Source organism: Methylomonas koyamae (genome assembly GCF_019669905.1).
GTDB classification, from domain to species: Bacteria; Pseudomonadota; Gammaproteobacteria; order Methylococcales; family Methylomonadaceae; genus Methylomonas; species Methylomonas koyamae.
In genome coordinates, this window is record NZ_AP019777.1 from 2977988 (window position 1) to 3092174 (window position 114187).

The 114187-nt window shown below is 57.2% G+C and carries 106 protein-coding genes, 1 tRNA gene and 1 pseudogene (2 of these 108 cut by a window edge); 41 read left to right on the forward strand and 67 right to left on the reverse strand.

Annotated elements, in window-relative coordinates; genetic code table 11:
• Both MKFW12EY_RS13340 and MKFW12EY_RS13345 read right to left on the reverse strand, forming a co-directional pair.
• Positions 1–147, reverse strand: the 5' end (the start) of a protein-coding gene (locus MKFW12EY_RS13340; protein WP_221053160.1) for a hydantoinase/oxoprolinase family protein. 912 nt of this gene lie to the left of the window's left edge; 147 of the gene's 1059 nt are visible here — the first part of the coding sequence; it begins with the start codon at positions 145–147; its stop codon lies off the left edge, out of view.
• A complete protein-coding gene (locus MKFW12EY_RS13345) occupies positions 144–1136 on the reverse strand; it encodes an ATP-grasp domain-containing protein (RefSeq protein WP_221053161.1) in 993 nt (330 codons plus the stop codon). The genes MKFW12EY_RS13340 and MKFW12EY_RS13345 overlap by 4 nt, the downstream gene beginning before the upstream one ends.
• Positions 1137–1147: 11 nt before the next feature.
• On the opposite strand from MKFW12EY_RS13345, the gene MKFW12EY_RS13350 reads away from it, so the two are divergent.
• The gene (locus tag MKFW12EY_RS13350) at positions 1148–1828 is read left to right on the forward strand and encodes a HisA/HisF-related TIM barrel protein (RefSeq protein ID WP_054759131.1); all 681 of its coding nucleotides are present in this window, start codon (positions 1148–1150) and stop codon (positions 1826–1828) included.
• Between the two features lie 56 nt (positions 1829–1884).
• Here MKFW12EY_RS13350 and fae read toward each other — a convergent pair whose 3' ends face one another.
• The 5 genes from fae to MKFW12EY_RS13375 all read right to left on the reverse strand — a co-directional run bounded on the left by fae (position 1885) and on the right by MKFW12EY_RS13375 (position 6414).
• The gene (gene fae / locus MKFW12EY_RS13355; protein ID WP_054759134.1) at positions 1885–2400 is read right to left on the reverse strand and encodes a formaldehyde-activating enzyme; all 516 of its coding nucleotides are present in this window, start codon (positions 2398–2400) and stop codon (positions 1885–1887) included.
• 83 nt (positions 2401–2483) lie between these two features.
• Entirely contained in the window at positions 2484–3353 is an 870-nt protein-coding gene (locus MKFW12EY_RS13360; RefSeq protein ID WP_054759136.1) for a triphosphoribosyl-dephospho-CoA synthase, read from the reverse strand.
• On the reverse strand, positions 3347–4243 hold the full coding sequence (locus MKFW12EY_RS13365) for an ATP-grasp domain-containing protein (protein ID WP_054759138.1): 897 nt from the start codon (positions 4241–4243) through the stop codon (positions 3347–3349). Before MKFW12EY_RS13365 ends, MKFW12EY_RS13360 begins: the two co-directional genes overlap by 7 nt.
• An 82-nt stretch (positions 4244–4325) precedes the next feature.
• Positions 4326–5309 carry a methenyltetrahydromethanopterin cyclohydrolase gene (gene mch / locus MKFW12EY_RS13370; protein WP_054759139.1) on the reverse strand — a complete coding sequence of 328 codons (984 nt, stop codon included), beginning with the start codon at positions 5307–5309 and terminating at the stop codon, positions 4326–4328.
• 4 nt (positions 5310–5313) lie between these two features.
• Positions 5314–6414 (reverse strand): ATP-grasp domain-containing protein, encoded by a 1101-nt coding sequence (locus MKFW12EY_RS13375; RefSeq protein ID WP_054759141.1) that lies wholly within the window; start codon positions 6412–6414, stop codon positions 5314–5316.
• 76 nt (positions 6415–6490) lie between these two features.
• Between MKFW12EY_RS13375 and MKFW12EY_RS13380 the strand changes: the two genes are divergently transcribed.
• Both MKFW12EY_RS13380 and MKFW12EY_RS13385 read left to right on the forward strand, forming a co-directional pair.
• Positions 6491–6581, forward strand: a tRNA-Ser gene (locus MKFW12EY_RS13380).
• A 449-nt stretch (positions 6582–7030) separates the two neighbouring features.
• A complete protein-coding gene (locus MKFW12EY_RS13385; protein WP_054759143.1) occupies positions 7031–7624 on the forward strand; it encodes a recombinase family protein in 594 nt (197 codons plus the stop codon).
• A 331-nt stretch (positions 7625–7955) separates the two neighbouring features.
• On the opposite strand, the gene MKFW12EY_RS13390 is transcribed toward MKFW12EY_RS13385, so the two are convergent.
• A complete protein-coding gene (locus tag MKFW12EY_RS13390; protein WP_221053058.1) occupies positions 7956–9053 on the reverse strand; it encodes an IS5 family transposase in 1098 nt (365 codons plus the stop codon).
• A gap of 171 nt (positions 9054–9224) precedes the next feature.
• Here MKFW12EY_RS13390 and MKFW12EY_RS13395 point away from each other — a divergent pair, with 171 nt between their 5' ends.
• The gene (locus MKFW12EY_RS13395) at positions 9225–10058 is read left to right on the forward strand and encodes a hypothetical protein (protein ID WP_221053162.1); all 834 of its coding nucleotides are present in this window, start codon (positions 9225–9227) and stop codon (positions 10056–10058) included.
• A gap of 458 nt (positions 10059–10516) precedes the next feature.
• Here the strand turns inward: MKFW12EY_RS13395 and MKFW12EY_RS13400 are convergent, their stop codons facing one another.
• Both MKFW12EY_RS13400 and MKFW12EY_RS13405 read right to left on the reverse strand, forming a co-directional pair.
• Positions 10517–11272, reverse strand: a complete 756-nt coding sequence (locus tag MKFW12EY_RS13400) for a hypothetical protein (RefSeq protein ID WP_157199593.1) — start codon at positions 11270–11272, stop codon at positions 10517–10519.
• Positions 11273–11683: 411 nt separating this feature from the next.
• Positions 11684–12970, reverse strand: a complete 1287-nt coding sequence (locus MKFW12EY_RS13405) for a tyrosine-type recombinase/integrase (RefSeq protein WP_054763499.1) — start codon at positions 12968–12970, stop codon at positions 11684–11686.
• Positions 12971–13234: 264 nt separating this feature from the next.
• Here MKFW12EY_RS13405 and MKFW12EY_RS23295 point away from each other — a divergent pair.
• Positions 13235–13453, forward strand: a pseudogene (locus MKFW12EY_RS23295) (DUF6538 domain-containing protein); the annotation flags it as partial.
• A 183-nt stretch (positions 13454–13636) separates the two neighbouring features.
• Here the strand turns inward: MKFW12EY_RS23295 and MKFW12EY_RS13410 are convergent.
• From MKFW12EY_RS13410 to putA, 11 genes are all read right to left on the reverse strand, one after another.
• Positions 13637–13828 carry a hypothetical protein gene (locus tag MKFW12EY_RS13410; RefSeq protein WP_054763498.1) on the reverse strand — a complete coding sequence of 64 codons (192 nt, stop codon included), beginning with the start codon at positions 13826–13828 and terminating at the stop codon, positions 13637–13639.
• Between the two features lie 332 nt (positions 13829–14160).
• Positions 14161–14517, reverse strand: coding sequence for a NifB/NifX family molybdenum-iron cluster-binding protein (locus MKFW12EY_RS13415; protein WP_054763497.1), 357 nt, complete (start codon positions 14515–14517; stop codon positions 14161–14163).
• A gap of 68 nt (positions 14518–14585) precedes the next feature.
• Complete coding sequence (locus tag MKFW12EY_RS13420; RefSeq protein WP_221053163.1) at positions 14586–15830, reverse strand: autotransporter outer membrane beta-barrel domain-containing protein; 1245 nt, start codon at positions 15828–15830, stop codon at positions 14586–14588.
• A 334-nt stretch (positions 15831–16164) separates the two neighbouring features.
• Entirely contained in the window at positions 16165–17610 is a 1446-nt protein-coding gene (gene creC, locus MKFW12EY_RS13425; RefSeq protein WP_054763662.1) for a two-component system sensor histidine kinase CreC, read from the reverse strand.
• Positions 17607–18287: a two-component system response regulator CreB gene (gene creB / locus MKFW12EY_RS13430; protein WP_054763663.1), complete on the reverse strand. Its 681-nt coding sequence runs from the start codon at positions 18285–18287 to the stop codon at positions 17607–17609. The genes creC and creB overlap by 4 nt, the downstream gene beginning before the upstream one ends.
• A gap of 14 nt (positions 18288–18301) precedes the next feature.
• Positions 18302–18718 carry a DUF350 domain-containing protein gene (locus MKFW12EY_RS13435; RefSeq protein ID WP_221053164.1) on the reverse strand — a complete coding sequence of 139 codons (417 nt, stop codon included), beginning with the start codon at positions 18716–18718 and terminating at the stop codon, positions 18302–18304.
• Between the two features lie 3 nt (positions 18719–18721).
• Positions 18722–19852 carry a glutathionylspermidine synthase family protein gene (locus MKFW12EY_RS13440; protein WP_221053165.1) on the reverse strand — a complete coding sequence of 377 codons (1131 nt, stop codon included), beginning with the start codon at positions 19850–19852 and terminating at the stop codon, positions 18722–18724.
• Between the two features lies 1 nt (position 19853).
• Complete coding sequence (locus tag MKFW12EY_RS13445; protein ID WP_221053166.1) at positions 19854–21035, reverse strand: hypothetical protein; 1182 nt, start codon at positions 21033–21035, stop codon at positions 19854–19856.
• Positions 21036–21137: 102 nt separating this feature from the next.
• Positions 21138–24404 carry a bifunctional diguanylate cyclase/phosphodiesterase gene (locus MKFW12EY_RS13450; protein WP_221053167.1) on the reverse strand — a complete coding sequence of 1089 codons (3267 nt, stop codon included), beginning with the start codon at positions 24402–24404 and terminating at the stop codon, positions 21138–21140.
• Positions 24397–25065 (reverse strand): biliverdin-producing heme oxygenase, encoded by a 669-nt coding sequence (locus tag MKFW12EY_RS13455; protein WP_221053168.1) that lies wholly within the window; start codon positions 25063–25065, stop codon positions 24397–24399. Before MKFW12EY_RS13455 ends, MKFW12EY_RS13450 begins: the two co-directional genes overlap by 8 nt.
• Before the next feature lie 217 nt (positions 25066–25282).
• Positions 25283–28387 carry a bifunctional proline dehydrogenase/L-glutamate gamma-semialdehyde dehydrogenase PutA gene (gene putA / locus MKFW12EY_RS13460; protein ID WP_221053169.1) on the reverse strand — a complete coding sequence of 1035 codons (3105 nt, stop codon included), beginning with the start codon at positions 28385–28387 and terminating at the stop codon, positions 25283–25285.
• Between the two features lie 153 nt (positions 28388–28540).
• On the opposite strand from putA, the gene MKFW12EY_RS13465 reads away from it, so the two are divergent.
• Positions 28541–29908 carry a type VI secretion system contractile sheath domain-containing protein gene (locus tag MKFW12EY_RS13465; protein WP_221053170.1) on the forward strand — a complete coding sequence of 456 codons (1368 nt, stop codon included), beginning with the start codon at positions 28541–28543 and terminating at the stop codon, positions 29906–29908.
• Between the two features lie 211 nt (positions 29909–30119).
• Here MKFW12EY_RS13465 and MKFW12EY_RS13470 read toward each other — a convergent pair whose 3' ends face one another.
• The 7 genes from MKFW12EY_RS13470 to MKFW12EY_RS13500 all read right to left on the reverse strand — a co-directional run bounded on the left by MKFW12EY_RS13470 (position 30120) and on the right by MKFW12EY_RS13500 (position 36707).
• On the reverse strand, positions 30120–30575 hold the full coding sequence (locus tag MKFW12EY_RS13470; RefSeq protein ID WP_054763177.1) for a YaiI/YqxD family protein: 456 nt from the start codon (positions 30573–30575) through the stop codon (positions 30120–30122).
• 481 nt (positions 30576–31056) lie between these two features.
• Positions 31057–31266 carry a DUF2283 domain-containing protein gene (locus tag MKFW12EY_RS13475; protein WP_054763176.1) on the reverse strand — a complete coding sequence of 70 codons (210 nt, stop codon included), beginning with the start codon at positions 31264–31266 and terminating at the stop codon, positions 31057–31059.
• Between the two features lie 1088 nt (positions 31267–32354).
• Positions 32355–33212: a hypothetical protein gene (locus MKFW12EY_RS13480; protein WP_221053171.1), complete on the reverse strand. Its 858-nt coding sequence runs from the start codon at positions 33210–33212 to the stop codon at positions 32355–32357.
• 56 nt (positions 33213–33268) lie between these two features.
• On the reverse strand, positions 33269–33952 hold the full coding sequence (locus tag MKFW12EY_RS13485; protein ID WP_054763175.1) for a TSCPD domain-containing protein: 684 nt from the start codon (positions 33950–33952) through the stop codon (positions 33269–33271).
• 62 nt (positions 33953–34014) lie between these two features.
• Positions 34015–34263, reverse strand: coding sequence for a DUF2442 domain-containing protein (locus MKFW12EY_RS13490; protein ID WP_054763174.1), 249 nt, complete (start codon positions 34261–34263; stop codon positions 34015–34017).
• 3 nt (positions 34264–34266) lie between these two features.
• Positions 34267–34536, reverse strand: a complete 270-nt coding sequence (dhiT, locus tag MKFW12EY_RS13495) for a type II toxin-antitoxin system toxin DhiT (RefSeq protein ID WP_054763173.1) — start codon at positions 34534–34536, stop codon at positions 34267–34269.
• Between the two features lie 20 nt (positions 34537–34556).
• Positions 34557–36707, reverse strand: a complete 2151-nt coding sequence (locus tag MKFW12EY_RS13500) for an adenosylcobalamin-dependent ribonucleoside-diphosphate reductase (protein WP_221053172.1) — start codon at positions 36705–36707, stop codon at positions 34557–34559.
• 407 nt (positions 36708–37114) lie between these two features.
• Here MKFW12EY_RS13500 and MKFW12EY_RS13505 point away from each other — a divergent pair, with 407 nt between their 5' ends.
• Positions 37115–37432, forward strand: coding sequence for a hypothetical protein (locus tag MKFW12EY_RS13505; protein ID WP_054763172.1), 318 nt, complete (start codon positions 37115–37117; stop codon positions 37430–37432).
• 36 nt (positions 37433–37468) lie between these two features.
• Here the strand turns inward: MKFW12EY_RS13505 and MKFW12EY_RS13510 are convergent, their stop codons facing one another.
• The 4 genes from MKFW12EY_RS13510 to MKFW12EY_RS13525 all read right to left on the reverse strand — a co-directional run bounded on the left by MKFW12EY_RS13510 (position 37469) and on the right by MKFW12EY_RS13525 (position 45169).
• Positions 37469–41686, reverse strand: a complete 4218-nt coding sequence (locus MKFW12EY_RS13510) for a DEAD/DEAH box helicase (protein WP_221053173.1) — start codon at positions 41684–41686, stop codon at positions 37469–37471.
• A 312-nt stretch (positions 41687–41998) separates the two neighbouring features.
• Complete coding sequence (gene sucD / locus MKFW12EY_RS13515) at positions 41999–42886, reverse strand: succinate--CoA ligase subunit alpha (protein WP_064021290.1); 888 nt, start codon at positions 42884–42886, stop codon at positions 41999–42001.
• Between the two features lie 9 nt (positions 42887–42895).
• Entirely contained in the window at positions 42896–44077 is a 1182-nt protein-coding gene (locus MKFW12EY_RS13520; protein WP_064021289.1) for a malate--CoA ligase subunit beta, read from the reverse strand.
• A 138-nt stretch (positions 44078–44215) separates the two neighbouring features.
• Positions 44216–45169, reverse strand: a complete 954-nt coding sequence (locus MKFW12EY_RS13525; protein WP_064027431.1) for an HpcH/HpaI aldolase/citrate lyase family protein — start codon at positions 45167–45169, stop codon at positions 44216–44218.
• A 377-nt stretch (positions 45170–45546) separates the two neighbouring features.
• Here MKFW12EY_RS13525 and MKFW12EY_RS13530 point away from each other — a divergent pair, with 377 nt between their 5' ends.
• The 3 genes from MKFW12EY_RS13530 to MKFW12EY_RS13540 all read left to right on the forward strand — a co-directional run bounded on the left by MKFW12EY_RS13530 (position 45547) and on the right by MKFW12EY_RS13540 (position 49387).
• Positions 45547–46002: an adenine nucleotide alpha hydrolase family protein gene (locus MKFW12EY_RS13530; RefSeq protein ID WP_054763446.1), complete on the forward strand. Its 456-nt coding sequence runs from the start codon at positions 45547–45549 to the stop codon at positions 46000–46002.
• A gap of 17 nt (positions 46003–46019) precedes the next feature.
• Positions 46020–48407: a SulP family inorganic anion transporter gene (locus MKFW12EY_RS13535; protein ID WP_221053174.1), complete on the forward strand. Its 2388-nt coding sequence runs from the start codon at positions 46020–46022 to the stop codon at positions 48405–48407.
• Positions 48408–48709: 302 nt separating this feature from the next.
• On the forward strand, positions 48710–49387 hold the full coding sequence (locus MKFW12EY_RS13540; protein WP_221053175.1) for a response regulator: 678 nt from the start codon (positions 48710–48712) through the stop codon (positions 49385–49387).
• Here the strand turns inward: MKFW12EY_RS13540 and MKFW12EY_RS13545 are convergent.
• Entirely contained in the window at positions 49354–50778 is a 1425-nt protein-coding gene (locus MKFW12EY_RS13545; RefSeq protein WP_221053176.1) for a sensor histidine kinase, read from the reverse strand. The two genes, MKFW12EY_RS13540 and MKFW12EY_RS13545, sit on opposite strands and share 34 nt — an antisense overlap.
• Positions 50771–51445, reverse strand: a complete 675-nt coding sequence (locus tag MKFW12EY_RS13550; protein ID WP_054759939.1) for a response regulator — start codon at positions 51443–51445, stop codon at positions 50771–50773. The genes MKFW12EY_RS13545 and MKFW12EY_RS13550 overlap by 8 nt, the downstream gene beginning before the upstream one ends.
• A gap of 281 nt (positions 51446–51726) precedes the next feature.
• Here MKFW12EY_RS13550 and MKFW12EY_RS13555 point away from each other — a divergent pair, with 281 nt between their 5' ends.
• From MKFW12EY_RS13555 to MKFW12EY_RS13570, 4 genes are all read left to right on the forward strand, one after another.
• A complete protein-coding gene (locus MKFW12EY_RS13555; RefSeq protein WP_221053177.1) occupies positions 51727–52893 on the forward strand; it encodes an aminotransferase class V-fold PLP-dependent enzyme in 1167 nt (388 codons plus the stop codon).
• A gap of 282 nt (positions 52894–53175) precedes the next feature.
• On the forward strand, positions 53176–53655 hold the full coding sequence (locus MKFW12EY_RS13560; protein ID WP_054759943.1) for a hypothetical protein: 480 nt from the start codon (positions 53176–53178) through the stop codon (positions 53653–53655).
• A gap of 137 nt (positions 53656–53792) precedes the next feature.
• Positions 53793–54587, forward strand: a complete 795-nt coding sequence (locus MKFW12EY_RS13565; RefSeq protein ID WP_054759945.1) for a hypothetical protein — start codon at positions 53793–53795, stop codon at positions 54585–54587.
• Between the two features lie 70 nt (positions 54588–54657).
• Positions 54658–55629: a 2-hydroxyacid dehydrogenase gene (locus tag MKFW12EY_RS13570; RefSeq protein WP_054759947.1), complete on the forward strand. Its 972-nt coding sequence runs from the start codon at positions 54658–54660 to the stop codon at positions 55627–55629.
• Positions 55630–55674: 45 nt separating this feature from the next.
• Here MKFW12EY_RS13570 and MKFW12EY_RS13575 read toward each other — a convergent pair whose 3' ends face one another.
• The 3 genes from MKFW12EY_RS13575 to MKFW12EY_RS13585 all read right to left on the reverse strand — a co-directional run bounded on the left by MKFW12EY_RS13575 (position 55675) and on the right by MKFW12EY_RS13585 (position 60015).
• Positions 55675–56421: a VPLPA-CTERM sorting domain-containing protein gene (locus MKFW12EY_RS13575; protein ID WP_221053178.1), complete on the reverse strand. Its 747-nt coding sequence runs from the start codon at positions 56419–56421 to the stop codon at positions 55675–55677.
• 85 nt (positions 56422–56506) lie between these two features.
• Positions 56507–58777, reverse strand: a complete 2271-nt coding sequence (locus MKFW12EY_RS23200) for a cytochrome c peroxidase (RefSeq protein WP_280637540.1) — start codon at positions 58775–58777, stop codon at positions 56507–56509.
• 260 nt (positions 58778–59037) lie between these two features.
• Entirely contained in the window at positions 59038–60015 is a 978-nt protein-coding gene (locus tag MKFW12EY_RS13585; protein WP_221053179.1) for a hypothetical protein, read from the reverse strand.
• A gap of 963 nt (positions 60016–60978) precedes the next feature.
• Here MKFW12EY_RS13585 and MKFW12EY_RS13590 point away from each other — a divergent pair.
• Positions 60979–63099 (forward strand): hypothetical protein, encoded by a 2121-nt coding sequence (locus MKFW12EY_RS13590; protein ID WP_221053180.1) that lies wholly within the window; start codon positions 60979–60981, stop codon positions 63097–63099.
• Positions 63100–63243: 144 nt separating this feature from the next.
• On the opposite strand, the gene MKFW12EY_RS13595 is transcribed toward MKFW12EY_RS13590, so the two are convergent.
• The 7 genes from MKFW12EY_RS13595 to tusD all read right to left on the reverse strand — a co-directional run bounded on the left by MKFW12EY_RS13595 (position 63244) and on the right by tusD (position 67952).
• Complete coding sequence (locus tag MKFW12EY_RS13595; RefSeq protein ID WP_082409701.1) at positions 63244–63747, reverse strand: hypothetical protein; 504 nt, start codon at positions 63745–63747, stop codon at positions 63244–63246.
• Positions 63748–64013: 266 nt separating this feature from the next.
• Entirely contained in the window at positions 64014–64751 is a 738-nt protein-coding gene (locus MKFW12EY_RS13600; RefSeq protein WP_054759960.1) for a hypothetical protein, read from the reverse strand.
• Positions 64748–65491 carry a type III pantothenate kinase gene (locus MKFW12EY_RS13605; RefSeq protein ID WP_054759961.1) on the reverse strand — a complete coding sequence of 248 codons (744 nt, stop codon included), beginning with the start codon at positions 65489–65491 and terminating at the stop codon, positions 64748–64750. Before MKFW12EY_RS13605 ends, MKFW12EY_RS13600 begins: the two co-directional genes overlap by 4 nt.
• A complete protein-coding gene (gene birA / locus MKFW12EY_RS13610) occupies positions 65488–66516 on the reverse strand; it encodes a bifunctional biotin--[acetyl-CoA-carboxylase] ligase/biotin operon repressor BirA (RefSeq protein WP_221053181.1) in 1029 nt (342 codons plus the stop codon). The genes MKFW12EY_RS13605 and birA overlap by 4 nt, the downstream gene beginning before the upstream one ends.
• A gap of 12 nt (positions 66517–66528) precedes the next feature.
• Entirely contained in the window at positions 66529–67113 is a 585-nt protein-coding gene (locus tag MKFW12EY_RS13615) for a PilZ domain-containing protein (RefSeq protein ID WP_054759962.1), read from the reverse strand.
• Positions 67114–67198: 85 nt separating this feature from the next.
• Complete coding sequence (gene tusC, locus MKFW12EY_RS13620; RefSeq protein ID WP_054759964.1) at positions 67199–67555, reverse strand: sulfurtransferase complex subunit TusC; 357 nt, start codon at positions 67553–67555, stop codon at positions 67199–67201.
• Positions 67556–67562: 7 nt separating this feature from the next.
• Positions 67563–67952 (reverse strand): sulfurtransferase complex subunit TusD, encoded by a 390-nt coding sequence (tusD, locus tag MKFW12EY_RS13625; protein WP_221053182.1) that lies wholly within the window; start codon positions 67950–67952, stop codon positions 67563–67565.
• A 126-nt stretch (positions 67953–68078) separates the two neighbouring features.
• Here tusD and MKFW12EY_RS13630 point away from each other — a divergent pair, with 126 nt between their 5' ends.
• From MKFW12EY_RS13630 to MKFW12EY_RS13655, 6 genes are all read left to right on the forward strand, one after another.
• Positions 68079–69530, forward strand: coding sequence for a beta-barrel assembly-enhancing protease (locus MKFW12EY_RS13630; protein ID WP_054759966.1), 1452 nt, complete (start codon positions 68079–68081; stop codon positions 69528–69530).
• A 464-nt stretch (positions 69531–69994) separates the two neighbouring features.
• Entirely contained in the window at positions 69995–70234 is a 240-nt protein-coding gene (gene rpoZ / locus MKFW12EY_RS13635; RefSeq protein WP_054759969.1) for a DNA-directed RNA polymerase subunit omega, read from the forward strand.
• 5 nt (positions 70235–70239) lie between these two features.
• The gene (locus tag MKFW12EY_RS13640; RefSeq protein WP_064027394.1) at positions 70240–72423 is read left to right on the forward strand and encodes a RelA/SpoT family protein; all 2184 of its coding nucleotides are present in this window, start codon (positions 70240–70242) and stop codon (positions 72421–72423) included.
• Between the two features lies 1 nt (position 72424).
• Positions 72425–72820 (forward strand): RidA family protein, encoded by a 396-nt coding sequence (locus MKFW12EY_RS13645; protein WP_054759970.1) that lies wholly within the window; start codon positions 72425–72427, stop codon positions 72818–72820.
• 57 nt (positions 72821–72877) lie between these two features.
• Positions 72878–74983: an ATP-dependent DNA helicase RecG gene (gene recG / locus MKFW12EY_RS13650; protein WP_221053183.1), complete on the forward strand. Its 2106-nt coding sequence runs from the start codon at positions 72878–72880 to the stop codon at positions 74981–74983.
• 3 nt (positions 74984–74986) lie between these two features.
• Positions 74987–75550 carry a chorismate--pyruvate lyase family protein gene (locus MKFW12EY_RS13655; protein ID WP_221053184.1) on the forward strand — a complete coding sequence of 188 codons (564 nt, stop codon included), beginning with the start codon at positions 74987–74989 and terminating at the stop codon, positions 75548–75550.
• 9 nt (positions 75551–75559) lie between these two features.
• Here the strand turns inward: MKFW12EY_RS13655 and MKFW12EY_RS13660 are convergent, their stop codons facing one another.
• On the reverse strand, positions 75560–76222 hold the full coding sequence (locus tag MKFW12EY_RS13660) for a zf-TFIIB domain-containing protein (protein WP_054759974.1): 663 nt from the start codon (positions 76220–76222) through the stop codon (positions 75560–75562).
• 198 nt (positions 76223–76420) lie between these two features.
• On the opposite strand from MKFW12EY_RS13660, the gene MKFW12EY_RS13665 reads away from it, so the two are divergent.
• The 3 genes from MKFW12EY_RS13665 to MKFW12EY_RS13675 all read left to right on the forward strand — a co-directional run bounded on the left by MKFW12EY_RS13665 (position 76421) and on the right by MKFW12EY_RS13675 (position 77941).
• Entirely contained in the window at positions 76421–76948 is a 528-nt protein-coding gene (locus tag MKFW12EY_RS13665; RefSeq protein ID WP_064023435.1) for a gamma carbonic anhydrase family protein, read from the forward strand.
• 435 nt (positions 76949–77383) lie between these two features.
• Positions 77384–77578: a hypothetical protein gene (locus MKFW12EY_RS13670; RefSeq protein ID WP_054759975.1), complete on the forward strand. Its 195-nt coding sequence runs from the start codon at positions 77384–77386 to the stop codon at positions 77576–77578.
• 3 nt (positions 77579–77581) lie between these two features.
• Complete coding sequence (locus MKFW12EY_RS13675) at positions 77582–77941, forward strand: hypothetical protein (RefSeq protein ID WP_064021263.1); 360 nt, start codon at positions 77582–77584, stop codon at positions 77939–77941.
• 95 nt (positions 77942–78036) lie between these two features.
• On the opposite strand, the gene MKFW12EY_RS13680 is transcribed toward MKFW12EY_RS13675, so the two are convergent.
• The 6 genes from MKFW12EY_RS13680 to MKFW12EY_RS13705 are packed head-to-tail and all read right to left on the reverse strand — an operon-like array spanning position 78037 to position 83387.
• A complete protein-coding gene (locus tag MKFW12EY_RS13680; RefSeq protein WP_054759979.1) occupies positions 78037–78468 on the reverse strand; it encodes a YcgN family cysteine cluster protein in 432 nt (143 codons plus the stop codon).
• Positions 78469–78471: 3 nt separating this feature from the next.
• Positions 78472–79437, reverse strand: a complete 966-nt coding sequence (gene ftsX / locus MKFW12EY_RS13685; RefSeq protein ID WP_306306011.1) for a permease-like cell division protein FtsX — start codon at positions 79435–79437, stop codon at positions 78472–78474.
• The gene (gene ftsE / locus MKFW12EY_RS13690) at positions 79437–80093 is read right to left on the reverse strand and encodes a cell division ATP-binding protein FtsE (protein WP_054759983.1); all 657 of its coding nucleotides are present in this window, start codon (positions 80091–80093) and stop codon (positions 79437–79439) included. Before ftsE ends, ftsX begins: the two co-directional genes overlap by 1 nt.
• 4 nt (positions 80094–80097) lie before the next feature.
• Entirely contained in the window at positions 80098–82059 is a 1962-nt protein-coding gene (gene ftsY / locus MKFW12EY_RS13695) for a signal recognition particle-docking protein FtsY (RefSeq protein ID WP_221053185.1), read from the reverse strand.
• 4 nt (positions 82060–82063) lie between these two features.
• Positions 82064–82651, reverse strand: a complete 588-nt coding sequence (locus MKFW12EY_RS13700) for a hypothetical protein (protein WP_064021259.1) — start codon at positions 82649–82651, stop codon at positions 82064–82066.
• The gene (locus tag MKFW12EY_RS13705; protein WP_054760007.1) at positions 82644–83387 is read right to left on the reverse strand and encodes an SURF1 family protein; all 744 of its coding nucleotides are present in this window, start codon (positions 83385–83387) and stop codon (positions 82644–82646) included. Before MKFW12EY_RS13705 ends, MKFW12EY_RS13700 begins: the two co-directional genes overlap by 8 nt.
• 81 nt (positions 83388–83468) lie before the next feature.
• Between MKFW12EY_RS13705 and MKFW12EY_RS13710 the strand changes: the two genes are divergently transcribed.
• Positions 83469–83732: a twin transmembrane helix small protein gene (locus tag MKFW12EY_RS13710; RefSeq protein WP_054760009.1), complete on the forward strand. Its 264-nt coding sequence runs from the start codon at positions 83469–83471 to the stop codon at positions 83730–83732.
• A gap of 62 nt (positions 83733–83794) precedes the next feature.
• Here the strand turns inward: MKFW12EY_RS13710 and MKFW12EY_RS13715 are convergent, their stop codons facing one another.
• The 10 genes from MKFW12EY_RS13715 to bioB all read right to left on the reverse strand — a co-directional run bounded on the left by MKFW12EY_RS13715 (position 83795) and on the right by bioB (position 93272).
• Positions 83795–84670, reverse strand: a complete 876-nt coding sequence (locus tag MKFW12EY_RS13715) for a cytochrome c oxidase subunit 3 (protein WP_054759987.1) — start codon at positions 84668–84670, stop codon at positions 83795–83797.
• A gap of 14 nt (positions 84671–84684) precedes the next feature.
• Positions 84685–85230: a cytochrome c oxidase assembly protein gene (locus MKFW12EY_RS13720; RefSeq protein ID WP_054759988.1), complete on the reverse strand. Its 546-nt coding sequence runs from the start codon at positions 85228–85230 to the stop codon at positions 84685–84687.
• A gap of 163 nt (positions 85231–85393) precedes the next feature.
• Positions 85394–87010, reverse strand: a complete 1617-nt coding sequence (gene ctaD, locus MKFW12EY_RS13725; RefSeq protein WP_054759990.1) for a cytochrome c oxidase subunit I — start codon at positions 87008–87010, stop codon at positions 85394–85396.
• Between the two features lie 53 nt (positions 87011–87063).
• Positions 87064–88194 carry a cytochrome c oxidase subunit II gene (gene coxB, locus MKFW12EY_RS13730; RefSeq protein ID WP_096875947.1) on the reverse strand — a complete coding sequence of 377 codons (1131 nt, stop codon included), beginning with the start codon at positions 88192–88194 and terminating at the stop codon, positions 87064–87066.
• Between the two features lie 247 nt (positions 88195–88441).
• Complete coding sequence (locus tag MKFW12EY_RS13735; protein ID WP_064027381.1) at positions 88442–88837, reverse strand: bacteriohemerythrin; 396 nt, start codon at positions 88835–88837, stop codon at positions 88442–88444.
• Positions 88838–88891: 54 nt separating this feature from the next.
• Positions 88892–89587 carry a dethiobiotin synthase gene (gene bioD / locus MKFW12EY_RS13740; protein ID WP_054759992.1) on the reverse strand — a complete coding sequence of 232 codons (696 nt, stop codon included), beginning with the start codon at positions 89585–89587 and terminating at the stop codon, positions 88892–88894.
• Positions 89584–90369 (reverse strand): malonyl-ACP O-methyltransferase BioC, encoded by a 786-nt coding sequence (gene bioC / locus MKFW12EY_RS13745; RefSeq protein WP_054759994.1) that lies wholly within the window; start codon positions 90367–90369, stop codon positions 89584–89586. The genes bioD and bioC overlap by 4 nt, the downstream gene beginning before the upstream one ends.
• Positions 90362–91129, reverse strand: a complete 768-nt coding sequence (gene bioH, locus MKFW12EY_RS13750; RefSeq protein ID WP_082409702.1) for a pimeloyl-ACP methyl ester esterase BioH — start codon at positions 91127–91129, stop codon at positions 90362–90364. Before bioH ends, bioC begins: the two co-directional genes overlap by 8 nt.
• Complete coding sequence (gene bioF, locus MKFW12EY_RS13755) at positions 91126–92286, reverse strand: 8-amino-7-oxononanoate synthase (RefSeq protein ID WP_221053186.1); 1161 nt, start codon at positions 92284–92286, stop codon at positions 91126–91128. The genes bioH and bioF overlap by 4 nt, the downstream gene beginning before the upstream one ends.
• Positions 92286–93272: a biotin synthase BioB gene (gene bioB / locus MKFW12EY_RS13760; RefSeq protein WP_054759996.1), complete on the reverse strand. Its 987-nt coding sequence runs from the start codon at positions 93270–93272 to the stop codon at positions 92286–92288. The genes bioF and bioB overlap by 1 nt, the downstream gene beginning before the upstream one ends.
• A 67-nt stretch (positions 93273–93339) precedes the next feature.
• On the opposite strand from bioB, the gene MKFW12EY_RS13765 reads away from it, so the two are divergent.
• On the forward strand, positions 93340–94041 hold the full coding sequence (locus MKFW12EY_RS13765; RefSeq protein ID WP_221053187.1) for a ComF family protein: 702 nt from the start codon (positions 93340–93342) through the stop codon (positions 94039–94041).
• On the opposite strand, the gene MKFW12EY_RS13770 is transcribed toward MKFW12EY_RS13765, so the two are convergent.
• Positions 94038–95666, reverse strand: coding sequence for a nucleotide-binding protein (locus tag MKFW12EY_RS13770; RefSeq protein WP_054759998.1), 1629 nt, complete (start codon positions 95664–95666; stop codon positions 94038–94040). The two genes, MKFW12EY_RS13765 and MKFW12EY_RS13770, sit on opposite strands and share 4 nt — an antisense overlap.
• A 223-nt stretch (positions 95667–95889) precedes the next feature.
• Here MKFW12EY_RS13770 and MKFW12EY_RS13775 point away from each other — a divergent pair, with 223 nt between their 5' ends.
• From MKFW12EY_RS13775 to MKFW12EY_RS13795, 5 genes are all read left to right on the forward strand, one after another.
• Positions 95890–96426 (forward strand): flavoprotein, encoded by a 537-nt coding sequence (locus tag MKFW12EY_RS13775; protein ID WP_054759999.1) that lies wholly within the window; start codon positions 95890–95892, stop codon positions 96424–96426.
• Positions 96423–97817, forward strand: a complete 1395-nt coding sequence (locus MKFW12EY_RS13780; RefSeq protein ID WP_221053188.1) for a DUF6513 domain-containing protein — start codon at positions 96423–96425, stop codon at positions 97815–97817. Before MKFW12EY_RS13775 ends, MKFW12EY_RS13780 begins: the two co-directional genes overlap by 4 nt.
• Positions 97818–97826: 9 nt before the next feature.
• Positions 97827–98537: a glycine-rich domain-containing protein gene (locus tag MKFW12EY_RS13785; protein WP_221053189.1), complete on the forward strand. Its 711-nt coding sequence runs from the start codon at positions 97827–97829 to the stop codon at positions 98535–98537.
• A 232-nt stretch (positions 98538–98769) separates the two neighbouring features.
• The gene (locus tag MKFW12EY_RS13790; protein ID WP_054760001.1) at positions 98770–99132 is read left to right on the forward strand and encodes a NifB/NifX family molybdenum-iron cluster-binding protein; all 363 of its coding nucleotides are present in this window, start codon (positions 98770–98772) and stop codon (positions 99130–99132) included.
• Positions 99129–99500, forward strand: a complete 372-nt coding sequence (locus tag MKFW12EY_RS13795; protein WP_054760003.1) for a hypothetical protein — start codon at positions 99129–99131, stop codon at positions 99498–99500. Before MKFW12EY_RS13790 ends, MKFW12EY_RS13795 begins: the two co-directional genes overlap by 4 nt.
• 93 nt (positions 99501–99593) lie before the next feature.
• On the opposite strand, the gene MKFW12EY_RS13800 is transcribed toward MKFW12EY_RS13795, so the two are convergent.
• On the reverse strand, positions 99594–100670 hold the full coding sequence (locus MKFW12EY_RS13800; protein ID WP_221054612.1) for a PA0069 family radical SAM protein: 1077 nt from the start codon (positions 100668–100670) through the stop codon (positions 99594–99596).
• Positions 100671–100934: 264 nt separating this feature from the next.
• Between MKFW12EY_RS13800 and MKFW12EY_RS13805 the strand changes: the two genes are divergently transcribed.
• The 4 genes from MKFW12EY_RS13805 (at position 100935) to MKFW12EY_RS13820 (ending at position 103673) form a co-directional block, all read left to right on the forward strand.
• The gene (locus tag MKFW12EY_RS13805) at positions 100935–101117 is read left to right on the forward strand and encodes a hypothetical protein (RefSeq protein ID WP_054760005.1); all 183 of its coding nucleotides are present in this window, start codon (positions 100935–100937) and stop codon (positions 101115–101117) included.
• Between the two features lie 366 nt (positions 101118–101483).
• Entirely contained in the window at positions 101484–102422 is a 939-nt protein-coding gene (locus MKFW12EY_RS13810; RefSeq protein WP_221053190.1) for a PEP-CTERM sorting domain-containing protein, read from the forward strand.
• 32 nt (positions 102423–102454) lie between these two features.
• A complete protein-coding gene (locus tag MKFW12EY_RS13815) occupies positions 102455–103123 on the forward strand; it encodes a phage tail protein (RefSeq protein ID WP_054763787.1) in 669 nt (222 codons plus the stop codon).
• Between the two features lie 124 nt (positions 103124–103247).
• The gene (locus tag MKFW12EY_RS13820; RefSeq protein WP_221053191.1) at positions 103248–103673 is read left to right on the forward strand and encodes a hypothetical protein; all 426 of its coding nucleotides are present in this window, start codon (positions 103248–103250) and stop codon (positions 103671–103673) included.
• Positions 103674–103763: 90 nt separating this feature from the next.
• Here MKFW12EY_RS13820 and MKFW12EY_RS13825 read toward each other — a convergent pair whose 3' ends face one another.
• Complete coding sequence (locus MKFW12EY_RS13825; protein ID WP_054763844.1) at positions 103764–104795, reverse strand: IS5 family transposase; 1032 nt, start codon at positions 104793–104795, stop codon at positions 103764–103766.
• Positions 104796–105239: 444 nt separating this feature from the next.
• Here MKFW12EY_RS13825 and MKFW12EY_RS13830 point away from each other — a divergent pair, with 444 nt between their 5' ends.
• Together MKFW12EY_RS13830 and MKFW12EY_RS13835 are read left to right on the forward strand one after the other, a co-directional pair.
• Positions 105240–106424, forward strand: a complete 1185-nt coding sequence (locus tag MKFW12EY_RS13830; protein ID WP_054762505.1) for a Kelch repeat-containing protein — start codon at positions 105240–105242, stop codon at positions 106422–106424.
• 8 nt (positions 106425–106432) lie between these two features.
• A complete protein-coding gene (locus tag MKFW12EY_RS13835) occupies positions 106433–108850 on the forward strand; it encodes a heparinase II/III family protein (RefSeq protein ID WP_221053192.1) in 2418 nt (805 codons plus the stop codon).
• Positions 108851–108907: 57 nt separating this feature from the next.
• Here MKFW12EY_RS13835 and MKFW12EY_RS13840 read toward each other — a convergent pair whose 3' ends face one another.
• The 3 genes from MKFW12EY_RS13840 to MKFW12EY_RS13850 form a co-directional block, all read right to left on the reverse strand.
• A complete protein-coding gene (locus MKFW12EY_RS13840) occupies positions 108908–109507 on the reverse strand; it encodes a hypothetical protein (protein WP_054762501.1) in 600 nt (199 codons plus the stop codon).
• Positions 109508–109567: 60 nt separating this feature from the next.
• Positions 109568–109903 carry a YegP family protein gene (locus MKFW12EY_RS13845; protein WP_054762499.1) on the reverse strand — a complete coding sequence of 112 codons (336 nt, stop codon included), beginning with the start codon at positions 109901–109903 and terminating at the stop codon, positions 109568–109570.
• A gap of 295 nt (positions 109904–110198) precedes the next feature.
• The gene (locus MKFW12EY_RS13850; protein WP_054762497.1) at positions 110199–110834 is read right to left on the reverse strand and encodes a hypothetical protein; all 636 of its coding nucleotides are present in this window, start codon (positions 110832–110834) and stop codon (positions 110199–110201) included.
• A 373-nt stretch (positions 110835–111207) separates the two neighbouring features.
• Here MKFW12EY_RS13850 and MKFW12EY_RS13855 point away from each other — a divergent pair, with 373 nt between their 5' ends.
• The 4 genes from MKFW12EY_RS13855 to MKFW12EY_RS13870 all read left to right on the forward strand — a co-directional run.
• Positions 111208–111903 (forward strand): hypothetical protein, encoded by a 696-nt coding sequence (locus MKFW12EY_RS13855; protein WP_054762495.1) that lies wholly within the window; start codon positions 111208–111210, stop codon positions 111901–111903.
• Positions 111904–112262: 359 nt separating this feature from the next.
• A complete protein-coding gene (locus tag MKFW12EY_RS13860; RefSeq protein ID WP_054762493.1) occupies positions 112263–113546 on the forward strand; it encodes a DUF2130 domain-containing protein in 1284 nt (427 codons plus the stop codon).
• Between the two features lie 120 nt (positions 113547–113666).
• Positions 113667–113921, forward strand: coding sequence for an AbrB/MazE/SpoVT family DNA-binding domain-containing protein (locus tag MKFW12EY_RS13865; RefSeq protein ID WP_054762491.1), 255 nt, complete (start codon positions 113667–113669; stop codon positions 113919–113921).
• Positions 113915–114187: the 5' portion of a type II toxin-antitoxin system PemK/MazF family toxin gene (locus tag MKFW12EY_RS13870; protein WP_054762489.1), read on the forward strand. It continues 117 nt past the right edge of the window; only the first 273 of its 390 coding nucleotides appear in the window; it begins with the start codon at positions 113915–113917; its stop codon lies off the right edge, out of view. Before MKFW12EY_RS13865 ends, MKFW12EY_RS13870 begins: the two co-directional genes overlap by 7 nt.

A 114187-nucleotide genomic window follows, 5' to 3' on the forward strand; every position in this document is an offset into this window, starting at 1 on the left:
GCGATGCAAGTAATCGATGCCCTTCCACAGCGGGCAAGCCGCCTGACCGACGCTGACGATGTCGCCGGCGGCATTCAATAGCGCCAGCTTCAGGTGGGCGCCGCCGACATCCCAACCGGCAATCCGATAAGCTGCCGTGTGCTTCATATGGTTACCTCCACGCATTGTTGCCGGGTCGGAACCGCTATCGGCTCGCCCTGCCTGAGCCGTAACACCTGCTCGGCGACATTGATGCCGGTGGCCTGGCCGATGCCGACATAGGAGCTGGTCAGGCGCGGATTGATTTCCAGCACCAACGCGGCAGATTCGCCGGTTTCGATTAGATCGATACCGGCATAGCCCCATAAGCCCGGCAAGGCCTCAGCAATCCGGCCGACCAGATGGCGATAATCGGCTTCGCGCTGTTGGTGAATGTTGACCAAGCATCCGTGCAAACTGAATCGCTGCCCCGCCAAAACGATTTGTTGCTGATTACAGGTCAAGAAATAACCCTTGCCGTTTTTGAATAAGGCCGACAGGCTGATCGCTCGGCCCGCCACGAACGGCTGGACCACATAGTGTTCCGGCTGATGCAAATCCGCAACCGCGGCCGGCAAAGCGTCCGCTGCCACTACCCGCGTATCCTGGCAACCGGCGCCATCCCGGATTTTTACCACCGTCCTCCCAGGAAAATCCGGGCATTTCTCGGCCGGATAGGTCTCCACCGCCGGGATCGCGTGGGAGGTAAGATGGCGGTAGGTCGCCAACTTGTCGCCGCACAGCGCCAGCGTCGCCGCGTCCGATAACAAGGTTTCGATACCGGCGGCGTGCGCCATTTGCGCCAACCGGCTCAAGATGCCACCGGTTTCCGGGGCGATCGGCCAAAACAGGTCGGTTTCTGCCAACAGTTCCGGCAGCAGAGCCATGATATCCTGGCCGGCGCCGATTCGGACCAACTCGGCATGCTCCGAATCGATAGCTAAATCGCAGCGTTGGTCCAAGAGGACCCGTAACCGCAGTTGCGGAATCCGCTTCAGTTCGCCCAACAAAGCCTGTAACATCATCCGGCCTTCGGCCAGCAAGGATGCAGGTAAAGCCTCGCCGGCCATACCGCCGCCGCTTATATATTCGAATACCAGAATGGTCAGTTGTTTCACCCGCTCACTCCATGCAAATTATTCCAGTCATTGATTTAAAGGACGGCCGGGTGGTTCACGCCAGCGGCGGGGACCGCAGCCGTTACCTGCCGATAGACCTGAACTCCCGCATCGTTAGCGACAGTTCGATCGAAGCGGTGGTTACCGCCTTGTTGGCGTTGCATCCGTTTTCGGCGTTTTACATCGCCGATTTGAATGCGATCGAGCGCGACGGCAGCCACCGGCATATCATCGAACCGTTAGTCCGCCGCTATCCGGCCCTCGATTTTTGGGTCGATAGCGGGTTGGGCTACCCGAACTCGAGCCGGGATCAGCCGGATAATCTGAAGACGGTTATCGGCACCGAGACCGGTTCAGAACCATACGATTTAAGCGATTCGGCGGCGATACTATCGCTGGATTTTAAAAACAATCGGGCTTTAGGTAATCCGGCTTGGCTGGAACTGCCGCAATACTGGCCGGATACCGTCATCGCCATGACGCTGGACATGGTTGGTGCCGGCCGCGGCCCGGACTTCGCCGGGCTCGATTCGCTTCGCGGTCGCAGTCCGCATACCCGGTGGATCGCCGCCGGCGGCGTGCGCAACATCGCCGATTTGCAGCGACTGGCAACCGCCGGCCTGTCCGGCGTGTTGGTAGCCAGCGCCTTGCACAACGGCAACATCGGCGCATCGGAGTTAAGCAAATTTTAGGCAAAAAAATACCCCGGCTAGCCGGGGTATTTTGTACAGCCTTCGATACTAAAAAATTAAACTTTGTTAGCAGCGAACGGGTGTTTAGCGTCTTTTCTGGCAGCCAATACTTCTTTAGCAGTTGGAGTGCCGGCTACAGCGCGAGCGATAGCTTCTTTGGTTGCTTTGTAGTTGAATTCTTCGATTTTCGCGTCGTCTTCAGCCAACCAGTGGATGAAAACACCCACGGAAACGAACAAGTCGTCAGCTTCGTCGGCAGGAATGGTGCCGTCTTCAACGGAATCAGCAACTGCTTGAGCAACAGCGCGTTGCGCTGGTCCGAACATTTGAACGGCTTGTTTTGAACCTTTGATGGTTACTTTGTTGAACAGAATGGTAGCCGGTTTAACCAACAGGTTAGGTGCAACCACAGCCAACAGAGTAGAGAAACCGTCTTTGTTGTTGGTCAAAGCATTTGCAAACGCGGTTTCCGCCGCTGAACCACGTGGGCCCAAGATCAGGTCGATATGGGCAATTTCGTTGCCGTCACCAACCAAAGATTCGCCTACGCGCATGTTTGTAATTTTTGCCATTTTAAATTTATCCCCTAAAGATAAGATTGAACCAAAAAATAGACACAATAATGTCCCAAAATATAGTTTCTTCGAAGTTCCCTCTATAACTCACCGGCCTGTTGTTGGTCGATAAGCTGTTCCAGAAGCACCACCAGTACTGTCGCTACAGTCATATCAGCTGTCGTACCCGGATTGATTCTTTGTGCCTTAAAAGCTTTGTCCAGTCCGTAAAGCACCGGAAAAAGCTCTTCAGGCTCAATGGTGAGCTGCATCGCACTATCGAGCGATTCCATCTCCACCCTGATCCACTCTGAATACCGCTTTCCATACTTCCGTTCGATATGGCTATCGGAGTAGCGGGCCAACATCGCAGCAAAAACCGCTAGCGCCGCCCAACCAGAATCGCCAGACAAAACGAAAGCACGATTATATCGTAAAACTGCAAAATCAAAAATGTCTTTAAAATGGTTAGCGTATTGCAAGGCAATCCGGTCTTTGTCCGCGGCAAAACGCATCGCTTCGGTTAAAGTGACCGCGGCTTTTTGCTGAACGTCGTGTTGCTCGGACTCGCCGAGCCCGGCCGGCGCGGCCAAAACGATGGCCTCAAATACCCATTCGGCATCCCGCTGGGTAGTGGCCTCCAAAACCCGATCGAGCGCCTGACGCCAGGACTCGCCCGGCCGCGCGTTCGCTGCGGCGTGAAGCAACGGTGCGCACAGCAGCACGATGCCGAGATTGGTATTGCACCCGACGGCTTCTCTAGTCGCTTTGACGGCGTAATAAATTTTTTCGCCCAAACCGAATTCGGGATCAGTAATGGGTTCGCTGCTGACCTGCGCACTGAGCCGGAAATCCTCGACCGTCATGTCGTGGGCCGGACTGTAAATACTGACATTGCCCGGTTTGAATGCCTGCAATTCGATTTCGCAGGCTTGGCGATAAGCCTCGATCAACTGCTGCCGCTTCAGCATAACTCGCCCAAATAACGCTGCAATAGGTCGGCCACCAACCACTGAGCGACATTGGCCTGGCAAACCCCTTGCAAGCCCTTCCAAGCCGGAACGCTGTTGACTTCGATGATTCGGTAATTGCCATGCCGATCTTTGATCAAATCGACGCCAGCATAGTCCATGCGCAAGGCGTCGGCGGCCGCCACGGCCAACTCGACCAATTCGGCCTCCATGGCGATGGCCTCGCAACTGGCGCCGCGGGCGACGTTGTTCAGCCAGGAAATCCCGCGCCGCCGCATCGCAGCGACCGCCTTGCCGTTCACGACGAATACCCGAACGTCGGAATAGCCGTCGCCGTCGCACTCGATAAAGCGTTGCAGATAGTAAATGCCGCGGCTGCCGGTCAGCCATAACAAATCGGTGGATTTTTCGATACGGCGAATGCCTTCGCCTTGCGAGCCGAACAACGGCTTGCTGATCAAATAATTGCCCTGCTGCAACTCGCATTCGGCAATTGCCAAAGCTTGCTCGCGGTCTCGTAACACCCAGGTTGCAGCCGTCGGTAAACCGGCCCGCTGCAACAAGAAACTGGTCATACCTTTGTCGACGCTACGCTCGATAGCGCCGGCGTCGTTGTATACCGGTACACCGAGCAGTTTCAGCGCGTGCAGTATATCCAGATAAAACACCACTTCTTCCAGCGATCCGCCCGGCACGCCGCGAACAAAAGCCGCGGCCGGCAAACGATCCTCGAAACCGGGAACCAATACCGGCAGATCGTAATTATCCAGTTGTAAGCGGCAACCGGTCAGCGAAGCGTATTCGGCTGTGAAACCGCGCTCGGCAAAAGCCAAGCACAACTGCTTGCCGTGCCAGCCCGGGTCGTCGGTAAATATTACAATTCGGCGCAATGGAAAATAAGCAAAAAATTAGCGGCGCGGCGGCGGGTTTTGCCAAGCAATACCCGCCGCCGCGAGGGAAAGTCGAAGACGTTTAGGCGCCGAACGATTGATTCAGCAATGCATTGTCCAGCTTGCCGGCCCGAAAACTTTTTCCGGATTCGACGGCAGTGACGATGACCACGGCCGGGCTGAACAGCATCGCATCGATTTTGAAGAAATCGTATTCGTAAGCTTTGAAGATATCGGCAAACGGCTTGCCGTAGTCTTTGGAAGTTGAACTCGGCAATTCCTTGGCCAGTTTCTCGGCGGCCGCGTCGTCGCCTTTGACGAACAAATGCACCTGCCCGGCAAACAAAATCGCATCGTTGGTCCGGCCCATCGCCTTGACGAAATTGGGATGCGGCGGACAAATCGGCGCGCTGCCGGAACCGTCGACGATGTTTTCCAACGGAAAATGCAAGGCGTGCGCTTTATGCATCGCCACTTCCAAAACCCGTCCCACTACTTGCACGCCGCCGGCCAAACTGCTGGTCGGCGTAACGATGATGGTCAGCTTATCCGGGGCCACGCCGCAAGCAGCCGCGACTTTCTCGACGATTTCCACCGGCGGCACGGCATCGTTCTCGATGACCAACACGGTCCGTTCCGCACTATCGCGGTACTCTAACTCTTTGTACAACTCTTCCACCGGCTCAACGGCACCGTCCTTAAGCTTGGTCGCCATCGCTCGCGCCGGGCCGGAACCCAATGCATAATATTTGCCGTGCGACAGGCTCCAGCCGGCGTATTGACTACCCAGGCAAGATAACACCGGGTTGGTGGCGTGAACATTGATGGTCAGCGGCCAATTCTCGGTGTAAGTACTTTGCGAGATGGTCGCAGTACCCATGCCGCCCATGCAGATTTCGGTAATGATGCGGCCCGCTTCCAAACCGCCGGGTACTTTAATGCCGGCGTCGATGATGGTACAGCCGTTGTCGAGTTTCTCGACGCCCAACCTTAATTTGTCAGCGTTATCCAACAGCTCCTGCACCAAGGGCTGTGAAAGTTTGTTGACGCTCGCCTGATATTGCATGAATTTAACAACCTAATTTCAAAAGGGTTTGAACGATGGCCTGCCGTTGCAGCAACTGCTCGGCGACCTGCCGTGAATTTTTTCCGCCGGCAATAATACTGCATATCGGCTGGCCCACGCCAACAATCGAGCCCGCGACCGGCCGATCCACGACCCAATCCGGCCAATCCACGTCCGCATCGATTTCCAGGTTTTTTGCAGCATAAACAATCTGATACGCCAACGGCTCGCCGGATACTTTAGTACCGGAAACTTCCGTCCCGCCAAACGCCGCCAAATGCCTTAGCAACAACTCGCGGCCATAGAGCTGGGCACTGGCCGAAATACGCGGATTGATTTCCAACACATACCCGCCAGTAGCGGCGACCATAAAATCCAGCGTGTTCAGCCCGCGTAGCTGGTAAGCGGCCGAAAGTTTGTTGACCGCATCGGTAAGTTGGCTGCGGACAGCGGCCGGTAGCTCGGCATGGCTGGCTATGCCGCCGAACAGGAAATGGCCTGCGGGGCCAGACGCGGCACACCATTGGCGGTTGAATCCGATCACCTCGACTCGATCGACAAACGACATAAATAAAACCGACATTGCTTGGCCGTCGACAAAACGCTGCCAGTATCCATCGACGCCGGCCCCCGCCCTGTCGCGGCCTATACCCACACCACCTTCGCTGCGGCAGGGCTTGAAAATCCAGCTGTCACCGGGAGACGACGCAACAAAGCTTACCGGCGGATGCGCGACGCCTAGTTCTGCCATCAACCTGAAAAAATAGGGCTTATCCTGAACTTTCCGAAAAACCTCCGCTGAATTTCCGAAGAGGCGCGAGTGAGATTGCAGATACTGCAGAGTTTCCGGAAAAGCTTCGAGGCCGCTGCCGTACAGAATGCCGTAGACTGTACCGGATTGCCGAACCGCCAGCAGTGCTGGACTAACATCAGCCCAGTCTAACGATTCGACTTTAAAGACCTGCCTAGCCATCTGCCGGGTGTCGGCATCGGCATAACAATCGATTGCCACGACATCGTAGCCGATATCGACACACATCCGCGCCAGCATTCTGGCCGATTTTGCAATAACTAACAAACACTTAGAAAAAACAGGAGTACGCATACCTTCAGATCGCCCGAATCAAGCGTAAAAAAATACTAGATTCTGGAAAAACTTTCTGAAATAATGCGCGGCTATTGGAGAGCTGGCTGAGCGGTCGAAAGCGGCGGTCTTGAAAACCGTTGAGGGCTTATACCCCTCCTGGGGTTCGAATCCCTAGCTCTCCGCCATTATTCGAAAAGCCCTTATATTCCTTGTTATTCAACAAGTTGCAGTATAAGGGCTTTCTTATTTTCCCACATACGTTCCCACAAAATCGCCCACACACCACAAACGCAGGGCGAACAAAATACCATAAATTTCCGCGTGGTCTTCTGAGTATTGATGACCGCAGAAAGTCCCCCATGGGCCCGCCCGTCAATCCATCCAAAGTCGGGCGACCCGATAACAGCACACCAAATCGAGTTAAAGCACCAAGCGCGCGGCGTTGTGGCTTGGCGTCTTACAAGGATTGCAAGATGGCCCCGACAGACACGACACACTAAGCGTATTCTTTAACGTTCGTTTTTGACTACGCGAATCGGTACACTCAAAGTGTATTCTTTAATGGGGCATTGACATAGATACATCGTACCGAGATAATCAACCCCGTTTTTAATACATAACGGGAGCACCCACCATGCCAACCTTTGCCTATCTCAGAGTTTCAACCAAGGACCAGACCACCGAGCAACAATTAACCCAGATCGCCGGAGCCGGCTACACGGTAGAGCCGGATCGGGTCTTTACGGAACAAGGCGTGAGCGGCAAAGTCCCAGCCTTGCAGCGGGAGCAATTCCAGCGGTTGAACGATAGACTCAGTACCGGAGACACGCTGGTAGTCACGAAGTTGGATCGCCTAGGACGCGATATACTGGACGTGATTGCAACCGTTAGAGCCTTAATTGAGCGCGGCGTGGTCCTTGTGGTACTCGGGTTAGGTACTCTGGATAACTCCGCACAAGCCAACCTTACACTCAACATGCTCGCCGCCATCTCTGAGTTTGAACGGCAGATTATCAGTGAGCGTACCAAAGCCAAGCTGGCTCAGAAGAAAGCCGACGGCGCGAGACTGGGCCGCCCTGTAAAGGTCGATAATGCCGAGCTGAAGAGCAAAGCCGAAACCCTGCTTGCGGCCGGTTCATCCTGGAGGAACACGGCTAAGACGTTGGATATCTCGCTTTCCACACTTCAGCGGATGATGAAAACAACACCCGCAGAACCAAAGATTTGAACCGGCTCCTCTAACAGTAGAACTGCCTTTTAATTCAATATCTTATATGGAATGCAGAATGAACCAACAACCTAAAATAATTCGGTCTTTTGCGCTGCCGCTTGCCGCCTTCGATTACCTGAAGGATTTCCAGCGGGAGTACCAAAGCCGGCACCGGGTGCACCTAACAGGCTGGTGAAAAACCCACTGATATTTCCCCTTACCCACGGTTTCCGTGATTTTTTCGTGTTGAAATCGGTCATGACATCGAGTTTCAACCGTTTTGCCCCTGTTTCAAGGGCTTTTTATTCGCCTGAAGCCGTCTGTGGACGGTTTTCAGGCGCACTTCGCCCTAGGTGGGCGCACTCCACGCCGGTTTCGGCGTGAACACCAATAGGTTGAGCAAGCGCGTCAGGTTGTAGGCGGCAAAGCAAAACAAGGCCTGACCTGCGACTTTGGCTAAGCCGATGTGGCGGGTTTTACGCAGGCCCCCGACGGTCTTGATCCAGCCGAAGGCTTCTTCGACGATTTTGCGGCGCTTGAGGCTTTGAGCGTACGCTTTGCCGCGCGCGGTGCGGCCATCGACGGCACTGCCGGTCTTTTTGCGAGCAACATGGGCTTTGATGTCTTGCGTCTTGAGTTTGTTGACGAACGCCGGTTGGTCATAGCCTTTGTCGGCACCGACGCTGCCGCCTTTGGGAACACGGCGTTTGATCATTGTTTGCGCGGCTTCGATTTCAGCGGTGCCGGTGGCTTGGGTGGTTTCGACATCGACAATCAGGCCGTTACGATTCTCGGATAGGGCATGGGTGATGTAACGCAGTTTGGCCTCGGTGTATTCGCCTTTCTTGTAAAGCCGCGCTTCGGGGTCTGTCGTGCTCTGATGCGTGGCATTGCTGCGCTTTTCGCCGCTGAAGTCGACCTCGGGATTGCGGCCGGCGGGTTTATCAGGACCGCTGCCGTCTTTCTTCACGAAGCTTTTGTGCGAGGCCCAGGCTTCGATCAGGCTGCCGTCGACACTGAAGTGTTCGTCGGACACCAGGTTTTGCCATTCGGCAATGGCCAAGACCCGCTCAAAAAACTCGCGACTCAGTGCTTCGGACAGCAGGCGCTCGCGGTTGGCGCTGAACACGCTGCGTTCCCAGACAGCATCGTCGATACCCAAACCGACAAACCAGCGAAACAGCAGGTTGTAGTCCAGCTGTTCCATCAACTGGCGTTCGCTACGAACGGTGTACAGCACTTGCAATAGCAAGGCGCGCAGCAGTTTTTCGGGCGCAATCGACGGGCGGCCAGTATGGGAGTAGCATTCGGCAAAGACCGCATCCATAGAGGCCAATACGCCATCGACGAGTAGCCGTAAACGACGCAACGGATGCTGTTTGGGAATACGGTCTTCCAGGCTAACGTAGCTGAACCAGCTATTTTGAATGGCATCGTGTCCGCGCATGGGGGGCTTCTCCAATTTAGATGCGCTATTTTACTTGTTTGCTGAGGCTATGCGCCTTGATGACTGCAGCTTTGGGAGTTTTTCACCAGCCTGCTAAACAACAACCAGTGCTTAACCTTGATACTGGAACAGCACCGGAACGCTAACAAAGCTAACTAAGGAATAGTACGAATGAAGCAACTGAAGCAGTTGAGCCAAGCCGGCCTAGAGTTTACAGAAGCAATCAGCGCATTACGGGAATGTGTGGCGAACGGCAAGCCAAAACCAGAAACTAACCCATCCTTCCTCAGTACAAGAGAAATAGTCATTATTGAAGGCATATTCCAGTATCGCGACACCTGGGAGGCAGCCAGCAAGCAACATGTAGAAGACCTCGCTGGGGTACTCACCCGCGATAAAGAGTCAGCATTACTAGCACCTGTCGATGTATTCTGGGCCGGAGAGGGCTGGGTATGTATAGATGGGCACCACCGAATTGAAGCCTACAATAAAGCAGGCATGCCGGATTCGGTACAGGTCAAAGTCTTCGAGGGAACATTACAACAAGCGCTAGACAAAGCCCTAGAGAGCAACTCAGACTATAAACTACCGTTCACCCAGTGGGACCGGAAAAAAGCAGCCTGGAGACTCAATCTACTCAACCACTACAAAGTCAACCGTTATACAAAAAAGGACATCGTGAAAAAGACAGGGATAAGCGACGGAACCACCGGAAACATGCGAAAAACTATCAGCGAGTTTGAAGAGAAGTTTCCGGGTATGCCAATGCCGGGGACATGGGACGAGGCTAAAAGGCGACTCAGGGCTGCCGGCCCCGAAGTGCGTTATGATGACGATTGGAGAGATCAGAAAACAAAGGAAATTGCCGATAAGTTGGTCTCTACCTTCGGTCGGACCCTCGCAAGGCAGGATGTCGAAATAGTTGCGGATGCGCTTGAACTCTACAGTAAATCATTATTTAACGCCTTGAAGGACCATATTCGAGAGACCGACGAAGACGAATAACTAACACATAATGGGCACGGAGTGAGCATCCTTGGAATGAGCAAATTGCTCAATCTGTGCCCGCATGTCCGCCTCACAGGTTGGTGAAAAACTCTTTTTGCAACCAATCAGACCCACATTTAGTACCACAAGATTGATTCAGTACTAAATAAAGGCTTCTTCTGGGTAAATTAGTGGCTGGAATATGGTTTTTCACCAACCTGCTAAGGACTTGAGAGGTATCTGTACCCTTTACTACTAACAGATAGAGCCATCGAAATCCGAGGGGCGGGCTTCAATGATGAACGAATTTAACCTACTCAAGCGAATCACACGTCGAGCAACTTAACGAATATCGACAAAGAGCTTGCCAAAATAGCGCATAATCCCGGACAAGGCACCTGCGATGGGTCGTCCCACTTCAAAAGAATATCCAGTGTGCAATCGATTAGAATTGCAAATTGCATAGCCAGAAAAACTTAACAAAATAACCTGACTCGCGTTTCATTTACCCTTCGACGCTGCTTAAAACCTATTGACCATAAACCCATGGCGAATAACCAAACGACGCTGGGGATTGGCACTGGAGCTGGCGCAGTGGGAGGCGTAGGAATTGGATCAAGATATTCAGGCGTTAAACTGCCCGATTGGATAAAATGAGAGCCCAGTGTGACATAGTGCTCTTTTTCGTCAAACCAAGTCGAAAAATACAGTGCAAATATCTCGCTGCTCCCAGGCATCAATGAAACAGGCGCAATGTGATACGAGGATGAAAGCACACCTGGGAAGATAAGCTCTAAAACAAAAATTCCGTCGGCGCCGCTTGAAATATAAATAGGAGTTTCGCGTTCACGATCTATATTTTTTGGAGGTGCTCCTAAATAGGATTGATACATCACTGTGGGCAGAATGGAGCCAACATTTACCGTTAGCCCATCTCCAGCCACGTAGGAAGAGTGTAATAAAAGCTCAATTTCTTTCGATTCGCCTAATAAGATATTATCATAATCAGGAACAATCGCTCTTGAAGTCCAATCACTGACGTGAATATTTAGCCCTGTTAGGTACACACCGTTAGATGGGAAAGTAGTCATATTAATATCGAAATAACCAGTAGCAACTGAACCATCAGTGAATACTACGTCAGTTAAATTCCACCTAACGTTCAAATCCGCCTTTGCAGTAGAAAAATTAAAAAACAGTGCAAAAGTAAAAAAAGTCTTAAGCATATTCATTTAATTCATAAACCTCATACAATTTTCAACAACAGAGCGCACTTTAAAAGCACTGGCAACCTCCATTAATAATCAAGTATTCTCTATTTAGAAAATTTTTTTTACCCGATATAGCTGTTAGTGTCAAATGCTTAGTCGCGTTAGTTTTGTTATAAATTTTCGGGTGGTCTTCTGAACCATAACGAGCGCGAAAAGTCCCCCATAGCCCCGGCCACGCGACCATCCCTGACGTGGGACTCCTACTCGATTTTAGTTGTGGTTAGATGCAGAGAGGCGAGCCAGCAGCACCCGCTAGGGTAGCATGGGCTGAACACCAGCGAGCGGCAGTGAGCAGCCCTGAGTACCACAGACTAAGCCTAGCCGAATGGCAGCCCTAGCGGCAATCGTAAGTCAACGCGGACGATCCCCATCCTAAACAACTGTACCATCTGGAAATGGATAACTGACATTCTCGATGGCATCTCGCTTGTTAGCCAACGAAGCGCCCCCCGAATAATGACCGTACCCGATTGTCCCCTTCTCATGGCCGACGATGTCGCAACAGAAGTTCTCCGGGATGCCCGCTTGCTCCAATAAGGTTATCAACGTCTTCCGAAGTGAATGGAAAACTAACGTACCATCGAAGCCCGCACTTTCCTTTAAGCGCCCGAACCGCTTCCCTATGGCGTTAGACCGGTCACCGTATTTGTTAAAAGTTAAGCCCGAAAGTAAATAACCGTCTTTAGTGGAAGCTTTTAGGCGAGCCATCAAGGGAACCAAAGCTGAATGGATAGGGACTTCCCGCACACCCGCATTTGTCTTCGCTTCGCGTACAATAAAACTCTCGGGGTTCACGTCGTCACCCTTCAGAGAACAAAGCTCTTCGATTCGGGCGCCGGTATAAGCACCAAGTACAATCAAATCCGCAAGCTGTTGGTCGCCCCTATCGACCGCCAAGGACCAAAGGTGGACCACATTAGCCGGGCTGAATGCGCGTCGTTGAGCCTTTTTCTTAGCTGCGCGCTTGAACTTACCAGCAAGGAGCCGCTGCAAGTCAAACGGATCGTGCTCAATACTGACGACATGCGAGTCCTGCAAATAGCTCCAATAATTACGATAAGAACATAATACACGCTTAATTGTCGCAGGACCCTTGCCGGCCCGCTCCAGATCAGACAGGAAAAGTAATACACCCTCTTTTGTGATCCCGTCCAATGTAACGAAGCGCTCAATCAACAAGGCTATATCGCGTGACATTTGGTCGATAGTCTTGGGAGCAAGGTCTAACTGACTTTTCCAGGCCTCAAAATACTCTGAAGTTAATGTCCGGGAGCCATCGACTAAACCCGCTAAGGTGTCCGCTTGTGCCTCAGGCAGGGACCGCAATTGATCGACAAAGGAAGAACGCAACTCATCCATACCGGCTTCCAAAGCCTCCCGCCTGGCGCCCTCAGGCTCGCACTCAATAGCCGCGGCCTGCTCAGTAAAGTACGTGCGCCATTCCTGCGCTGCCTTTGCCGCGATACCATGCCCACCCCTGGCCTTCTCGATTTCGAACTTCCAGCGAGCAATAAAAGGAGCTGCTAAGCGCTGGGCTTCACGTGGGTTTGTTGTCCCTAATGCTTGGCTAAATTTTGCTTTCCCAAGTATCGGCTGGAGCTTTTTGGGGACTTTCACTACTGCTGTGTACCAGCCGTTGCGACTTTCGATATTCAGCATAGGTTGAAATATGTCGGAGAGTTATTTTTCCCACATAGTTTCCCACGCAATTTCCCACATTGCAACGGGGATTGCCTTTTATTTTCAATGATTTCAGAGCGTTATATACGACTGGGAGATTATCCCTATCTCTCCGCCATATTTCAAAAAGCCTTTGATTTTTCAAAGGCTTTTTTTGTTTATAGCCTCAAAAAACAGCGTTTTGCTACAAAGAGGCTGCCATTATGGCAAAAGTCCCCTATCTGATAAGACGTCTTTTATTTTCGTCTTAGTGTTCCCGCCAAACTTCGCGAATTGGTCAAATCTCGCGAAATCATCCAAAGCCTTAGAATCCAAAACAGCGATGAAGCAGAACGCAGAGCACTACTGCTCGCAGCTCACTTCAAAGCGCTTTTGCATGATCTAAAAGCCGGAAAAACACAGACGTTTTACCACCCTGAACTCATCGCGGGCACATTGTCGGCGCTTGCAAGCAAGCACTAAAGCGGTCAGCCGATTATGTTTACCCCGACGTTCGAGCGCCGAACCGTAACGGTCGTGCCCTAAACGGCAAACCCTCGGTTCCAGCACGGTTCCCGGGGTTGAATCGGCCCTGCCCCGGCAAAGCCCAACCTATTCGGCGAACCGCTTAGAAACGGCGGTTCGCCCAGCGGAACCGTATTTGAATCAGTGCCGGTCGAGTTCCTTGGCGTGACCGGCGCCGTCGATGGCTTTTTCGATTAATGCGACGCTACCGCGCACCAATGACGCGAATAATACCGCCGGCACTACGAAATCGATCGGCAACACCCCTGCCAAGCCGGCCAGTGCTAGCGCTACGATCGTTAAACCGAAATTTCCTGCATTAGCGATTTTCATTTGGCCTCCCAGACCGTTTGCCGGTCGCAACGAAAACACGCTTTCACTATATCGGCGCATTAAAAATCTACAATACGCGATATATTCAATTTATTGTTTTAATTAATAAAACAGTACTGGAGGCAAGTGTATTATCCGAACCACGCCGGCGCGGGATAGGTTAACTGCCACTGTCGAGTCTGGCGCATCGGAGTTGGCTACCATGCTGTTGCAGGATTGGGGTTTCCGGGACCGAGAATTGCCGCCAACCGAGGCCACGGCAACGCTGAATAAGCGACCTGACCGCCACGCGGCGACAAGCCTACATTTCCGTAGCTGCGACTACCGGCGAATTAATGATGGCCTTTCAGACATTGCTGTTCGTCGTGCGGTAGACCTGCGGCGAGTTTTCCGGCCAGATAGGTCGCTATGGCTTGTTGCGGCCAGGTTTCGCTGGTGGTGACCAGTTCGGTATTACGCTCGGCCAAGCGGCGAATCACGCCGCCGCATCCATAGTGCAGCGGGTGGCGGTTACCATCGCCGCGCACGTGCCATTCGTGCAGGCTGCCGAATTCGGTCAAATCCAGCGTCCAGGCCAATTCCGCGCCGGATTCGTCGGCGGCATAGACCTGCCACGTCGCCGCTCTGCCGGCATGCGCGGCTATCGTGCCGTCTTGATTCACTGCCACCGCAATAATTTTCTGTGCCATCGTTTTCGCTCCCCCCGGTCAAAATTAGGCAAGCTTGCCGCCTGTTACAAAACCTCTGCCGCGTTTGCTTAAAATCCCAAACGGACGCCGATAGCGCCGATGTAATTGTCGAAATAAGCGTGGCCCAACAAAGCCTCGAAATTGGCGTAAGCCTGCAAACCGTTAGCCATCACCGCGACCAGGCCGCCGCCGACATGGAAAAAATCCCGGTCGGGCCGGTCGGTTTGAAAGCCGAACGTGGTCGGCAGCGCTCGGTAGTCTTGCGCGAACTGGACATAAACCGTGCGCTGGCCGTTGTCGTATTCGTGAGTCCAATCGGCGTTGACCTGCGGCACCAATACCCCCCACGAAGTGCTGATGGCGTAAGAAGCCTGGGCGCCGACGCTGGATTGTACCGAAGTCAAGCGGTCCGCCAGATAACGCAGCTCCAGGCCGGAGCTGCCCTGCTCGCTGTAGGCGTCCATTGCCGCGTGCCGGTAGCGGAGCGTACCGCGCGGTCCGAAGGTCAAACCGCCTAGCGTGAAATCGTAACCGGTGGACAGATTGCCTTCGAATTGGTCGGCGCCGGGCGTGCCGCTGATCGCGCCGCCGAAATTGGTGTTGTCTTCGCGCAGGTAGTCGCGGCGATTGGCGTTGCTGCCGTCTTTGCGGAGATATTGAAACGACAGATCGGCGAAAAAGCCTTGCCAGGGAAACACCGAAGCAAACAAGGTCGGGCCGTAGGAATCGGTATCGAAACCGCCACCGTTGAACTGGTCGCCGTGCCAATGCGAATAGTTGACGGCCAATCCGGCCACGGCCCAATCGACCGGCATGGCATCGATACCCAGGCTGAAGCCGGCTTCGTTGGAGGCATAACCCCGCTCCAATTCGGTTTGGCGCCGGTCCAATTCACGGTAATCGGCGTTGAAGAACAGATTCAAACCGGGCAACAACGCCCAGTCGCCGGAACCGCCGCCCTTGGCAGTTCCTAAGTCGGAATCGGCATGCCCCCGCCGCTTTTTCACGACCTGGTCGGCCTGGCCGAGGGCGGAAAAGGCCGCGCCGGCCGCGGAATTGTTCGCCGCGCCGCCACCCGGCGCTCCGCCTACCGGCGGCGGATTGCCTGCCGGAATACTGCCGCAGAGGCTGGCCAATTGCGGCCCGAAATTCGAGGGCTGCAAGCTACCGGCTTGACGCGGCGAATCGCCGACCAACTGGGCACAGCCGCGCTGGTTGCCGTCTTTTGCCAACAGTGCGCGAATCTGTTGATCCAAAGACTGTGCCGCAGCATCGGAAGTCGCCGCGACCACTAAGCCGGCCGCAACCAACAAGCGCCGTTTGCGAATGGCTGCGGAGCCACTGTTTGGATAAGCGGTTGCCGGCTTGCGTGTGGTAATGCAATGATTCATCGTGAGTTGGTGGGTTGGGCTGTTGTCTGTACCCGCTGCAACAATTGCTGCGCCGTTTTTTGCGCAAATAATACAGAATTATGTGATATGAATCACATAACTTATTACAAAACCCCACCCACCCGCCAAAGGCCGGCCTGTCGGGCCGCAAACGTCGCGACCGGTTCAGTAAGTTGCCCAGTTTGCCGGCCAACGCCGGACCAGCCTGCTCCTGCCTGGTGCTGCGCTTAGATGCCGCTTACCGTTTCGCTACGCCTCAGACATGCAAGGGCCTTAGCGACAGCGGCAAACGTAAATCGGCCGCCGCGCCGCCGCCCTCGGCGTTAGCGACCTGGATTTCGCCGTCGTGTAACGCGGCAACTTCACGGACGAAGGCCAAGCCCAGCCCGGTGCTTTTGCGGCCGGTAGCCGGCCGCGGCAGCGAATAAAAACGCTCGAACAGCCGCGCCAATGCGTAAGCCGGAATGCCGGGACCGTGGTCGCGGATGCGCAGCCTTACCTGCTGATTCTCGCTCCAACCGCGGATCTCGATGGCCGATTCGGCCGGCGCAAAAGCAAGCGCGTTGTCCAGCAAATTGGACACGGCTTGCCTTAACAGAAATTCCTCGCCCAACACCGGCAACTCCCCGGCAAAATCGAGCGCAAAACGTAAGCGCTGCTGCGCCAACGGTGCGGCTTTTTCGGCCGCGACCGCGGTTACCAAGCCGGCCAAATCCAAAACTCTGGGTTCGGCCAAGTGCTGGCGTTGCTCCACTGCCGCCAGGCCCAACAAACGTTCTATCAGTTGGTCCAGCCGCTCGGCCTGCTCGCGGGCATTTCCGGCAAACCGCAGCCGGTCGGCGTCCGGCAACGGTTCCTCCAGCAATTCCGCCGCACCGCGGATCGCCGCCAACGGACTCTTCATTTCGTGGGTTAGGGTTTGCACGTAACGCTCGACGTATTGCTTGCCTTCCAGCTCGCGGCGCATGGTCTCCAGCGTCTGTGCCAGCGTCGCCAGTTCGACGCTGTGCAGTTTCGGCGGCGTTGCCTTGCCGCCGGAGGTTACCGTGCGGGCATAGGCCACCAGTAATTCGATGGCGCGGGTCAGCCGCCAATTGAATATCGCGCCGAACAGCAGCGCACCGCCGAACAGCCAGAACGCGCCACGCTGCACCGCCGACTTGCCGGCTTCGACGATGGGTTGCAACAAGGCGGTCGGATAAGCGACGGTAACCACGCCGATCAAAGTCTCACCATCGCGTACCGGCGCCGCGACATGCATGGTCGAGCTGCGTTTATCGTCCGGGTCGGCCTGGCTGGAGCGCGCGCCATAGCGGCCTTGCAGGGTCAGATAGACGTCGTTCCAGCGCGAGTAATTTTCGCCGACTGCGGTTCCGGCCGAGTCGAAGCGCACAATGCCGGTCGCGTCGGTAACGTAAACCCGGTAATCCAGACTTTGTTTCGGAAAGCCGAATATCGTCGCCGACACCGGCCGCTTGCTGTAACGCCTTACCGCATCGGCGAACTGGCCGTCGGCGATGTTCCCGCGCGCCAACTCGGGCTCGGCCAACTCGGCCAGCAGATTGGCGGTGTCGACCAGGCTGGCTTCCAGCGCCATTCTGACGCCGGGGCTGATTTGTTTGACGACCAACAGCAACACCAATTGCCCGGTCACGGCCACCAAAAAGAAATAGCCCAGAAACAGGCGTAGCGATAACCTCATCGGCTTTCCAGGCTGTAGCCCAAGCCGCGGTGAGTCCGGATCGGATCGGCGTCGGCAATGGCTCGCAGTTTGGCGCGCAGGGTTTTGATATGGGTATCGACGGTGCGGTCGAACACGTCGCCCGGATCGCGCCAAACCCGTTCCAGCAATTGCTCGCGGGAGAAGATGCGCTCCGGGTGCTCGATCAGCAGCTTGAGCAGCAGATATTCGTAACGGGTCAGCTCCAGCAAACGGCCGCGATAGCGGATGCGCCCTGCCCCGCCGTCCAGCTCGAAATCGCCGCTGGTACCGGCGACGGCCGTGGGCAAAGCCGGCTGCAACCGGCGCAGTATCGCTGCGACCCGCGCCGCCACTTCGCGTGGGCTGAACGGCTTGGTCACATAATCGTCGGCGCCGATTTCCAGGCCGACGATACGGTCGATCTCATCGCCGTGCGCTGTCAAAAACATCACCGGTATCTGCGAAAACCGGCGCAATTGCCGGCACAATTCGAAGCCGGAACCGTCCGGCAAACCGACGTCCAGGATCGCCAACGCAAAGGTTTCGCTCTGCAGGCGCGCCAACGCGGTTTGCAGCAAGCCGGCGTGCTCGGCCTGGTAGCCGCTCTGTTGCAACGCATAAATCAAGGTATCGGCAATCGCCGGCTCGTCCTCGACGATTAAAATGCGTTTGCTCACGCGAATCCCTGCCGTCAATAACTCATGCAGGCCGCATTCAACAGGCCGGCTGCTAACGAGATGCCGGCCAGCAGGATAGCCGACCCGGTTTCATCGGCGGCGATGCGTTCGCACAAATCGGCAAAAGCCAGACGCACGCCGACGAACACCAAAGTTTGTACAAAAAAGGCTACGCCGGCCCAGATCAACATGTCGATAAAGGAAACGCTGTTGGCAATCGCCCCGGCCAAGGCCAGCGCAAACCCGAGCAAGGCGCCGGTGAAGGCCAGGGCCGGTGCGGTCTTGCCTTCCCGGATCAGTTTGAACTCGGCATAGGGCGTGATGTGCAAATAGCAGAAACCGAACAATACGCTGAGCGCGACGGCCGCCAGAAAGTGCAACACGAAGCCGTTGGCTGCGGCCGCCAACTCGGCCAAATCAATGGTGGGCATAGATCAGTCCTCAACGAAAAAATGCGGTACGAAGCGGCTATTGTTGCCGGTGATTTCGGTTTTGTCCTCGCGAATGCCGATGCCGGCCGGCTCTCCGCCGACGACCCAGGAGCCGATCACCGGGTAATTGCCGGCGAAATTGGGCAGCGGCGTATAACGCTGGTAGATATAACCGTCGTCGCCGTAGCGGCCGGCCGATTCGACGACATGGGCGCCGCGGCGGATTTCGATGTTGGCGCCTTCCCGCGAATACAGCGGCTTGCGCACGTAATCGCCGAGCAAAGGTTTGTCGGCAAAACTGGCCGGCAACAAATTGTGGTGGCCCTCGAACAATTCCCACAAGATCGGCAGAATGCCTTTATTGCTAAGAATTTGCTTCCAGGCCGGTTCCAGCAGGTTGGGCTGGGCTTTGGGCAGATAAGGCCCGAATTCCTCGCGCAGCAGCCATTCCCACGGATACAGTTTGAACAAGGCCCGAATCGGTCGATTCCGCAAATCGACGAATTGTTGCGCGGCCGCCTGCCAGCCGATGTCGTCGATAGAGAGCCAATGCGGGCGAATGCCGGCCTGCAGCGCGGTATCCATCAAATAAAACAGGTTGCCGGCATCCTCGGCGCTGTCGGCGACGCCGGCAAAATAGACCTCGGCGTGGCTGTGCCGATAGCTTTGCCAGAAGGCTATCAGTTTTTCGTGGATGGAATTGAACTGGTCGGCATCGGGTTGGCAATCGGTCAGCCAAAACCATTGTACGACGGCAGCTTCCGGCAACGCGGTCGGCGTGTCGGCATTGTATTCCAGCATTTTCGGGTGTCCGCTGCCGTCCCAGGCTAGATCGAAGCGGCCGTACAAACTCGGCTCGCCCCGCTCCCACGACGCCGTCAGATACGGCGCGGCCCAACGCGGAATCCGCAGGCGGTCGAACCAGTCGCGGCGGATCACCTCGGCGACGGCTTGCAGACACAGTTTATGCAACTCGGCAGTGGCGTCGTCCAGCACGTCGATCTGGCTGCGGTTGAAGCGGTAGCAGGCCGATTCGTCCCAATACACGGCGCCGTCTATGGTATGAAAATCCATCCCCACCGCTTCCAGCCGTTGCCGCCAATCGGCACGGGCTTGCCGTTCCAGGCGTTGCACTTCAGCCGCCGAAGAAGCCGTGTGAACCGCCGAACGAGCCGAAACCGCCGCGGCGGATGCCGCTGTGGCCGTCGTCGCTGCCGCCGCGGTAACTCGACCCGGAACCGCCGCCGTGGCCGCCGCTATGGCTGTTATCGCATTCGGCCGGATTGGCGTTGGCGTCGGCGCAATCCTGGCGGATGCGAAAGTCGGCCGGCTGCCCGGCATACCCGGCCAGCGACAGGCCGCCGAGCAAGGCCAGCGATACTTGCAATGAGCGGCGCGGAATCGGCGCAGCGGCCGGGTTTGCCGGTGCCACTTGCAACAACTGCTCCCAATCCGACAGCCGCGGATAGAAATCGCGGTGGTAGACGCCGCCGACCAATAGCATCATGTAAAAATCCAGTTTGTTGCCGCATAGCAAAAATAACGGCAAACCGAGCCAGGCCACGGCGTTGGCCAGCAACGCCGAGCGCAGGGCTTGCCGATGGCCGCGTTGCACGCGCTGGGTGTAATTGCGCTCGGCCAGCGGCAGCCGGCTTTGCAGACGCAATAGCGGGTAAACCGCCAGGGCCGCAACCATAAATAGCAGCCTCAGCGGCCAGGCCAGCGCCACCGGCACATAACCGAAGAAGACTTGGTAATGCCAGTACAGGTAGGTGGCGCAGACGACGTACACCAACAAGTACAGCATCGTCAGAATGGTAATGAAGCGAAAGGTCGCCGCCGCCTTTTCGAACTCGACGCAGGCCGCGCTGTTGTTGCTCGGTGTCCGCCAAAAATCGCCGATCCGGTAAATATTGCGGCGGTAGGAATCCAGCCACAGCCGGTGCTCTTCCGACATATAACTACCCTCAACAGAGACCGATTCGCGGATATTTTTTTCGGAGCCGTGAAAAAAATGCAGCGATTCGACGCCGTCTTGTTTGTTAATTTTTACGGCCAGGGCGTGGGTCGGAATTGCGGTTACGCCGAACCAGCCGTTCTTGACGATTTTGTCCGGATAGAACGTAACCGTGCCCATGCTAACAGTCTCGGCAAACTGTCGAAAAACGTAGGCCCCGAACAGCACCAGACACACTTCCAACAAATAAAAGTTGCTGCTCAAACCCAGCCAAACCAGCAGTAGAGCCAGCGGCAAGCCCAAACACAAGGCCAACAACTTTTTCCAGAACAGGTAGGTAACGGTCAGTTTTTTATTCAAAGACGGCGGCATGGCTGGCAAGGGTTAACAAAGTCGGGTAAGCATAGTTGCTAGGTCGCAATTTGTCCGTTTTCGGAAATCCGGCAGCGGCCCGCTGCTCCGCTAAACAGGCGGCAAACCGCCGTGCAACATGGCCTCGAAATCGGCGATCGGCATCGGCTTACCGAACAAATAACCTTGAAACGCATCGCAACCGTGCTGCTCAAGAAAGGCACGCTGGCCGCCGGTTTCGACGCCCTCGGCGATCACTTCCATGCCCAAGTTTTTCGCCATCGCGATGATGGTTTGTACGATCACTGCGTCGTCTGTGTCGTGCAATATGTCCCCAACGAAACTTTGGTCGATCTTCAATTGCGCAATCGGCAGCTTACGCAGATTCGACAATGACGAATTGCCGGTACCGAAATCGTCCATCGCGAAATGCACGCCGAAATCCCGTAACGCGTGCATTTTAACGACGGTATCCTCGATATCGTCCAATACCAGGCTTTCGGTCAGCTCCAATTTCAAATGGCCGGGCTCTATTGCGGTTTCCCGCACGATCCGCATCACGCTGTAGACGAAATCGGCTTGGCGAAATTGCCTGGGGCTAACATTCACGGCCAATTGCAAATGCCGGGTCCTGGGGTCGGCTTCCCATATTTTTATCTGCCGGCAGGCGGTTTCCAGCACCCATAACCCGATCGGGGTGATCAAACCGATTTCCTCCGCCAACGCGATGAAATCCTTAGGCGGAATCAAACCGGATTCGGGGTGCAGGCAACGAATCAACACCTCGGCGCCGAATATTTCCCGGTTTTTGCCCACTTGGGGCTGGTAATGCAATACGAAGCGGTGTTCGGCCAAGGCGTGGTGCAGATCGGCTTCCAATTGCATCCGGGCGTCGATGTTGGCCTGCATTTGCGGATCGAAAAAGCGCACGGTGTTTTTGCCGGCTTTCTTGGCTTGGTACATCGCAATATCAGCCTGTTTCAACAAGGCCTCGATATCGAATTCGTGGTCGCGGAACAATACCGCGCCGATGCTGGGCGAGTTCCGGTATTGCTGTTCTTTCAACGAGTAGGGTTTGGTCAGCGTCGCCAAAATCTTGTTGGCCACGATCTCGGTCTGCGCCGAAGCCTCGTGCCTTTCGTCGCCCAATTCGGTCAACATCACGACGAACTCATCACCGCCCAGACGCGCCACGGTGTCGCCTTCGCGGACGCACGCCGTCAGACGCTGCGCCACTTGTTGCAGCAACAAATCGCCCATGTCGTGGCCCAGCGAATCGTTCAGCAGTTTGAAATTATCGAGGTCGATAAACAGCAACGCGCCGGGCCGGCCGCTGCGGGCGCTGATCGCCAAAGCGTGCTGCAAACGGTCCTGCAACAGCCGCCGGTTCGGTAACCCGGTCAAGGCGTCGTAAAACGCCAGGCGTTGGATTTCCTCGGCCGCGGCTTTCAACGAGCTGATGTCGATGAAACTAGCGACGTAATTTTTCAGCTTACCCTGCGGGTCGGTGACCGCGGAGATAGATAAGTGCACCGGAAATAGCTTGCCGCCTACGGCTTGGATCGTAATTTCGCCTTCCCAGGCGCCGTTAACGCCGATGGCTTCCCACATCGCTTCGTAATCGGCAATCGGTTGTCTATCCAATTTCAACTCGCGCGGATTTTTGCCGACGGCGAATTCGGCCGAATGGCCGGTAATCCGGCAAAAAGCCCGATTCACCCGCAGAATATTGCGGGCCGAGTCCAGAACCACGATACCTTCCTGAGATTCGAACGCCGTCGCGGCAATCCGCAATTCGGCATCCAACGCACTTTGTTGCTTCAAAGCCTGGTCCAGCCGGCTTTTCTGCGCCAAACCTTCCGGTAGCGTGACGGCCAGCATATTCGCCACGCCTAATTCGACGATAGTCCACGGCGCGCTGCGGCCGCGCCATAACTCGCTCCAGACTTGGAACGACTCGCGCGGCGTCAGCCGGTATCCGCCGGCTTCGTCTTCGACCAAGCCTTTCTCGGCATGTCCGGCCCAATGCACCGTACGCGGTTTTTCCGCCCGGAACCAGACGATGCCGTTTCTCAAGTCGGCCGATAGCGGCGTACAGAGTACGCCGGCTGCGGTATCCGGGTAAGCCGCCGCCTTTGGGAAATGTTTGGCCAGGTGGTCGCAACTGAACGAGGTTGTGCTAGCCTGGCCGCTCAACCACGGCAACAGCTCGTCCAGTTGCACCACCGTCGGGGTCGGGCCGTGGCGATGGCGCTTGCCTTCCACCAAAGCGATGACTGCGTCGGCATGCAGCAAGCGCATCAATTCCGGCAGTAGCCGTTGCAAAATCGTCTCTTCCTGGCTGGTAAAGATGTAGTTCAGCAATTCGCCGATCAAGTGGTTGGCGCTGGTGACGTGGTTATGCTGCTCCACCGCCTCGATCGCCGCCAGTTTGGCCGAGGTCATCCGGCTGATAAAGGTTACCGCCTCGCGTTCGCTGATGGACACCGGTTTGGGACCGTGGTGGTGGCAGGCAATCAAGCCCCACAGCCGGCCGTTCTGCAACAACGACACCACCATCGAAGCGCGCACGCCGATGTTGCGCAGGTATTGGATATGAATCGGCGACAGGCAGCGCAAGGCCGAATAGGTCATATCCAGCGGTTCGCCCGCCAGCGGGTTAAGGGCCGGCAGCACCGGCACCGGTTCCGCTTCGATATCGGCCACGACCCGCACCGGATTCAGCGCAAACAAGCGCCGGGCCTGAGCCGGAATGTCGCTGGCCGGAAAGTGCAGGCCCAGATAGGACGGGGCGGTTTCGATCCGGCTTTGGCTGACCACCTCGCCGTTCCATTCCGAATCGAAGCGGTAAACCATCACGCTATCGTATCCGCACAAGGTCCGCACCAGGATTGCCACTTGGTCGAAATAGTGCAGGTATTCGCGATCGGTATCGATTTGCAGCAACGCATCCTGCATCTGCAACAACAGCTCCGCCAGCCGCGCTTCCGGGTTTTCCGCTTGGTCCGCCATCAGCTCGACCGCGATGCCGCCGTTGCAGAGGTAGACGTGGGCCTGCAGTTCCGCCAACGCACCGCCAATGGCCACGGCGAGCTTACCGCTGGCGCTATTGCGGCTGCGCGCAATTTCGGCCAAGGCCTGCAACTGCTCGGCCGCCTTGCCGCCGCAAAGGTCGGCAAACGGCCGGCCCAAGGCTTGTTCGGCGGAGCACGGTAAAAACCGGCTCAGATTGGCGCTGGCCTGGACCACTTGCGCCCCCGCATCCGCAGTAACCACCAGCAAAGCGCCGTGCGGCTGGATTTGGCCGATCTGGTGAATAGGCTCGGCGGCGCATTTTTGCAGCGCCTGCTCCAACTGTTCCGGGCTAAAACTAACCATGGCTGCCCCTCCCGTCCAGCGGACCGTACAGAATGGCTCGATCGAGCTCGAATTCGAACAATGCGAAAGTGCGGTTGGCGGCCAGCCGAGCTGCGCCGGCTTGTTCGGCGTCGGCGGCAACCGATTCGGCAAAGGCGAGATAGCCGCGCCACATGCTGGCGCCGGCCTCGCCGTAACCGGAATAGAAACGGGCGCCGCCGCTCGGCGTCAAACCCAGGTGTTGCCGTAGGCATTTGGCGATCATTTGGCCGCCCAAGGTCGAACCTTCGATCACGTAAAGCACCCCGACGTAGTCGCCCAGGCCGGAGATGGCCGGCACGGATACCGGCGCCGCAGCCGATTCCAGCCCGGCGGGATCAATACCGAAGTGGCGCAAATCCGCTTCCAACCAGGGCAGTTTGGCTCGAGCCGCATAATCGAACCCGGCAACCGGCCCGGCGGCGAATTCGGCGAGCCTTTGTTCCAATCCGCGGTAGAGCCGGTAAAACGTCTGCAACAGCAGCCGGTAGTTTGCCAACGTATAGCCCGGTTGCGGCAGCCCCGCCAGTAACGCATGCCGGTTGAGCCGTTCGTGCTGAGCCTGGGTGGCTTCGCGTAGCAACGTGCGCAGGCTGCCTTGGCCGGTGGACGCTGGTGGTGGGTTAGTTGCGGTAATTTCCATGCATGCCTGGTTAGCGAATAAGCGGAATTCGCTGAAAAATATACCACTGGTTTGCCCGCACACCAGCCCAAGCAGCCGCTGCGCCGCATCCCGCCGTCGGCGCAGCGCTTCTCGCCGGGATGATTTTGGCGGATACAGGCTTGATTCATAGGGCAAAAATCGTCGCCCCGCATTCCGTTCTGTTACGCGATTTCGCGCTGCCGGGCCAACGTCCGCGTCAGGTCCTGCCTTGCAACAAACCGGGATTGCCGCCGATAGCGGCGGTATTGATACTGACGGTTTGCTCGACTGCAAACCGCAACAGATAGTTGGGGCCGCCGGCTTTCGGGCCGGTGCCGGACAGACCCAGTCCGCCGAACGGCTGTACGCCGACCACCGCGCCTATCATGTTGCGGTTGACGTATAAATTGCCGACCCGGGCATGGCGCGCGACATACTGCACCGTCGACTCGAGCCGGGTGTGCAGGCCCAGCGTCAGGCCGTAGCCGCTGGCATTGATCGCCTCGACCACCCGCTCCAGCTCGCCGACGCGATAGCTGACCACGTGCAATATCGGCCCGAACACTTCCCCCTCCAGCACTGCCAAATCGGGAATCCGCACCAAGCTCGGCGGGAAAAAGCAGCCGTTCGCGCAAGCGGCCGGCAACGGCGTTTGGTACAACACCTTGCCGAATTCGGCGATGCGCTGCAGATGGGCGTGCAACGTGGCCAAGGCGGCCTCGTCGATGATAGGGCCGACATCGGTCTCGAAATCCCACGGCGAGCCGACCCGCAGCAAGCGCATCGCCCCGATCAAGCGCTCGATCACCGCATCGCAGGTCTCCTCCGGCAAAAACAACACCCGCAACGCCGAGCAGCGCTGGCCGGCGCTATTGAAGGCCGATTGCAGCGCGTCGCGCACCAGTTGTTCCGTGTGAGCGGAACTGTCCGCCAGCATCGCGTTCTGGCCGCCGGTTTCGGCGATCAGCGTCGCAATCGGCCCGGCCCGCTGGCTCAATTGACGGTTGATCAGGCTGGCGGTTGCCACCGAGCCGGTAAAGGCCACGCCGGCCACACGTGGGTCGCTCAACAAGCGTCGGCCTACGCGTTCGCCGTCGCCCGGCAACAATTGCAACACCGGCTTCGGTACCCCGGCTCGATGCAGCAGCCTGACCGCAGCCATGGCCGTCAGCGCGGTTTGCTCGGCCGGTTTGGCAATCACGCTATTACCGGCCAGCAGCGCCGCGGCAATCTGGCCGACGAAAATCGCCAACGGAAAATTCCACGGGCTGATGCAAACAAACACACCGCGGCCGCGGTAACCAAGCCGGTTGTCCTCGCCGGTCGGGCCGGGCAAGACTTGCGGCCGGCCAAACAAAACCAGCGCGTTGGCGGCGTAATAGCGGCACAAATCGACGGCCTCGCGCAGTTCGGCCAAGGCATCGCTCAAGCTGCGGCCGCCCTCGCGGACGCATAAGGCCAGCAATTCGCCCCGGTTACGTTCGAATAAATCGGCGGCCGTCTGCAGGCAGGCGGCGCGCTTCACGACAGGTTGCTGGCACCAGTCCGCAAACGCGCGTTCGGCGGCTGGCAGCGCAGCATCGATCTCGGCCTCCCCGCTAGCCAATACCTGGCCGATCGCCGCCCCGCGGCCATACGGGCTGTAAACGGTCAGACCTTCGCCGCGCAGGCGTTTGCCGTCGATCAGCGGCGAAGCCTGCCAGAGTTTGCCGGCGTATTCGTCCAGTTCGCGGCGTAGATGGCGCAACGCGGCCGGATCGCTCAAATTCATACCGGCCGAATTTCTGCGCTGCGGCGAGAACAACTCCGGTGGCGGCGCCAATTCCGCTACGGCCGAGGCGTCGAGCTGTTCGGCCGGATCTTGCGCCAATTGTCCGGCGACAACCTGCGGATTTTCGATTTGGTTAACGAAGGAACTGTTGGCGCCGTTCTCCAACAAGCGCCGCACCAAATACGGCAACAATTCGCAGTGGGCGCCGACCGGCGCATAAACCCTGCAAACCAACTCGGGCCGGCCCGATTCGAGCAAGGCGTCGTAAAGCGCCTGGCCCATGCCGTGCAGGCGCTGAAACTCGTAACCGGGATGGCCGGGGCCGGCCATGGCTTGGACGGCGAGCACGCTATGGGCGTTATGGGTCGCAAACTGGCCGTAAAAACAGTCCGGGCGCGCCAGAATCGCTTGAGCGCAAGCCAGATAGGCCAAATCGGTCGCGGCTTTGCGAGTGAACACCGGATAGTCCTCCCAACCGTTCTCTTGGGCCCGTTTGATTTCGCTATCCCAATAGGCGCCTTTAACCAGACGGATGGGAATCCTGCGGCCGCCGCTTTGCGCCAGCGCCGCCAGCCAGTCGATCACGGCCGGCGCCCGTTTTTGGTAGGCCTGTACCGCCAGACCCAGCCCCGGCCAATCCGCCAATGCCGGCTCGGCGAACACCGCCGCAAAAATGTCCAGCGACATTTCCAGACGCTCGGCTTCCTCGGCATCGACCGTCAGGTTGATATTGGCGACCTTGGCTTGCTGGGCCAGACTCAACAACTTGTCGACTATCGCCGCGACCGCGTGCCGCTGTTGCAATACCTCGTAGCGCGGATACAAGGCAGACAATTTGACCGAAATACCCGGATTTTCGAACAGCCCGCCATCGGCCGTATCGGCCAAACCGGCAATGGCCGCCGCATAGGCGGCGTAATAGCGCTCCGCGTCTGCGGCGGTCAACGCCGCCTCGCCGAGCATGTCGAACGAATAGCGGTAGTGCGGGCTGCGCCGCGCTCGCTCCAGCGCTTTGCCGATGTCCTCGGCAATCACGAACTGCTCGGCCAGGATGCGCATGGCCTGGCCGACCGCGTTGCGGATCAAAGGTTCGCCCAGCCGCTCCAGCAGCGCCGCAAACGGGTCAGAATCGGCGTGCCGCAGCCAGCGCTCTATGCCGCCGCCGAGCGCCAAGGCGCCGCTGGCGAGGTTGACCAGCCAGGATTCGCTATGGCCCAGATGGCGGAGCCAATCGCCGCTGGCCAATTTGTCCTGTAAAAACCGGTTTTGCGTGGCCGGATCGGGGATGCGCAGCAGCGCTTCGGCCAAGCCCATCAATTGCAGCCCTTCAGCACTGTTCAAGCCGTATTCCTGCAGAAAACCTTGAAACAAATCCGCCCCGCCCCGCCGCCCGCGAATCGCTGCGATCAGGCGTTCGGCCTGCGCGCTAACCTGCTGCGGGCCGTAATCGGCCAACCCGGCCCGCAACGCCGCCACCGCCTCGGCTTCCGGCCGAGTGTAGGTCTGGCGAATCCGCGCCCTCAGTCCCTCCAGTTCGTGTTCCGCCGGCATCGCCCCCTCCGCTGTTGCCCGATCAAGTCGTAATCTGCCCGCTATGACACTCCGGCCGGCATGCCTTGTCAATCGGCCGCACGGCCGCGGCTTGTTGGATCGCGGCCGGTCTGCTACTTTTGCCCGACAACCTTAACTTGACCAGGAGAGCTTATGGCCGGCGGAATCGATTTCACGATGGGGTTTCAGACCCGTGGCGCACAGCGCAAAAGCTCCGGCGGCGAAGGTTACCGGGTTTATGTGCTGGGCAGTTTCTCCGGCCGCCACGAACCGGCTTGGCCGCAACGGCCGATTCGCAAAATCGACGTCGACAACTTCGCACAGGTGATGCGGCAAATCGCGCCTAGCATCGAACTCGGCCCCGGTTCGGCATTGGCATTCGAAGCCATCGAAGATTTCCACCCGGACGCCTGGATCGGCAAAATCAAGTTGTTGGCCGACCTGCAACAATTGAAACGGGATTTGCATAACCCGCATAACGCCGAGCAGGCCGCAGCCAAAATCCGCGCCTTCTTTCCGGCCTCAGCTCCGGCGCCGGTCCCGGCCGAACCGACCGGCGAAAGCCAGGAAGACATGTTGGAACGCCTGCTGGGTAAGCGGCCGGAAGCTACGTCGCCCGCTACCGATTCGGTGGAGCGGTTGATACGCGACATGGTCGCGCCGCACGTGGCAAAGTCGGTCAGCGCCGAACACCAGGCGCTGGCCGCCGTGGTCGATGCCACCATCTCGCAATTTATCGCCACGCTACTGCACAGCCCGGATTTTCGCGGGTTGGAGGCGTTATGGCTGGCCCTGCGCGACCTGTTGAACGAGGAAGGCGCCGACACCCAGCAATGGTTTTTACTCGATCTGAGCCAGCAGGAACTGGCCCAGGCTGCGCAAAACGAACCGGACACGCTGAAACAAAAACTGGCCGCGCATTTGCAAACCGCCGACGCCGGCCGGCAAGTGCTGCTGCTGGGCGATTACACCTTCAACGCCGACGGCAAAGACCGCCCCACCCTGCGCTATTGCAGCGCATTGGCCGCCGCTTGCCACGCCCGTTTTGTAACGGCGGCCGGCCACGAACTGGCGGCGAACCTGCTCGATCCGGCTTCCGCAACCGGCCAACAATGGCCGGAAATCTGCGCCGAAGTCGGCGGCGAGCGTTTGATGCTGGCCTATCCCGGCATACTGCAACGCCTGCCTTACGGCGCCAAGCGCGATCCGCTACAAGGGTTGGATTTCGAAGAATGCGGCGTCCCGCCCGATACGGCCGAATTGCTGTGGAGCAACCCCGCCTTTCTCGCCGCCCGTTTCCTGGTCAAAGCCGAGCAAACCGTCGACGAATCCACCGGTTTTTTCGGCGACGTGCCGGCGTTCAGTTATCCGCAGGATGGCGAAAGCGTGTTGCAAGCGGCAACGGAAGTGGTATTGAACGAAAAGCAGGCCCATCAATTATGGGATCGCGGCCTGATGCCGGTGGTCTGTTTCCGCCAGCGGCGGGGCGTAAAATTGTTGGATGCAGCGACCTTGGTTTGAATTTTACTGCGCTTGGATGCGTTGCGCTGGCGCTGGTGCCGGATCGGTTGTCGCGCAAAACCGTCGCCGGGCCGTGGCGCCCCCATGCCGGCGGAACTGGCCTGCAGCGCCGCACCAAATCGCCATCGCCCGGCGCCGACCGCTGCCGGCTTGAATCGCGCCTTTTGACCGGGGCAACCAATACGCCGGCTACGCATATCGCCCGGGCGATTTAGCTCAAGCCGGCATGGCGAGCCAGGAAGCGGTCCAACTGGTTAGCGAAGTTCTGCACATCGCGCGAACTCAGCGCCGCCGGACCGCCGGTGTCGACGCCGCTGGAGCGCAGGCCGTCCATGAAATCGCGCATCGCCAGCCGCTCGCCGATATTGTCCCTGCTGTACGCTTCGCCGCGGGTATCGATGACGTGCCCACCCTTGGCAATGACCTGCGCCGCCAGCGGAATATCGCCGGTCACGACCAAATCGCCGGCCGACATGCGCTGCACGATCTCGTTATCCGCCACGTCGAAACCGCCGCCGACCCGCAGCATCCGAATGTAACGCGACGGCGGCAGTGGCAAGGATTGGTTCGCCACCAGCGTCGTCGTCAATTGGCAACGTTCCGCTGCCCGAAACAGTATGTCTTTGATTGCTTTGGGGCAGGCGTCGGCGTCGATCCAGATTTGCATGGTGAGTAGGAGTGTTCGTTTATTGCTGTTTGGTTTAATGGTGTCGCTATCGCGACGGATGCTTTTTAATGCCGGTTCCCGCACCGGCAAGCGGGATACTTTTCTTTGCTTGTCCAAAGAAAAGTATCCAAAAGAAACGACACCCAGCATTCCGCCCTAATCCTGCGCTTCTCGATTTTGCCGAGGGTTTTCCGAAGGGGCTTCCCAGCCCCTGCGGAAAACGCGATGCATCCATGCATCGCCCCTTCGGGCTAATCTCGTCAAAATCTGCGATGCTCGGGGCGGAATAACGGGAAGAACCCCCGCGCCAGCTTAAAGGCCTTCCGCAGATACCGGAAATGCCTTGGATTTCCTAATTTTCTGGTTTTCCTGGTTACCACGCGCTGCGTGGTAATTCAGATTCGCCGCGCTGCGGCGAATTGCACCGCAACGCGGGCAAGCTGAGGGTTCCCACGTAGCACGTGGGAACCAGAAAACATGCCTATTTTTTTTGATGGTATGGAATATTCATCGTCGTCAGAAAATGTATATCCGCCATCTTACCGGCATGCTGTATATCGATACCCACAGCAACTCCGTCGGCATCAAAATCCAATATAAGTCCATCCGAAATTTCACGGGAATCAACCGACGGTATATCCCGCAAATGGATATATAGCGAATCCGTCTCCGGGTCATAATTTAATTTCATTAGATTCCTCACCAGCCGACGTGTTTTCCCGGTTTCCTGGTTCCCAAACTCCAGTTTGGGAACTTTATCTTGAAAGCTCCAGCTTTTGTTAATTTAGTCGAGAAGCAGGAGCTTCCAAGATCAGGTAACCAAGCCGGAGCTTGGTTACCAGTCAAATGCCTTAGATTTCCTAATTTTCTGGTTACCACGCGCTGCGTGGTAATTCAGATTCGCCGCGCTGCGGCGAATTGCACCGCAGCGCGGCCAAGCCGAGGGTTCCCACGTAGCACGTGGGAACCAGAAAGGGCCGCAACGCGGCCACACCTTTTTGCGCGAAGCGCATACCAAATCCCCTTATGCCGCGCCGAGCACCGGAGGGTTTGAGCGGATCAGCCCGACAGGGGCGCGGCAAGGATGCCGCGCGTTTTCGGAGGGCTAGGACAGCCCTTCCGAAAACCCCGCTCAAACCCTCCGGCGCGCAGGATCAAAGCGGCATTGGGGTGGCCTTTTCTTTGGATACTTTCTTTTGGCCAACCAAAAGAAAGTATCGCGGTTGCCGGTCCGCGAACCGGCGTACAATTAGGCTTCGCGATAGCGAAACAATATCCCTGTAAGTTTTAAATTCCGCGTGGGCACAAAACCCGTGCCCACCCTACCCGGCTAGTTACCACGCGCTGCGTGGTAATTCAGATTCGCCGCGCTGCGGCGAATTGCACCGCAGCGCGGGCAAGCCGAGGGTTCCCACGTAGCACGTGGGAACCAGAAAATCCCCTTATGCCGCGCCGAGCACCGGAGGGTTTGGGCGGATTAGTCCGACAGGGGCGCGGCAGGGATGCCGCGCGTTTTCGGAGGGCTAGGACAGCCCTTCCGAAAACCCCGCTCAAACCCTTCGGTGCGCAGGATATAAGCGGCATCGGGGTGGCCTTTTCTTTGGATACTTTCTTTTGGCCACGCAAAAGAAAGTATCGCGGTTGCCGGTCCGCGAACAGGCGTTAAATTAAACTTCGCGTTAGCGAAACAATAGCCATGTAAGTTTTAAATTCCGCGTGGGCACAAAAACCGTGCCCACCCGGCTACGAGGGCTTCGCCATAGCGATTCATAATACGAATTAATTGAATCCACGATGCATTACAAAAAAATGATTATTATGTTTTTCGAGAAGCAAAAGATCGGAAAAATTAAGCATCCATTCAAATTTCAATTTTTTCGGTGTTTTTAAATTATTACTTCTATATAAATCACGCAAATATTCATTGTTATCCAACTTTGAATCGATCTGATAAATGATTCTTGAATATTGACCTGCTGTTTCGATTACATGAATTGGGTGGCCTGACGTCGCAATTTGCGTAGCAAAAACAGGAGTCCCAGACGGAACTCCACGAGTAATGTAGGAATTGAATATTGCCCAAAGCCGTTTTCTCTCATCGCTCATCGAATTATCAGTAAATTCAAAAACTGAATGATCGAATATACCCATTAACGTGAACGTTCCTCGAGATACATTCGCAAATACTAAGTCGTTAGTTCGCTCAACATATCCATTTTTTTCAGATTTCATACCAAGATGAAAATGATGAAACCCCATAGTATTCAGGAGAAAATCTTTATCCACCCAACGATCAACATCATGCCCTATTTCTGATGTTGATGGCGAATAACCACGAGTTCGTGGCAGTCTAGAAAGATGTGGATTTAAATTTTCTCCATTCCGAACTTTTTCAAGCAACACATAAACCTGGTTTTTAAGGTTGCGCCAGCTCGGATGGTTCGTGACAGCTGGCTCAATTAAAACTTTGCGCGGTTTAATAGCAACGTACCTGATTACCCAATTGAGATAATGAATAAGCAAGGTCCCTAAAAACATTCCATCAAGCAATTCTTTAGTTTCACCATTATTTGGAAACGTTGGAAGCACCGAGATGATTTCTCGCCGTAATTTCTTGATTCGTTTTGACTCTTCCACAATAGATTACATCAGCATCGAATGGCGGATCGCCTATCGGCATCCGCCCTACGCCATTACCCACATTTCGACTCTCCACAATTCAAACAAGTCATACACCCATCCATCAACACCATCGCCTTAGTCGAACACTTCACGCACAACACGGCCTTTTCCGGAAACGCCTGCGCATCCGACTCGCCGTGGGCGGCTTCGAATTCGCGGCGTTTTTCGGCCAGAAACTGTTTTTGGTGGTCGGTCATTTTTTCCGATTTGATCATGCCGATATGCTTCATGTGCGATTCGATGGCCGAACCGATTTCCGCCACCAATGAAGGCATGAACACGCCGCCTTTCTTGAAATAGCCGCCGCGCGGGTCGAACACGGCTTTCATTTCTTCCACCAAAAAGGTGGCGTCGCCGCCTTTACGGAACACGGCCGAGATCACCCGGGTCAAGGCCAATACCCACTGGAAATGCTCCATGTTTTTGCTGTTGATGAAGATTTCGTAGGGCCGGCGTTCCTCGTGGGCGGTGCCTTGGTTCAGGATCATGTCGTTGATCGTGATGTACAAGGCGTGCTCGGACTGCGGGGTTTTGATTTTGTAGGTCGAGCCCAACAACACTTCCGGCCGCTCGACGTTTTCGTGCATCGATTCCAGCGACGGTTTTTCTTGTTCCGCCTGCGGTGCGGCTTCGGCGTTGTCTTTGCTCAGCACTTTGTAGCCGACGATTTTTTTGTTGATTTTGTGTAGGGTCATGTCGTTTGCCTAAAAAGGTTGTCGGCTCGCCAAGGTAACGAGCCGTAAATGTTCTTTAAAAACTAAGAGGCGTTTGCCAGTTTTACCGAATCAAGGTACAGCGTATCCGGACAGATATCTTGCTCATGCGGCCAAACCACCGTGCCGTCAATGACTTCGGCGCGTTTGAAATACTGCCTGTCGCTCAGCTCCTTGAATACGCCGAAATCCAACAACGGTTTGCAGTCGTAAACGCCCCGGCTACCGTCGGTGAATTCAAGCATTAACGAGTAATCGTCGCTGGCTTGTACCGATTTGACTCTCGGATTCATGGCTTACCTCAACGGCTCGATTTTGTAGGGTTGTTCGCCGGTTACCGCCAATTGCCAGTCGGCAATCAATTCGTCCTTATGCAATTCTATCCAGGCTTGCAGCAGTTTCATTTGGGCTTTAGGTATCTCGCCTTCCAAAACTTCGCCTTCGGGAATCGCAACCACGACTTCATAGCCTTGGTATTTGGCGTGGATATGCGGCAGCTTGTGCTGTTTGTTATCCAGAAAATACATGTAGACGATGATCCCGTAAAACATTGAAATTGCTGGCATGGCGTTTCTCCCAAGGCAAATCAAAACTTGCCGTAATAGCCTTCTTTCAACGCGTCGAACAAGTTGGCGGCGGTGTGGATTTCGCCGTCGTATTCCACTTCTTCGTTGCCTTTGAATTCGACGACGTGGCCGTCTTCCAGCGTGAACTGGTAGGTGGTGTTTTCCAAATCGGATTCCTTGACCAATACGCCCTGAAACACTTCCGGATTGAAACGGAAGGTGGTGCAGCCTTTCAGGCCTTGCTCGTAGGCGTATTCGTAGATCGACTTGAAGTCTTCGTACGGGTAGTCGGTCGGCACGTTGGCGGTTTTGGAAATCGACGAGTCGATCCAGCGCTGCGCGGCGGCCTGGATATCTACGTGCTGCTTCGGTGAAATATCGTCGGCGGCGATGAAGTAATCCGGCAGTTTTTGCTTGGGATCGTCGCTATACGGCATCGCCTCCGGGTTGACCAGATGACGGTAGGCCAGTAGTTCGAACGAGAATACGTCGATCTTTTCCTTGGACTTTTTGCCCTCGCGGATCACGTTGCGCGAATAGTGGTGGGCAAAGCTGGGTTCGATGCCGTTGCTGGCGTTATTGGCCAGCGACAAGGAAATCGTGCCGGTCGGCGCGATGGAGCTGTGGTGGGTAAAGCGGCAACCCACTTCGGCCAGTTCCGCCACCAATTCCGGCTCTTCCTGCGCGACTTTCTGCATGTAGCGGCTGTACTTGGCGTGCAATACCCGACCCGGCACCTGGTCGCCGAGTTTGTAGCCGTCGGTCTTCATTTCCGGGCGTTTGTGCAGCATTTCGCCGGTGACTTCGAACATCTGCTCCATGATCGGCGCCGGGCCTTTTTCCTTGGCCAGCTCCAGGCCGGTACGCCAACCTTCCAAAGCCAGTTCTTTGGTGACTTGTTCGGTAAAGGCCAGCGACGCCTCGTCGCCGTATTTCATGCCCAGCATCGTAATGGTCGAGCCCAAACCCAGATAGCCCATGCCGTGGCGGCGTTTGCCGACGATTTCGTCGCGCTGTTTTTCCAGCGGCAAGCCGTTGATTTCCACCACGTTGTCCAGCATGCGGGTGAAGATGCGGATGGTCTTGCGGTAATCGTCCCAATCGAACGAGGCTTCCTTGCCGAACGCTTGATGCACGAAGCGGGTCAGGTTGATCGAGCCCAACAGACAGGAACCGTAAGGCGGCAGCGGCTGCTCGCCGCAGGGGTTGGTGGCGCGGATGTGCTCGCAGAACCAGTTGTTGTTCATCTCGTTGACTTTGTCGATCAGGATGAAGCCGGGTTCGGCGTAATCATAGGTCGAGGACATGATGATGTCCCACAAGCGGCGGGCCGGCATGACTTTAGTGATGCGGCAAGCCACCAGGCCGTCGCCGTTGACGACGTAGCCTTTTTTGTTGGGCAGATCGCGCCAGATAATCTTGCTGCTGTCGGTCAAATCCAGTTTATCGGCGTTGGCTTCGCGCTCGGTGATAGGGAACGACAGCGGCCACTGGCCGTTGCTTTTCACCGCCTCGACGAATTCGCTGGTAATCAGCAACGACAGGTTGAACTGGCGAAGACGGCCGTCTTCGCGTTTGGCGCGGATGAAATCCACCACGTCCGGATGGGCCACGTCGAAGGTGGCCATTTGCGCGCCGCGGCGGCCGCCGGCGGACGAGACGGTGAAGCACATCTTGTCGTAAATATCCATGAACGACAGCGGGCCGGAGGTATAGGCGCCGGCGCCGGAGACGTAGGCGTCGCGCGGGCGTAGGGTCGAGAATTCGTAACCGATGCCGCAGCCGGCTTTCAAGGTCAGGCCGGCTTCGTGGACCTTGCGCAGGATGTCGTCCATCGAGTCTTCGATGATGCCGGACACGGTGCAGTTAATGGTCGAGGTGGCCGGTTTGTGTTCCAGCGCGCCGGCGTTGGAAACGATGCGGCCGGCCGGAATCACGCCCTTGCGCAAGGCCCACAGAAATTCTTTGTAATGTTTTTCCTGCAGGGCTTTGGTTTTCTCCACACTGGACAAGGCCTTGGCGACCCGCTTGTAGGTATCGTCGATGGTTTCGTCGATGGCGCGGCCGTCTTTGGTCTTCAAACGGTACTTGCTGTCCCAGATGTCCAGCGAAGCGCTTTGTAGCGGAATGTCGGTATCGTTTGGCGTCACAACATGAAGTTTTGCGGTCATTCGTGGCTTCCCTTTTTATGGATTGAGTGGGTTTACGGAACGGCGTTACCGGCTGGGCCGGCACGCCGGAAAGTTCGATGCGGCAAGCGTTGCGGCATAAAATGCCCCGTGCGGCCGCATACTGGATATAGTGCTTTCGAAAAATATTAACACAATATGTTGTGTTGAAAGCAGGATTTTTTACTAGCGACTCGCTATTTAAGCACTTGTTTTTTTAACTCAACGGCTTAGCGGCGAGTGTTAATTCGCAAGGCGACGATTAGCGGCAGCCACGGCCGGCCGCGAGTTAAGGCGGGGTTAATAAATCCGGCTAAAATGCCGCTACCGGCTGTGCAGTTCTAACGGGCCGGACGGCCACCCTGCGGTAGCTGCGGCGGTGGGATACCTATTTTCTCGAAGAGGCACAAATGAATACTTTTACCAAATTCGGCTTGCTGGCCGTTACGACGCTTTGCCAAACCGCCTGGGCCGACGTCGACATGCCCCGCGTCGACCACCGCCAGGAAATCCAAGAACAACGCATCGAACAAGGTATCGAATCCGGCGAATTGACCCGGCGCGAAGCCAACCGCCTGGAACGCCAGCAAATGCGGATCGAACGCCAGGAAAACGCAGCCCAGGCTGACGGTGTGGTGACGCCGGCGGAACGCGCCCGGTTGAACCACCAGCAAAACAAGGCCAGCCGCAACATCGCCCGCAAAAAACACAATCTGCGCGGGCAATAAACTTCGGCAAAATCCGGCCGCGGCCGGATTTTTGCGTTAGGCGTCGCCCTTCATCAAACTCAGCAGTTCGTCCGCCGACACTTTGCCGCTGACGTCGGCGCCGTCCAGCAGGCTATCGGCCAGATCGCGCTTGTGGCCATGCAGCGCAACGATTTTTTCTTCGATGGTCTGCTTGGCGATCATCCGATAGATCGTCACCGGCCGCTGTTGGCCCATGCGGTGGGCACGGTCGGAAGCCTGGTCTTCCACGGCCGGATTCCACCATGGGTCCATATGGATCACGTAATCGGCAGCGGTCAGATTCAAGCCGACGCCGCCGGCCTTCAGACTGATCAAAAACAACTCGCCGTCGCCGCGCTGGAAGGCGTCGACCCGCTGCTGGCGCTCCTTGGCCGGCGTGCTGCCGTCCAGATATTGGTAAGCGATGCCGCGTTGTTCGACGTATTCTTTAATCAATTGCAGATGGTCGACGAACTGGCTGAACACCAGCGCTTTATGCTTGTTGTCCAACAGTTCGTCGACGATGTCGCCGAAGGCCGCCAACTTACTACTGGGCAAGGCTACGCCGGAATTGACCAGGCGGGTATTGCAGCAACTGCGGCGCAATTTGCTGATCGCGGCCAGAATCTGCAATTGCTTTTGCCCCGCCGGCGCCTCGGCACTGGCCAACGCTTCCAGACTTTCCCGGCGCAGCGCTTCGTAAAACGCCATTTCTTCCGCGCTGAGCTCGACGTAAACCGGAATCTCGGTGCGCGGCGGCAATTCCTGTAGCACCTGGGTCTTGGTACGGCGCAGGATGAAGGGTTGGATCAGCTTTTTCAGCCGGTAGCGGGCTTCGGGGTTGGCGTCGCGTTCGATCGGCCCGGCAAATTGGCGGTTGAATTGCTCCAGCGATCCCAACAAGCCGGGATTGATGAAACGGAACAAATTCCACAGCTCGCCCAAATGGTTTTCCAGCGGCGTGCCGGTCATGATCAGCCTGAAATCGGCCTGCAAATTCATTGCCCCTTGCGAGCGGCGGGTGGCGATGTTCTTGATCCATTGCGCCTCGTCCAGAATCGCGGTTTGGAACCGAATCTTGGCCAGCATCTCGGCCACGGTCTCCTGCTGCAGCAAGCCGTAACTGCATATCAACAAATCGTAAGGCCCCAGGTTGTCCAGCAAACCCTGGCGGTCGCCGCCGGCCAGAATTTGCGGGTTTAAGGTCGGCGCGAAACGGCGCGCCTCGTTTTCCCAATTCATACAGACCGAGGTCGGGGCGACGATCAGGCTCGGCCCGTCCGGTGCCCGCGCCAACAGCAATGCCAAGCCTTGCACGGTCTTGCCCAGACCCATGTCGTCGGCCAGACAGGCGCCGACGCCCCAGTGCGCCAGCCGCGCCAACCAGCGAAAGCCGGCCATCTGGTAGTCGCGTAGCTCGGCCTGGAAGGTGGACGGCAGTTGCGGCTGGTAGTCGCGCGACTGTTTCAGGCGCTGCAATTGGTTCTGCCAATGCTGGTCGGCTTGAAAACCGGCCTCGTCCTGCCAATCTTCCAAAGTCAGCGCCGCCAGCGGATTCAGCCGAACTTTCTTGCCGCTCAAGTCGGCGTAAGCCCGCAAATCTTCCAGCCGGCGGCGGAATTCTTCGGTCAACGCAAAGAATTGGCCGTCTTTCAGTTTCAGGAAACGGCCCTGGCGTTCGTCCAACAAGCCCAGCAATTGGCGGATTTCGACCACGGTATTCTCGTCGACCCGCAACTCGCCTTGCACGCTGAACCAGTCGTTGTCGCGCCGGACCTGCACATTCAATCCGGCCCCGGCCGTCTGGCCCAGCACCTTGAATTTGACGCCTTCCGGCCATTCCAGAATCGCCTGCCCGTCGGCCAGCGCCTGCAGTTGCAACAGCAATTCCAGACACGGCTCCACGTCTTCCAGCAAATATTCCCCGGCCGCGTCCTGCTCGGCCGCAGCCAGTGCCGGGCAGGCCTGCAAGATGCCGGCGGCGCGTTGTTTTTCCAGCGCCAAATCGCGTACCGCCTGTACCCGGCGGCCGTCCAGCTCGGCCAGCACGCTCTCGCCGCCGTGGCCGGGCCGGTAATAGGCGCCGCCCTCGGCTAGCGGCCGTATCAATACCGCCACCCGTAGGCCCTCGCCCAGCGGCAACAAATGCACGCGCGGCGTATTGTCGGCCGTAACCTGCTCGGCGTTGGCGGAACTGCCGCCGATATCGGAATGCACCGTCAACACGCCGGAAATAGCGGTCAGGGCATGCAATACCCGTTCCTGCGCCGAAGCCGGCGCTTCCAGGCCGTTCGGTCCGAGCACGCCGTGGATTTTATGGTGTTCGGGGCTGAATTCGACCACCCGCAACCGGGTCGGCGTTTCCTTGCCGACATGAAATTTCTGCTCGTAACCGGGTTGCGGCTCCAGCGTAATCTTGATCTTGCCGCCGTCCAGTTTCTTGACCCGCAATTCGGCGTCGCCTTTCAGCACTTCCACTCTGGCGTCGGGCGTATCCGCCCAGAACAGGAATGGGTGGCCGACCAAAGCCTGGGGCATGCCGCTGTCGAAGTCGAAGAAGGTGGAGCCGCCGTACCAACCGCTGTCGCGGTATTCCTTGATGTGGGCGCACAGCTTCAAATCCTGTTCGCTCAGATAATCGAACTGGTCGGTCTCCTGCGCCAGCCGCTTCAATGCCACGGCCCGCCCCTTGCTCCAACTGCCCTTGGCTTGCAATTTTTGCTCGCGCGGCTCGATCCGCACCCGATGGCCGTTCTCGTCGTAAGCCAACAGCCAGACCAGGCGGGTGGGTTTGTCTATCGCCGGCGCAGCGGCAATTTTTTTGTCGGCCAGCGGCAGATTCGTCAGCGCATCCAAAGCCAGCTCCCAATCGGCGCGGCTGGCGAACAAATCGCTCAAGGCCGGGCGGCCCTGCAGAAAACCGCAATCCCACTGTTGCGCACGCGGCGGTTCCAAAGCTTTGAATACATTGGCCAGTTCGGCGGCCGGCCAGCGGTAACCGTTATCCGACAGATGCCGGTAGAGCTTTTGCGTCAGCGGCTCGACCCGCTGGAAGTGGTCGGCCTTAACCCAGAATTTGATCAGCAACGACAACACGTGCAACAGCAGCGGCAGCGTATGTAAGGTCTCCGGCAAACCGCTGTCGCGGTAACCGTCGCCGATCTTGTACGGCGGATCGGCTGCCAGCAATTGGCTGCGCAACTGCAGTTCGCCTTGCAGGAAACGATTGAACAAGGCCAGATCGTGGTAGACGCCGATCCAATAACCGTCGCCCTTGATCGCTTGGTTCAGCAGCGTACCGAGTTTGGCGCGCTGTTTGGCGTCGTTGTGTTTCAGTATCGCCAGCGGGTAAAACACGCCGGCCAACCCGTAAAAATAGGCGTTGCGTTGGCCGGCCAGTTTGCGTTGCGCCACCAGCGCGGCCTCGTAAAGTTTGACGGCTTCGGCATGATCGCCGCGCAGAAAGGCCAATGCCGCGGCCAGGGCCTGCAATTCCGGATCGACTGTGCCGCGGGTTCGGACCTCCACGGCCTCCCATTCGCCGCGCAGCAGTTGCAATTCCAGTCCGACCCGATTCAGAAAATCCAAGCCCTCGCCGTTATCGGCAAACATCAAACTTGCCAGCAATTCCTCGAGTTTCGGATCGGCGTACAGATAGAGCAATTGGTGCAAGCCGGCGAATCCGGCCAAACCGACCAACAATTGCGGATGGTTTTTGCTGAACCAGACGCTGTCGAGCGGATTCAAAAACCAGGACAAATACAATTCGTTTGCGGCCGGCAATTTACCGAGGTAGCGGGCGCCGCCTTCCAGACATTCGTCGACCTTACCGTAATCGCCGCGGTAAAACTGCAAGCGCGCCTCGCGAATGCAATCGTCGACGCTGCTGTAACGGTAATAGCCGATACTGGGCGGATTGGCAGCCAGAACCGCCGCAGCGTAACGCGAGAGTTCGCCGGTATCGACCATTTGCCGGGCGATGACTTCCACCAGCGTCCGGCAACAACGGCTGCCGCCGGATTTGGCGTTCTCCTCGACCAACCCCAGTTTCAACAACGGTTTCAGGCGGGTTTTCACCGCTTCCGACTTCAGGGCTTTTCCGCCCTCTTTGATATCCACGTTAGCCAGACACTTGGCCAGATTGGTCAGCGAACTGTAGCTGTAATAAAGCGCCAACAACTTCATGACGGTTTGCTGGTCGGCGGTCAGCGATTGATAAGCTTTAAGGCGCTCTAGTAAACGTGCGGATGGCATGTTGCGACGGAAAACAAAAACCAGCGATAGTACCAGTTTGCCCGCGCCTGATGAAGCCGCAAGCGGGCAAATGGCATAAAAAAGGCTATGTTCGCGTTAGTAGTTGGCGTCGCCCCGGCATGGATTGCCGGGGCCCAGAAGCCACGGATGGCAAAGTTTCAACACATCCTTGTGCCCTGGATCCCGGCAATCCACTTGTGCCCTTTGGGTATGCCGGGATGACGGCTTCGTTCTCATTCAACTATTAACGCGAACATAGCCATAAAAAAGCCCGCGCTGGGCGGGCTTTAGTCTGTCGAGGCCGGAACCGGCTTAGAGTTTGGCCAGAACCTTGGCTACGGTTTCGCCCATCGCCGCCGGGGTCGGCGCGATGGTAACGCCGAATTGCTGCAGCATCTCGACTTTTTCCGCCGCCGATTCGCCGGACGCGGAAATGATCGCGCCGGCATGGCCCATGCGCCGGCCTTTCGGCGCGGTCAAACCGGCGATGTAAGCGACCACCGGTTTGCTCATGTTTTCCTTGGCGAACATGCCGGCTTCGACTTCCTGCGGGCCGCCGATCTCGCCGATCATCATCACCACCTTGGTTTCCGGGTCCTGCTCGAAGCGTTCGAAAATATCGCGGTGCGAGCTGCCGTTGATCGGATCGCCGCCGATACCGACCGAGGTCGACACGCCTATCCCCAGGCGTTTCATTTGGTCGGCGGCTTCATAGCCCAGCGTGCCGGAACGGCCGACGATGCCGACATTGCCAGGCATATAGATGTGGCCCGGCATAATCCCCAGCATCGATTTACCGGGGCTGATGGTGCCGGCGCAATTCGGGCCGGTCAGCACCATGCGCTTTTCTTTCGGAAACCGGCTCAGAAAGATTTTGACTTTCATCATGTCCTGGGTCGGGATGCCGTCGGTAATCGCCACACAGTATTTGATGCCGGCTTCGGCCGCTTCCATGATCGAATCGGCCGCGTAAGCCGGCGGCACGAACACGATGCTGGCTTCGGCGCCGGCCTGTTCGACGGCTTCCTTGACGGTATTGAATACCGGCCGGTCCAGATGTTTCTGGCCGCCCTTGCCCGGCGTAATGCCGCCGACCACGTTCGAGCCGTAATTGATCATGTCCTGAGCATGAAAGGTACCGATCTTGCCGGTAAAGCCTTGGACGATGATGCGAGTGGATTTATCGATAAAAATTGCCATGTTGTTTCCTTATCCTCGGGCCGCGACGACTTGATTGCGTGCCGCTACGGCTTTCTCGGCGGCTTCCGCCAGCGTATCGGCGGTGATGATCGGTAAACCGCTGTCTTCGATGATTTTGCGGCCCAACTCGACGTTGGTACCGGACAGGCGCACCACCAGCGGCACTTTCATATCGATGTTTTTCACCGCTTGCACCACGCCTTCGGCGATCCAGTCGCAGCGGTTGATGCCAGCAAAAATGTTGACGAGCATCGCCTTGACGTTTTTGTCCTGCAATACCATGCGAAAAGCCTTTTCGGTCCGCTCCGCCGAGGCGCCGCCGCCGACATCCAAAAAGTTGGCCGGCTCGCCGCCTGCCAGTTTGATCATGTCCATCGTCGCCATCGCCAGACCGGCACCGTTAATCATGCAACCGATGTCGCCATCCAGGCCGACGTAGCTCAAGCCGCGGTCGGCCGCTGCCATTTCCCGCGGGTCTTCCTGGGTCTTGTCGCGCAGTTCGGAGATTTTTTGGCGGCGGAACAAGGCGTTGTCGTCGAAGCCCATTTTCGCGTCCAGCGCGATGATTTCACCGTGGCCGGTGACAACCAAAGGATTAATCTCGACCATGTTGGCGTCCAGGTCGCGCATGGCGCGGTAGCAGCCTTGAATCAATTTAACCGCGTGCGGCACCTGGTCGGCGTCCAGGCCCAAGGCGAAGGCCATTTCCCGCGCCTGGAAATCCTGCAAGCCGACGGCCGGCTCGATATGGATTTTTTTGATCGCGTCCGGATTGGTTTCGGCCAATTCTTCGATTTCCATACCGCCTTGCGCCGAGCCGACCATGACGATTTTTTCGTGGGCACGGTCGATCAACAGGCTGAAATACAATTCCTTCGCAATGTCGGTGCCGGCTTCGACGTACAGGCGCAAACATTGTTTGCCGGCCGGTCCGGTTTGGTGGGTCACCAAGCGCTTGCCCAACAAGGCTTCGGCCGCATCCGCCACTTCTTCGTGGGTTTTGCAAACCTTGATGCCGCCGGCCTTGCCGCGGGCGCCGGAGTGGATCTGGGCCTTGACCACCCAGACGTGGCCGCCGATTTCGCGCGCCCGTTGCACCGCATCCTCCGGGCTATAAGCCAGACCGCCCTCGGCGATTTTCACGCCGTATTCGGACAGCAACTGTTTTGCTTGGTACTCATGAATGTCCATGGACTCTCTCGTGATTTTGAAAAGGTAGGTTGGGTTAACTCCCAGGGCATAAAAGCGAAGCGTAACCCAACATGGCAAGCCTTTGTGTTGGGTTACGCCCTTCGCCTTCGCTCGGGACTAACCCAACCTACATGATTGTTATCGGGTTTTGGCGGCGATCGCTTCGGCCATGCGCACGATGTTATTGGCCATGCGCTCCGAAGCCGCATCGATCAGGCGGCCGTCCAGTGCGGCGGCGCCCTTGCCTTGGGCGGCGGCTTCTTTCAACGCTTCCAGAATGCGTTTGGCTTTTTCGACTTCGGCGGCCGGCGGCGTGAAAACTTCGTTTGCCAGCGCGATCTGCGACGGATGAATCGCCCATTTGCCTTCGCAACCGAGCGCGGCGGCGCGGCGGGCGCCGGCTTTGTAACCTTCCGGGTCTTTGATGTCGCCGAACGGGCCGTCGATCGGCCGCAAACCGTAGGCCCGGCAAGCCACCGTCATCCGGCTGATCGCAAAGTGCCACTGGTCGCCCGGATAATCCGGATTCAAACCGCCGATGTTGACGGTGCGTGCCCGATTGCTGGCCGCATAATCGGCCACACCGAAGTGCAAGGCTTCCAGCCGGCCGCCGATCGAACCCTGTTTGGCGATATCTTCGACGTTGGCCATGCCCAGCGCGGTCTCGATCAAGGCTTCGATGCCGATCCGGTTCTTCAGGCCTTGTTGCATCTCCAATTGGTTCAGCATCGCCTCGACCATATACACATCGCCGTAAACGCCGACTTTAGGCACCAGCAAGGTTTTGATCTTGCTGCCGGCCTGCTCGACCAGATCGACCACGTCGCGCACCATGTATTGGGTATCCAGGCCGTTGATCCGCACCGACAAGGTAATGCCGTGGCCTTCCCAATCCAGGTCGTTGATGGCTTGGATCACGTTTTTGCGCGCTTGCAATTTGTCGTCCGGTGCAACCGCGTCTTCCAAATCCAAAAAGATGTAGTCCACACCGCTTTTCAGGGCTTTTTCGAACATATCCGGGTTGGAACCCGGCACTGCCAGTTCGCAACGTTGTACCCGTTGGGCATTGGCTTGGTAGAGGGTGTGGCTCATGAATAGTTTTCCTAAGGTCTGAGAGCGGACCGCTGAATCGGCAGTCGCTTCTTGGCTAAAAATAGCCAGCCATTTTACTTTCGGGGTGAGTAAAGTCAACGCTTACGGGCGTTTACAGCACAATTCCGGCAACCGCGGCAAGCGGCGGCGCGGTTAGCGGCAGGCCAAGCCGACGCGGCTTCCATGCCGGCGCGGGCGACCGGCTCAATGTCGTTAAAGTACGAAAAATTCGCCGATCCGGCAGAGATTCGCAACCAGCCGCGCCCGGATTGGCGAAATGGAATCCGGACGAAAGGTTGATGTAAGTTTCATGTAAGCCCGGTGAAAGTTGCGGTGGCTAGAATCGATGCCACCCAACAACCCGGTAAGTGGCTGCCATGAAAAAAACCGTATTAGTACCGACCGATTTTTCGGAGCCGTCTCTGCAATTGGTCGAACATGTTATTTCCCATTCCGAAAGCCGTCCGCTCGACATCGTTTTGACTTATTGCATGTCGTTACCCGATTCGATCTCCGATTTGTTGTTTTTCTCCAAGATAGAAACCATCCGCGGCCTACGCAGCCGCGACTACGTCAATGCCTATCGCGCCATGCTGCGCAGACATGCGGATAAAGAGGTATCGATCAGAACCGATTTGTTTACCGGTTGGAACCAAGCCGCCTTCAATAACTTTTTGGCGGGGAACCAGATCGACGAGGCGGTTATTCCGAAACATTACCGGCTGGCGCTGCACCGTAAGGACAGCTTCGACCCGATTCCGTTTATCCGGAAGAGCAAATTGAAAATCACCGAAGTCGAGATTTTAACCGCCGCTACCGCTTACCCTGCGTGAATCCCTGAGAGCTAACCATGAATTCAATCGAAAAAAACCGTTACCGACCGGCCGCCGCCAGCGACCCGGACCAGCTCGCCCATTCGGCTCCGGAGCGTTCGGCCACTGTGTTGCAACGGCTGAAAAGCTTCAACACCTTCTGGGATGACCGATTCGAAGACCTGACGCGCGAGACCTGGCTAAAAACCACCTATCGCGACCTGAGTGCGGGCTTGGTCGTCGCGCTGACGGCAATTCCAATGGCTATGGGCTTCGCCATGGCCATGGGGCTGCGGCCCGAGCAAGGGATTATTGCCGGTGCATTGGCCTGCATCATCGGCCGAACCTGGGGCGGCTCCAAATATCAGGTCTCCGGACCGACCGCAGCCTTCATCCCCATCATCGCCGGACTGATGCAGAAATACGGCGAAGCCAACGGCGGCAGCTTCGTCGAAGCGCACGGCTTCCTGGTACTCGTATCGGCGATAGCTGGCGTGATCTTGATGTTGATGGGTTTATTCGGACTCGGCCGCTACGCCAAGCTGGTACCCAATTCGATCATCGTCGGTTTTACGGTCGGCATCGCCACGGCGATTGCCTTGACCAACCTGGAATCCATCCTGGGGATCGAGAGTTTCAACGAACTGCTGGGAGAGGACGAAGATATCAAAGGCGGCATGCTGCACAACCTGACGCAAGCCTTTTCCAATCTCGACAAAATCAACCTGTGGTCGGTCATGCTGGGCCTGATGACCTTTATCCTGACCAAGGGCTTGCTGCGCATATCCATCTTCATCCCGGCGCCGCTGATCGCAATCGGCATTTCCACAGCGCTGGCCGCTACGGTGCTGGCAGACAAGGGCGTCATTTTGGTCCGTGACATTTACGGCTCGATTCCGAATAATTTCTTCGTTTTTACGCCGCCAGCCATGCCCGACATCACCGCCGGCGTCGTCGCCGACATTGCCTACTTCGTCGCCGCTATCGTGTTCGTTTCCGCCGTCGAAAGCCTGTTATGCTCGTCGATGGCCGACCGTCTGGCCGGGAACCGCAAAACGCCGTTCAATCCGGACAAGGAGTTCTGGGGCCAGGGGCTGGTGCAGATTATTACGCCGATGGTAAACGGCTTTCCATGTACCGGCGCTCTGGCCCGCACCGCGACCAGCATTAAGGCGGGCGCGGTCACGCCGCTGGCCGGCTACTTCAAAGGCTTGTTCAAACTGACATTGGCATATTACATTGCCGGTTATTTGGAACTGGTGCCGATGGCCTGTATCGGCGGCATTTTGTTATGGGTCGCCTCGAACATGATCAAGGTTTCCGAAATCAAAGAGGTGTTCGGCCATAACCGTTTCCACGCCGTCCTGATGGTGTTTACCGCGGTGATGGTGCCAGCCACCGACTTTCTAACCGGGGTTCTGGCCGCGCTGGTAATCTATTTTGCGGCGCGCCGTTTCTGCGACACGCCCGCGGTAGCCCATAAGGCGGCTGAGCCAATCGAACCGGCGGCGAAACTCTCCACCCCCGCAACGGCAGCGCTGAATTTCGATAACGTCAGCGTCGCATTGGCGCTCAGGGGCGAAGACGCCGGCTTGCTGCGCTACGTCGAGCGCCTTGCCGAACTTGGTATCGGCAAAACCTTTTACTTTGTCCACGTCGCCAATCCGAAAGACGCGGCCGGCGATCTGCTCGAGCGCATGCGCGAGGCCGTGCAACAGCGCTTGGCCGCAAAATTGCCGAAAGCCCGAGTTCATTACCGATTGCTGCACGGCCCGAACCGGATCGATGCCTTGGTAGGACACTCGCTCGAGGCAAAATCCGACGTCACCCTGCTCGGACACCGTCCCGACCGCAGCGGCCAGCGCTCGCTGGCGCGCCGTTTGGCCATGCTGGGCCAGGGTTCCGTTTGGATGGTGCCCAACGGCAGCAATCCGGAATTCCGCCGCATATTGGTGCCTATCGACTTCTCGGCATCTTCTGCCGCCGGCCTGTCTCAGGCTGCGGCCATCGCCAGGGCCGCCGGCGTCGGCGAATGTTCGGCGATACACGTGTTCGTTGACGACTCGGTAATTCGTTACGAAGAGCACGACGCGATCAAACGCGGCGAGGAGGAAGCTGAATTTGCCCGGTTCGTGGTTTCCGCCGATACCCGAGGCATCTGCGTCAACCCGATTTACGAAGAAGGTATCGACGCGACGCGCAGCATTCTGGAATGGGCGAAACGGCTCGATGCCAGCCTGATCGTGATCAGCACCCGCGGCCACAGCCGAGCCGCCGCCGTGTTGCTTGGCAGCACGACTACGGAAATCATGGCGAACTCCGCCATACCGGTACTGGTCGTCAAACACGACAACGACCATGCGCCGATTCGGGACGTTTTACTGGCCAATCGTTATTGGCAACGCCACGACCCGAGAACAAATTGACGGCAGCGGCGCCCGCTCGAAATCGGCAGCCCGGCCTTACCGGCTGCCGAACGCCCACCGGCTGCTTGCGGAAACCGCCGGTGGCCGTGGGGATAGCCGCTGCCGGTCCGTTAATACACTGGGCGTTTAAACCATGAATATGGCTATGCTCGCGTTAACAGTTGAATGAGATCGAAGCCGTCATCCCGGCATGGATTGCCGGGATCCATGGCACAAGGATGTGTTGAAACTTTGCCGTCCGTGGCTTCTAGGCCCCGGCAATCCATGCCGGGGCGACGCCAACTACTAACGCGAACATAGCCATGAATATCCTACTCGTCGAAGACGACCCCGTATTGGCGGATGGCTTGAGCCATACCTTGAGACAATCCTGCTACGATGTGACCTCGGCGGCCACCGCAACCTATGCCGAAGGCATGTTACTGGCAAAAAATTTCGATCTGATCGTGCTGGATCTGGGCTTACCCGACATGGACGGCCAAAAATTGTTACGGAATTTGCGCACCCGCCAGGTCACCGTTCCGGTTTTGGTTTTGACCGCGCGCGATGCGCTCGACGACCGCATCGAAGCGCTGAAAAAAGGCGCGGACGATTATATGACCAAGCCGTTCGACCTCGCCGAACTGGAAACCCGGATTCATGCCCTGATTCGGCGCAGTTACGGCAATTTCAGCAAGGACATCGTCTGCGGCCGGCTTACCCTCGATACGCTGGAACATAGAGTCCTGGCCGACGGCGAACCGTTGATCCTGTTCGCGCGGGAGTACGGCATTCTGGAATCGCTGATGCTGCAAATCGGCCGCGTGGTCAGTAAGGAGAAGATCGCCCAGCGGCTGGCGACCGGAGACGACGAATTGGGCGACAATGCCATCGAGGTCAATATCCACCGTTTACGCAAACGCATCAAGCCTTACGGCGCGCGCATCCGCACCTTGCGCGGTTTGGGTTATTTGCTCGAAGAGCACTCCGACGAAGTGTAAGCATTGCCCGCGGCGCCTGCCGGCGGGGCCGGGAACGCCAATTCGATCCGCGTGCCGCGCCAGCCTTCCTCGCCGCGGCCTACGTCGATCCGCGCCCGGTGGAGATCTGCAATTTCCTTTACAATCGCCAAACCCAATCCGCAGCCGGTACCCGGACCGAGCCGGTAAAACCGCTCGAACACCCGACCGATTTCGCCGTCCGGTATACCCGGCCCGTCGTCGGATACGGTCAGCTTCGGCTGTGGCCGCTCCTGCAACGCGACGGAGACATTGCCGCGCTCGAATCCGTAACGAATGGCGTTATCCAGTAGATTACCCAATAGCTCGCGCAGCAGGGTAGCGTCGCCGGCGACCAACACCGGATGCCCCGGCCCGTCGAAGGCCAGTTCCATCTGCCGTTGTAAAGCAAAAGGCGCCCATTCCATGCAAATCTCGCGCGACAACGCGTGCAAATCCACCGGCTCCAACTCGGAACCACCCTTGATCGGTTCCGATTTTGCCAGAACCAGCAATTGCGAAGTCAGGTGCGACAAACGGTCCGCGCAGTCGCGAATCTGCGCCAAGGCCGGCACGTAGGCTATTGCCCCGGGTTCGCGCAAAACCCGCTCCGCTTGGATTTTCAAGCCTGCCAGCGGCGTTCTGAGTTGATGCGCGGCATTGGCGATGAAACGGTTCTGCGTCTCGACGGCTTGGTGCAGTTGGCCCAGCAAATCGTTGATGGTATCCGTCAGCGTGCGCACTTCGATGAACGTTTCAATATCCGAAATCGGACTCAGATCGCGCGGCGAACGGCGGGCAACCTGCCCGGCCAGTACCTGTAGCGGCTGCAAGCCGCGGCGGGTTCCGGCCAACAGGTAAAAGCCCGTCAGCCCCACCAGCATCAACTGCGTCACCAAATCGACCAACAAAAAATCGCGCATCATCGTCCGGCGCTTGATTTTGGTTTCGGCGACGCAAACGAAAACCGGTTCCGCCCCGCTCCGCAGTTCAACGCGGATCGATACCACCCTGACCGGCTCCCCATTCAGGATGGCGTCGTAAATGGCCGGCACGGACCAGTCTTCGACCCGCAAAGGCGGATCCGGTACGATCGCATCGCCGGCCAACACAGTGTGGTCGGCCGAAACGATTTTGAAATGAATCTTGTCCTCTTCATCCCATTTGAACATTTCCAACGCCACCGACGGCAATTCCACCGATACCATGTCCTGCCTGACCCGGATTTCCTGAATCAGCGACTTGGCGGAATCGGTCAGCCAACGGTCATACGTTTCATTGACGTAATGCTGCGTCACGTAATACGACATTACCGAATCGGCAACGACGAAAAACAACAGCGGCAGGCTCAAACTCAATATCAGTTGGTGCTTCAGACTCCTGAGCTTATTCATCCGTACCCGCCTCCAACAGGTAGCCCAGACCGCGCATGGTGCGAATCGCCACGCCGTAGCGACCAATGCGTTTACGTAACCGGTACAGGTAGATGTCGATAGCATTATCGGTTTGCGTTTCGTCGTCGGCGGAAAGCAGGCGGCCTATGCGCTCCTTGGCGACGACTTTACCCGCTTGCAGCATCAGGATTTCCAACACCCTGTAGTCCCGCGCGCTCAATTCGATCGGCTCGCCGTCGGCGCTGATGCGCCGGAACTGCGCTTCCAATGTCAAACGGCCCACCACGACGCTGCGGCCGAACGCCCCGTAACACCGCCGCATCAGGGCATGGATTCTCGCTTCGAGTTCCTGCAGCGCAAACGGCTTAACCATATAGTCGTCTGCGCCCTGCCGGATACCCTCGATCCGGTCTCGCATCCCGTCCCGCGCGGTCAAAATCAGTACGGGCAACAGGATGCGCCGCTCGCGCAGCCTGCGCAGCCAATCCAGTCCGTCCATATCGGGCAGGCCCAAATCGAGCACAGCCAGCTCGAAACTCCGGCTCTGTAATAATTCTTCCGCGCCGACGCCGGTTGCCGCCCATGTCACGCGATAACCGCTTTGGCTCAGCGCATGAACCAGTCCGTCCGCCAAAACGGCATCGTCTTCCACCAAAAGTATCGTCATTTTCGAGCTTCCGTTTTGCGGTTGCGGCGCCCACCACTGAGTAGGCCGCCGGCTTGTCCGCGGGAGAAATATCGGCCGGCCTTAGCCGGAATATTCAATGGTACGGCCCGGATTTTACTAACAGCTCTGCCGGTGAGGGCAATTTAACTGCATACCGGCCGGAATTGGGACGATAGCGGGGGGACGACGATGCCGACCCCGCCAATCCGACTTGCCGAAAACAGCCTTATATGGCACCATCCCGCGGTTTTCGACGATTCTAAAATTCCAAGGAGAAGCAGATGGCGGGTCGCAATCACCTTTTTGTTCCAGGTCCAACCAATACCCCACACGAAATTCTGAGCGCGATGCACGTGCCGATGGAAGACCACCGCTCGCCGATCTTCCCCAAGCTGTTGTCGCCGATTCTGGAAGACCTGAAAAAAGTGTTCCGCACCGAAACCGGCCAATGCTTCGTGTTCCCGGCCACCGGTACCGCCGGCTGGGAAGTGGCGATGACCAACTGTTTGAATCAAGGCGACAAAGTGTTGATTTACCGCTTCGGCCAGTTCGGCCACTTGTGGGCGGAAGCGGCACGTAAATTGGGCTTCGACGTCGAAATCCACCAAGTCGAATGGGGCAAAGGCATTCCGCTGGACCATTTGGAAGCGCGCCTGAAAGAGGACAAAAACCACGAAATCAAAGCCGTGCTGGCGACGCATAACGAGACCTCGACCGGCGTCACCAGCGACATTCCCGGCGTGCGCAAAGCGCTGGACGCGGCCGGCCACCCTGCGCTGCTGTTCTCCGACGGCGTCAGCGCCATCGGCAGTATCGATTTCCGCCAGGACGAGTGGGGCGTGGACGCCAGCATCGCCGGTTCGCAAAAAGGTTTTATGTTGCCGGCCGGTCTGGCGATTTTGGGCTTCAGCCAAAAAGCCCTGGCGGCCATCGACAACAGCAACTTCCCGCGTTCGTTCTTTTCGTTGAAAGACATGGCCGCCTCCAACAAGGACGGCTACACCCCTTACACTCCTTCCACGCCGATGCTGTACGGCTTGCGTAAAGCTTTGGAATTGTTGCTGGAAGAAGGCATGGAGAACGTCTACGCGCGCCACCACCGCTTGGGCGAAGGCGTGCGCCGCGCGGTTGCCGCCTGGGGCTTGCAAGCTTGCGCACAAGAAGGCTGGGCTTCCGACACCGTTACCGCCATCGTCGTGCCGGCCGATAAAGACGCCCGTCACGTCATCAGCACCGCTTACAACAAATACAATATTTCGTTGGGCGCCGGCTTGAGCGAAGTGGCCGGTAAAGTATTTCGCATCGGCCACGTCGGCGACATGAACGACGTGTCCTTGCTGGGCGCCATTGCCGGCGTGGAAATGGCGATGCTGGACCACGGCTTCGACATCAAAGCCGGCAGCGGCGTCGCAGCGGCAATCGAATACTACCGCTCTACCGCGAAATAAGCCTCGCTATCGGTCCGGGCGGCGAATTCCGGTTCGCCGCCCGCTCGCAAACCGGCACCATCCCTCTCCGCCACTAGCATTTTCCTGCTCGCAGCGGTGCACAGCACACCAAAATCGGTCGGAAGCCGCACCAAAATCCGGCAAAAACTCCGGTCCAACTTGGCCAAGCCCCAGCCAAAAAACAATTAACCAATTGTTATTCATTGACTTTTTTACCTAGGCGCCATTTTTGCTGAGAAAAGCCGAGGACCAACTGTTATCTAACAGCCTAGGGAGGATGTCATGAAACACTCAGCACTGTTAATCGCGTTATTGGCTGCCCCGGCCCAAGTCAGCCCGACCGGCCACCCCGTCACCGGCTCCGATCCGGATTCCACAGTTTTTTACTCACCGATTCGCGACCCTTTCCACGCCATAGAAAACGACTCCGCCGCCCCAGCGCTGTTCTCGGCAGCTATCGCCCGTTGCCCGGCCGATGCCGTCCGCGTCGAACAATGCAAGCCGCTAGACTGGCCGGCCGTCGATTACCTCGCGCTCAGCAGCGTGGCTTGGCACTTAATTCCCGGCGCCAGTTACCGGCTGGCAACCGGCGACTTTGCCGACGAGGCGCCGCAACGCGGGATCGCTGGCGACGTGTCGGAAACCTACAGGCTATCCGGCCTGCCGCTGGCAGGCGTGGCCTGGTTTTCGCTGGGTTGCCTGCTCGGTTCGCTGGCCTTGTTGCGCCGCCGCCAAACCGGTATCGGCAACGCCATCGCCTGACCGGGTTTCGCGCGATTATTTGCGTTGGAGCCGCGAGTTGCCTATAGTCGCAGCCACCGATGATTCCATCGGCGGCTGCGGCCGGCAAACCTGCCGATACGCCGCCGCGACTCACGACAAGGCGAGAGGCCCCGGCCATGGCGAAAACTTTATACCAATTGCTAAACCTTCCTGAATCCGCGACCGCGCAACAAATCCATAGCGCCTTCAAAACTGTCGAACGCCTCTACACCGGCCGCCACGACGACGCTTCGCTGGCAAGTTTGGCCCGGGCCAGAGAGGCTTTCCTGATTCTGTCCGACCAACAGCGGCGCCTGGCTTACGACCGCAAATTGGCCATGGCGCAGGCCGCGGCCGATTCGGCCAATCCTCCGGACCGGTCGCGCCGAACTTTTCAACTAGCGCCGCGGCAAGCGGCAGTGGCCGCTGCCTTGGTTACGGCGGCCGGACTCTGGCTATACCGGGATTACCAAAAAACCGAACAACTGGCCGCCGCGGCAGAAGCCTTATTGCGCCAACAAGAATCGCTAGCGCAGCAAAGCCGAATCGAGCGCGAACAAGCCCGAATCGAAGCCGAACGCAGCCTGCGCCAACAACAAATCGAAGACGCCAACCGTCTGGCGGAGCGGCAGTTGGCCAACCAACAACGGGCCCTGGAATTATTGCAAAGCCGGGTGGATGCCGAGTCGCGCTTGGACGAGCAGGATATCGCCGCCGGCCAGCTGGAAATGCAATACCGGAAACCCGAACTGGCGCTGGAACTGCAGCAGCAAAAACAACAGTACGCCGCAGCCCAACGCCAGCGCGCACTGCAACAGCACGACGAGAACATCGCCAGTATCAATAGTCTGCGGGCGGCGCGGATCAGAGCCTACGACCGCGAACACACCACCGGCGAGATTTCCCGTTCGAATCCGACTTTAGACCCTTAATCCCGCCCCTGAAACTAACCGCCGGCTGGCTTATACTGGCGGTTCGAATGCAGCCTTACAGGAAATTTTGATGAGCAAACCCAAAGTGTTGATCAGCCGGCGCTGGCCGGCTGCTGTCGAAGCCAAACTGCAGGAACTGTTCGACACGACGCTAAATAGCGACGACCGTCCGCTGAGCGCCGACGAGTTCCGCGCGGCCCTGCAGAATTACGACGCAGTCTGCCCGAGCGTCTGCGATGCGTTGCCGGCCGAGGTGTTGAACGTCGCCAACAAACGCTGCCGGATTCTGGGAAATTTCGGCGTGGGTTATAACCACATCGACATCGCCGCCGCGCGCGAGCAAGGCTTGGTCGTGACCAACACCCCCGGCGTACTGACCGAAAGCACCGCCGATATTGCCATGACCTTGTTGTTGATGACGGCGCGGCGCGGCGCCGAAGGCGACCGCTTGGTCCGCTCCGGCCAGTGGCGGGGCTGGTGCCCTACCCATATGATGAGCAGCGACGTCACCGGCGCGACGCTGGGATTGATCGGCTTCGGCCGCATCGCCCAGGCCATGGCTCGCAAAGCGCACCACGGCTTCGGCATGAAGATTTTGTATGTCAAACCCAGCCCGGCCGATCCGGAAATCGTCGCCGACCTGCAAGCGGTGCATTGCGAAACGGTCGAAGAACTATTGCCGCAATGCGATTTCGTGTCGCTGCACTGCCCCGGCGGCGCCGATACCCGCCATCTGATCGACGAACGCCGCCTGAACCTGATGAAACCCAGCGCACATTTGATCAATACCGCCCGCGGCGACGTGGTCGACAGTAAAGCCTTGATCCGGGCGTTGCGGGAAAAACGCATCGCCGGCGCCGGCCTCGACGTTTACGAAGGCGAGCCGCACCTCGATCCCGGCTTTTTGGAATTGGAAAATGCGGCTTTATTGCCGCATTTGGGCAGCGCCACAATCGCCACCCGCACCGCGATGGGCGAAAGGGTGCTGGCCAATTTACAGGCCTTCTTCGCCGGCCAAGCAGTGCCGGACCGGGTAGTGTGACGGCTGCGGCCCGCTTCGCCCGAACCTAGCCGCAGCCGGGAAAAATCAAGCCGACTGTTCGTGACGCCGCTTTTTCAGGCCCAACATGCCGATCACGCCGGCCAGGAACGACCAGACTGCGGCCGGCAGCGGCACCGGCGACGCCTCGAGATGGTTATCCATCCGCACATCGGCGTACAAGCCGTCCATTTGCCCGGCGGCCAATTCGAAACCGAACGGGCCGCTGCTGCCGGCCAATACCACGTCCAAATCGTTAAACGCGGTATCGACCCGGTCGTAACCTTGCCACAAAAGCCCGTCGCCGTTAAAGAAATCGATAGTGACCGAGCTGGAATCGGTCTCCGCGCCGACGGCCGCGCTGAGCAGGTAATCCAGGCGCAGGCTGATCGCGTAACTGTCGCTGCCGTTATTGCGAAATTCCAAGCCGTACCAAGCCAGATAGTGGGCGTCCAGCGTACCGTTAGCCAGCGTGCCGCTGGCGGCAAAGGTGTAATTGAAAGCCGAACCGGTCGCCAAATCCGGATTGTTGGCGGCTACCGAGCCGGTGCCGTTGATTTGCACTTGCGAATATTCGTCGCCGGGATAGGCCGGAGCATTGATTTGGCGGAAATAACCGACGATTTCCAGTCCGGATAAATCCCCCGGATTCGTCAGATTGGCGATGCTTTCGATGCTGTAACTCAACCCGGCGGAACTGTTGAAATTGGTCGCAGCCGCTGCCGGTTCCGCGGCGGCCAGACTCGATCCGGCCAATATTGCCAGCGCTACCCTGCTATTGATGGAATTCTGCATAATTAATCTCTACGTGGTCTTGAGTTCCTAAGGCCCGCGTCGCCAGACGCGGCGCGGGCCGCTGTTAAAACCGGCGTGGGGCCGGTCAGCGCGCCAACAACTGGTCGAACGGCAGCAAGGGTTCTGCCGAACCATTCGCGCCGACCGCCGGTACCACCAGCACTTCGTCCTTGGCCAGATCGGCTTGCAACGGATTGCCGGCGACCACCGCCTCGTGGTTGCCTTCGTGGCCGTTCGGTACGACCACTTCCGGATGGTCGAACGGCGCTTTTTCGTAGCGCACCCGGTCGTCGGTGAACGCCTTCAGGTAAGCGATCAGATCGGCCCGGTTAGCCGGCGAATTGATCGACGAAGAAATGGTGCTGACCTGAAAGTGCAAATTCTCGTTATGGAAATTGCCTTGCCGGCCGTAAAACTCGATCACCTGCTCCAACGTCGCCATACTGCCGTTGTGCATATAAGGCCCGGTCAGTTCGATATTGCGCAAGGTCGGCACTTTAAAGGCCGCCTTGACCGCCACGCCCAGATTCACCGCATTGGCTTCGTCGCGCGCCGCGCTCGGCGACGGAATGAAGGCCGTCGCCGGATCGGCACAATTTTGGTTGCGCAACACGCCTTCGCGGCTGCCGTCCGCCTGCACCCCTTCCACCGCGGTGAAGTAATAAGGCTCCGGAAATTCGCTATTGATCGCGATCGAGGTGATGAAATCGCAGGCTCGAATATTCTTGACCAGACTGTCCTTGATGCCCTGCGGACGGTCTTGCAGGTACTGGATATATTGCGAACTGAACGACAGCGGGTTGCCGAAATCGTCCACACCGCCTATCCCCGGATCGTTGAGGGGATCGGCGACGCCGGTGTTGACATAGCCCAAATCCATCAATAACGGCAGCACGTCGCCGTTATAGTCGCGGGTTATCGGATTGACGTACTGGGTCATGCCGGCGGCATAAGCCGCATTACCGGGTCCGAACGCATTCGGGCCGTAGGGGATCGGCGTCGCTGCCGGGCCGAAGGTTTTACCGGCTTCCGGTTTTAATAACGCGGCATTGGTCGCCACCGCGGCCAAACTTAAGCTCGGCCCGGTGTGGCACAAATTGCAGTGGTTGTTGAAAAACAAGACACCGCCGCGCTTCAAGGCTTGGCGTTTGGCATCGGTCTCGGCCGGCGTGGCGCCGAAGACGTTGGTCCAGGTCGGCCGCAGGCCGGCATCGACCGGACTCAGATCGAACGGCGACTGGTCGGATACCAAAGTCGATTGGTAAAGCTGCAGAGCCAGACCGAAGAACATCGAGAAATTGGCTTCCATCTGATTGTAAGCCGCCTGCCCCGGCGGCGCACCGAACGGGCCGATGCCGCTATAAGACCAGTATTTGGCGTTGAAAGCCTGCATCACCAAATTTTTATAGGTGGTATTCAGGCCTGGCCGCAGATTACCGATACTGCTCAAACTGTAAGGCCCGAGCACGCTGTCTTCGTAATGGACTTTCTGGTTTTGCAAGGCTTGGCGCGCCAACAGCTTGCGGCCGATATCGGCCCAAGTCCGATTCCGGCAGCTCATCTCGGTGTCGCTCAAACCGGGTCCGGTCGCCAACGACGCCAACGACGAGTTCTCCAGATGCAGTTTTTCCTTGGTCACCGAACGCGAATTGAGCTTGACCCAGACTCCGGCATTCGGATCGCGCTCGCCCCACGGGCTGCTGCCGTTGAAGATGTTGTTAGCCCGGCCGTCCCAGAAATTGCGTTGGTTGAAGACGGCGTTGATGACGGTTGGCGCGTTGCGCGGCTCGACTCGCCGGGTACCGGTTTGATTGACGTGAAACACTTCATCGACGCTACGCGAACATTGGTCGGCATTGCCGCCGGTCCGCGAAGCGCCCTTGAATTCGCCGCTGAAAGTGCCGGACGACGCCACGACGTCGTCGGTGGAAAAGGTCACCGCGCTAAATTTATCGGCCGGGTCGGCGACGCGATGCAACGGAAAATCTTCCGGACGCAAGGTATGGTTGGGCCCGCCGCCACCGGACGCCAACGTGTCGAAGGTTTGGCCGCTGGCGTTGCTGCTCTTCGCCCCCGGATTCAACTGGTTTTTGACCCTGCCGTCGGCACCGGCATGAAAGTGGCACGAACCGCAGGCCATGCCGTCGCTACCGACGTTGGTATCCCAAAACAAGGCCTTGCCTAACGCAATCGCCGCCGATTTATTCACTACAATCGGATTCGAGCCGTCCAGCAATCCCGGCACCGGCGGCACCGGTACTCCTTGCAACGAGACCGGCACCGGCCCGTGGGCCGACACCGGCATCGCCGCTACTGCGGCAATCAATAAAAAATGGATTTTCGAAAAAAGATGCATGCCTGCCTCGCAAACCCCGCATACCCGCCGCACCGCAACAGCAAGAGACGGTCCGCGGGATCGGAGATGGGCCGAACGGTTGCGCGTCGCAGATTGCGCCCGTTCGGCCGAAACTTAAGAATTGGCGCCGGCGGCAAAGACGGAAATCCCTAAAGCCGGCGACTTGTTAGAGTGGAAACGGCCGCGAGCCGGACCGGTTTCCGCGCGATCGGCACTGCCGCTCTATTGCGCGAAAAGGCCCGGATGCTGGCCGTGCCGCTTCAAACGGCAAGCGGCTTCTTGCGGCCGAGCGCGGTAAAACCGAACAATGCCGAGCCGAACAGCCACACAGCCCCCGGCAGCGGAACAGCGCTGACGCCGGTGTTGTTAATGGTCAACCGGTATGCCTGGCCGGCGGCCGTACCGCAATTCTGGCCGTTGGCGTTGTCGTCCGGGCAGCTTCCGGCCCAGCCGATCAAGTAGTAACCTGCCTTCAAGCCCTGCAGCGTCAGCATCGCTTCGCCGGCACTCAAACTGGCGAAACCGGTGTAGACGTAGGGCGAGTTTTGGTTGACGTTGGCCAATGCGTTACCGTTCAGCGGATCGCTAGCGCCGCCGCCGTATTGGCCGACGTTTCCCGGATTGCTCGCGCCGGCGAATAAACCTTGCACCTTGTCGCCGTCGCCGTTAGTAAAGGAGTATCCGGCATTGGCGTAACCGATCCAGCCGTCATGGCCGCTGACCAGCGTACCGCCGTTGGAATTCATCCAGCCGTTACTGCCCAAGCTCGGATTGACGCCAACCTCTTTATCATGCCCGGCCACACCGCCGTCGGACGGGCCGCGGACCTGGCTCCATTCATGGCCGTAACCGCCGCCGGTGGCGGCCCCGGTAACCATCGGCGCCGAGCCGCTGGTCCAGATCGAAAAGCCCGGAAAATTCATCGGCGACGCGCCGCCGTTTTGCTTCAGATTGACGGTGAGGTCGAACCGCGTGCCGGCAGCCAGGTCGGTCGAATCGCCGACCTGAAAAATCCGGAACTGCGCCGTATGGGTCCAGCCGTAGTTAAACCCGGTACCGTAATCGGCCCAAGCGCGTTTCGGCGCATTGCCGGAAACCGTCGCACTATCGCCGGCGCCGATAACGCCCAAACTAGCAGGACTGATAGCGGCCGCCTGCCCGGAATATGCGGCCATGGCGCCGGCGCCGAGTACGGCAAGAATGGCTTGGCGTAAGCTGTGTTGATTGATGCCTAACATTTGGATGCCTCGATACGTGATTCAAATTAAGTAAATGCAAGTTGCCTGTTCCGGGGCAGTCAGGCCGTCTCCGTGCGAGACCCCTGAATTTCCGCATCCTCCTCACGGCAGGTTTGGCTTTTTCCCGACAGTGATATCGTTTCCATCTATCACACAGCCCTTTAAGCACAATTCATACCTGTTTTTTTTGTTTTTAATTCAATCACTTGCAATAAACAAACCAAAAACTGCGGGTTTTGCCGCAGTTTTGACCCTGTTCGGGCCGCAACAATAAAACCGGCAAACGTGGGAGAAAGCCAAAACATTTCAATGCTTTATAGAACATTGCCGGCTTAGGCCGAATTGCGTCTAAACCGGCTGCCGTTTTATTGTCCGATTCGATAATGACCGATACGAACCGGCGCGAACGGCGTCGAAACTAAAAATTTTCTAGCTCTATGTAATTGTTTTATATTGGATACTTTATTCAATAGCGCATCTGGCGCTATTGGCGCCGCGCCAACGAAACCGATCGCTGCCAGGCAATAAGAACACAATTTGTGTGATTTCACCTGTCGCTGCGGCATATCCCGCAGTTTGCAATTAGCCGCCGTTTCGGTTTTTCGGCCAAGCCGCATGGCACCATTCCAATTGCAAGCGGCCGACGAAAATCGGGCAGCCATGTGCCGAACCCGGCCCGGCCGTGCGTTTTCGGCCGCAGCCAATCCGGCGAAACTGCGCGCCGAGTCGGTTTTCAAAGCCAAAGTCCCTTCTTAGCCGGCGCCAGGCCGACAAGTCGGTCTATTAAATTCAAAATATTGATTTGAAAGGATGTTGTCCAAAGCGGGCATGGCTATTGCTGACCCGGCTTACCGACTGCTCGCCCCGGCTCCGAATTTTGCGGCAACGCCCCAGTAAGGCGCTTGCGGCGATTGTTTCTCCCCTTGGGTGCAGCGGCTTTGTCAGTTCGATAGTGGAATAAGCATGAAATTACCCTATAAGCGTGTGCTGGCCTTCGCGGCCGCGCTCGGCATTGGATTTATCTTGGCGCCGCAGCCGGATCCGCCGTTTACCGGCCACGGCGACCCCGCAGCGTTAAGCCAGTTGTACCAACGTTGGAAAAACGCTCACGAGCAATCCGCCCGCCCGGATACGCTGCAACTTGGCTTGAGCTATTCCAAAGCGCTGTCCGCACGCTTCAGTCCGGCCGCCGGCCGGCTCCAACTCAATCTGCGTACCGGTCGCTTGCAGGCGGCGGTGTCCGATTTGCCGGCAACAGGCCAATACGAACTCTGGCTGCTGGACAACCATCGCCCATCCCGGCAACGGCTGCGGATCGGGCAACTAGAGCCTACCGCTGACGGACACCGCTTGGCCGTGCAGCTCGATCCGCAGCAAATGCGCGGATTTACGCTGGACGCTGCCGCAATCGTCCAAGCCGGAACCTCGCCCGACAACGGCGGCCTGTTGTTCGGCTCGCCTAGCCTACTGCAACGCCTGTATTTCACCGAACACGACTGGCCGGGCGCGATGCTGGCCGCTGCCGGCGGCGTATCCGCGTCTGAGCGCGCGCCGTTCGAATTCCTGTTACCCAAGACCGCCCAAGCCGGCAATTTCGGCCGCGGCCCGCAATTGGCGCAGTTGATCGCCCGCGGCCAGAAGATTTTTACCGAAGAGACCTTTGGCGGTAACGGCCGCACCTGCGCCACCTGCCACCGCCCTGACAATAACCATACGATCGATCCGAATTACATCGCCAAACTGCCGAAGAGCGACCCGCTGTTCGTCGCCGAAACCAGGCCGGAACTGGCCGATTTGGAAAAACCGGCGCTGCTGCGCCAGTTCGCGTTGTTCGTCGCTAACGCCGATGGCTTCGACCGGCCGCCGGTGATGCGCAGCGCCTCGCACTTGCTGGGTCTGGCCAACACGCTGACCTTCGAACGCGCGGTCAATCCGGGCTACGGTAACGGCGAATTTACCCAGGACGAAGCCTATTTCAACAGCCACGATCCCGAAGCCCAACAGTCCGGCACCCATACCCAAGCCATCGGCTGGTCTGGCGACGGCGCGCCGGACGGCGGTTCGTTGCGCGACTTCGCCAAGGGCGCGATCAAACAGCACATGCCGAAAACTCTGATCCGGGCCGAGAACATCGATTTCAGGTTGCCGACCGAAGACGAACTCGACGCCTTGGAAGCGTACATGTTGTCTTTGGGGCGCAGCAGCGAATTGAATCTGGCCAATATGTATTTCAAATCGCCGCTGGTGCAGAACGGCTTGTTATTATTCAACACCAAAAACAATCCGAAAGCCGCGGACGGTTCGGTGATCTTCGGCGCCACGGCCAACTGTAACGGTTGCCACTTCAACGCCGGCGGCATCAGTTCCACCACCAACGCCAATCCGACCCGCGATACCGGTGTCGAGCGGATGCGCGACCAGTTGCACCATTTGGCCGATCCGACCCTGGCCTACGACGGCGGCTTCGGCCAGCTCCAACAAAACGATTGCGGCCCGAATTACGACGAAATCTGTTTTAGCGACGGCAGCGTCGCGCCGAGCGGCACCAGCTCGCGGCCGACCGGACACCAGGGTTTGAACCGTTTTAATACCCCATCGCTGGTCGAGGCGGCCGACACGGCGCCGTTCTTCCATAACAACAGCGTGACGACGCTGGAGGAAAGCGTCGCCTACTACAGTTCCGACGCCTTCAACAGCTCGCCCGGCGCGTTTACCTCCAGTAAAGCGAATCGGCAGGGCAAACTGGATTCGTCGCAAGTCATTGCCGTGGCATTGTTTTTACGCTCGATCAACGTATTGGAAAATATCCGCAGCTCCAATCTGTTGGATAAAAAAGCGATGGAGCAGAACGGCGAGCCAAGCTTGAAATCGCTGAAACTGGCAATAGCCGATACTCAGGACGCGGTGGAAGTGTTGCAGCAAGCAGTAATCAATCCCTATCCGGAAGCTTTGGAAAAGTTACAGCAGGCGTTGAATCTGGAGACGATGGCCGGCAACCGGTTTCATCCGGGCAGGATCGGACTATTGCGACAGGCGATAGTGTTGAAGGAACAGGCTCGCAACCTGATGGTCAGCGGCGGCTAGGCCAAGCCAGCAGAATACGATGAGATATTGCGGCCCAGATAAGGGGGGCGGAGCGCGAGCGTTGCCGCGGCGGGATTTTCTGCGGGCATAAAAAAAGCCGGCGAGGCGCGCCTCGTCCGGCTCTGGAAAGGCTTAAGCCGGAGCTTAAGCTTGGACCAGCGTTTTCCGGCGTCCGGTGTAGAGGAAACCCAACAAAGCGCTTGTCATGAACCAGATAGAGGCGGGAAGAGGTACTACAGAACCACCGCTTTGGTCAGCAGCTGGCTTGATATCGAAGCCGTACAGCAACGCCAAGGTGTTTTTCACACCAGGTTTGGCAAAAGTCAACAAGTAAGCGTTGTCATCGAACTCGAAATTTGCAAATTCGCTGACCCAGCCACTGACTGTCCACAAACCAAATTTGAAAGCACCGGTTGGCGAATAGCTGCCAATACCGCTAAAGGTATATAGCGGAGCCGCACTGCTCAGGTCAGCATTTGCTGCAAAGATACCGAAGGTATCGCTACTGGGAAACGGAGATGAAAAACTCACGGACAAAAAGTTGCTGTCCCCATCAGTCGATTCCCAAATAATACCTGCCGAACTTACAGTCGAAACTGCAAACAGGCACACAGCAAGCCATAGTCTTAAAGATAAAAGCGTTTTCATGGATATTCCCCATTAATTAACGTTAACAAACGGCCATCCATATGGCCACCTAGTCCGGACTTGGAGATTTATCCCAAATAACCGCCGCCGAACCGAGGATGAAAGCCGCAGCCTTCATCCAAAGTTAATTATACAAGAAATATGCCAAAAAAATTCAAGCATAGATTTCAACGGATTAAGTTTGCCGAATTGAAGCGAATGTAAAATTAGCCGACACTTTTTCCTGTAAATTGAGTGGTTAACGTCTCGGCTGCGCTATTTTGGCGCTAATCGCAATCCGCTGCCGGTACCCGCTGCTGCGCCACGCCGCCGGCCATGGCTCGGGAGGCGCCGAAACGGACGAATAAAGCCTGCCGAGCTTTGCTGCGCTGCCTAAGCTCGGCACGGATGCCGCGTGCCGCAAGCTGCTCTCGAAACGACAGCGCCCTGTCCTTCTCGACAAAAACGCCCAAAGATAGTGCGCCTTTCAGCTCGCCTTCCGGAACCATCCAGATGTCGGCAATCCCTTTCGCCTGTAACATCATTTTGTTAATCCGGCTTTGTTCCGCGTCCTTGGCGGCCGGGTAGTAGACTTGATAATCTGCAGGAACTGCGATTTCCCGATAAAAAGACTGTGCGGACACCAGCGGCTTGCCTTTCAACCAACGCTGCAATTCGGCGTCGTCGGCGAACGGCCCGGCTTCGTAACAATTGATTACCGGTTCGCGTTTGACGGCAGCCGGCCGCGGCGGCTTGTTCTCCGCGGCTCCGGTAACCCCCGCCAACCGTTGCGGTTGGGGCGGCAACAAAAGTTTCGGCACAGCCAGTCGTTGCAATGCGGCTGCATTGCGGTCCAAAACTTGCGAAATTGCCGCGCCGCGCCGCGCCGCATCGCGCTCTTCGACCAGTAAAATCGGCGGCAATTCGGACGGCCTATCGGTAGCCGGCGTCAACGCACCAAAATGGAACTGCCAGAAAAAAAACAGCACATTGGCCAGACACAGCAACAAAAAAATCGGCTTCATCCAACACACTCCGCTGCGATGCAATAATGCCACAAGCCCTTGAATACCAGTTGCGAATCCAGCACCCTATCTCCCGCCAGTTGTTGCGCCAACACGGCTGCGTCGCCCCCGGTCAAAACCAAGCGGTAATGCTGGTTTTGGCGGCGTAACGCGGTTTCGATCAAGCCGGCCGCCGCCCACAGCACGCCGGAATCGATTGCCGCATCGGTATCCGCCGCCAAGCCCACCGCTCCGGCGCCGGCCGCAACCGGCAAGGCGTGGGTATTGACTGCCAACGCCTGCTTCATCAAACGCAAACCGGGGCAAATCAAACCGCCTTGGTGGCGTCCGTCGGCGGCAACGAAATCGACGGTAATGGCCGTGCCGCAATCGACAATACAATTGGCGCCGGGATAGCCGTGCCGGGTGCCTATCATGGCCAACCAGCGGTCGACGCCCAATTTTTCGGGTTTGCGATAGGCGCTGGCGACGCCGAAAGCGTGCCGGGCCGAGACCGGCCGCACCCAGTGCGCGCGGGGCCACAGGCTGCGGCCGAGGCGAAGCACGTTTTCCACGGCATCGGGAGCGGCGACAGCCGCCAGTCCGATGGCCTCGGGTTCGGCCAAGCCGGCCCAAGCCTCGGTTAAGCCAGCCGCGAAATTCGCCGCGCGGTAGTCAAGATAACGGGTCTCGGCGATCGCGCCACGCTCGGCGACGGTCCACTTAAGATAGGAATTGCCGATATCCACCAGCAAAATCATGATTGCCTGAGACTGACTTCGCCGGAGGCGAAAGCCCGGATCTCGCCGTTGGCCTGGCGTAATAGCAGCAAGCCTTGGGCGTCGACGCCGGCCACTTCGCCGTCGAAACGCTGCTCGCCGAGAAATACGCTGGCCGGCCGGTGCAGCATACAGTCGTAACTGCGCCACTCGTCCAAAAAATGCGCCAGCGTGAGCGATTCGAACTCGGCCAATGCCGGCAGCAAGTGGTTTAGCAATTCTGCGGTCAAGCGGTTGCGCAAAGCGTGGGCGTCGTCGGCCAGAATAGCCTGCAAATCCACCCAGGCTTGGTCGATCGCCGCCGCGTGCCGGCTGGGCAAGAACACGTTCAATCCCAAGCCCATTACGGCGTGGCAAGGCCCACCGCTTTCGCCGCCGACTTCAATCAATATGCCGGCCAACTTACGCTGCCGCCAATAAATGTCGTTAGGCCATTTCAGGCCGACTTCTGCGATTCCCAACGCCCGCAACGCCCGCACCACGGCCACGCCCATCGCCAGACTCAAACCGTTCAAACCCGCCGGTCCGCTCTGAAACCGCCACAGTATCGACAGGTACACGTTATGGCCGAACGGCGAAACCCATTGCCGGCCGCGCCGGCCGCGCCCGCCAGTCTGCTGCTCCGCCAGGCAAACCACGCCGCTATCGCCCGAGCGGCGGGCGATTTCCAGTAAATGGCTATTGGTCGAGTGGATACGGTCGTGGATCTCGATGCGCCCGAGCAAGGCGGTGGCCCGGTTCGATAAATGCTCCAGAATCTGCCGTTCCTGCAACAGTTGCATCGGGTGGCTCAGGCGATAGCCTTTGCCGGAGACGGCGAGCAATTCGACGCCGGCGTCGGCCAGCGCCTGTTGGTATTTCCACACTGCCGACCGGCTGATTCCCAGGGACTGAGCCAACTCGGTACCGGAATGGAACCGGCCGTCGCCCAACAGGCCAATCAGCTGCTTCAGTTTCGGTGCCAGCGGCAGTACACCGTCCGCGGCAGCGCTAACGGTTTTGGACATCAGCCGCCGAGCTCAGGATTCGTTTTTATCGCGCAATTGCTGCAATTGCTTTTTGATGACGTGTTTGATCAACAGCTCCCGGTTATCTTCGGTCAGGTTGATGTATTCCACGCAAATCGCGAACGGCCGCAGCGGATTGTCCTGGGAAATGTCCTTGCACTGCACCACTCTGGCGTAAGCGACGATGACCGCCATACACGATGTCAGCAGCATGCGCAGCTCAAGGATTTCGCCGACCGCTATCGGTGTTTCGTTACTGAAGGCCAGACCGGTCGCACTCAGGCTGACTTCGCGGGTATCGTGCTCGGAAAAACTATCGGTTTGGGCATTGAGCGCTTGCGCAATCAGATTGATTTTGGTGTCGAGGATCTTCAGATATTCGAACATTTCCGGGTCGCGCCGCTCCAGGCGCGGCCCCAGCATCCGGGCTTCCTGGGCCAATACGTCCAGCGCCGAGGCTAAGGAACAGTTGCTCAATACGTCGTTGCAGACATGGCTGGCGGCGTCGAAATTCTTCTTGTCGACCACCTTGTGCAACAGGTTGATGGTGTCGTTAACCCGGAAATAACGCCGTTTTTCTTCAATTTCATCCGCCATGGCGTGCTCGATCCTCATGTATGAATTGGAATTTTAAACGGCAATTCTAGCCGATGCCGCGGCGGCCGGTTGTAACGCCGGGATGTCAATCGGGAACGGCCACGGCAAACCCGCCGATCAAAGCGTTAATTTCGCGACGGCCGACCAAGCGCACCGGCAGGATTAAATCCTCCGGGACAAGCCCCCGCTCCTGCAACGACTCCCGCTCCAGATAGAGCTCGGTGACTTCATAAAGCTCCAACGCCGTAAAAATAGCCGAGGTATCTTTCAACGCCAAACTTTCCGGCTGCTGCTGCGCCAGCAACTGCAAGACGCCGTCGTCCAACCACAGTACCGCCACCCGCTGGTCGAACGCTGCCGCCGTCAGCAAAGCATCCAACGATTCCGCCAAACCCACCCCGCTATGCGGCGGCCGGCGCATTACGAACAAAAACGACTTCATGGCCGCCTCACGCGAATACCAAGCAACGGTCGGCCAGCAACGTTGCTTCCAACCACTGCCCCAAGCCGGCGATCCGAAACCCGGCCGCCAAATCGTCGTCCCGCTTGCCTTGCCTGCGCGCCTCGTCCGCGCATAGTAAGCCGCGGCGCTGGGCCGCCGAGATGCAAACGGCTAAATCGACGCCTCGCTCCAGAGCCAGTTCGGTCCATAGCCTACCGAGCTGGATTTCATCCTCCGGCGGACTGGCGTAGCGGAACGCATGATAAACCCCGTCCTTATAGAAAAACACGCGCACCACATCGTGGCCGGAGTCGAGCGCTGCCAGAATAAAGCGGTAAGCAGTCAGGCCGGCATTGCCGGAGCAAGGGCCGGTATTAACTTGAACGGCATATTTCATCGCACTGTAGAATAGTGTCTTTGCAAACGGATAGCCGCATTTTAATACGCGCCCGCCAATCTTGCCTGTTTTGCCGCTGAGCCTTTCGCGATGGAACCAAATTCGATGCCCCCGGTCCGACCCGCCATGAGATCAATCCCCTACTTGCTCGTCCTTGGCTTGAGCCTGTTTTGCCCGCCGCCTCAGGCAGTGGAAATCGAAAAAATCCAGTTGCCGGATATGGGAGATTCCGCCGGCGCCATCATTTCGCCGCTGCAGGAAAAGGAATTCGGTGAAGCCTTTTTCCGCAACCTGCACCGGCAAGCGGAAATCAACCAAGACGTCGAAATCCAGCAATACATCGAGAATATAGGCCGGCAACTGGCGTCGCACAGCGATACGCCGTCGAATCCGTTCCATTTCTTCGTCGTGATGGACCAAAATATCAACGCCTTCGCCGGCCCCGGCGGCTACATCGGCGTCAACTCGGGCCTGATTCTACTGACCGAAGCGGAAAGCGAGCTGGCGTCGGTCATGGCGCACGAGATCGCCCACGTCACCCAGCGCCACCTGTACCGTTCGATCGAAAAGGCCAGCAAACTGTCGATACCGACCGTTGCCGCGACGCTGGCCGCAATCCTGATCGGCACCCAGTCGCCGAACATGGGTCAAGCGGCACTGATGGCAATCCAGGCCGGCAACATTCAGTTTCAAATCGACTTTACCCGCGACCACGAGAAAGAAGCCGACCGAGTCGGCATGCAGACGCTGGCCGAAGCCAATTTCGACCCGCGGGCGATGCCGGCCTTTTTCGAAAAGCTGCAACAGTCGACCCGCTATTACGGCAGGGGCGTCCCGGAATTCTTAAGAACCCACCCGGTGTCGGAAAACCGGGTTGCCGACACCCGCGGCCGTGCCGAAATCTACCCCTACCGGCAATATCCGGATTCGCTGGCCTACCAATTGGCCAAAGCCAAATTGACTGTGGTAACGGCCAAAGACACCAAGGCCGCCATGCAGCATTTCGCCACGCTGGAAATGCAAGGCACCAGCGAACAACGCGCCGTCGCCCGTTACGGCATGGGTTTAGTGCAATTGCAAAATCTGCAATTCGCGGCAGCCGGTCAGATATTCCAGCAGTTGGCCGAACAATACCCCAACCAACCCCAGTACATCGGCGCGCTGGCCCGTACCGCCAACGAAAGCCACGATTACGAAAAAGCCGGCAAGCTTTACGAATCGGCGCTCGGCCGTTTTCCGAACAACGACGCATTGAAAATCGAGTATACCCGCAGCCTGCTGAAAAGCGGCCGCGCCGAACGTGCCAAGCAGGTCCTGCAAAGCCTGTCCGACGGCCAGAAAGACCAGCCGTTTTACTACGAGCTGCTCGCGCAAATTTTCGCCGACCTGAAACAGCCCGGGGAATCTCACCGCTACACGGCCGAATACTACTACGCCAGCGGCGACACCGAATCGGCAATCATGCAAATCAGGCTGGCCAAACAGCAACCCGACCTCAGCTTCCAATTGCAAGCCATCCTCAACGAACGCTTGAATTTCTTCCTCAGCGAGGAAGAAACCCGGCGAGCCGAACGCTAAACACGGCATTAGAATCGGCTAATTTTTGCTAAGTCTCTGTTTAAAATAATCAATTTCGAAGCGAAACCATTTCTCCGCGAAACTGGCGTTTTTTTGTTGGACACCCGGATTTTTTTAAAATACACTTCGCCCACCTTATTACGGAGTGCATTCAACCCGGCAGGGTTGTATCTTTGAGGGGGAGGGAAGCGGCCTGTAAAAAAGGCTGACAATAATAATAATAAATAGTAACTGCTTGACTAAACTGCCATAAGGCAGGCGTCCAATACAATAACAATAATAATTACAACAAACAGGACGGGCCCGCGCTTAGCGGGCTTTTTATTGTCCGCCACCCTGCCTTGCCGCGCTGCCGTTCCGTATCTGGCTTAAGACTTGCTTTTGTCTTATAATTCAGCCCTCTCCGCTTGAAGCCCTAGCGGTTTACAAGCCTCACATCCCATAAACTCGACCAAGGTTTAATCATGGCACGCGTGACAGTCGAAGATTGCTTAGAAAATGTAGAAAACCGTTTCAAACTGGTGTTGCTGGCCAGCAAAAGAGCCCGCCAATTGGAAAAAGGCGCGGACGAATTCGTGCCGCGCGGCAAGGATAAAGATACCGTCGTGGCGCTGCGCGAAATCGCCGCCGGCTTCGTCACCGAGGAAAACGTCGACCGCCTGCACCGCTCCAGTTACGTATCGGAAACCCATCTGGAAATCTAAGCGGTATGCCTGAGATAGCTGCCAAGCCGACGCCCACGCTTCCGGTCATAGAGCACCCGGAAGAAAAGCTGCTGCACCAGCTCTGCGACATTCTGCGCAGCTATCTCGACCAAGACCAAATCAACGCCGTCGTCCGCGCCTACCACTTCGGCGCGGCCGCCCACTCCGGCCAATTCCGCCGTAGCGGCGAAGCCTATATCTGCCATCCGGTTTCGGTGGCGATCACGTTGGCCGGCATGCACATGGATGCCCACGGCATCATGGCGGCCATTCTGCACGACGTGATCGAAGACACCCCCATCACCAAGGATCAACTCGCGGAGCAATTCGGCGCCGAGGTTGCCGATTTGGTCGATGGCGTGACCAAACTCTCCAAGATCGACAGCCGCTCCCGCGCCGAGGCGCAAGCGGAAAACGTCAGAAAGATGTTTCTGGCCATGGCGCAAGACTTGCGCGTCATCGTCGTCAAACTGGCCGACCGGCTGCACAACATGCAAACCATGGGCAATATGCCTCTGGATAAAAAGCGCCGGATCGCCAAGGAAACGCTGGAAATCTACGCGCCGATCGCCAACCGTTTGGGCATGAACGACGTTCGCCACCAGCTCGAATCGCTAGGCTTCAAGGCCCTGTACCCGAACCGTTACGCCGCGATCAACAATGCCGTGAAAAAATCGCGCGGCAACCGCAAGGAAATCATCGACACCATCCAGAACGCCATTCAAAACCGGTTAAAGGAATCGGGGCTGGACGGCACCGTCGCCGGGCGCGAAAAAAACATCGCCAGCATTTACCAGAAAATGCTGAACAAGCGCATATCGTTTACCGACGTGTTCGACGTCTATGCGTTCCGCATCTATTGCTCGCAAGTCGACGACTGCTATCGCGCCCTGGGTTGCGTGCACAATCTCTACAAACCGGTACCCGGCCGGTTCAAGGACTATATCGCCCTGCCCAAAGCCAACGGCTACCAATCGCTGCACACGATTCTGATCGGCCCTTACGGCGTGCCGATCGAGATCCAGATCCGCACCCACGAAATGCACCGCTTGTCGGAATCCGGCATCGCCGCGCATTGGCTATACAAATCCGACAACGACAAAAGCGAAACCATACAGGCCCGCGCCAACGAATGGCTGCGCGACCTGTTGGAAATCCAGAAATCGGCCGGCGACTCGCTCGAATTCATCGATAACCTCAAGGTCGACCTGTTCCCGCAGGAAGTGTTCGTGTTCACGCCGAAAGGCAAGATCATCAAGCTACCGCGCGGCGCTACCGTGGTCGATTTTGCTTACATGGTGCATACCGACGTCGGCAATGCCTGCATCTCGGCCCGGATCGACAAAAAACTGGTGCCGCTGCAAACCAAATTGGAAAACGGCATGACGGTCGAAGTGATTACCGCGACGTGGGCCCGACCCAATCCGTTGTGGCTGAACTACGTGATCACCGCCAAGGCCCGCAGTTGCATCCGCGCCTATTTGAAGAACTTCAACCAGCAGGAAGCCATCAACTTGGGCCGCCGGCTGCTGGAAAAAGAACTCAACAGTCTGGGCATCCAATTGGAAAGCGTAGACAACACTCGGATTCTGCAGGTGCTGCAAGTCTTGAAAAAGCACTCGTTGAACGAATTGCTGGAGGACATCGGCCTGGGCAACCGCATGCCGTTCCTGGTTGCCAAACGCATCAGCCAAACCGACATCAACGCCGCGGTCAAGCTGGACGACCACGAACCGCATGCGAAAACGCCGCTGATTATCAAGGGCACCGAGGGCATTGTCGTCAGTCTGGCCAAATGCTGCCGGCCGATTCCGGGCGATCCGATCATCGGTTTTTTCAACCCCGGCAAAGGCATCGTGGTTCACCACCACGAGTGCCGCAACAGCAACGAAGTCCGCAAAAAGCAAACCACTTGGCTGGATGTGGAGTGGAGCCCGGAAGCAAGCGGCGAATTCCCGGCCGAAATCCGGATCGAATTGCTGAACCAACGCGGCTCGCTGGCCACGATTGCCTCGACCATTTCCAGCATGGACTCGAACATAGAAAACATCAACGTCGTCAGCCAGGACGATAGAGTCTCGGTAGACCTGCTGGTGCTGGCGGTACGCGACCGGGTGCATCTGGCCAACATCATCCGCAAATTGAAAAAGCTGTCCATCGTTTTAAAAATCACCCGCATCAAGGCATAACATGAGCAAGGAAATCATCTCTACGCCGCTGGCGCCGCAGGCGATCGGCACCTATTCTCAAGCCGTCAAAGTCGACAATACCGTTTATTTGTCCGGCCAAATTCCGCTGGACCCGCAAACCATGCAGATCGTCGACGGCGACATCGGCCGGCAAATTCGCCGGGTATTCGACAATCTGCAAGCCGTCGCCGAGGCCGCCGGCGGCAGCTTGAACGACATCGTCAAACTGAACGTGTTTCTGACCGACCTGAGCGATTTCCCTATCGTTAACGAAATCATGGCCGAATATTTCCAACAACCCTATCCGGCCCGCGCCGCCATCGGCGTTGCCGCACTGCCCAAAGCGGCCAGCGTAGAGATGGACGGCATTCTAGTTTTACCCAACGAATATTACTGACCTCTGCGCCGTGGCGGCGGAAGCCGTCGCCAGAGCCCCTCCCCGCCCGCAGCAACGATGCGTTCCGAACCGCAGCCTCACCCCGACCCGCGGCTGTTGCCGGTCACCGCATTGAATGGAATCGGCGCCCAATCCGCCGCCCGCCTGGAAAAACTCGGCATCCGCCATGTGCAGGACCTGTTGTTCCATTTGCCGCTACGTTACCAGGACCGCAGCCGAATCACGCCGCTTAATCAATTGCTGCCCGGTACGACAGCCTTGGTCTGCGGCCGCGTCGAATTCACCGACCAGATCCAGCGTGGCAGAAACAGCGTGATTTGCCGCATCGCCGACGGCAGCGGCGGCGAACTGTCGCTCAGGTTTTTTCATTTCTCGGTGCAACAAAGCCAACAATTGAAACCCGGCATACAGATCGGCTGTTTCGGCGAAATCCGTTACGGTTTTGCCGGGCTGGAAATGGTGCATCCGGAATACCGGCTGGTCGACGATCCGGCGCAACTGATCGAACACACTCTGACGCCGGTATATCCGTTAACCGAAGGCATTTCCCAATCCGCGTTGCGCAAAGCGGCCCGCCAGGCGCTGGCCCTCTGCCTGCAAAGCCGCAGCGCGATAAAAGACTGGCTCCCGGCTGAGCTACTGCAAAGCCGCGACTACCCTAGCCTGCAAGAAGCCCTGCAGACTCTGCATACCCCGCCGCCACAGCTTTCCGGGCAGATTTTGAGCGCAACGCCGTTACCGGCGTTGCGGCGTCTGGCGTTCGAGGAATTTCTGGCCCACCATCTGGCGCTATTGCAAGGAAAACTGGCTTACAAACAATGGCCGGCGCCGGTTCTGCACCTGGATGCGCCTACCAAACAAGCATTTCTGGCCGCGTTACCGTTTCGGCTGACCGCGGCGCAGCAGCGGGTAGCCGGCGAAATCGAAGCCGATTGCCGACAAAACCGGCCGATGCTGCGCCTGGTACAAGGCGATGTCGGCTCCGGCAAGACCGTGGTCGCCGCACTGGCCGCTTTGGCCGCGCTCTCGTCCGGTTACCAGACCGCGATCATGGCGCCGACCGAGTTGCTTGCCGAGCAGCATTTCCGCAATTTCAGCCATTGGTTTGCCGCCGCACCGACTCGGATATTGTTTCTGAGCGGCCAATTGAAGGGCAAACCCCGGCAACACACGTTACAAGCTCTGGCCGACGGCAGCGCCGGTATCGTGATCGGTACCCACGCCTTATTCCAGGACAGTGTACATTTCCACAAACTGGGTTTGATTGTCATCGACGAACAGCACCGCTTCGGCGTACACCAGCGTTTGGCCTTGCGCGAAAAAGGCCAAACCGGCGGCTTGCGGCCGCACCAATTGATTATGACGGCGACGCCGATTCCGCGTACGTTGGCGATGCTGCAATATTCCGATCTGGACATCTCGGTGATCGACGAACTGCCGCCGGGGCGCAAGCCGGTCGCTACCAGCGCGATATCGTCGGAACGCCGGGCGGAAGTGATCGGCCGTATCGAACACTGGGTAGCGCAACAGCGCCAAGCCTATTGGGTCTGTACCTTGATCGAGGAGTCCGAAGCGCTGCAATGCGAGGCGGCCGAAAAGACAGCCGCCGCGCTGCGCCAGGCGCTACCCAATGTCCGAATCGGCCTGGTGCACGGCCGGATGAAAGCCGCTGAGAAAGAAGCGGTGATGCAGGCTTTCAAAAACCGCGACTGCGATCTGTTAGTGGCGACGACGGTCATCGAAGTCGGGGTCGACGTCGCGAACGCCGGGCTGATGGTGATCGAAAACCCGGAACGGCTAGGTTTGTCGCAATTGCACCAATTGCGCGGCAGGGTCGGCCGCGGCAATCAGGACAGCTATTGTCTGCTGCTCTACCAGGCGCCGTTATCGCAAACCGGCAAACAACGCCTGGCCATCCTGAAGCAGAGCAACGACGGTTTCGCCATCGCCGAGAAGGACTTGGAATTGCGCGGCCCCGGCGAAGTGATGGGCACCCGCCAGACCGGCCAGATTCAGTTTAAAATCGCCGACCTGGAACGCGACCGGGAACTGCTGGAATCGATTCCGGCCGCCGCGCAGACCATCCTTGACCGCCATCCCGAGATTATCCAGCCGCTGATCGAACGCTGGATCGGCCGCAGCCGCCATTACGCCGAGGTTTAAGCTTTGCCCGACAAGAGTTTCTTATTCAAACGCCCCCCGCTCTGGTCCGACCACGAAACCGCGGCACAACGCCGCTTGCCGGCCGAATTGCAATCCTGGCTCAACGAAACCGGTTCTTTAACCAAACGCTTGCGCGGGATTTACGGCAACCGCTTTGGCGTCGAGTTACTGTTTCACCGCTGGAAACCGGCATTCAACGACGAATGCCGGCTGCTGAAATTGCCGCCGGCGCGTTACCAGTTGATTCGCGAGGTTTTGCTGCATGCCGGCGGCCGGCCGCTAGTGCTGGCCCGTACCGTATTGCCGGACCCGACCATCAAAATTGCCCACCGCAATCTGTCGCATCTGGGCACCCGCCCGTTGGGAGAAGTCATTTTCGCTTACCCCGATCTGCAACGCCGCCACCGCCAATTCAGCCGGGCCGAGCCGGCCCAATGGGCAACTGCCGTGCAAGCCAGGATGCCAATGGAACCGTCGGTTTGGGGCCGGCGTACCGAATACGCGATTCACGGCCATTCGTTGTTGGTCGCCGAGTTTTTTCTGCCCGCGCTTTTCGAAAGGCTTTAGCTGACCGACTTACTCGAACAATTTGAACACTACCGCGGCGATGGCTTCCAAAATCTCGGCTTCACCGCCGGTCCGGTTGCCAGGCACGGCGTAATCGCTGCGCAATATCGGTTTGGCGGATTCGCCTCCGGCCCTGGCTTGGCGTTCCGCCGTTTTTTTTCGATCGAGCAACTGGCCGCCGGCTTTTTTCCATTCCAACAAATGGCTGACTTGGCCGTTATCCAGCCACACGCCGTGGCTTCGGCAACGGTTGACGACCACACCGCTCTGGTAGCCGTAAAGCATCCGGTTCATCAACACTTGGCAGACCGGACATTTCAAATATTTGACCGGACGTTCCGGCTGGTAACGCTCGCGGTTGATGTTTTGCAGCAAAGGCAGATTGAAGTCGGCAACCTGCGCCACCGAGCCATCCAGCAAAGCCTCCAATTCGCCCGGATCGAAAAACAGACCGAAACATTGGGCACAACGCTCGATGTGTAAATCCGCCTCGCGATTCAACGCCACGGTTTGCAATCCGATTCCGCACTGCGGGCATTGGCGCCGGCCGCCGGCGTCGACGACGCGGAAGTCCTGTTTGCCATGTAAATCGATGTCGTTGCGCACGCCGCAATAACGGCACACTTGCGTATTGGCCGCCAACGGCGCCGAACAAGTTGCGCAGCGCGCCATCAGCGGTCGTCCCGGCGGCGGCCGGCTCTATTGCAGACAGAACTGCGCTCCGTTTGCCGCAGACCCGCTACGCCGGCATTTGCCGGGCAGCCGCGCCGCGTTTCTTGCTTATCTGCCATCGCCACCTCGCCACACTGGAGAACACCCGGATTATTGCGTAATATCGCCGGTCAATTATGGCAAAAATACGGAGTTGCAGTGGCAATCAGAGCTTATAAAGGTAAATCCCCCCGGATCGGCGCAAGAGTATTCATCGACGATGCCGCAATCGTAATCGGCGACGTGGAACTGGGCGACGACGTTTCGGTTTGGCCGACCAGCGTCGTACGCGGCGACGTCGAGCGCATCGAGATCGGTAGCGGTAGCAACGTCCAGGACGGTGCCGTACTACACGTCTCGCACGCTGGCGATTTCTCGCCGAACGGCCACCCGCTGACAATCGGCCGAGGCGTTACAATAGGCCACCGCGCCGTGGTCCACGCCTGCACGATAGGCGATTACTGCTTGATCGGAATTGGCGCCATCGTCATGGACGACGCCGAACTGGGCGATTATGTGATGCTGGGCGCCGGCGCGCTGGTCACGCCGGGTAAGAAATTGGAAAGCGGCTTTTTATACGTCGGCGCGCCGGCCAAACAAATTCGCGCTCTGACCGATGCCGAAAAAGAGTTTCTGGAATACTCGGCCAAACATTATGTACGCTTGAAGGACGACTATCTCGCTTGACCACTCGAAGCTGGCGGGGCGCCAACTGCGCCCCCGGCCGGTAACCGCGCCTATAAACCCGTGCCCGAGTCGCCCGGCTGCGCGCCGGCAAGCCCAATCCGGTCGCGATCGGACTTGCCGAAATCGTGCCGAGGCCATAATATTGATACGATATTTGTTTGACAAGTCCCGCCACTTGCTTTATTGTTTCGATTCGACACCATTTGACGGCTCGAAACGGCCACAAGCAGTTTCGTTGCTAAGTAATACCCCATCCGGGTAATGCCGAGGCAACCGTCCAGTACAGCCGTCCGTCGGCGAATCTTTGCCGCGACCATAAGCTCCCGATGCGGCGAGTGTCAGAATGCACAGGTCCGCCCGAATGGCGCGGGTCGGTTTTAATAATCGGTTTCGGCGCTACAGCGACCGAAGCTACAGCTAGCGAGGCGCAGCACCATGTCACAAGTTACTCAAGAAAAACCTGAAAAAGATAATTTCGTTCTCTACGTCGTGTTGGTTACCGCCGTGGTCGTCGGAGCGATTTTGGCGGTTAAGATGAGCGAGAACGAAAAGTTCGCCCCCATCAAAGACCAAATCGCCGAAGAGAATCGGCTGATGAACATCCGCGTCATCGCCAACCGCGAGGATTAATTTATGATCAAAACGACCTTCATCGGCAGCCTATTCGCCACCCTGTTATTGGCCAATCCGGTTCACGCCACCGAATACATCTATCGCGACATTATGGCGAATACGCTGGCGCCTGAGCATTGCCAAGCGGAATCCAAAGCCAAAGAAAACGCAGCGAAAAACTATAACATCGACCGTTTTAGCAAAAAGTTTTGCCAATCGCAAGGTTACGGCTGGCATGTCGACGAAGTTAAAAGCGTCGGCAATACCGTTTGCGACAGTTGCGGCACAACTCAAGAGGCCAGATGCCACCAAGAAGACGTGGTGGTGTCCTGCAAACGCATCAAACCTGGCACGGTAGGCATGCTGCCGGGTAAAGGCTAACGGAAATTGAATTCCCCGCGGGACTACTCTGCAACGTCCCGGTTTTTCCAGCCCGAAGCCGCCGAATGTTTTTTCGGCGGCTAGGCCTTAATCGTTCAGGGCTGCAACCACTCGATGATATGGTCTTCCAGGTCGACGACCTGCGATTCTTTGATGGCGTAACTCGTGATCGATACGCCCGCCTCCCTGACCGACTCGGCCGAACCGGACACCAACGGATGCCATTCCGGTAGCGGCTCGCCATCGGCCAACAGCCGGTAAGCGCAGGTCTTAGGCATCCACCGGTACTCGGTGAAGTCGTGCTGTTTCAAATCCAGACAGTCCGGCACTAGCGTGCAGCGTTCGCTGTAACGGGTGCAGCGGCAAGTATCCAGATCGATCAGATCGCACACCACGCTGGTAAATGCAATCTCGCCGGTATCTTCGTCCTCCAGCTTATGTAAACAGCACTTGCCGCAATGGTCGCACAAGGACTCCCACTCGGCAGCGGTCATTTGCTCCAGCGTCTTGGTTTCCCAAAATTTCATAGCTTATTGCGGTTTCAACTGGCGTAATTGGTAATGCAATACCGCCCAAGATCCCACCACCGCCAATGATGCCGAAATGGTCAGCAACAACAAGAACTCGGAAAAGCTCAAAAACAGCAATTCGAAGGAGCCGTTGTACAGCGTCGACAGTTTCTCCACCGGCGACTCCAGAATCAGCAACATAACCGTGACGATCAGCCAGCCCAAGAAGCCGGAGATAAAACCGAGCCAGAATCCGGTGTACAAAAACGGACGCTGGATAAAGGCATGCGTCGCGCCGACCAGTTTGGAAATAAACACTTCGTCCTGGCGATTTTGCAACTCCAGCCGGATGGTATTGCCGGTGATGAAAGTCACGGCAAACCCGAGCAGCAGGCTGACCAAAGCTACGCCGCGGCTGGCGATCAGCATGATGGTTTGCAGCCGGGCCACCCATTGCATATCGACCTGGACGAATTCCACTTGCGGCAACTGCTTGAAATCGGCCATCAGTTTCTCGATGTCGTCACTATTTTCCAGTGCATTTTTCGGCAACACCTGGATCACGCTGGGTAACGGATTGCGTTCCAAGGCGTTCAGGGCATCGCTAAAACCACTGTTGGCTTTGAACTCCTCCAACGCCTGCTTTTTGCTGATGTACTTGACTTCGGCAACGCTCGGGTTTTGCCGCAACTGTTCCAGTAACTTTTGCCCCACTGCGTCGGTGATCCCTTCGTGCAAGAACAGCGACATCTGGTTGCTGGATTCCAGATTGCCGGTGAGCTGCTGCACGTTTGCCACCACGATATAAAAACTGCTGGCCAACGAAACGGCAATCGCCAATACCAACACCGTCATCGCCGAGGTAAAGGGGGTCCGGGTCAAACGGCCCAGGCTGGAAAACAGGCCGTGGGCGTGGTTCAGCATATAGGCCTGAAATAATTCCACGATGCGGTTGCCGGCGTGTTTGCGGCGGATTTGCTTCATCATCAGCTTGTTACCAGATGGCCTTTGTCGAGCGTCAACACCCGGTGCTCCAGATGGTTGATCAATTCGATGTCGTGGGTAGCCACCAATACCGTAACCCCGACCTGTTTGAACTGCTCGAACATATGCATGACTTCCGCCGACAAATCCGGGTCCAAGTTACCGGTCGGCTCGTCGGCTAATATCAGTTTCGGTTTGTTGACGATGGCTCTGGCAATACCGACTCTTTGTTGCTCGCCGCCGGACAAAGCCAACGGGTGTTTGCGTTCCTTGCCAAGCAGGCCGACCTTATCCAACGAGGCTCGGACCCGGCGCGCGACTTCCTGGTGGTGATAGCCGGAAACCACCAGCGGCAATGCCACGTTATCGAACACGGTGCGGTCGTTCAGCAACTTGTAATCCTGGAAGATCAAACCCAGGTTGCGCCGCAGGTAGGGTATTTTCCGATCACCGATACGGCTGATATTCTGGCCGTCCAAAAAAATATTGCCGCGCGTGCATTGCTCCATCATCGCGATCAATTTCAACAAGGTACTTTTGCCGGCGCCGGAGCGGCCGGTCAAAAACGCCATCTCGCCACGTTGCAAATGAAAACTGACGTCGGTCAAAGCCTCGCCGGCATCCGGATAGCGTTTGCTCACGTGTTCGAATTTCAGCATAAGCTCAGTCTTTTACGAACAGCGCATCGACGAAGCTTTTCGCGTCGAAGTCCTGTAAATCGTCTATCTGTTCGCCGACGCCGATAAAACGGATCGGCACCCGCAATTGGTTGGCCAACGCGAAAATGATACCGCCTTTGGCGGTACCGTCCAATTTGGTCAAGGCGATACCTGTCAATTCGACCGCTTCGTTGAATAATTTGGCTTGCGACAACGCGTTCTGGCCGGTGCCGGCGTCGAGAATCAGCAATACTTCGTGCGGCGCGGATTCGTCCAACTTGCCCATGATGCGTTTGATCTTCTTCAACTCGTCCATCAAATTGGATTTGGTGTGTAGCCGGCCAGCGGTATCAGCGATCAACACATCGATGTTTTTGGCTTTGGCCGATTGCAGTGCGTCGAAAATCACCGAGGCCGAATCGGCGCCGGTATGCTGGGCTACCACCTGGATATTGTTGCGCTCGCCCCAAGTTTGCAATTGCTCCACCGCCGCGGCGCGGAAGGTGTCGCCGGCCGCCAGCATCACGCTGTGGCCTTGCTGCTGTAGGCGTTTGGCCAATTTGCCGATAGACGTAGTCTTGCCGACGCCGTTGACGCCGACCACCAAAATCACGAACGGCCCATCCTGTTGCGGGATCTGCAACGGCTGGCTACACGGCTGCAGCATGTCTTGCAAGTTTTGTTTCAACGTCGCAGTCAACACGTCGCCATCGCTGAGTTGGTCGCGCTCCAGGGTATCGGTTAGTTGTTTGATGATCTGCGTGGTGGTCTCGACGCCCATGTCGGCCATCAATAAATTGGCTTCCAGCTCGTCGAGCAGTTCCTTGGTTACGGCTTTTTGGCCGAATGCCAAACTGCCCAATACTCCGCTCAGCCCACTGCGGGTTTTCCGCAATTGGCTGGACAAGCGCAGGTATAAAGATTCCTGGCTGGCCGGCGGTGCGGCAGCCGGCTCGGCGGTGACGGCCGGCACCGGCAACTCGCCGGCTTCTTCGACTTCGTCGCCGAGGCGGTAACGGCTGAACAGTAAAATTGCCAACAACGGCAGCATCAACAAAGCCGCAAATGCGTTATGCGCGACCGCCAACGGCAACGGCAGCGTGTACTTGACCGCGAATACGCCAAGCGCGATTTGGATCAACAATAGCAAACTCAGCGCGTTGCCAGCCATGCGCACCGGCTTGGGATAGCGCTCCGAGGTCGCAACCAACATCAAGCCGCTGAGCACCAGAAACGCAAAACCGGCGAATATGCGGTGTACCGCTTGGATTGCCATTTTGGCATCGGCCGACAGGGCATCGGCGTTGCCGAACAGATCGAATGCGCGTTGGTAATCGGTAGCGGGCAACCATTGGCCGTTACAACGCGGAAAATCGGTACAGGCCAGACCGGCATAATTGCTGCTAACCCATCCGCCCAAGCCGATTTGCGCCAACAGCACGAGTATCCCAAACCAGGCGAACCAGGTCGGCCCCGACTTCGCCGCTCTGGGCGTCAAACCCGGATGCAGCCGCAAGTAACTCCAGGCGATCGCCCAAAACGTGGCAAATCCCAACAGCAGATGGCTAGCAACCACGATGGGCATAGTGCCGGAGGCTACGGTCCACATGCCCAGCGCCGCCTGTGCGGCAATCAGCGCCAAAACCACACCGCTGGAAGCCAGCGCAACGCCGCGCTGGCTCTGGCGCCAGGCCAACCCGAACCAAACCAGAGCCAACGCAGCCAGGCCGCCCGCCAAATAACGGTGTGCCATTTCTTTCCAAGCCTTGGCAGTATCGAGCGCTTGTTGCGGAAAACCGGCTGCGGCGTCCGCTTTGAATTCCGGACTGTCGCTGACGAAGGCTTTACCGTAACAACCCGGCCAATCCGGGCAGCCCAATCCGGCGTGGGTCAGGCGAACGTAGGCGCCGACGACGATGACTAGCAGCGCCAACAAGGCGCAGCACAGGGTGAGTTTTCTGAACATGTGATCAACCGATTTGTGAAATTCTGAGTAACTTGCTCAAGTCGTCTCTGACCTGATACGGATCGTAACCGGGCGCATATTTCATCATCAGGTTACCCAACGGATCCATGATCAGCAGGCTACCGTCCGGTAGCGGACTTGGGTTTATTGTTGTTAGTTTTTGTTGCAAGCTTGGTGCCGGCAAGGCCTTCAGCAAGCGGCCGTCATCCCTCCATTCGGCCGGCAGCGGCAGATTGCTATCGAATACCAAGGCCAAACGCCGAATCCGGGCGATGTCCTTACCCACCATCAAACCGATCTGATTGGTTTTATACAGCGCCTCGCGGCATATTTCGCCGCATGGGCCGGCTACCGGATTGACCAAGATCCAATGCCCTTTCAACTCGCCGATGTTTTCCGCGGAAAAGGCGTCGGCGCCGGAAAATTCGCCGGCTTCGGTAGCCAACGGCGGACTGATCAATTCGCCGTGGTTGGTGCCGAGCCGAACGGTGCCCGGATGTTTAGCCAGATACCAGGCAATGCCGAACGGGATCACCGACATGGCGAAAATGACCAAAATAGTAATACGGTTTTTACGATGTTGTTTATCCACGGTGTGCTTTACGGCTGCTGTGCCAAATAAACAGAACGGTTAAGGCCAATGCCAAACCGAACCATTGTACTGCATAGGCTCGGTGTTTTTCAGGCGGGATCGCCACCGCGGTTTTCCATTCGCGGCGGTAGCCCTCCGCTTGATCCGAATTCAATTCGATTTGGTAATCAGCCAAGGCGTAACCCAACTTCTCGGCCAACAGGCCGGTATCGACGATTTGCACCCTGACCGGCCAGCTGTCGCCGGGAATTTCGGCGCCCTGCAACCGGATGCCGGGTTCCGGAAATCGGTTAATCCGCCCTTGCACAGTGTCTATTTGCCCGGCTATCGCCAAATCCGGCGTAATATCGCGCGACGCGCCCAAACCTATCCAGCCGCGGTTGATCAACACGGCGGCTTGGCCGTTACCGGGCAAAAACGGCGTCAACACCAGATACCCCGCTTTACCGTCCAAAATCTGATTGTCGATCAGAATCTGATGCGCTCGATCGTAGTGTCCTCGCAAAATCGCCGGCCGGTACCGGTACTCCGCCGCATCGACAAACACATCGCCGTTCAAATCCAAGGCCGGAGCGGACAACGCCGCCTGCTGCGCATCCAATAAAACTTGCTTTTCCGCACCGCGCCGCAGCTGCCAGAAGCCCAAGTTACACAGTAACGCCAGCAACACCACGTAGCCGGCTAGCATGGGCCAAGCGAACTGAAACTCGACACCGAATAAATTGAATCTGACCATAATGTTTCCCAAGCGTTGCCCCGCTATTGGCAAGCACACTTTATTCGCCGAAAATGCTTATTTTTATCCGGTTCCGCCGACATGCTCATTAAAATCCTCATCATTGCCGCATTTATCGCCATCGTCATTAGTCTCGGTTCGGCGTTGTTCCATATCGTCAAACATAAGGACGACGAGGATTCGAAGAAGGCCGCAAAAGCCTTGACCGTCAGGATCGGCGTGTCGCTGGCGGTGTTTATTTTGCTGTTTATCGCCTTCGCCACCGGCTTGATTCAACCCCACGGCATCGGCCTGCGTATGCACGGTAGTCCTGCCGCCTCTGCTGCCAACCCGCCGAAACCTTGATTTTGCACAAAAAAAAAGCGCGATCCGCACAGACCGCGCTTTTTCATGCGTAGCGTTCGAATTTACAGCAGATAAACGAACACGAACAAACCCAACCAGACCACGTCGACGAAGTGCCAGTACCAGGCAGCCGCTTCGAAGGCAAAATGGTTTTCCGGTGTGAAGTGGCCTTTCCAACTTCTGAATAAGACCACCGACAAGATGATCGCACCGACGCAGACGTGGAAACCGTGGAAACCGGTCAACATAAAGAACGTAGATCCGTAAATGCCGGAACCCAAAGTCAAACCCATTTCGGCGTAAGCTTCGTGGTACTCGCTGGCTTGAAACGCGACGAACAAAAAGCCCAAACCGACGGTTGCCGCCAAGCCTTTGATCAATTGGCTACGATTTTTAGCCAACAAGCCGTGGTGAGCCCAGGTGCAGGTTACGCCGCTGGTCAACAGAATCAGCGTGTTCAGAAACGGCAGACCGAAAGCGCCCATCGGTTCGAAATCGCCGCCGACTTTGCCGGGACCGTTGGTAGGCCACACCGCTTGGAAAGCCGGCCACAATATGTCGTGGGTGGAACGGCCCGGACCGCTGGTAGCGCCGGTTTCGCCCAACCAGGAGACGGACAGGTTACGGGTATACCACAAGGCGCCGAAGAACACGGCAAAGAACATCACTTCCGAGAAAATGAACCACATCATGCCCATCCGGTAGGAAATACCCACGCCGTGGTTATACATGCCGGATTCGCTCTCGGTGGCTTGCAACGCAAACCAAGCCCCCAGCATCGCAACGAAAACCAGAAAACCGGTAATCATCATGCCGGAACCTGCGGTATTTCCGTTCAAATAGTTGGCAAAGCCCGCCAGCGTCAGCATCAAGCCGGCGGTCGCCATCACCGGCCACGTGGCTTTATGCGGGATGTAATAAGCTGCGTTTGTCGACATAACCTTCCCCTTCGTTAATTTTCAGAATTTTCAGTAATTTCAAAAAAAGTGTAAGACAGCGTAATGGTTTTATAACGCTCCGGCAGCTTGGGATCGACCACCAGGCGCACGGTCATATTTTTTTCTTCGTTCGGTTCGAAGATTTGCTCCAATTCGCAGAAGCAAATCACTTTGGTCACATATTCCTTGACCTGACCCGGCGCATACGTCGCCACTGCCCGCACCTTCAACCGCCGGTCGCTCAGGTTCTTGGCATAAAAGCCCACCGAGTAATATTGGCCGGGATGCACCTTCAAACTGGACGTCTCGGCCTTGAACGCCATCGGCACCGACCGGTTTAACGACGTCAGAAACTCTACCGTCACTTCCCGATTTTGTTCGGGCTGGAACGCGGTTTCTTGTTTTGCCACGGTCTCGACTTTGGCGTTCTGGCCCACCAAATCGCACAGTACGTTGTACAGCGGGACCAGTGCGTAACCGAAGCCGAACATCATCGCGGCGAACAAAACCAGTTTCACCGCCAAACGACTATTTTTCTTTTCTAAACCATCGTCGCTCATTGCGACATGGCCTTCATAACCGCCAACACGTAGATGGTTATCGCGATTGCTGCCAACACCACCGCCGTCAAAATATTTTTCTTTTTAATATCCATGTTGCTCCTCGCGATGCCCTGCCGGGTATTTCCCGGCAGGGCAATCAACCGGCATCGTTATTACCGACTTAGAAATGCTCTGTCGGAATTTTTTCCGGTGGAGTAGTAAAGGTGTGGTAAGGCGCAGGCGAAGGCACGGTCCATTCCAGACTGTGCTTGCTGGCGTCTTCCCAGACTTCGTCACTGACTTTTTCGCCGGTGCCGCCGCGAATCGTGTCGATCACGATGTAAACGAACAACAATTGGCTGAAACCGTAAATGAAGGCACCGATACTGGATACCATGTTCCAATCCGCGAACTGGACCGCGTAGTCCGGAATCCGGCGCGGCATACCGGCCAAGCCCAGGAAGTGTTGCGGGAAGAACAGGATGTTGACCGAAATCGCCGACAACCAGAAATGCAGTTTGCCGATTTTCTCGTTGTACATATTGCCGGTCCACTTAGGCAGCCAGAAATAGCCGGCCGCCATCAGGATGAACACCGAAGCAGGGACCAACGTGTAGTGGAAGTGGGCAACGATGAAATAAGTATCGTGGTATTGAAAATCCACCGGCGCCACGGACATCATCAAACCGGTAAAACCCCCCATCGTGAACAGCACGACGAACGCGATCGAAAACAGCATCGGCGTTTCGAAGGTCATCGAGCCTTTCCACATCGTCGCGGTCCAGTTGAAAACTTTCACGCCGGTCGGAATCGCAATCAGCATCGTCGCGTACATGAAGTACAACTCACCTGCCACAGGCAAACCGACGGTGAACATATGGTGAGACCAAACGATGAAGGACAGGAAAGCAATCGCACCGGTCGCATAAACCATAGAAGCGTAACCGAACAGCGGTTTACGGGCGAATACCGGAATGATGGTCGAAGCCACGCCGAAGGTCGGCAGAATCATCACATATACTTCAGGATGGCCGAAGAACCAGAAGATGTGTTGGTACAGCACCGGATCGCCGCCGCCGGCCGCATCGAAGAAGCTGGTATCGAAGAATTTATCGGTCAACAACATGGTTACCGCACCAGCGAATACCGGCATGATCGCGATCAGCAGGAACGCGGTGATCAGCCAGGTCCAGACGAACAACGGCATTTTCATCAACGTCATGCCGGGCGCGCGCATGTTGAAGATGGTCGCGATCACGTTAATCGCCCCCATGATCGAAGAAATACCCAACATGTGCACCGAGAAAATCGCAAACGGAAACGCTTTTCCGGTTTGCAACACCAGCGGCGGATACAAGGTCCAGCCGGCGGCCGGAGCTCCGCCTTCCATGAACAGTGTGCTGGCCAGCAACAAGACGCCAGCGACCAACATCCAGAAGCTCATGTTGTTCATCCGCGGCAACGCCATATCCGGCGCACCGATCATCATCGGGATCATCCAGTTGGCCAAGCCGACGAAAGCCGGCATTACGGCGCCGAATACCATCACCAGCGCGTGCATGGTCGTCATCGAGTTGAAGAAGTTCGGATCGACGAATTGCAGGCCGGGTTCGAACAACTCGGAGCGGATGATCAGCGCCATGGTGCCGCCGACGAAAAACATCGCCAATGCGAATACCAGGTACAGGGTACCGATGTCCTTATGGTTGGTGGTGATTATCCACCGTAAAATGCCCTTTTCCGGGCCGTGATCGTGGTGATCGTGATGATCATCATGTTCAGCTACGACAGCAGTCATACTTTATACCTCAGCAAAAAATAGAAAATGAGTTCAATGCGTGATTCAACGAATTACTCATCATCGTCCCATTTGGGTGTGATTTTGTTGGGCTGAATTTCATCACCCACGTTGTTGCCCAGCGCCGGAGCGTTTCTGATGTAGGTAATCAGCTCGGCCAATTCGTTATCCGGCAATTTGCGGAAAGCCGGCATTTTGCTGGTACCGGCTTGGATGAAGCCGATCAATTGGTCCATGTTACCGGTCACTTTGGCGCTGCCGCTCAGAGCCGGAAACCAACCCGGAATACCTTTGCCGTCGATCTGGTGGCAAGCCACGCAGTTTTTCAGGTAAACCGATTCGCCGTGAGCCATCAGCGAGTTACGGGTTTGGTCGCTCAAATCGGGAGCTTGGTTTTGCTTGTCCAGGGTAGCTTTAACCCAGGCGTCGTACTGGTCTTGTTCCATCGCAATCACGACCACCGGCATGAAGCCGTGGTCGCGGCCGCACAATTCGGTACATTGGCCGCGGTAAGTGCCGGGCTTGTCGACGTAGGTCCACGCTTCGTTGACGAATCCGGGATTGGCGTCTTTTTTCCAGCCCAGTTCGGGTACCCACCAGGAATGGATCACGTCGGCCGCGGTAAACAGGAAACGGATTTTCTTTTTGACCGGAACCACCAACGGTTTGTCGACGTTCAACAGGTAGTTGGGTACCGAGCGCGGATCCATGGTGCTGACGCGATGCACCCGTTCGCTGGCTTCGTCCAGATGGCTTTCGAAATGGATGCCGTTGTCCAGGTACTCGTAATCCCAGTACCATTGCTTGCCGGTCACCTTGATCGACATTTCCGATTCCTGGGTGCGGTCCAGATCGACTACGGCTTTGGTCGCCGGAATCGCCATGCCGACCAGAATCAGGGTGGGGATGATGGTCCAGATGATCTCGACCGTGGTGTTTTCGTGGAACTGCTCGGCTTGATGGCCTTTGGATTTGCGGTGGTGGTAAATCGAATAAAACATCGTGCCGAATACCGCGATGCCGATAAAAACGCAGATCCACATGATCAACATGTGCAGGTCGTACAACTCGTTACTGAGCTGGGTCACGCCTTTCGTCAGATTGAGTGTGTAGTCCGCATGCGCCGATCCGAGCCCTAAAGCCATCAGAACCGGACATGCGAGCAGTTGCTTGGTTTTCTTCACGGAGCAGCCCCCATTGGTAGTTATAAACTTGTATGCGTTATATCGTCGTAACCTTGCCGCCCGACACCAAACAGGCAACAAACTCCCTTTACAGATAATTGTCATAAATAAACTGGGCAATTTTAACCCATGACTCCCCGGCAGACCAGAAGAGCTTTTCCCGTTTGCACCGTATCGACATAAAAAAGGCTCGCGGACATCGCTGCCCGCAAGCCTCCACGGCATTGCCGCCGATTTTTCGATTGACTTAGCTTAATACTTCTGCATAAGCCTTATCGTACGTCGGAATATGGCTGTCCAACCAGCTTTTGACCATTTGCCCCACCTCGTCGGTGACGTCGGCTTCGCCGGCATGGAATTTCTTCTGCAAATCGGCGCAAATACCGACCAGCGCATCGTGTTCGGCCTTATGCCGCTCGTAACCGCCGAAACCTTTGGCCTGCATTTCCTTTTCCTCGTGGGCGAAATGGTCGACCACATAGGCAATCAACGCATCCAACGAAGCGCCGACGGTTGCCCGCGCCGCGCCGCCGGTTGCGTCGTCGTACAACTTGTTCAACAACCCGAACAGAGTTTGGTGTTCTTGATCGGCAAAGCCAACGTTGGTGCCGTATTGTGCTGCGGTCCAAGTGATTAAAGCCATAAAACGTCTCCTGGTTATAGTTGTAATGGAGCCGTCATTCTCAACATCCGCCGATTAATTTTCTTGATGTAGATCAATATTTTGCCAGGTTGGCAGCCGCAGGCCACTTGACAAAAACTCAAAATCGCCGGCTTCCGAATAGGGCAACATGCCCAGGAACTGCGCCGGCAACTCGGCCTGCAAATACGCCACATTTTCGGCAAAGTACGGCATATGCTCGACGATTTGCACGGCAACCCAACCGGCACAGGGCAAGCCGGATTCGGCGACGGCCTGCAACGTCAACCGCGCGTGGTTCAGGCAACCGAGCCTGATACCGACCACGACCAGCACCGGCAAACCCAATATCCGAGCCAGTCCGGCATTGTCCAATGTTAAGCTCAGCGGCGAGTACCAGCCCCCCGCTCCCTCGACCAATACCACCTGCGCCCGCTGCTGCAAGGCGCCGAAGGCTGCCGAGATAATTGCCGGTTCCACGTCGGCTCCGCCGCACGCCAAATGCGGCGACACCGGCTGTTCGAAGGCATAAGGATTCACCAAGTCGTATTCCGCGCCGACCGACGCGTTTTGCATCAACAGCAAAGCATCTTGGTTCTGTAATTTGCCGCCACGCCGCTCGCAACCGGCCGCCACCGGCTTCATCCCCGCTACCGAATAGCCCTCGCGCCTGAAACGGTGCAGCAATGCGGCCGTGGCCCAAGTCTTACCAATATCGGTATCGGTCCCGGTGACGAAATAAGCCATTTTCATCGCATCGCCCGTAGATAAATAATTTCATAACTCGCAACAATCGGGCCGTCAGCCATCGCCGCCTCGTAATGCGCAATCATGCGTTGCAGAGACGCCCGACTGGTTGGCCGGGGATTCCGGCGAATGCTGGCATTGTGGGCGCCGATTCCTTTCAGTTCCCGCATCAGCGCTAACACCGACGGATAGGGCTGGCAGACTAACTCGGCTTCCAGTTCGAAACGGCTCCACCCGGCCGCAATCAGAAACCGGCGAATCTGCTCGACACTATAAAACTCGTTGACGTGGGCAAAATCGTCGACCTTGCCCCAGGCCGCCTTCAATTCCGCCAAGGTGCGCGGACCGAAAGTCGACAGAGCCAAACGACCGTCGGCGCAAAGCACTCGCCGGCAATCGGCCAGCAGAGCCCTTAAATCTTCGCACCATTGCACCGCCAAATTGGAATAGATCTGGCCAAAACTGCCGTCGCGGAACGGCAAGCGTTCGGCATCGGCGCAGACGTAGGCAGCCGGCAAACCGGTGCAGTTTCGCCGCGCGGTCTGCAACATCGGTAGCGCGATATCCAATGCAACGCTAGCCGGCGCCCGCCCAGCCAAATGCCGGGTCAAAAAACCGGTACCGCAACCGATGTCCAACAGCGGCCAAGGCGAAGCGGCACAGGAAGATTTTGCCAACAAGGTTTCGCCGACCCGGCGCTGCAAACCGGCTAACGCATCGTAACCTTCGGCCGCAGCGGCAAACGACTGCCGGACTTTGGCCTTGTCCAACAGTGCCGAATCAACCATCGCCCAGCAGAATATCGACGAGGGCTTGCGGATGACTGAGAAACGGCGTGTGTCCGGCGCCTGGCAACACCTGTATCTGCAGCGCCGGCTGCAAATCCCGCAACGCGGCAGCCGTCGCCACAGGGACCAGGGTATCCTTGTCGCCCTGGATCACCCGTATCGGCAGCTTTAATGCGGCCAATTTATCGCGCGCGTCGTGCAGCTTCAAAATCCGCAACCCACCCTGCAACGCCGCAAAATCCGGCGCATCGCACTCCGCCACACTGTGTTTCAACTGTTGCAACAGGGCTTTGGCATGCGGCAAACCTTGCACTTGCAAACCCAAAAACCGTTGCAGCGTCTGTTTAGCGTCGTTACCGAGCAACTCGGCAAAACTGTCCAGCACCTCCGGCTTGACTCCCGGCCAGCCGGGTTCGCGGACGAAACGCGGATTGCCCGCCAACAATGTCAAACAGCGGACGCGGTCGGGACACACGGCAGCCATATCGATGGCGACCGTCGCGCCCAAGGACCAGCCCAACAAATCGAAACTCGGCAGCGGAATTGCCGCCAGCAAGGCCTCGACAATGGCCGGCATTTCGAAATTCGCTATCGGTGCACTGCGGCCGTGCCCCGGCAAATCCAGACAAATCACCTGCCGCCGTTCGGCCAACTGCCGGGCAAACTCGCGCCAAATACCGCTGTGCATGGCCCAACCGTGCAGCATCACCAACGGCCGGCCCTGGCCGTGGCCGTGGACTTCGCAATGGATGCCGCTCACCGCAACACCTTGCCCAGCGCCGCCAGTAACGCGTCGACTTGTTGCAGACTATGGTGCGCGGTAAACGTGATCCGCAAACGGGCGCTACCGGCAGGCACGGTCGGCGGCCGGATCGCGCCGACCCAAAATCCCAAATCCGCCAACTGCCGACTGGCGGCTAGCGCGCGGCCGCTGTCGCCAACCACGAGCGGCTGGATCGCCGTGGCCGAATCCATCAGCGGCAAGCCCTGTTGCTCGGCGCCGCGGCGGAAATGGCCAATCAATTCTTGCAACTGTTCCCGCCGCCAGGATTCGGCTTGCAGCAACCGTAAACCGGCGCGGGTGGCCTCAGCCACCGCCGCCGGCATGGCCGTGGTGAAAACGTACATTCTGGCTTTTTGAATCAGATATTCGATCAATTCTGCCGAACCGGCAACGAACGCGCCGAAGCTGCCGAAGGCTTTGCCTAGCGTGCCCATCAGGATCGGCACTTGCTCGGCGGAAAGGCCGAAATGTTCGACCACGCCGCCGCCGTTACGACCCAACACGCCGAAACCGTGGGCGTCGTCGATCAACAATCCGGCTTGGCATGCGTCCGCCAGCCGCGCCAACTCCGGCAAAGGCGCCACATCGCCGTCCATACTGAATACGCCGTCGCTGACGATTAACGCCCTGCCCTGAGCCCGCGCAAGCTTGGCCTGCAGGTCTTCGCTGTCTGCGTGGCGGTAACGCTGAAACCGGGCGCCAGACAGTAAACCGCCGTCCAGCAGCGACGCATGATTGAGCCGGTCCTCGAACACATAGTCGCCGCGGCCGACCAAAGCCGAGATCGCTCCCAGATTGGCCATGTAACCGGTCGAAAACAGCAACGCCCGCTCCCGGCCGGTGAACGCGGCCAATTCCTGTTCCAAGGCATGGTGCGCCGAACTGTGGCCGCAAATCAAATGCGCGGCGCCGCTGCCGCAGCCGTAACGGTCGGCGCCGCTCCGGAACGCCGCGACCACGTCCGGATGATTGGCTAGACCCAGATAATCGTTGCTGCAAAAATTCAGCAAGCGACGGCCCTCGACCTGCAATTCGACCGCCTGCGGCCCGTCGACAATGCGCCGGCGCCGATACAGATTTTGCTGTTCTAACTGCTGCAGGCTTGCGGAAAAATCGTAAAACCGATTCGACATCAGGCGTAGCTGGAGCCGCCCATCCGCACGCCGAGCCTGGCGAACAACTGCTTGTCCTGGTTGGTCATCGGATTGTCGGTGGTCAGCAATTTGTCGCCGTAGAAAATCGAGTTAGCGCCGGCCAGGAAACACAAAGCCTGCATCTCGTCGCTCATTTGGGTACGTCCGGCCGACAAGCGCACCCGAGATTGCGGCATCATGATCCGGGCCACCGCCACAGTCCGCACGAACACGATTGGGTCCAGCGTTTCGGTACCGTGCAACGGCGTACCCTGCACTTGCACCAACATATTGATAGGCACGCTCTCCGGATGCTTCGGCAAATTGGCCAACTGCAACAGCAATTTGGCACGGTCGGTTTCCGACTCGCCCATGCCGACGATACCGCCGCAGCAAACGTTGATGCCGGCGTCGCGCACCCGCTCCAAGGTATCCAGCCGGTCCTGGTAGGTACGGGTGGTTATGATTTCCGAATAATAATCTTCCGAGGTATCCAGATTGTGGTTGTAATAGTCCAGCCCGCCTGCTTTCAAAGCCTGGGTTTGCTTGTCGGTCAACATGCCCAGCGTGACGCAGGTTTCCATGCCCAAGGCTTTGACGCCTTTGACCATTTCCACCACCCGTTCGATATCGCGGTCTTTCGGACTGCGCCAGGCCGCGCCCATGCAGAAGCGCGATGCACCCTCCGCCTTGGCCCGTTGCGCGGCCTGCAATACCGCATCGACCGGCATCAACGCTTCGGGCGCCAAGTCCGAATCGTAGCGCGCGCTTTGCGGACAATAACCGCAATCCTCGGAACAAGAACCGGTTTTAATACTGAGCAGGCTACTGACCTGCACTTCGTTCGGATCGAAACAGGCACGATGCACCGTTTGCGCCTGAAAAATCAGATCGTTAAACGGCATGCCAAACAAGGCTTCGACTTCATGCAATTGCCAGTCGTGGCGAAGCGCCGCCGATTCCAAGGGTTTTTGGCTTGCAGACATTCTGTTACTCTCCGAAATAATATGAGGCCGGGGTTTTACACCCACTTATCAACCTGATTGCAAACAAATGGTAAACAACTGGCTGAAGATTATACAACGAAACCTGATTCCGCCGCGTTGCGTGTTGTGCGGCGACACCGGCTTTGCCGATTTGGATTTGTGCGCGGGCTGTTTGGGCGATTTGCCGCGCAATCTGTGCTGCTGTTACCGTTGTGGCGAACCCTTCGCTAGCGAGCTCGCTCTGCCGAGCTTGTGCGGGCGCTGCCTGAAACGCTCGCCGCAGTTCGACGAGACCTACGCGCCCTATCTGTACCGTTACCAGATGCCGTATCTGATCGGCCAGTTGAAATTCGGCCGGGATTATAAAAATGCCCGCCTATTGGCCATGCTGCTCGGCGAACATATCGCCGCCGGCGCCGAATTACCCGAACTGCTGCTGCCGATGCCGTTGCATCCGAAACGTTACCGGGAACGCGGCTTCAACCAGTCGATCGAGATTGCCCGCCATTTGGCGCGACGGTTCGATATTCCGCTGGACTTGTACAGTGCCGTGCGCAGTCGGGACACCTTGCACCAGGCCGGCTTACCGGCCAAACAGCGGCTGAAGAATATGCGCGGCGCGTTTCGCTTGCAGAAAACGCTGCAGGCAGACCATGTAGCGATCGTCGACGATGTGATGACCACCGGCGCCACGGTTTCGGCGCTGGCCGGCGTATTGAAGCAGGCCGGTGTCGGCCGGGTGGATGTTTGGGTCTGCGCCCGGGCTTAGCGGTCCAGTTGCGCCGGCGACACGAACGGCAGCGCCTTATCCTGCACGGTTTTGATCGCCGCCAGCAATTTCTCGCGGCGCGAACCCAGCAACTGGACACCGTGCACCAACATCGCGATTTCCTCTTGCAGATTCTGCTGATCCACCGCCATCGTATTCAAGGCTTCGACGGTCGAATTCAGCAACAACTCGTGCTGGCTTTGGTAGGGGCGTTTGAAGCGAACCTGAAACGCGTCGCGTAAATTCTGCAACAGCTCTTCGAAACGTTGCTCGCTGAAATCGTCGCTGCCAATACCGGCCAGCAAAGCCTGTTCGGCATCGAACACGTCGCGTTGGTAAGCCTGCCGATACGCGGCGCGCAACTGCTCAATAGCATCCCGATGCTGTTCCGGCTGGCCCTGGACCTGGGCAACCAAGCGCGCCACCGCTTCAGACAGGCTGTACATCGGCGTCTGATGGCGCATGGCGTAAAGCGCATCCAAAGTCGCAGCCAATTCCAGCAACCGCGGTGCGGCATAATTTTCGGTTTCCAACCAGCGGTAAAACAACGCCTTGAACGCCGCCGGAAAGGTGCCGAATTGCTCGCAATAGGCTTCGACGAAAGCGCCGGTAAACTGCTCCAAAGCCGGCTGGTCCAGGGCTTGGCTTTTAATATCCGCCAACAAGCGTTGCGGCGAATCGCAGCCGACCGGCAGGCTTGGACTGCGGGCCACGCCGCGAAACGTAAACGGCGGTTCGGCAACGACATCGGTTTCCGCGGCTTCGGCCGCCGGCAAGGTCGGCTCAGCATCCAGCAACCGCCGCCAATAATCCGCCAAGCCCGGCGCCTCGCGGTCGCTGCCGATATGCTTGACGATGTTGTCGGCCAGCGAAAACAAACAACGGCTGGCCGGCGAATTGGCCGCCAGATCGATCACCGTCATCTGCAGAGCCACGGCCTTGGGCACGTTCTCGTCGCGGACGACGAACCCGCCGTATTCGACTTTTTGTTTCAGGCATTTTTCGCTGACCGCGGCAAACCGGCGGTAGGTTTCGGTCGCCGCCGGATAATCGGCGGCCTGATTGACCACAACCCGCAAACTGCCGCGGTAACTTCGGCCATTGAGGGCTTTCAGCAGCGAAAAGCCGTCGGTCAAGGCAGCCGGATCGGCGCTAACCAACAAAAAAGCATATTTCGCTGCCTCGACAAATTGCAGGAGCTTGTCGGTCAGCACGGCCGGCAAGTCGATGAAAAAATAATCGTACTGGCTTTCCAACTCCCGCACCGACCGCTCCAGATTCGCGCGTTGCTCGGCTGCCACAGGCGTCGCCAGCAGGCTTTGCGCACCGGGCAATACCGCCACGCCTTCGTGGGTTTTGACGATCGCTTCCGCCAAGGTCTTTCCGCCGCCGGCCGCTTGTTCCAAGCCGAACGCCGGCCTCAAACCCAGCAAGGTAGCGGTATTGGACAGCCCGGTATCGGCGTCGATGATGCAGACCGCCGCGCCGCGCGCAGCCATCGCCGCGGCCAGGTTAGCGACCAGGCTGGATTTACCGACCCCGCTCTTGCCGCTGGCAAACACCAACACCCGCGGCGGTTTACGAAGAACGTTGATATCCTGTAACTCTGAAACGGGACTTTCCATACTAAAACGGCAAACGGAACGGTAGCGGCGGACAACAGGCGATTCCGGGAATATCCGGACAATTCGGGCCGGCATTGTACGCTTAATCCGACAATTCCCCATTGGCTAAATGGCCGATCGATCCGTTAGGCCATTGCCGGCCGGACAACGCACCCAGCGGCCTCGGCGGCATTTGCCGAGTCTTCACGTATAATGCCGCGACCTGCAAACCAAACGAAACGCCATGACCACGCCACGCCTTGCCTGGGCTATCACCGGCTCCGGACATTACATCGAAGAATGTCTCGAATTCATGTTGACGCTCGATAACGTCGATTTATACCTAAGCCAGGCCGGCGAGGAAGTGCTGAAAATGTACGGCATCAAACTCGACGATATCCGCGCCAAAATGCCGATTTACCGGGACAAAGCCGCTTCGGCACCGCCGGTCGGGCTGTTTTACAAAGGCTACTACCACACCTTCGTGATGGCGCCGACCACGTCCAACACCATCGCCAAATGCGTGCTGGGCATCGCCGACTCGCTGGTAACCAATCTGTATTCGCAAGCCGGCAAATGCCGGGTACCGAGCATCGTCTACCCGTGCGATACCGCGCCGGAAATCGAGACCACGGCACCGGGCAAGAAAAAGTTCATGGTCTATCCGCGCCCGGTCGACCTGGAAGCCACCGATAAAATCCGCAGCTTTCCTTACACCCAAGTCGTCGACGACGTCGAACAACTCATCGTGGCGGTACACACCCGCCTGGCCGGGCTATGAGCGAAAAAATCCTGTTCATCACCGGCCGTCTGGCGGAAAAGCAGGTCAGGCAGGTGCTGGAAAAAATGCAGCCCGATTTCTTCTATAAGGTGCACGTGATGGGAGTAACGGTCGCGGCGCTGATCACCGCCGAGATGATCGCCCGCCGGCTCAGCGATACCGGCGGCGCCGACCGCATCGTGATACCGGGCCGCTGCCGCGGCGACCTGGACATGCTATCCAAGCATTTCGGCATTCCGGTCGAGCGCGGCCCGGAAGAAATCAAAGACCTGCCGCAACACTTCGGCATGGCCGCGCACCATTACGACCTGAGCCAATACCAAACCAAAATATTCGCCGAAATCACCGATGCGCCGAACATCGGCGTCGATGCCGTCGTCGAACGCGCGCACTACTACAAAGCCAACGGCGCCGACGTGATAGACATCGGCTGCCTGCCCGGCACGCCGTTTCCGCATCTGGCCGATTGTATCGAAACCTTGAAGCAGGAAGGCTTCACAGTCAGCATCGATTCGCTGGAGGACGCCGATCTGCTGGCCGGAGGCCGGGCCGGCGCCGATTACCTGCTGAGCCTAACCAATAAGAGCCTGTGGATTGCCGACGAAGTAGCGGCGACGCCGATTCTGATTCCGGAAACCCACGGCGACCTCGCCACGCTGGATCGCGCCATCGAAACCTTGAGCGCCAAAAATCGCGCCTTCATCGTCGATCCGATCCTGGACCCGATCCATTTCGGCTTCACCGAATCCATCGTCCGCAATTACCGCTTCCGTCAGCGCTACCCCGACATCGAAATGATGATGGGCGTCGGCAACCTGACCGAATTGACCCACGCCGACACCTCCGGCATCAATGCGGTATTGCTGGGGATTTGCTCGGAGCTGAATATCAACCATATTTTGGCCACCGAAGTCAGCAAGCACGCCCGGCGTGCAATCAAGGAAGCCGACGTGGCCCGGCGCGTCATGCATGCGGCGAAACAGCACAACACGCTGCCGAAACACATCAGCCCGGATTTGATGACCGTGCACGAGACCGCGCCGTTCCTGAACAGCCGCGAAGAAATCGAAAGCCTGGCCGGACAAATCAAAGACCCCAGCTACCGGATCCAGGTCAGCAGCGACGGCATCCACATCTTCAACCGCGACGGGCTGCATACCGCCACCGACCCGTTCGATCTGTACCCAAAATTGCAGGTGGAGACCGACGGCGGCCACGCCTTTTATCTGGGCGTGGAATTGGCGCGAGCCGAAATCGCCTGGCAACTGGGCAAGCGTTTCACCCAAGACCAACCCTTAAGCTGGGGCTGCGCCGGCCAAGGCCCGGAGCCGACCGTGGACTTACACACCTTCAAGCCGGCCGGCAGCACTTTAAAAAAACACGATGGCTAAGGAGGCTTTATGGCCAGCCAAACCGCGCTACTGATCCTGATCGCCATACTCAGCGCGGTACTGCTCTGGTTATGGCAACACTGGCGCCGCGCCGCCCGCGCCGATTTCATTCGCCGCTACGCCTTTCCCGCCGGCCTATTCGAAAAATTGCAAAAACGCCGGCCGCAGTTGGCGCGCAAGGACTGCGAATTGACCGCCCGCGCCTTGCGCCAGTTTTTTCTGGCCTATCTGCATGGCGGCCGTAACTTCGTCTCGATGCCATCGCAACTGGCCGACGACTTGTGGCACGAGTTCATCCTCTACACCCGGCATTACGAACAATTCTGCCGCCAAGCCTTCGGCGGCTTTCTGCACCATACGCCGGCCGTGGTGTTGAGCCGAAACCGGCGCAGCAATGCCGGCCTGCGCCGGGTCTGGTGGCAATGCTGCCGCGAGGAAAACATCAACCCGAGAAAACCCAGCCGGCTACCGCTCCTGTTTGCACTGGACGCCAAGTTGCAGATCGCCGACGGTTTCAGTTACGTCGCCGATTGCCGCGGCCAGATCGCCCGCGCCGACGACGACGGCCGCAGCGGCACGCCCTATTGCGGCGCCGATTTTGCCGACAGCAGTTTCGACGGCGACACCGACGGCTTCGGCGATGACAATGGCAGCAGCGACAGCGGCGGGGATGGCGATTCGGGGGGCTGTGGCGGCGGTTGCGGAGGCGGCGGCGACTAATTGCCGGCAGCGTTGCGCTCGCAACGCAGCGCCGCTTTGTCGGTTATGAACTGTCGCAAACCCGACAAACCGTTCTCGGACTATAGCTACAACCCACGGCCGGTCCGGGTTGTACGCTTGGTATCGGACTTGCTAATCAAGTCCTAACCGCCGCAACTGTTACTACAATGAAACCCAGACTGCACCCTTACCGCCCGCCCCTCGCCAACCTACCTAAGCCGGAGAAAACCTTATGCCAGCGCCGGCCTTGAAGCTCGCCGTTGCGACAAAGGACGGCATCTCGATCAACGAACATTTCGGCCACGCCAAAAAGTTCGGCATCTACAGCGTCAGCGAAAACTCCTGCCAATTGCTGGAAACCCGCGACGTCGATAACTACTGCCTGGGCCAGCACGCCGACCAATCGGCGATGGCCGGCATTCTGGAAACGATCAAGGATTGCCACGCCGTATTCGTGGCCCGCATCGGCGACGGCCCCACCGCCAAGGTTAACGCCATCGGCGTCCGCGCGGTCGCCGAATACGCCTACGCCGCAGTCGAGGAATCCTTACTGGATTATGCCCGGCGCAGCGCCGCCGGCGAGGTAATCGGATGACGCCGGAACATGTCGCGGCTTGGGCCGCCACCCATGCGTTATCGCCTATTCAAGTCGATTGCGCCGTGACGGTGATGCTGAAAATCCTGGACGGCAAATGCAAAATGCCGGCGCAGGAAAAAGTGGTGATGGCCTTGCTCTACGACCGGATCAAACATCTGCCCGGCCAATTGCTGGACGCCGACATTCACCAACTGATCGAATCCGCCCGCAATTGCGCTGACGAAGCGCTGAAATATCTGATCTACGAAAAACGCCTGTTGGCAGAAACCGCGATCTCGCGGCCGGTCATGAAAGGCTTTAAAGCGCTGATCCGCGCCGAAGGCTTGCTGCCGGCGAAAACCGCAACCGACCATAGCGAAGACTGAATTTCCTCCCACCAACCCCAAAGGCCGGCGCCAGGCCTGGGATTAGGGCATACGCCGGCCGCAATTGCCGCGACCAAGTCGGGCGCGGCCGGCTCAATCGAAAAAATCGAAGCTCATCTGCCCGCTCGGATCGGGCTTGCGGAACAAATCGCTGCGCAATGCCGGCAAGGAGCGGTCCAGACCCAGCTTCTTGCGAGCCAAGGCAAAGCGTTGGGCAATCAAATCGGCGTAGACCCCGCTGCCGCGCAAACGTTGGTGGAAGGCCGCATCGTAGGCCTTGCCGCCGCGGCTGTCGCGCACCCGGTTCATGATGTGCTCGGCCTTCAGCGGATAATGCTGGTGCAACCATTCCGCGAACAACTCGGCGGTCTCCAACGGCAGGCGCAACAATATGTATTCGACGCTGAGCGCGCCGGCCGCGCGTGCGGCAGCGGCGATCCGCTCCAGTTCGTGGTCGGTCAATACCGGAATCAACGGCGCCACCATCACGCCGACCGGCACGCCGGCCTCGTTCAAGCGCGCCACCGCATCCAGCCGCCGCTGCGGTGCCGAGGCGCGCGGCTCCAAGATTCTGGCCAAACTCCGGTCCAAGGTCGTGACCGACAGGCATACCGACGCCAAGCCCTGCTTCGCCATCTCGGCCAAAATGTCGATGTCGCGTTCGATTAAGGCCGACTTGGTAACGATGCTGACCGGATGCCGGGTCTCGGCAAGCACTTCCAAAATTCCGCGCATGATGCGCTGTTGGCGCTCCAAGGGCTGATAGGGATCGGTGTTGGTGCCCAAGGCCAACGGCGCACAACGGTAACTGCGTTTGCCCAGCTCTGCGCGCAGCAATTCGGCGGCATCGGCTTTAACCAGGATTTTGGTTTCGAAATCCAGACCCGGCGAATAGCCCAGATAAGCGTGGGTCGGCCGGGCAAAGCAATAAATGCAGCCGTGTTCGCAGCCGCGGTAGGGATTAATCGAACGGTCGAACGGGATATCCGGCGAATCGTTATAGGTAATCAGCGATTTACTGGCGTCGGCGACGATTTCGGTCGGCAGCGGCGGCAGATCGTCATCCAGACTGCCCCAGCCGTCGTCTTCGGCCTGGCCGCTTTGCTTCTCGAAGCGGCCGGCGGCATTGCTAATACTGGCGCGACCTTTGTAAATCAGAGGTTTGGACATCGACTGCTCCGCAAAACCGCCGCCGGCAATGAAGCTGCCGGCAGCCGCCGTCATTATACCCGGCGCCGCAGCCGCCGGAAGCGCTGGCCGGATGCCACAGCGAGCGCACAATTGCACAGTCTGCCAGTGAAATGTTCGATAGTTGGGCGGCAGCGGTTTGTTTAAAGTCTGAATGGGCCGCGGCAACGGCTAGTCCGGACGCAGGCTTCCGGCCGCTACCGCTCGCGCCCCTATGCCATTCACTATCGAAACCAGGAGACCGCCATGCACCGACATCGAAATCCCGCATTCAGCACAACCGGCACCCCAATCGCCGCAGACCAGCTCAAGCTGGTTGCCGGCGGCGAAGCAGCAATCAAACCGGCACCGCAGATTCCGCCCTACGTTCCGTTATCGCAAAGCCATCCCAAAGTCGAACGCGACCTGCCGCGGGTGCCTTACCGATAAATTTCCGGCCGGCCGAGAAGCTCCCCCTGTAGCCGCCGGCCGGCTCTAGCGCGGCGCTCGGACTGACGTTCGAGAGCCGCGGCTTTTTTAACAAAAATCCGCCGCCACCAATCCGGCAATTACCGACTCCTTAGTCCGGCCGCCCGCTCCGGCATAAAGTGCGATATATCGTAAATCGCGCGACATCTCGTATCCATCCTCTGTCGCCACCCCAACCGACTCGCTGAAAAAACCCATAAAAACCAATTACTTGATTGGCAAAAGCGCGCTTGGCACGCGCTTTGACTGTTGATTATGGAAACCCGTTCGGGCCCGGCCCGACACCAGACCCATAACTACTTCGCCAAATATCAAGAGGAAAACCCGATGAAAACCGTCAATTCGCTTCATTCTGCCACTAGCCACTCCGCCGCCCGTCCCGGCAAGCTCCGGTCCGGCACCCGCACAAGCCTGGCCGCCGCCATCGCGTTGCTATTGGGCAGCCAAATCGCGCCTGCCCATGCCGCCAGCTTCGATCCGAACATCGTCATCAAAGGCTCCGCCGAATTCGACAGCACCGGCTCGCCGTTCGAGCCGATCAACGCCAGCCAAAGCGGCGAAATCACGCGGATCATGGCCGGCATCACCAGTACAACGACGTTGAACGGTGCGGCCATTAGCGGCGTCGATCCGCTGACCGGCACGCTAACCAGCATCGGCGACGGTTTCGGCATTAAATTCAACGCCAGCGGTAACGCCGACAACGAACCTTCTGTCGTCAACTCCTTATTCGGCGATTACTCGCTGTCGCTGCAGAATAACTCCGCCACCGACGCCTTCCTGGTCAATCTGAGATTCGAATTCAGCCAACAAGTCGACACCACCGACTCCGTCAAATCCAATACCGATAACGGCGAATTCGCCCACGCCCAAGTCGCATTGCGCAAACAGGACAGCAGCGAATTGCTGTTCGCCAGCGCGCTGTCCGACACTCAACTAGGCAACCAGCAATTCCTGTTCACGAATAATTTGGTCAATTCGGCCAGCGGCTTGGGCGGCAAGTTGAGCGACAGCGGTTTTCTGATTCTGTCCTTCCTGTTGAATCCGGGCGAATTGCTGCAATTGGGAGACGGCAATCCCGAGGTGTTGTTGCGCGGCGCAGCCGATTCCGGCTTGTTCTCCGGCGAAGTCGCAACCCTGCTCACCGTCGACTCGGTGGTCAGGCAAACCACCGAAACCGTGCCGGAACCGGCAACCTTGCTGTTGACCGGTATCGGTCTGGCTTCGCTATTGGCGTCGCAACGCCGCAATCGCGCTATCGCTTAATCACTAACCCACCCTGATTTGAGGAAACCGCCATGTCTACACCATTCAAAAAACCGTTGTTGAAACTGGCTCTGGTTGCCGCCGCCGGCTTACCGATGTCCGCCTCGGCTTGCGGCAACGAACCATTTCTAGGCGAAGTCTGCACCTTTGCCTTTACCTTTTGCCCGCGCGGCTACTTGCCGGCAGACGGTTCGCTGCTACCCATTTCCAGCAACACCGCTCTGTTCTCGTTACTGGGTACAACTTATGGCGGCGACGGCCGCAGCAACTTCGCCCTGCCCGATCTCCGTGGCCGGAATCCGGTCGGTGCCGGCCAAGGACCGGGATTGGCTAATGTATTTAACGGCCAAGAAGGCGGTGCCGAACAAGTGGTTTTAAATATTACCCAAATGCCAGTGCATAGTCATGCCGCCGCAACCAATGTCCAAGTCACCGGCACCATTAACGCCGTGAATGCCGCCGGCAATACCAGCAGCCCGGCCGGCAAAGTACTGGCAGCCTCGTCCGCTCGAGACAACATGTATTCCGGTAACGTCGCCGGTGCCAGTTCGCCACTGGCCCCCGAGGCTCTGACCGCATCGGCCACCGCGTCCACATCCATCGGAATCGCCGGCGGCAACCAGCCGGTGCCGCTGCGGAATCCTTACGTAGGTATGATGTATTGCATCGCGACTTCCGGCATTTTTCCTTCCCGAAACTAAACCGAAAATTCCAACCACCAACTCGGTCGAACCGGTAACGCCGACAAAGCACAACTTAGCCCCTCGCAGCGCGAGGCGGCTAAGTCGGTTTTCCGCGGCCGGATTTCAATTTACGGAGACGATCATGAACTATTTAGTAGTAAACATTTGTGAACATACCAGGCCCAACGCGGAAACCTTGACAGCGTTGCTGGCAGGCGACCCTGACCAAATCGGCTTTGAGTTTTGCGATCTTTCCCAAGAGGACACGTTCGATGCGTACAAAACGCACATCAACCAAGCCGAAGTCTATATCGTCGGCCACGGCTCACTGGGTAAAGAAGAGCTAGTCGACGAGCAAGACCATGGCATAGTCAATATCGCCAAAATCATGGAATGGTGCGAAACACACGGTGCGGCCGCGGTGATAGACACTTGCTGCTACCCGGAGCAACGTTTGGCCAAAGTCAAGAAGTTGGATCTGAAAACACCTTACCACTGCAAACAAGACCTTAAAAAGCCGGTCACGCCGGGCATTTGCAAAAGGGAGCCTCTAAAAATCCACGATTAATCAGATTCGGGGCGTAAAACGCGCTCGAAAGCTGACATTTCCAAGCGGACTACCTTCAACTCGAAGCCTTTTCAGCTCCGATGGGCGGCATCAAGACGCAGCTACCCTGCGAATGGCGCAAAAACGTCGCATGTTGTACACCAGATTCATGAAGCCGATACGTACTTCGGCGCGGGCTAGGCCAATGCAACGGATCGCCTTACCGCCCCATTGCGCCATCCAGGCAAACACGTGCTCGACCCGGCAACGGGTTTTGGAGCGGGTGCTGTTGCCTTGTTTTTCCCGGTCGGTCAGCGGTTTGCCGCGCACCCCTTTGCGGTGAATCCGGCTGCGGTAGCCTTGGACTTTTAACTGTTCTTCCACCGCTTCGGAACGATAGGCACTGTCGGCCCACAAATCCCGGCTGGTATTGCCGCTATCGAGCAAGCCGTTCAGGGTTTGAGAGTCGTGGACGCTGGCATCGGTGACCGTGTATTTGCGTACCAGCTTGTGGGCATTATCAACGTTGACGTGATTCTTGTACCCGTAATAACTCTTGTCACCTTTCTTGGTCCAGCGCGCATCGGTATCCTTCTGACTGCGTTTGGCGACTGACCAGTCCTCGACGGTTTCGCCGGCTTTAATCCGGGCGTTCTCGTCCGGGGTATTACGCTGCACCGGCGCCTTGACGAAGCTGGCGTCAATCAGTTGACCCTTGCGGGCGATCAAGCCGGCACGGTCCAATTGTCGGTTGAATTCGTTGAATAACGTCTCGGTGAGTTTCAGTGCTTTGAGTGACTCACGAAACAGCCAGAAACTGTTGCGATCCGGCGCGTGCTTGGCATCCGACAAACCAATAAATCGCTGGAAGCTGCGCCGGTCTTCGATTTGGAACTCCAGTTGCTCGTCGCTCAGATTGTAGAGGCTGGCGATGACCAACGCTTTGAACATCAACACCCCATCCCAAGGCTTTCGCCCGGCAGACGATTTACGGACTTTGTGACGCACTTGATCCAGCAACGGACGGAACGCCTCCCAATCCACTTGCGCGTCCAATTCCAACAACGGATTGCCCAAACGATCGATCCGACGATCTCGATGTTCAAACAGGGAACCGAAAAGGTCGTCTTGTGCCACCGTCATCTCTGCTCTCCAGGTCTTTAGCTCCGACTCATTTTACTCGCCGGGCGCAATTTTTAGAGGTTCCCAAAAATGACACCGTGCCCGGATTTCTAGCGACACAGGGGATCAAACAAATGTACCCGTAAAAATCGCCGGTTCCACGCTTAGAAAGTGCGGGCGTTAGAACCCATTGTCGTATCGCCGAAGTAAAACTCCAGATATTGGTGCCAATGCCTGGACCTCTTACTCGTTAGCAGTTGTATCATTGCGACACAGCGGTAATCATCGGCTTTAGCGGTCGACGCCTACCGAGAGCCATTGGTAATATGCCGCCGACGGACGCGAAGGCAGACTCGTCGGCAACCGTCCCGGAACGGCAACGGCCTGACGGATCGGCGCCGGCGCCCCCAACGATCCACCGGACGACGAATAAAGCTTATAAGCGCAGAATGCAGGCAACTCTCTATGTGGCGTAAGGCAGTTAAATATTATTTTTCTTTTTTCAGTGCCTTATGCCACTTGGGCATCGCGCTGGCCTTGGGCGTTTACCTGACGAACAAAATAACCCACCATTGGCGTTGGCAGGCTTTGGTACACGCAATGAAAGGCAGGGTTGACGATAGTGCGGTTTACCCGATCAGCAGTCGCGAGCAACTCGCGGCTTTGCCGCCGCGAGTATGGACCAAAATCGATCAACAGCAGCCCGATGCCGAAGGCAGTTTCCCGCGCCAGCCAACCGCTACTTGCGCGTTCGATAGAAAGCGCAATCGTCTGCTGGTATTCGGAGCCGAGGTTAACGAAAACCCGCCCGACAATACGATCCATTACTTCGATTTGACCAAGTTGCGCTGGGAAAACGAGTACGAACCGGACCCGTTATCCAGCTATTTTTTGGATAAATCCGAATTTTTGGTGGCCGGATTTAATTTGAACCATCCGCCGGCGATGCAGGTATTCGGTGCCGGCGCATTCGACGAGAAAAACGATCAATTGGTCATCGCCAGTAGCGTAAAAAGGGAATTCTATGAAACGCGGCTGCCCAACATTCGGATCCACGAAAGCATAAGCCCCACTTGGGTCTTCGATTTTGCGTTAAATCGCTGGTATGCCGCTGCCAACGCAACCGATTTTCGCACTTATAGCGTCGCATACGATGAAGACCGTAATGTGGTAGTCGGATTTCAGCCTTACCATATCGGCGAATGGAACGGGCAAACCCGATCCTGGCAGAAAGTCGGCAGTACCACCTACCCGGCGTGGAATACCAATGCCGTTTACGATTCGGTTAATCGCGTGTTTCTGTTATTTGGCGGCAGTAATTTGAGTAACGAGGTCCATGTTTACCAGGCGGGCGACCAAAAATCGGTCAAAATGTCCACGCCCGGCATTAAGCCGCCCGGCCGGGCTGCGGTTCCGTTAGTGTTCCATAAAGGTATCGGCAAAATGGTGGCGATTATCGACCGGGATAATTATGCCGAAACCTGGACCTACGACTACCGAAAAGACGAATGGCAACATTTAAGCGACAGCAAATTTCCGTATAACGTCGGTATGAATTATTGTTTAGAGTACGACTCCAGAAACAATATCATGCTCTTCGTATCCAGTCCGCCGATGGAACAAACCGCCGTTTGGGCCTTAAAGTTATGAATAAATTCATGCGTAACGGGCTTTTTTACCTGACGTTTACCGGCCTGTTGGTCCATCTGTTCGCAGCGTACGGATTTTGGGGATTGCAACGCGCCGAGCATCTGTCCGCCAGGCAGGTTTTGGTCAAGGCGGCAGAACAACTCGATATTAATAATCCGATATTATCCAAAATATTAGAACCGGAAACGAAATACCTGAATTTTCCTTTCGACGGCGAGGTAAGAAAAAGCCATCCCCGCATTTTGTTGCCGGAATCGAGTAATTGGAATAAGCGGGATGTGCACTCCGTTATCGCAGACCGGATCGCCGCCTTTCAACGCGAAAATATTAATTATCCGAACGGTTGCGGCGATAATGCGTTGATGCCTGCCGTGGTTTGTTGGCTGTCGACCAACAATACCGAGGCGATCGCAATCATCAAATACCAGTTGCTGAACTTCGAATTAAATAAACCTACTGCCGACACCACCTATAGCAACGGTTGGGAATTGGCGCTGGCTTACGACTTGGCCCATCCGCTGCTGACCGACGCCGAGAAAAACCAGGTCGAACAGAAAATATTGGCCGCCTTGCAAGGGACGTTGGCGAATCTGGATGAGGATTTCGCCTCGTTATGGCACGGCAGATCGACTCACGCCGCAATTGCCTGGCTCTGCGCCATCGTATTGTCGGAACACTATGTCGACGATTTGGATTCTTACCGGCGCCGGGCACAGGCTCATTTCCTGAATGCCGCAGAAGGATTGGCCCACACCGAGGCCTGGCCGGATGGCTACAACTACTGGATCCAAACCCGCGCGTTTTATTTTGCCCTGGCGGCATCGGCATACCTGAACGGGTTGGATCACGCCAACAACCAGGAACGGATCAAGGACATCGTCAAAAGAGTCGGCTATTGGCATATATACGCGACTCGGCCGGATAATCGCATCGAAGGTTACGGCGACGAAGGCTCCCGGATCGATTTAAAGGATGAGACCAAGCGGGTAATAGACCTGATGGTACAAATGACGCACGATCCGGTACTAAACGGTTATTCCAAATATCTGGGTAAATTGCACCGGGACAGTTATTATTCGGGCTATGACTGGGGGATATTGTTATTCAACGATCCATCGATTCCGGCAGTTGGCGACGGCAGCTTGCCGTCGTTGGCTAAATATTTAAAAGAAGCCGAAATTTTCGGCCGAGACACGGTAAATCAAATTTATATTAGAAACGGCTGGGAGCCAAACGATACCTTTATTTCGTTCAAGGCCGGCAATTCCTACGGACACCACGCCCATTACGACGCCGGACATTTCACCATATTCAAATCTTCGCCGCTGATTACCAACAGCAGCACCTATAACGGATTTTTTCGCCCGCACCGGCTTAATTACGCAATTCGGACGATTGCCAAGAATAGTCTGATCATCGAAAAACCGAATGAGAAAGTCCGGCCGAATCGATTTTTCTCCAAGAATGTAGCCGACGGCGGCCAACGCTTGACGCAGCCGACCGGCAGTTCCATTGTCAGCATCGAACAATGGTTCGAAAACTACCAGAAAGGTCTGCATTTGGAAGGCGCCCAATTATTGAAATTTGCGCGCCGCAATAACGAATACGTTTTCGTTTCGGCCGACTTAACCGCGGCCTATAACAATTCCGTCTACGACGAAAACGGCGATGGCGGCAAGGTCCGCCAAGTTATTCGCAAATTGGTTTATCTGCCGACGGAAGACAAACTGGTTGTTTACGATGCAATTAGTAAAACCAAGCCGGAATACGTCGGCAAGTGGATCATTCATTCGGTCAACAAACCGGAGATGGCCAATATCGAAGTCTTGAAAGGTTCGACGGACAACGGCATATTGGCTAGCAACTCGAAAGATATCCAAATAAAAAATAATAACGGATTTTTGAAAGTCAATATTCTATTGCCAAGCGATGCGACGACCCGCCTAATCGGCGGCAGAGATTACCAATACTATGTCGAAACCGACGGCGACGATACCGTATTCGACGGCGAGAATTTTATTAACGGAGCTTCCGCCGATTCTTGGCACGACTTGAGCCGATGGCGAGTCGAATTAATGTCTAATAACGGCAGTAACGATACTGAGTTTTTAGTCTCTCTGGCGCCATCGGTCGATAAGCCGGTGACCGAAGACGTGCGGAAAATCAATTCTAAAAACGGCAACGCTTATGGGGTACTGACAAACGATACGTTAATCGTATTTATCCGAGAACCGGCAGGCATGGACGACATCGTGTTCGATTATGTCGGCAAATCCAAAATTATCGTCGTCGGCCTCCCCGAATATAGAAATGTCGCTATTCGCATCGACAATAAGACCCTGTTCCAAGGAGCAGCCAAGGACGGAGTGGTGTTCTACGACAACCCGAGTTCGGCATCCGGCCAGGTCGAAATCGGCATGAATTAGTTTGTAATTCGCCGGGCCAAACCGGTTGTCGCTACTCCAGGCATACAGCCCCCCGCATCAAGCCGCTACCGCCGCGGCTTTCCGGCAACTTTCCAGCAACGCGTAATAAGGGCGCAAGGCCACCATCAAAGCCTGATAAAGGGTAAAGGCATCGGTCGGGTCTTTGGGTTTCAGCTCGGCGATTTCGGTCAGAAACCGGTATAGCATTTTGACGAAGTTCTCTATCGTCATCGCCAGCCAGGCATCGTTGGTGATCCATTTGTCGATAAATTCGTCCAACCGGGCGAAAGTGGTTTTCAGCAGCGGATAGGCGGTTTGGGTTTCCTTGAATTCCCGCAGCAGCATATATTCGACGTAAGCCTGCTCCGACGATAAGCGCGGCCGGTTGGTGATACCGAGATAGGTGGTTTTGTACTCGGTATAGGCGGCATCGAACCGATTGCAAAATTCGATTTCGTTGCCGATTGCCAGCCAAGGTGCCAACACGGCGGTCGTCACGGCGTAGCACTCGGCTATCGCATTGCCCATTTTGTCGAATTGTGCAACGAAGGCCGGTTTGGCCAATTCGGCTTTGATCAGTGTCTCTATTGCGGCCAACTCGCTTGCCGTGACGCAAACAGTAGCCAATTCCTTGGTCAATTTCAGTTCGATTGCCATAGTGGCTTTACCCGATTCCGCTATCCGAAAAAAGTCGACGCATTGCCATGTTGCAGCGCATTACGCGGTTAGATCCACGACTTCGGCGACGCAGGCGTTGTCCTTAACCGCATGCAACGCGTTATCGAACACCATAGCCGAACTGTATAAAACGCTTTTGACGATGATGTCGCCCTTGGTATCCTTGATGACGAAGAAGGTATCGCCCTCGGCCACCTTGCCGGCAGCAATCTGGTGGCTCATCAACGAGCCGGTCCTGACTTCATTGATGGCCTGCAGCGCTTCGTCCTTGTTGCCGTAATCGGCGCTCATCAAAATCAGCTCGCCTTTGCCGTTCAAAAAATGAAAGAAATACTGGTTTTCGTCGTTGGTTTTCAGTTCGAAAGTGGCTGGCATGGTCTGCTCCGGAAGTTAACTCGGGAAATAAAATGGTCGCCGGTCGAGTGTCTGCCCATGACTTGCTCGCCTCCGTGCCCAAAAGCCGATTGCGCGCAAACCCAAACAATTACCGGCTGACTCTTCCAACCGAACAGCAAGCCTTATGCCAATAAAAATTTCTTTAATATCAGTGTGATGTACAACATTGGCCATAAATTGTCGGCTTTACCACACCACATTGACGTATTCCTGATTCGAAGCGTACTCGACCTCAAATTACCCTGGCCTACCCGGTCGCCGTGCCATCTGGCCGCTAACCGAAAAAATACTCCCGCAACGCCACCATGTCGTGCGCGGATATAATCCGCTGCTGCCGGCTGATATGCTCTTCCTGCAACCCCGGAATGTAAAACTGCCAAGCTTCCAATGCGCCGAGTTCGTTGGGTAGTACCGCATCTTTAATACCCATGCTACGCGCGCTCGGTGCCGGCCTGCCACGGTTCATTTCGACCCCAAGGTCTCGCTTACGCGGGTCGCTCCATTTCTTCTGCGGCGAATATTTGCCCCAAAAGCCGGCTGCCTGCACTTTCAAAGTAATTTCGATGTAGTTATCCAGCGCATTCCAGTCGATCGGCACCGCCGACATATACCGCACCATAGCACTCATGTCGATTTTATTGAGCTTGGCTTGCTCGAAGCGGCCCAGCGCTCCTTCGCGATCTTCTTTGAACGGCATCACCGACGACCACCACGGCGTAATGCCGTATTTGGGATCGGCGGGAGCTTCGCCCTTGGTTAACTTGAACAACCTGAATCCGGCCGGCAATTCCTCTACCCGTACCGAATTCTCAACAAACGCATCGTAATGGCTCTGCGGTATCGTCCAACCGTACCACTCCGACTTGCCGACTGTGAAATCGTAGATTGATAAATCGTCATTTACGCCCATGGTAATTCTCCTTACTCGGACTTACTGATTCCGCATCCGGCCCAACCGTAAATTCGCCGGCTTAGTCCGGCCTATCGCCGTTACACCGGCTCGCTATGCGGAAAATATGTAACAAGCGATTCGTGCGCCGCCCGGTTAAAGCCGCTACGGAATCCTGAATCCAATTCTACGAGTGTCAAATGGATTTGCTTTGCGCCACATCAACAAAGGGGTTGATATAGCGCGGGAATCGGCGATGAGTTTCCGGCAAGACTTAGCGGCTAACGGCCAATGTGACAGGCATCCGGCGTATAATCCTAACGCGCCGGCTGATAGCCGGCCGGGACCCGCTCGCCTACGCGAGTCAAAACTAAAACCAAATAAGGACAGCACCATGAGTAAAACACTTGCCGCAACGCTTATCGCCTCCAGCAGCCTGCTTGGCGGATGTGTTGCCAGCGGAATTTATCAGCCCCCGCAAGCCCCGCAAACCCTGGACTATTCCCGCGAAGTCAATGCCAATTTCGACACCGCGTGGACCACGATAACCAACGTCGCCGGCGCGACGTTTTTCAACATCAAAAACTTCGACAAAGGCAGCGGCTTGATGACGCTGGAATACGACAATATCCGCGGCAACGTCGGCTCCTATGTCAATTGCGGCGAGTTTGCCAGTAGCCAAGCGCCAAGCAAAACCTCGCATCCCAATCCCAAATCGGTCATCAACTACATGTCGATCAACGATATCGAGATGCACCTCAGCGGCAGAGCCAACGTCATGGCGCGGCCGGTATCGGACAGCAAAACCATGGTGCAAGTGAACAGCGAATATTTTCTGACCGTTACCAAACGCATCGGCGACAAAACCCATAAGCTGGGCGAATGGCATTTCTCGTCGCGCGAGCCTGACACGCAAACCGCCGATGTCAGTTACAAACCCACCCAAGTTACCTGCCAATCCTCCAACAAACTGGAAAACGACTTTCTGACCGAAGTCGGCGCCCGTCTGCCGGCCGGCAACGTCGGCACCAGCCAGCCGGCGCCAGACAGCGCCATTGCGCCGGTTACGAAGAAAAAGTCGCGCAAATAAGCGTTTCGGCTGGAGAAACGGCGGCCGCCTTGTTCCAGCCTCGTCGCCCGGCTCCACGCTTTCGACAAAATAAACATCCTGCAAGCAGCGATGTTTACCGACACCGACAAGCGCGTCGGTCGGATTCGTGAACGAAACCCGTTCGGCAAATGCCGGAAGACCTGTAAAACCAACTATTTTTGCTTGCCGCGGTTTGCCGGACAGCGGCCGTAACGGCCCCGTGGCTTGGCTGCCTGCGCCTCGGCCCGGCGGAGGACGGTATCCGAAACAGCGCAGCGCTACGCATCGCAAGCTTCGGCGTTAGACGAAGCGCCGATTCGGCTTTATCATGCCCCCTCCTCCCAACCGCAGAATCGCCCATGACCGAAGCCACCATCACCTGCCCCAATTGCAGCACAGCCGTGCCGCTGACCGAATCGCTGGCCGCGCCGCTGCTGGCCGCCACCCGCAAGCAATTCGAGCAACAACTCAAACAAAAAGACGCCGACATCGCCCAGCGCGAACAAGCCCTGAAACTGCAACAGCAGCAACTGCAAGACGCCCAGCGCGAACTGGAAAACCAGGTCAAACAGCAGGTCGACAAACAACTGCAAGCCGAACGCCAACGGGTGATCGAAGAAGAAAGCCGCAAGGCCAAGCAAGCGGCGGCGGCCGAGCTGGAACACAAAAACCGCGAACTGGCTGACTTGACTGAAGTGTTGAAAGTCCGCGACGCCAAACTGGCCGAGGCCCAGCAAGCCCAGGCCGAACTGATCAAAAAGCAGCGCGAGCTCGACGACGCCAAGCGCGAACTGGAACTGACCGTGGAAAAACGGGTGCAAGACAACCTAACCCAGGTGCGCGACCAAGCCAAGCGCGAAGCCGAGGAAGGCCTGAAACTGCGGGTGCTGGAAAAAGACCAGACCATCGCCGCGATGCAGCAAAAGATCGAAGAACTCAAGCAAAAAGCCGAGCAAGGCTCGCAGCAATTGCAAGGCGAAGTGCAGGAACTGGAATTGGAAAACCTGCTGCGCGCCAAATTCCCGTTCGACAGCATCGAACCCGTCGCCAAGGGCGAATTCGGCGGCGACGTGTTGCAAAGGGTCAGCGGCCCGAACGGCACGCCAGCCGGCAGCATTTTGTGGGAATCCAAGCGCACCAAAAACTGGAGCGACGGCTGGCTGGTGAAACTGCGTGAAGATCAGCGCGCCGCCAAGGCCGAACTGGCCGTCATCGTCAGCCAGGCCTTGCCCAAGGACGTGGAAACCTTCGACGTCATCGACGGCGTTTGGGTCACCAGCCCGCGCGCCGCGTTGCCGGTCGCAACCATCTTGCGCCATACCCTGCTGGAAATCGGCCTGGCCCGCCTGGCCGCCGAAGGCCAGCACGGCAAGACCGAGATGGTCTACCAATACCTGACCGGCCCCCGCTTTCGACAACGAGTCGAAGCCATCGTCGAAGCCTTCTCGACGATGCAGGAAGACCTGGACAAGGAACGCAAGGCCATCCTGAAGCAATGGGCCAAACGCGAAGCGCAAATCGAGCGGGTCATGAACGCCACGGTCGGCATGTACGGCGACTTGCAAGGCATCGCCGGTAAATCGTTGCAGGAGATCGAGGGCTTGGAGATGCGGGCGTTGGGGGTGGATGACGATTCGGATTGAGCCATAGCTCTGCCGGTCGATCCGGCTTCTGGTTCCCAAGCTCCGGCTTCGAGTTTCAACAAAGTGGCGCAAACCAATCACAGTGTTTATACTCACGTTTAAACATCCCGAGGACACAACATGACCGAAGCCATACTCGACATCAAACAATGGGGTAACAACCTCGGCGTGCGCCTGCCCGCAGCGATTGCCAAAGCCGCCCATTTGCATAACCATCAACGGGTGCGAATTTCCGTTGAAGACGACAAGGTGATTATTACGCCGATAGCCGATGAAACCTTGACGTTGGAGCAGCGCTTGGCTCGCTTCGATCCCGAGCGGCACGGCGGCGAAGCGATGGCAGTCGGGGAAGAAATCGGTGCCGAACGTTGGTAAGCCGCAAGCAAACAACGGCCTGGGCGCCGGAACGGCAAGACATCATCTGGATCGATTGCAATCCGCAAGTTGGCCAGGAGATGCGCGACATCCATCCGTTTTTGGTGCTTTCCCCACGCATCTTCAACGAAAAAACCTCGCTGGTGATCGGCTTGCCGATGACGACCTCCGCCTACAATGCCGACAATCCGTTTGCGGTAGCAGTCGGTAAAGCCGGTGGCCGCAAAGCCGAACAAACTAGTTATGTACTTTGCCACCAACCCAAA

What these genes read in the sequence shown, in the direction of transcription:
- MKFW12EY_RS13470 (WP_054763177.1), bottom strand. Translation starts at nt 30,575, where the DNA reads ATGCAAATCTGGATCGACGCCGACGCCTGCCCCAAAGCAATCAAAGAC.
- MKFW12EY_RS13490 (WP_054763174.1), bottom strand. Translation starts at nt 34,263, where the DNA reads ATGAATCCGAGAGTCAAATCGGTACAAGCCAGCGACGATTACTCGTTA.
- MKFW12EY_RS13645 (WP_054759970.1), top strand. Translation starts at nt 72,425, where the DNA reads ATGAGCAAGGAAATCATCTCTACGCCGCTGGCGCCGCAGGCGATCGGC.
- putA (WP_221053169.1), bottom strand. Translation starts at nt 28,387, where the DNA reads ATGCCGGCGGAACACGAACTGGAGGGACTGAGGGCGCGGATTCGCCAG.
- MKFW12EY_RS13765 (WP_221053187.1), top strand. Translation starts at nt 93,340, where the DNA reads ATGGTAAACAACTGGCTGAAGATTATACAACGAAACCTGATTCCGCCG.
- MKFW12EY_RS13640 (WP_064027394.1), top strand. Translation starts at nt 70,240, where the DNA reads ATGCCTGAGATAGCTGCCAAGCCGACGCCCACGCTTCCGGTCATAGAG.
- MKFW12EY_RS13560 (WP_054759943.1), top strand. Translation starts at nt 53,176, where the DNA reads ATGAAACACTCAGCACTGTTAATCGCGTTATTGGCTGCCCCGGCCCAA.
- MKFW12EY_RS13415 (WP_054763497.1), bottom strand. Translation starts at nt 14,517, where the DNA reads ATGGCACAGAAAATTATTGCGGTGGCAGTGAATCAAGACGGCACGATA.
- MKFW12EY_RS13510 (WP_221053173.1), bottom strand. Translation starts at nt 41,686, where the DNA reads ATGCCATCCGCACGTTTACTAGAGCGCCTTAAAGCTTATCAATCGCTG.
- MKFW12EY_RS13865 (WP_054762491.1), top strand. Translation starts at nt 113,667, where the DNA reads ATGACCGAAGCCATACTCGACATCAAACAATGGGGTAACAACCTCGGC.
- MKFW12EY_RS13840 (WP_054762501.1), bottom strand. Translation starts at nt 109,507, where the DNA reads ATGGCAATCGAACTGAAATTGACCAAGGAATTGGCTACTGTTTGCGTC.
- MKFW12EY_RS13670 (WP_054759975.1), top strand. Translation starts at nt 77,384, where the DNA reads ATGTCACAAGTTACTCAAGAAAAACCTGAAAAAGATAATTTCGTTCTC.
- ftsE (WP_054759983.1), bottom strand. Translation starts at nt 80,093, where the DNA reads ATGCTGAAATTCGAACACGTGAGCAAACGCTATCCGGATGCCGGCGAG.
- MKFW12EY_RS13810 (WP_221053190.1), top strand. Translation starts at nt 101,484, where the DNA reads ATGAAAACCGTCAATTCGCTTCATTCTGCCACTAGCCACTCCGCCGCC.
- MKFW12EY_RS13800 (WP_221054612.1), bottom strand. Translation starts at nt 100,670, where the DNA reads ATGTCCAAACCTCTGATTTACAAAGGTCGCGCCAGTATTAGCAATGCC.
- MKFW12EY_RS13530 (WP_054763446.1), top strand. Translation starts at nt 45,547, where the DNA reads ATGAAAAAAACCGTATTAGTACCGACCGATTTTTCGGAGCCGTCTCTG.
- MKFW12EY_RS23200 (WP_280637540.1), bottom strand. Translation starts at nt 58,777, where the DNA reads ATGCATCTTTTTTCGAAAATCCATTTTTTATTGATTGCCGCAGTAGCG.
- MKFW12EY_RS13575 (WP_221053178.1), bottom strand. Translation starts at nt 56,421, where the DNA reads ATGCAGAATTCCATCAATAGCAGGGTAGCGCTGGCAATATTGGCCGGA.
- MKFW12EY_RS13520 (WP_064021289.1), bottom strand. Translation starts at nt 44,077, where the DNA reads ATGGACATTCATGAGTACCAAGCAAAACAGTTGCTGTCCGAATACGGC.
- MKFW12EY_RS13615 (WP_054759962.1), bottom strand. Translation starts at nt 67,113, where the DNA reads ATGGCGGATGAAATTGAAGAAAAACGGCGTTATTTCCGGGTTAACGAC.
- MKFW12EY_RS13410 (WP_054763498.1), bottom strand. Translation starts at nt 13,828, where the DNA reads ATGAAAATCGCTAATGCAGGAAATTTCGGTTTAACGATCGTAGCGCTA.
- MKFW12EY_RS13505 (WP_054763172.1), top strand. Translation starts at nt 37,115, where the DNA reads ATGAATACTTTTACCAAATTCGGCTTGCTGGCCGTTACGACGCTTTGC.
- MKFW12EY_RS13585 (WP_221053179.1), bottom strand. Translation starts at nt 60,015, where the DNA reads ATGTTAGGCATCAATCAACACAGCTTACGCCAAGCCATTCTTGCCGTA.
- MKFW12EY_RS13660 (WP_054759974.1), bottom strand. Translation starts at nt 76,222, where the DNA reads ATGGCGCGCTGCGCAACTTGTTCGGCGCCGTTGGCGGCCAATACGCAA.
- MKFW12EY_RS13475 (WP_054763176.1), bottom strand. Translation starts at nt 31,266, where the DNA reads ATGAAATTAAATTATGACCCGGAGACGGATTCGCTATATATCCATTTG.
- MKFW12EY_RS13450 (WP_221053167.1), bottom strand. Translation starts at nt 24,404, where the DNA reads ATGGTTAGTTTTAGCCCGGAACAGTTGGAGCAGGCGCTGCAAAAATGC.
- MKFW12EY_RS13860 (WP_054762493.1), top strand. Translation starts at nt 112,263, where the DNA reads ATGACCGAAGCCACCATCACCTGCCCCAATTGCAGCACAGCCGTGCCG.
- sucD (WP_064021290.1), bottom strand. Translation starts at nt 42,886, where the DNA reads ATGGCAATTTTTATCGATAAATCCACTCGCATCATCGTCCAAGGCTTT.
- MKFW12EY_RS13485 (WP_054763175.1), bottom strand. Translation starts at nt 33,952, where the DNA reads ATGACCCTACACAAAATCAACAAAAAAATCGTCGGCTACAAAGTGCTG.
- MKFW12EY_RS13590 (WP_221053180.1), top strand. Translation starts at nt 60,979, where the DNA reads ATGAAATTACCCTATAAGCGTGTGCTGGCCTTCGCGGCCGCGCTCGGC.
- bioC (WP_054759994.1), bottom strand. Translation starts at nt 90,369, where the DNA reads ATGGTTGATTCGGCACTGTTGGACAAGGCCAAAGTCCGGCAGTCGTTT.
- MKFW12EY_RS13350 (WP_054759131.1), top strand. Translation starts at nt 1,148, where the DNA reads ATGCAAATTATTCCAGTCATTGATTTAAAGGACGGCCGGGTGGTTCAC.
- MKFW12EY_RS13820 (WP_221053191.1), top strand. Translation starts at nt 103,248, where the DNA reads ATGAACTATTTAGTAGTAAACATTTGTGAACATACCAGGCCCAACGCG.
- mch (WP_054759139.1), bottom strand. Translation starts at nt 5,309, where the DNA reads ATGCAATATCAGGCGAGCGTCAACAAACTTTCACAGCCCTTGGTGCAG.
- MKFW12EY_RS13790 (WP_054760001.1), top strand. Translation starts at nt 98,770, where the DNA reads ATGCCAGCGCCGGCCTTGAAGCTCGCCGTTGCGACAAAGGACGGCATC.
- MKFW12EY_RS13715 (WP_054759987.1), bottom strand. Translation starts at nt 84,670, where the DNA reads ATGTCGACAAACGCAGCTTATTACATCCCGCATAAAGCCACGTGGCCG.
- MKFW12EY_RS13805 (WP_054760005.1), top strand. Translation starts at nt 100,935, where the DNA reads ATGCACCGACATCGAAATCCCGCATTCAGCACAACCGGCACCCCAATC.
- tusC (WP_054759964.1), bottom strand. Translation starts at nt 67,555, where the DNA reads ATGAAGTCGTTTTTGTTCGTAATGCGCCGGCCGCCGCATAGCGGGGTG.
- MKFW12EY_RS13605 (WP_054759961.1), bottom strand. Translation starts at nt 65,491, where the DNA reads ATGATTTTGCTGGTGGATATCGGCAATTCCTATCTTAAGTGGACCGTC.
- MKFW12EY_RS13595 (WP_082409701.1), bottom strand. Translation starts at nt 63,747, where the DNA reads ATGAAAACGCTTTTATCTTTAAGACTATGGCTTGCTGTGTGCCTGTTT.
- MKFW12EY_RS13855 (WP_054762495.1), top strand. Translation starts at nt 111,208, where the DNA reads ATGAGTAAAACACTTGCCGCAACGCTTATCGCCTCCAGCAGCCTGCTT.
- tusD (WP_221053182.1), bottom strand. Translation starts at nt 67,952, where the DNA reads ATGAAATATGCCGTTCAAGTTAATACCGGCCCTTGCTCCGGCAATGCC.
- MKFW12EY_RS13535 (WP_221053174.1), top strand. Translation starts at nt 46,020, where the DNA reads ATGAATTCAATCGAAAAAAACCGTTACCGACCGGCCGCCGCCAGCGAC.
- MKFW12EY_RS13465 (WP_221053170.1), top strand. Translation starts at nt 28,541, where the DNA reads ATGGCCGGCGGAATCGATTTCACGATGGGGTTTCAGACCCGTGGCGCA.
- MKFW12EY_RS13435 (WP_221053164.1), bottom strand. Translation starts at nt 18,718, where the DNA reads ATGCCCACCATTGATTTGGCCGAGTTGGCGGCCGCAGCCAACGGCTTC.
- MKFW12EY_RS13385 (WP_054759143.1), top strand. Translation starts at nt 7,031, where the DNA reads ATGCCAACCTTTGCCTATCTCAGAGTTTCAACCAAGGACCAGACCACC.
- MKFW12EY_RS13785 (WP_221053189.1), top strand. Translation starts at nt 97,827, where the DNA reads ATGGCCAGCCAAACCGCGCTACTGATCCTGATCGCCATACTCAGCGCG.
- recG (WP_221053183.1), top strand. Translation starts at nt 72,878, where the DNA reads ATGCGTTCCGAACCGCAGCCTCACCCCGACCCGCGGCTGTTGCCGGTC.
- rpoZ (WP_054759969.1), top strand. Translation starts at nt 69,995, where the DNA reads ATGGCACGCGTGACAGTCGAAGATTGCTTAGAAAATGTAGAAAACCGT.
- MKFW12EY_RS13775 (WP_054759999.1), top strand. Translation starts at nt 95,890, where the DNA reads ATGACCACGCCACGCCTTGCCTGGGCTATCACCGGCTCCGGACATTAC.
- ftsY (WP_221053185.1), bottom strand. Translation starts at nt 82,059, where the DNA reads ATGTTCAGAAAACTCACCCTGTGCTGCGCCTTGTTGGCGCTGCTAGTC.
- MKFW12EY_RS13405 (WP_054763499.1), bottom strand. Translation starts at nt 12,970, where the DNA reads ATGCTGAATATCGAAAGTCGCAACGGCTGGTACACAGCAGTAGTGAAA.
- MKFW12EY_RS13795 (WP_054760003.1), top strand. Translation starts at nt 99,129, where the DNA reads ATGACGCCGGAACATGTCGCGGCTTGGGCCGCCACCCATGCGTTATCG.
- MKFW12EY_RS13525 (WP_064027431.1), bottom strand. Translation starts at nt 45,169, where the DNA reads ATGAGCCACACCCTCTACCAAGCCAATGCCCAACGGGTACAACGTTGC.
- MKFW12EY_RS13735 (WP_064027381.1), bottom strand. Translation starts at nt 88,837, where the DNA reads ATGGCTTTAATCACTTGGACCGCAGCACAATACGGCACCAACGTTGGC.
- bioD (WP_054759992.1), bottom strand. Translation starts at nt 89,587, where the DNA reads ATGAAAATGGCTTATTTCGTCACCGGGACCGATACCGATATTGGTAAG.
- fae (WP_054759134.1), bottom strand. Translation starts at nt 2,400, where the DNA reads ATGGCAAAAATTACAAACATGCGCGTAGGCGAATCTTTGGTTGGTGAC.
- MKFW12EY_RS13705 (WP_054760007.1), bottom strand. Translation starts at nt 83,387, where the DNA reads ATGGTCAGATTCAATTTATTCGGTGTCGAGTTTCAGTTCGCTTGGCCC.
- ftsX (WP_306306011.1), bottom strand. Translation starts at nt 79,437, where the DNA reads ATGATGAAGCAAATCCGCCGCAAACACGCCGGCAACCGCATCGTGGAA.
- MKFW12EY_RS13835 (WP_221053192.1), top strand. Translation starts at nt 106,433, where the DNA reads ATGCGTAACGGGCTTTTTTACCTGACGTTTACCGGCCTGTTGGTCCAT.
- MKFW12EY_RS13570 (WP_054759947.1), top strand. Translation starts at nt 54,658, where the DNA reads ATGAGCAAACCCAAAGTGTTGATCAGCCGGCGCTGGCCGGCTGCTGTC.
- MKFW12EY_RS13550 (WP_054759939.1), bottom strand. Translation starts at nt 51,445, where the DNA reads ATGACGATACTTTTGGTGGAAGACGATGCCGTTTTGGCGGACGGACTG.
- MKFW12EY_RS13555 (WP_221053177.1), top strand. Translation starts at nt 51,727, where the DNA reads ATGGCGGGTCGCAATCACCTTTTTGTTCCAGGTCCAACCAATACCCCA.
- MKFW12EY_RS13710 (WP_054760009.1), top strand. Translation starts at nt 83,469, where the DNA reads ATGCTCATTAAAATCCTCATCATTGCCGCATTTATCGCCATCGTCATT.
- MKFW12EY_RS13830 (WP_054762505.1), top strand. Translation starts at nt 105,240, where the DNA reads ATGTGGCGTAAGGCAGTTAAATATTATTTTTCTTTTTTCAGTGCCTTA.
- MKFW12EY_RS13780 (WP_221053188.1), top strand. Translation starts at nt 96,423, where the DNA reads ATGAGCGAAAAAATCCTGTTCATCACCGGCCGTCTGGCGGAAAAGCAG.
- MKFW12EY_RS13825 (WP_054763844.1), bottom strand. Translation starts at nt 104,795, where the DNA reads ATGACGGTGGCACAAGACGACCTTTTCGGTTCCCTGTTTGAACATCGA.
- MKFW12EY_RS13600 (WP_054759960.1), bottom strand. Translation starts at nt 64,751, where the DNA reads ATGAAGCCGATTTTTTTGTTGCTGTGTCTGGCCAATGTGCTGTTTTTT.
- bioF (WP_221053186.1), bottom strand. Translation starts at nt 92,286, where the DNA reads ATGTCGAATCGGTTTTACGATTTTTCCGCAAGCCTGCAGCAGTTAGAA.
- dhiT (WP_054763173.1), bottom strand. Translation starts at nt 34,536, where the DNA reads ATGCCAGCAATTTCAATGTTTTACGGGATCATCGTCTACATGTATTTT.
- MKFW12EY_RS13815 (WP_054763787.1), top strand. Translation starts at nt 102,455, where the DNA reads ATGTCTACACCATTCAAAAAACCGTTGTTGAAACTGGCTCTGGTTGCC.
- birA (WP_221053181.1), bottom strand. Translation starts at nt 66,516, where the DNA reads ATGTCCAAAACCGTTAGCGCTGCCGCGGACGGTGTACTGCCGCTGGCA.
- MKFW12EY_RS13455 (WP_221053168.1), bottom strand. Translation starts at nt 25,065, where the DNA reads ATGGAAATTACCGCAACTAACCCACCACCAGCGTCCACCGGCCAAGGC.
- bioB (WP_054759996.1), bottom strand. Translation starts at nt 93,272, where the DNA reads ATGTCTGCAAGCCAAAAACCCTTGGAATCGGCGGCGCTTCGCCACGAC.
- ctaD (WP_054759990.1), bottom strand. Translation starts at nt 87,010, where the DNA reads ATGACTGCTGTCGTAGCTGAACATGATGATCATCACGATCACCACGAT.
- MKFW12EY_RS13850 (WP_054762497.1), bottom strand. Translation starts at nt 110,834, where the DNA reads ATGGGCGTAAATGACGATTTATCAATCTACGATTTCACAGTCGGCAAG.
- MKFW12EY_RS13770 (WP_054759998.1), bottom strand. Translation starts at nt 95,666, where the DNA reads ATGGAAAGTCCCGTTTCAGAGTTACAGGATATCAACGTTCTTCGTAAA.
- MKFW12EY_RS13375 (WP_054759141.1), bottom strand. Translation starts at nt 6,414, where the DNA reads ATGCGTACTCCTGTTTTTTCTAAGTGTTTGTTAGTTATTGCAAAATCG.
- MKFW12EY_RS13680 (WP_054759979.1), bottom strand. Translation starts at nt 78,468, where the DNA reads ATGAAATTTTGGGAAACCAAGACGCTGGAGCAAATGACCGCTGCCGAG.
- MKFW12EY_RS13675 (WP_064021263.1), top strand. Translation starts at nt 77,582, where the DNA reads ATGATCAAAACGACCTTCATCGGCAGCCTATTCGCCACCCTGTTATTG.
- MKFW12EY_RS13400 (WP_157199593.1), bottom strand. Translation starts at nt 11,272, where the DNA reads ATGAATATGCTTAAGACTTTTTTTACTTTTGCACTGTTTTTTAATTTT.
- MKFW12EY_RS13545 (WP_221053176.1), bottom strand. Translation starts at nt 50,778, where the DNA reads ATGAATAAGCTCAGGAGTCTGAAGCACCAACTGATATTGAGTTTGAGC.
- MKFW12EY_RS13630 (WP_054759966.1), top strand. Translation starts at nt 68,079, where the DNA reads ATGAGATCAATCCCCTACTTGCTCGTCCTTGGCTTGAGCCTGTTTTGC.
- MKFW12EY_RS13720 (WP_054759988.1), bottom strand. Translation starts at nt 85,230, where the DNA reads ATGAGCGACGATGGTTTAGAAAAGAAAAATAGTCGTTTGGCGGTGAAA.
- MKFW12EY_RS13390 (WP_221053058.1), bottom strand. Translation starts at nt 9,053, where the DNA reads ATGCGCGGACACGATGCCATTCAAAATAGCTGGTTCAGCTACGTTAGC.
- MKFW12EY_RS13500 (WP_221053172.1), bottom strand. Translation starts at nt 36,707, where the DNA reads ATGACCGCAAAACTTCATGTTGTGACGCCAAACGATACCGACATTCCG.
- MKFW12EY_RS13565 (WP_054759945.1), top strand. Translation starts at nt 53,793, where the DNA reads ATGGCGAAAACTTTATACCAATTGCTAAACCTTCCTGAATCCGCGACC.
- MKFW12EY_RS13540 (WP_221053175.1), top strand. Translation starts at nt 48,710, where the DNA reads ATGAATATCCTACTCGTCGAAGACGACCCCGTATTGGCGGATGGCTTG.
- MKFW12EY_RS13360 (WP_054759136.1), bottom strand. Translation starts at nt 3,353, where the DNA reads ATGCTGAAGCGGCAGCAGTTGATCGAGGCTTATCGCCAAGCCTGCGAA.
- creC (WP_054763662.1), bottom strand. Translation starts at nt 17,610, where the DNA reads ATGAGGTTATCGCTACGCCTGTTTCTGGGCTATTTCTTTTTGGTGGCC.
- MKFW12EY_RS13395 (WP_221053162.1), top strand. Translation starts at nt 9,225, where the DNA reads ATGAAGCAACTGAAGCAGTTGAGCCAAGCCGGCCTAGAGTTTACAGAA.
- MKFW12EY_RS13845 (WP_054762499.1), bottom strand. Translation starts at nt 109,903, where the DNA reads ATGCCAGCCACTTTCGAACTGAAAACCAACGACGAAAACCAGTATTTC.